This is a genomic window from Pseudomonas sp. IT-196MI5 (assembly GCF_949767415.1).
Classification (GTDB): domain Bacteria; phylum Pseudomonadota; class Gammaproteobacteria; order Pseudomonadales; family Pseudomonadaceae; genus Aquipseudomonas.
This window is the reverse complement of record NZ_CATKPZ010000055.1, coordinates 227,467-333,412: the sequence shown is the minus strand read 5'-3', so window position 1 is coordinate 333,412 and position 105,946 is coordinate 227,467. Positions and strand designations below refer to the sequence as shown.

Here is a 105,946-nt window from a genome sequence, read left to right as displayed (position 1 = left end):
GCATGCCGGACGAGCAGACCAAATCCGTGTCGGGCGATCAACTCTCCGGTCAATTCGACAATGCCTGGATCCAAGCCCTGAGCGGCAACATGACCTGGCGATTCTGATGTTTTGTAAACGAAAGAACGACGACTTCATCCAAGGAGTAAACACCATTATGAATCTGTCCCGAAACCTGCTTGTCGGCGCCGCGCTGGCCAGTCTGTTGTTAGGCGGTTGCACCTCGAAAGTGACGGAGAAGGCGCAATACTCTGGCTTCCTGTCCAACTACAACAATCTGCAGGAAGTCGAAACGCAGAGCGGCGGGACCGCGATGCGCTGGGTCAGCCCTTCGTGGAACCCGAATGCTTATGACACTGTGGTGTTCAACAAACTGGAGTTGTACCCGGCCCCCAAACCCGATGAGCGGGTCAACCAGCAGACGCTGACCGACATTCAGAACTACATGACCAGCAAGGCCAAGGCCTCGCTGGGTCAGAAGTACCGCGTAGTACCCACTTCCTCATCCGCCCCGGCGGGTTCCCGGACCCTGATCATGCGGGCGGCGATTACCGGGGTGAACGCCGAGAACGAAGGCATGAAGTGGTATGAAGTGGTACCGATCGCAGCCGTTGTCGGCGCGACTCAGGCCGCCACCGGTCACCGCGACCAGGACACCACCCTGTTCATCGAAGCCGAGTTCGTTGACGCCAAGAGCAACCAGACCGTGGCCAAAGTGGTGCGCAAGGTGTTTGGCACCGCCCTGGAAAACGAAAGCCAGAAGATTACCGCCAAGGACTTCAAGGCTGCGATCGACAAACTGGGCACTGACTTCCAGGCGTTCCTCAAGTAACACCCGCCCAGGTGGCGAGGGAGCTTGCTCCCTCGCCACCTGAGGTTCCCTCCCTGACCGTACCCTTCACTTTCTCTTCCCGACTCGCCGACGCCTTGCGACGGTGATTGCCGGTTGTTCGGCATTCTTCTGGAAAAACAGCTCTCCAGCGATACCATCCGGCGCGCGGACCAAGGCCACCGGACGACCCTGGAGGCTGCGCGGTGACGCCCGATTTCAGTGCTGATCAGACGCTGGTTCTCTTTTGCAGGGGGTTTATCCAGTCAGGCCACGATGGACCTCGCAGGTGAATGTGCCAGCACCGTTGGGCTGACGCGCCTTCGCGAGCGCGGATTTGTCCGGTCCGTTTAGATAAGATTCATGGGTGGTGAACCTTATTCCCGGATACCCGGTCGATAGCTGCAACCCCACCCGGTTTGCCACCGCCCCCGTACGCGGGGTGACAACTGGCTTGCTTCATTCACTGGAGAACGCCCCCGTGATTTCAACCCTGTACATCGCCAGGCTCAAAGCATGGGGCGCCCATGGTTTTACCGCCACTGGCGTGGTCACCGCTTTCCTCGCCACCCTGTCCCTGCTGGATAACCAGCCGACCCATTGCCTGCTGTGGCTGGGTGTCGCCCTGATCGTCGACGGGCTGGACGGTGCGCTGGCACGCAAGGTCAACGTGCAGTCGGTGTTGCCGAGCTTCGATGGCTCGATCCTCGACCTGGTGATCGATTACCTGACCTATGTGTTCATCCCGGCGCTGTTCATCTATCGCTACATTCCGTTGCCGGACTACACCTTGCTGCTGAGCGTGTCGCTGATTCTGGTGTCGTCGCTGTTCTGCTTCTGCAACGTCAACATGAAGAGCAAGGACAACTACTTCCAGGGCTTCCCCGCCGCCTGGAACGTGGTTGCCCTGTGCCTGTACATCATCGCCCCGTCACCGTGGATCACCTTCGTTACAGTCATTGGCCTGTCCCTGCTGACCGTGAGCCGGATGAAATTCCTGCACCCGTTTCGCGTGCGCCGCTTCATGCCGATCAACATTGCGGTGACGGCCATCTGGTTGCTGTGCAGTTTGTCGCTGGTGCTCAACCATCCGTTGATCAACCCGCTGGTGATGGGGCTGTGGCTGCTGATGTCGGCGTACTTCCTGGGTATCTGCCTGTGGCGCACGGCGCTGGAGTGGTTCGACGAATCGAGGCACAAGTAGCCATGGCGGTCCATATCGTTCAACTCGGATCACCGCGCCGCCCCGACGAAGGTTTGCGCCTGGGTACGGTACGCCGCCCTCCCCGCGGCGTACCGAAAGCCGAATTCGCCCGTCGGGATTTTTATGATGTCTGGCAGCCGTTGCTGTCACCCAGCGCGGAGCTGGTGGCCGAGGCCAAGGCTGCGCAAGACGCCAAGGCCTGGGAGGTGTTCAGACGCAAATTCAAGGCCGAGATGAACCAGCCCGCGGCCAGTCAAATGCTGGACCTGCTGGCCGCGTTGTCCCACCGGACGTCCCTGGCCGTGGGCTGTTATTGCGAGGATGAGGTGCATTGTCATCGCTCGGTGTTGCGCGAGTTGCTGGAGGCCCGTGGGGCGAAGGTCATTTAGCCGACATCACCATTCCCCCTGTGGGAGCGAGCTTGCTCGCGATGGCGGTCGTCCAGTCACAAGTGCTGTGGCTGAAACTCCGCTATCGCGAGCAAGCTCGCTCCCACAGGGTTTTGCATTGTTATCGCTCACTGCCGCGTGATCACCATTTCCAGGTATTCACTCCGCCGTTGTCGGGTCGATGATATTCATGACCTGGGAAATACGGTTGGCAGGAAAACCGCTCAGCCTTGCGTGCTCCTGAATCTGCTCCTCGCTCGGCGAGATGTACACGCAGTAGAGCTTGTCACCGGTGACATAGCTCTGCAGCCACTGTACCTCTGGCAACCCACGCAACGCCCGGCAGGACTTTTGCGAAGCGGCTTGCAAATCCCTTTCCGACAATGCTCCAGCGCCCTGGATCTCGCGCTCAATGACGAATTTTGGCATGGCAACCTCTCTTTTCTTGTTCTGGATGGCAGGGCGGCACTCACCCTGTGGGCCAACTATCGCCCTCACCGGCGTTGGCGTCCTGTCCGATCGTCGGTCAGCCCTGCCCGATCGTCCGGAGATACCACGTTGCGCGCAAGCCAAAGCCAGCGGCGAGAAGAGGATCTACCTGCCTACCCAGGACCAGAGCACTTATTACGCCAAGCGCGGCTGGGTGGTGCTGGGGCGTTTTGAGGCGTGGGAAAAAGATCAATGGCTCATGGCTCGGGACCTGTGAGCCATTGATCGAGTGGATTACGCCGCTGGCGCGCCGGCCTTGGCCTCCTCCAGCAACTGCTGAATCATTTGCTCCTGCGTGTCGTAGCTGCCTTCACCGAAGTGGGTGTAACGCACCTGCCCCTTGGCATCGATCAGGTAGTGCGCCGGCCAGTACTGGTTGTCGAAGTTGCGCCAGATCGCGTAGTTGTTGTCGATCGCCACCGGGTAGGTGATGCCGTACTCCTTCACCTTGGCCCTGACGTTGTCGATGATCCGTTCAAAGCCGTATTCGGGCGTGTGCACGCCGATCACCACCAGTCCGTCCTTTTCGTATTTCCTTGCCCAGTCCTTCACGTACGGCAGGGTGTGCTTGCAGTTGATGCAGTCGAAGGTCCAGAAGTCCACCAGCACCACTTTGCCTTTCAGCGCTTCGTTGCTCAGTGCGGACGAGTTGAGCCAGTCCACTGCGCCGGCCAGCGACGGCATGGCGCCCTGGGCGTTGCCCATGGTGCTGTCGGCCTTGACCTTGCTGACCAGGTAATCGACGACTTTCGGCACGGTCTCCAGCACACCCCTCTCGACACTGCTGACACCTTGCGAAGAAGTATTGGCCAGCAACAGGTCGTTGGCCCCTGTTGCAATCACCGCCGCCCCGGCCAGCACCGCAACCCCGGCGCCACGGCGCAACCAGCCCGTAACCGGAATCGACGGTTTCAAGCGATTGACCAGGCCGCGACCGGCAAAGATCAGGGTACCCAGGGACAGCGCACTGCCCGCGCCATAGGCCACCAACAACAGACTGGTGCCGGCGTTCGCGCCCTGCAGCATGGCGCTGGTCAGAATCACCCCGAGGATCGGCCCGGCGCACGGTGCCCAGAGCAGCCCGGTGGCGACACCGATCATGATCGAGGCCAGTGGCCCGGACACCTTGCGCGAGTTCGGGTCGATGCGATTGCCCAGCAACACGAAGGGCCGCGCCAGCCAGTCACCGACCCGGGCGGAGATCAGCGACAGGGCGAACAGCACCATCACGAACAGGGCGACGTGGCGGCCAGTGTTGCTGGCCTGAATCACCCACTCACTGCTGACCACGGCCAGGCTGGAGACCAGGGCGAAGGTCAGGACCATGCCGCCGAGGGTGAGCAGGATCGAGGAGCGTGTGCGGTCGGCCCCGGCAAACAGGAATGGTACGACCGGCAGGATGCACGGGCTGAGGACGGTCAATATGCCGCCCAGGAAAGCGATGAGTAACATGGGATCACCTGATGCAAATTAAAGGGCAACACATCACCACTGTAGGAGCGAGCCTGCTCGCGATAGCGATTGTTCGGTCAACGATGTATCGCCTGACCCGACGCCATCGCGAGCAGGCTCGCTCCTACAATGGATTGGGGGTGTTCTCAAACGGTCTGTTCATCCAGCAACTGCCCTTGCGGTGTACGGCTGGAACCGTCCTGCGCAAGGAAGCCATGGGCGCCCTTCTCCGCCACCGGTGTGAGCTGGAAGCAGGTGTTGCTGGTGCAGGCGCTTTGCTCGACAGCGGCGTTGGCATGGACCGCCGCACCGGCGACGGAAAAGGCGATGGCGGTCAAAATGCGGGAAACGTTGTTCATGATGTCCTTCCTGATTCAAATGGATTAAGCGGTCGTTGGGCGCGACACTCAGTTTTCCGAGTTGCAGTTGTCGGCGAATTTGCGGTAATCGAGCACCTGGGATTTCGACTGGGTGTCGAGGTAGGTCAACCGCGCATTCACCACGCCGCAGGAAGGCGAAGCGTCCTCGGTCAGCGACACCACTTTCCTGATGTCAAGGTGGGTGCCGTAGGTGTAGTTTTCGGGCGCGACATCGGCTTCGGCACGGGCCGACAAGGTGCAGATGTTCAGGGCGGCAAACAGGCACGCTGCGTAGATGGCTTTGGTGTTCATGGCGAGTCCCTCAAGGTTTCAACAGGTTGATCGTTGGTTGATCCGAGGCGGTCTGGTTTGCCTCGATGGAACCTATTAAAAGCTTGCGAGGTATCTCGGCTGTGTCGGAAATCGGCGTGAATCAATCGCTGCGTATCAGAACCGGGCGCAGATACAGAGCAATACAAAACCGCTGAAAATCGGCTTTTTTACCTTCGTGTGTATCCTCAGGCAAGCCAGATACACTGCAATACAAAGGACGGCAGGCGAGCCCGCCAAGGCTCGATAGACTGTGTGGCATTCCCCATTTACCAGAGGTTTGGCCCAATGGATCACGTTGATCACATCCTCATCGTTGACGATGACCGCGAAATCCGCGAACTGGTTGGCAACTACCTGAAGAAGAACGGCCTGCGCACCACGGTCGTAGCGGATGGACGGCAGATGCGCGCTTTTCTGGAAACCACGCCGGTGGACCTGATCGTGCTCGACATCATGATGCCGGGGGACGATGGCTTGCTGTTGTGCCGCGAATTGCGCGCCGGCAAACACAAGACCACGCCAGTGCTGATGCTCACCGCCCGCAACGATGAAACCGACCGTATCCTCGGTCTGGAAATGGGCGCCGACGACTATCTGGTCAAGCCATTCGCTGCCCGTGAACTGCTGGCGCGGATCAACGCGGTGCTGCGACGCACCCGCATGCTGCCGCCGAACCTGGTGGTGACCGAAGCCAGCCGCTTGTTGGCCTTCGGCCGCTGGCGCCTGGACACCTCGGCCCGGCACCTGCTCGATGGAGACGGCACCATGGTTGCCCTGAGCGGTGCCGAGTATCGATTGCTGCGGGTGTTTCTCGATCATCCGCAACGAGTGCTCAACCGTGATCAGCTGCTGAACCTGACCCAGGGTCGCGATGCCGACCTGTTCGACCGCTCCATCGACTTGCTGGTCAGTCGCCTGCGCCAGCGCCTGCTGGACGACGCCCGCGAGCCGGCCTACATCAAGACCGTGCGCAGCGAAGGCTATGTGTTCTCCCTGCCGGTGGAAATCCTGGGCGATCAATCATGACGCAGGCGCTGCATTGGCCGAGGACCCTGGCCTCGCGGCTGTCGCTGATTTTCCTGATCGGCCTGATCCTCGCCCAGGCGCTGTCCTTCGGCGCGCAGTATTACGAGCGCTACGAATCCTCGAAAAACACGATGCTCGGCAACCTGGAAACCGACGTTTCCACGTCCATAGCCATCCTCGACCGCTTGCCCGCGAACGAGCGGGCCGGCTGGCTGCAACAACTGGAGCGGCGCAATTACAGCTACCTGCTCAATGAGGGTTCGCCGGGCACGCCCATCCGCACCGACATGCCCGATACGCCCATTGCCATCGCCTCGATCAAAGACGCCATCGGCCACGATTACCCGATGACCTTTACCGACATCCCCGGGCCGAAAAAACATTTTCAGGTGCACCTGAACCTGGCGGATGGCAGCCCGTTGACCATCGACGTCCGCCCGGCGATGGTCCCGTTGTCGCCCTGGTTGCCCATCGTGCTGCTCGGGCAACTGGCGCTGATGCTTGCCTGTTCCTGGCTGGCGGTCAGAATCGCCATCCGCCCCCTCACCCGCCTCGCCGGGGCCGTTGAAACCCTGGACCCCAACGCACACCCGGTACTCCTGGACGAAAAAGGCCCGACCGAAGTCGCCCACGCTGCCAAGGCCTTCAACTCGATGCAGGCACGCATCGCGGCCTATCTGAAGGAACGCATGCAGTTGCTTGCGGCGATTTCCCACGACCTGCAAACCCCGATCACCCGCATGAAACTGCGCGCCGAGCTCATGGACGACTCCAGCGAAAAGGACAAACTGTGGAACGACCTGGGTGAGATGGAACACCTGGTCCGCGAAGGCGTCGCCTACGCCCGCAGCATCCACGGCGCCACTGAGGAAAGCCGCCGCACCGATCTCGACTCGTTCCTCGACAGCCTGGTGTTCGACTACCAGGACATGGGCAAGGACGTGCAGCTCGAAGGCAAAAGCGCCACCGTCATCGAAACCCGCCCCCACGCCTTGCGCCGGGTGCTGGTCAACCTCACGGACAACGCATTGAAATTTGCCGGTGCTGCCGAGTTGCATGTGGAAAAACAGGCCGATGGCAACCTGTCGATCAGGATCCTCGACCGCGGCCCGGGCATCGCCGAAGAAGAACTCAAGCAAGTGATGGAACCGTTCTACCGCGTTGAAAATTCCCGCAACCGCAGCACCGGCGGCACCGGGCTGGGACTGGCAATTGCCCAGCAATTGGCAATTGCCATTGGAGGGTCGTTGACCTTGAGCAATCGTGAAGGTGGCGGGTTGTGTGCGGAGCTGAAGTTGCCGGGGTAGAAGTTTTCGGGTCGGGGGCGAGGAATGCTGGACCTGCCGTAAAAAAATGGTCGGCTGGCCGGCCTGGTTCTTCATGCGTGCGCATTTCCCTGTAGGCGCTGTCGAGTGCAACGAGGCTGCGATCTTTTGGCTTTATTCATGACAAACAAGAGCAAAAGATCGCAGCCTTCGGCAGCTACAGTTGGGCTGGGTACATTCGAAAGAAATTGGTCGGCTGACAGGCCGCCTTCGCTGGCAAGTCGGATCGCCGCACCGCAGCTCCTACAGAAAAGCAAAGGCAGATCGGCGTACACCCGCCGCTTTTCACCACTCAACAGGCCGAGCATTAGCTCGCCTGCAGCTCTTGATCTTGATCCACCCGCCCCCTCGGCAGGCTGAGCGCAGGTGTTCATCCGGGGATTGGCGCGCAGCGCCGTTCGACGCAGTCGAACTCATTGCATGTAGGTCGAAGCGAAGCCGACCGGAGGGCAATGCCCCCGGATGAATGCCGGAGCGAAGGAACCCCGAGCCTCAGCGAGGGGCCGTACGTAAGGGGCGAGACCTTTTGGTTCCTTTTGGGGCGTTTGCCAAAAGGGACTCGCCGTAAGGGCGAAACCGCCAGCCGCCGTTACCGCAGAAACGGATATGTACTCAATCAACCAACAACCTGGTCGGCCCAGAGGCCGCCAAGTTCAAACAACCCCAACAACCCCATCCCCATGCATCTGCCGCAACAACCTCAGACCACCTTCGAAAAACGCCGATGAACCAACCTGCCCCGCCTCAACCGCCAATCCTTGCAACTGCTCACGCCCGGTCACTTCGGGAAACTCGTCAATTCTCTGCAACAACCGCCACGCCAACGGACTCAATTCAGAAAACCTCACACTCCAGTCCTCCGCCCGCCGCACCAACAGCAATGTCGGCTGATCAGGCAAAGCGTCCGGCTGATGATCCGGCCCCACCCGCTGCACCGGCCAGGCATACGCCAACGGCCAGGCCAGCGCCGACACCTGCAACGGCCGCTCCAGCAGCAACGCAGCATCACCGGCAACCAGAGGCTCGGCGTCGGACTGTTGCAAGGCCATTTCCACCCACTCGTAATGCGCCAGTTCCACCATGAACCGCGGCCACGGCCCATCGTTCAATGCATGAGGCCCGGCCGCGAGAAACTCGACAAACTCCTGGGCAATCTCACCGAATTTTGGCGTGCGGGCGCGGTAGTCCCGAAGAAAAATCCGTACCAGTGAACGCCAGTGCTCATCCCCCAAAATCTTCACCAACACCGGAAAGGTGCCACTGAGCAATGACGACAGATTGGCAAACACCAGGTCGCGATACACCTGCGCCCGGACAGGGTCCATTTCGGCCGGTGGCGCGAAATGCTCGGGATCACGCAGGTACCGGCCCATGGCGCTTTGCTGGTGATGCAACGATTGTTTATCCACGGTTCAAACCTCCTGTTGCAGGCAGCGAATGGTCTGCAGTTCCGCCACCAGTTCGACGAATGCCGGAAAATTGAAATCGCGCTCCAGCAAGGTCGGCTGAGCACCGAACCGGGCGTAGGCATGGGCCAGCAACGACCACACAGCCGGCTTCACCGAAGCGCCATGGGTGTCGATCTTCAAGGTCTCGGACTCGTCGAAATGCCCGGCGATATGCATCGCCACCACCCGGCCAGCATCGATGCCCGCGAGAAACGCCTGCGGATCGAAACCGTGGTTGATCGAGTTGACGTAGACATTGTTGACGTCCAGCAGCAGGTCGCAATCAGCCTCGCGCAACACCGCATTGGTGAACGTCACCTCGTCCATGTCCTGTTGGGGCGCGGCGTAGTAGGAGACGTTTTCCACCGCCAGGCGCCGGCCAAGGATGTCCTGGGCCTGACGGATACGCGCGGCGACGTGGTGCACCGCTTCTTCGGTAAACGGCAGCGGCAACAGGTCGTACAGGTGACCGTCATCGCTGCAATAGCTCAAATGCTCGCTGTACAGCGCTACGTTGTAGTGGTCGAGAAAAACCCGGACTTCCTGCAAGAACCCGACGTCCAGCGGCGATGCCCCGCCCAGGGACAGGGACAGGCCGTGACAGGACAACGGATAACGCTCGGCCAGCGCCCGTAGCGCCGCACCATGGGCACCGCCGATGCCGATCCAGTTCTCCGGCGCGACTTCCAGAAAGTCGAAATGTCCGGCCGGAGCCGCTTGCAGTTCTTTGAGTAAACCGCGACGCAGGCCAAGCCCTGCGCTGGCCCTGGCTACGGGGGCAATGGATGTCTGCATGGTGTCGATCTCGCATGTGTCCAGGATTGCGGGCAGGTGCCCGCCTTGAGACACAGTTAATCTAAAGGGTGTATCGGGACTGTGTTCGACAGGGGCCGACAATGGGTGTCTGTGTATCGAAACCGGGGTTGGACACAATGGAATACACAACACAAATCCCTTGCGGGCTTGCTCGCGAAGGTGCCGGCACACTCAACAGGGATGTCGCCTGCCAGGTCGCCATCGCGAGCAAGCTCGCTCTCACAGGGTCATGTGCCGGCAGGAAAATCGTCGCTTTCGTCGCGCCAGACTGCGCAGTGCAGGGCCCGAACTAAACTCAACGCACACAGGACCCGCTTGGTGCCCTGCACATTCCCACGACCACCGCCCAGCGGCGAACACCTCGCCAGACACCGCCCCTGGACCGTGATCCTGCTCAAGGAGCACACATGATGGACGAGGCCAGACTCAACGATTTCATGGGTAAACTGGTGAATGACATGGGCGGCGCGGCGATGCTCGCCAACGTCATCCTCGGCGAAGAGCTCGGCCTGTACCGGGCGATGGCCGACAGTCAGCCCATCACCCCCGAAACCCTTGCCGGGAAAACCGGCTGCAACACCCGCCTGCTGCGCGAATGGCTCAGCGCCCATGCCGCCTCCGGCTACATGGAACACCATGACGGCCAGTTCCGCCTGCCCGAAGAGCAAGCCATGGCTTTGGCAATCGAAGACTCACCGGTCTATGTGGCGGGCGGGATCAGCGTGGTCGCGTCGTTTTTCCACGACAAGGACAAGCTGGTCAACGCCATGCGCGGCAACGGCGCCCTGCCCTGGGGCGATCATCATCCGTGCATGTTCAGCGGCACCGAACGCTTCTTCCGCCCCGGTTACAAAGCCCACCTGGTCGCTGAATGGTTGCCGGCCCTCGACGGTGTGGTGGCCAAACTGGAAGCCGGGGCCAAAGTGGCGGACATCGGCTGCGGCCATGGCGCCTCCACGGTGATCATGGCCCAGGCCTTTGCGGATTCGCGCTTCGTCGGTTTCGACTACCACGCGCCGTCCGTTACCGTCGCCACCCAACGCGCCGAGGAAGGCGGTGTGTCCGGTCGGGCCCGGTTCTTCCAGGGCACGGCCAAAAGCTATCCTGGCAGCGACTACGACCTGATCTGCTACTTCGACTGCCTGCACGACATGGGCGACCCGGTGGGTGCGGCCAAACATGCTTATGAATCGCTGAAGGACGACGGCACGGTGCTGCTGGTCGAGCCCTACGCCAACGACTTGCTCGACGACAACATCAACCCGGTCGGACGCCTGTTCTACGCAGCCTCGACCTTCATCTGCACGCCCAACTCGCTGTCCCAGGAAGTCGGCCTCGGCCTCGGCGCCCAGGCCGGTGAAGCGCGGTTGCGCAAGGTGTTCAGCGAGGCCGGATTCACCCGTTTCCGCCGGGCCACGGAAACGCCGTTCAACCTGATACTGGAGGCGCGTAAGTAAACACCGCCGCCCTCTCTGTAGGAGCGAGCTGGCTCGCGATAAACACGATCACGCCGCGGGGGTGTCAGGCTTACAGTGTTATCGTTGACGACCATCGCGAGCAGGCTCGCTCCTACAGGTTTCCCGACATGCTTGACCGCCTGATCCATGAACAGCTCGATCGCCTCCATCAGCTCATGGCCGACGCGCCGTTCGCCGTGCTGACCGGGGCCGGTATCAGCACGCCATCGGGCATTCCGGATTATCGCGACAACCAGGGCGTGCGGCGTGGCCGACAGCCGATGATGTACCAGGAATTTCTCTCGGCCCCGGAGTCTCGGCGGCGCTATTGGGCGCGGGCGATGCTCGGTTGGCCACGGGTGCGTCTGGCGCAGCCGAACGTGGCCCACGACACCCTGGCCCGTTTGCAAGGCACGCGGCAGATCAGCGGGCTGATCACCCAGAACGTCGACACCCTGCACGACCAGGCGGGCAGCCATGACGTGATCGAGCTCCACGGCAGTCTGCACCGGGTTTTGTGCCTGGATTGCGGTCGGCGCAGCGAGCGCGATTCGATCCAGCGCCTGATGGAAACACAGAATCCGTACCTGGCCGGCGTCGACGCGGTACAGGCGCCGGACGGCGACACCTTGCTCGACCCGGCCTTCGAGGCACGCTTCCAGGTCCCGCACTGCCCGCATTGCGCCGGGGAACGGATGAAACCGGATGTGGTGTTCTTTGGCGAGAACGTTGCGCAGGCCACGGCGGCCAAGGCGATGGCGACCGTTGAACGGGCTGCCGGGTTGTTGGTACTCGGGTCTTCGTTGATGGCCTATTCGGCATTTCGCTTGTGCCGGGCGGTGGTGGATCAGGGCAAGCCGTTGATCGCGATCAACCTGGGCAAGACCCGGGCCGATGAGATGCTGGATTTGAAGATCGAAGGGGCATGCGAGCAGCTTCTTCCGTTACTGGCCAAACGCCTTGACCACTGACAAAACCCAATCCCTGTAGGAGTGAGCCGGCTCCGGGCGGCGTTCCGACGATGGGGCCGGCACATACAACATCTTTGTCAACTGACACACCGCCATCGCGAGCAGGCTCACTCCTACAGAGGATTGTGATCAGCTCATGGCAACTCGTTGCCCAAGGTTTTCCTCTTTGAGCACATCAAACAACGCCTGCGCCGCCGCCGACAGCTCTCCCCCAGGCAACGTCAATACCCCAAGCGCCCGCTCCACCACCGGATCGCGCAAGGTAATGCAACGCGCGCCCAGCTCACGCATCTGCCCGGCACACAGGGCTGGCACCGCGCTCACGCCCAGGCCACTGGCGACCATGCGCCCGACTGTCGCCAGTTGATGGCTTTCAAACTCCACCGGCAGTTTCATGCCGCGGGCCTGCAAATGCTCCTCAAGCATGACCCGCACGGTGGACGGACGCTGCAAGGTAATGAACGGTTCCTTGAGCAGGGTCTGCCAGTCGATGTCATCGAGTTCGGCCAGTGCACAATCCTGGGGCACCACTGCGACGAATCGGTCGATGTACAACGGCGTGAATTGCAGCGACGAACTCATGGTCGGCTCGAACGCCACCCCCAGCTCAACCTGGCGGTCACGGACCATTTCCAGCACTTGCTCGTTGATCACGTCATTGACCGTCACGTTGACGTTCGGATAACGGGCGCGAAAGGTCTTGAGGATCGGCGGCAGCAGGTTGCCGGCGAACGACGGCATCGCCGCCAGGGTCACGCGACCGCGCTGCAGGGTGAAGCGCTGGCGCAGTTCATCCTCGGCATTGTCCCAGTCGGCGATCAACCGGCGCGCCAGCGGCACCAGGGATTCGCCTTCGGCGGTGAGCGCCACGTTGCGCGTTGTGCGGGTGAACAAGCGCCCGCCCAGGCCTTCCTCCAACGCCTTGATGGTCAGGCTCAGGGCCGATTGCGACAGGTGCAGACGCTCGCAGGCCACGGCAAAGCTCAGGCTCTGGGCCACGGCCAGAAAGGCGCGGATCTGCTTGACGGTCATACTTGATTTCTCCCGGGCATGGATATTGTTGAGTTTTATCTATCAATTAACCTTAAAAATCAACTTAACAAATGAATACACGAGCGAGACACTCCATCCCATTCGGCTAGCCAGCCGCCCACAAAGAATAAAAGAGGTGCATATGGCAGGTTTCGACAAGCGCGTGAGTTCCTACGAGGAAGCGTTGGCAGGTCTTGAAGACGGCATGACCGTGATCGCCGGCGGCTTCGGCCTGTGCGGGATCCCGGAAAACCTGATCAACGAGATCAAGCGCAAAGGTACTCGCGACCTCACCGTGGTTTCCAACAACTGCGGCGTCGACGGTTTCGGCCTCGGCGTACTGCTGACCGACCGCCAGATCAGCAAAGTGGTGGCGTCCTACGTCGGCGAAAACAAGCTGTTCGAAGAGCAACTGCTCAATGGCGAAATCGAAGTCATCCTGACCCCGCAAGGCACCCTTGCTGAAAAAATGCGCGCAGGCGGTGCCGGCATCCCGGCCTTCTTCACCGCTACCGGCGTTGGCACGCCTGTCGCCGACGGCAAGGAAGTCCGCGAATTCCATGGCCGCAAGTACCTGATGGAAGAATCCATCACCGGCGACTTCGCCATCGTCAAAGGCTGGAAAGCCGACCATTTCGGTAACGTGATCTATCGCCACACCGCCCAGAACTTCAACCCGCTGGCGGCCACCGCCGGCAAGATCACCGTGGTCGAAGTCGAAGAAATCGTCGAACCCGGCGAGCTGGACCCGGCGCAGATCCACACCCCTGGCATCTACGTCGACCGGATCATCTGCGGCACGTTCGAGAAACGCATCGAACAGCGCACCGTACGCAAGTGATCCCCTGCCCCCGGACCGAATGAAGGAATAACGACAATGGCACTTTCCCGCGAACAAATGGCTCAGCGCGTCGCCCGCGAAATGCAGGACGGCTTCTACGTGAACCTGGGCATCGGCATTCCGACCCTGGTCGCCAACTACATCCCCGAAGGCATGGAAGTCATGCTGCAGTCGGAAAACGGCTTGCTGGGCATGGGTCCGTTTCCTACTGAAGAAACCATTGATGCCGACATGATCAACGCCGGCAAGCAAACCGTGACCGCACGTACCGGCGCGTCGATTTTCTCCTCCGCCGAGTCCTTCGCGATGATCCGTGGTGGTCATGTCGACCTGACCGTGCTGGGCGCCTTTGAAGTGGACGTGCAAGGCAACATCGCGTCGTGGATGATCCCCGGCAAACTGGTCAAGGGCATGGGCGGCGCGATGGACCTGGTAGCCGGTGCCGACAACATCATCGTCATCATGACCCACGCGTCCAAGGACGGTGAGTCCAAGTTGTTGTCCCAATGCAGCCTGCCGCTGACCGGCGCCGGGTGCATCAAGCGCGTGCTGACTGACCTGGCTTACCTGGAAATCGAAAACGGCGCGTTCATTTTGAAAGAGCGCGCACCGGGTGTCAGCGTCGAAGAGATCGTTGCCAAGACTGCCGGTAAACTGATCGTGCCGGACCACGTACCGGAAATGCAGTTCGCTGCCCAGTGAGGAATCATTCCATGCAAGAAGTCGTCATTGTTGCTGCCACGCGCACCGCGATCGGCAGCTTCCAGGGATCTCTGGCCAATGTGTCTGCGGTTGACCTGGGCGCTGCGGTGATCCGCCAGTTGCTGGCGCAAACCGGACTGGATCCTGCGCAAGTCGATGAAGTGATCATGGGCCAGGTGTTGACCGCCGGCGCCGGGCAAAACCCTGCGCGCCAGACTGCGATCAAGGCCGGCCTGCCCTTCGCCGTGCCGGCCATGACCCTGAACAAGGTCTGCGGTTCGGGCCTCAAGGCCCTGCACCTGGGTGCCCAGGCGATTCGCTGCGGCGATGCCGAGGTGATCATCGCCGGGGGCCAGGAAAACATGAGCCTGGCCAACTACGTCATGCCCGGCGCCCGCACCGGTCTGCGCATGGGCCACGCGCAAATCGTCGACACCATGATCAGCGATGGCCTGTGGGATGCGTTCAACGATTTCCACATGGGCATCACCGCCGAGAACCTGGCCGAGAAGTACAGCCTGACTCGCGAGCAGCAGGACGCGTTCGCCGCCGCCTCGCAACAGAAAGCCGTGGCCGCCATCGAAGCCGGGCGCTTCGTCGATGAAATTACCCCGATCCTGATCCCGCAGCGCAAGGGCGATCCGCTGTCCTTCGCCACCGACGAGCAACCCCGGGCCGGCACCACCGCCGAATCCCTGGGCAAGCTCAAGCCGGCCTTCAAGAAAGACGGTTCGGTGACCGCCGGTAACGCCTCGTCGCTGAACGACGGTGCCGCGGCCGTGATCCTGATGAGCGCTGAAAAGGCCAAGGCCCTCGGCCTGCCGGTACTGGCGAAAATTGCTGCCTACGCCAACGCAGGCGTCGATCCGGCGATCATGGGCATCGGCCCGGTGTCGGCCACGCGCCGCTGCCTGGACAAGGCCGGCTGGAACATCGACCAGCTTGAGCTGGTTGAAGCCAACGAAGCCTTCGCCGCGCAATCCCTGGCGGTGGCCAAGGACCTGGAATGGGACTTGAACAAGGTCAACGTCAACGGCGGCGCCATTGCCCTGGGTCACCCGATCGGGGCCTCGGGTTGCCGCGTGCTGGTGACCCTGCTGCATGAAATGCTCAAGCGCGACGCCAAAAAAGGCCTCGCCACCCTGTGTATCGGTGGTGGTCAGGGCGTGGCACTGGCGCTCGAGCGGGCGTAAGCCAACAGCGTTCAACAGATGGCGCGGGGACCCACGAAGATCCGTGACCGTCTGGAAAAACACCCGGTGCGATGCAAGTCGCACCGGGTTCTTTTTTGCCTGCGTTTTTTCAGGTAGACCGGTTTATCGTTCTTCGCGAGCAGGCTCGCTCCCACAGTTAACTATCTGTGACCACAAATCCCCTGTGGGAGCGAGCCTGCTCGCGATGAGGCCAGAACTGTCACTCAAGAAACTGCAGAATCAACCATGGTTGATTGGCCCCATCGCGGGTTGCGTAAAAGACCTTTCGCACACATCCCAAAGGACTTGATTCTGTATACAAAATCCGCATACACATAAAGCAATCCACCCGATGCAATGCTACCGTTGCCACCTCACACAGGTCGGAGACGTGCGCGTGTTGATCCTCAAATTGCTGGTGATCCCAGGCTTCCTGCTACTGATTTCCCTGGCTGGCAAACGCTGGGGGCCGAGCGTGGCCGGTTGGTTATCGGGGTTGCCGGTGGTGGTCGGGCCGATCCTGTTGTTCCTCGCCCTCGAACAGGGCCAGGCGTTCGCCGCGCAATCGGCCACCGCTGCGCTGTCGGCCATGTTCGCGATGATTGCGTTTTGCGTGACCTACGCCCAGGTCGCACAACGGGCCGGATGGCCGCTGGCGCTGGTGATCTCGCTGTCGGTCTGGGCGCTGGTGGCGGTTGTCCTGTCGCTGATCCCGACCTCCCTGGTGTTTTCGGTGTGCGCCGCCGCCACCGCACTGCTTGCCGCACCGTACCTGTTCCCCACCGTGCAACCGGTGCTCAATGGCCCGGCGCCGAAATCCGACAAGCTCTTGCTGCGCATGGTGGCCGGTGCATTGCTCACCTTGGTCGTGACCCTGCTGGCCAGCACCGTCGGCGACCGCTGGAGCGGCCTGCTGGCGGTGTTCCCGGTATTGGGCAGCGTGATGGCCGTGTTCTCCCAGCAAACCCGTGGCCCGGCCTTTACCGCCGCGTTGCTGCGCGCCACCGCCACCGGCATGTACTCGTTCGCCGCCTTCTGCCTGGTGTTGGCGCTGGCCCTGCCGACGATGGGAATGAACGCTTTTGTGCTGGGCATCGCGGTGTCGGTGGCCATGCTGGGCGTGACCAAGCGTTTGCTGGCGCGGCCGGCCGGCCCGACGACACACACTGAAGGAGCTGCCATCAAACGCTAGGCTGCATCGGGTCATCGGGATGTCCTCAGCATAGGTGAGGGCCCGGCCAAGGTGACCGCTCGGTAGAGCGCACTGGAACGCATCACAACCTCCATGGGATGATCGCGCCCCACCGCGCGCCCACCCCTGGAGATCCCGATGTCATTGTTGAGTAAAAAAGCCCTTGTCCTGCTGCTGGCAGCCGCTACCGGCCTGGGGGCTTTGAATGCGCAGGCCGCCAAGGCCACTTCCAGCGATGCGCCCGCCCGGAAAGTCTCGATGCTCGGCGGCAAGTTCACCTTCAACCTGCCCAAGGGTTTCATCGCCAACCCGCTGCCGGCCAGCCCGGAGGGTGCGAGCGGCACCCTGTACAGCAACGAAACCACCAAGACCGTGGTGATCGCCGCTGAAAACACCCTGCCCAACGGCATCAGCGTCAAGGACAACGACGGCGCGTTCCTCGACGGCACCGTGGCCGATTTCGATGCGGCGCAACACAAGTCCCTGCCCGACTACAACAAGCTCAGCGAGAAAGCCCTGACCCGGACAACCGGGCTGGGCCTGCGCCAGGTCGACGGCACTGCCACCCAGGGCGGTGGCCTGACCCTCTCCACCACGCTGATGGCCGCGTCCGGCACCCGCATGGCGGTGATCCAGGTGATTTCCCGTCCCGGTGACATGGCGGCCCACGAAACCCTGATCAAACAGATCGTCAGCGGAAAATAAGGCTCAGGGGTTGAGACGCTGCAACCAGGCGCTCAAATCCTGGATCTCGTCGGCGCTGATGTTATGACCGACACCGGGGTAGCCGTGGAACTCGGGCTCCAGTGACACGCTCTGCAACAGGCTGTTGGCTTCGGTACCGTCGTTGTAGGGAAGGCGTTTGTCCTGCTCGCCATGACCGATGAAAATAGCCAGCGACTGGCGTTTTTCATCCGGTACAAGCTCGGACTTGAGCACTGGCAGAATCCGCCCGCTCAACGCAGCGATGCCACCGAACGCCTCGGGATGCCGCAGACCCACTTCGTAGGACATGATCGCACCCTGGCTGAAGCCGACCAGGAACACCTTCTCGGGTTCGGTGTGATATTTCTTCGTGGCCTGTGTGACGAAGTCCAACAGCAACTGGCCGCTGGACTTCAGATCATCGGTCTCGCCGTTGTAGGCCCCTTCGCCCTTCTTGCGAAACCACTGATAGCTGCCCTCCTGCATCACCAAAGGCGCCCGTACCGACAGGTAGGTGTAGGACTCGGGCAAGTCATCCTTGATGCCGAACAGGTCCTGCTCGTTACTGCCGTAACCGTGGAGGAAAATCACCAGGGGTTGATCGTTCGAATCGGCGTTGGCCTGTTCCAGGTATTTGAGCGGCAAGTCGGTTTGCAGCGGGATTTGGGCGTGGACGACAGTGGATGCCAGGAGCGTAAGCAGCGCGAGAATCTTCAACATGGGTCTTCCTTCACGGAATGCAGGATTCGGGGAAGAGCCTAACACTGCTCAGTAGGCAGGAACATCTCGGGTGTGGCTGATGCCGTCATCGCGAGCAAGCTCGCTCCCACAGGGAACGCATTTCCAATGTGGGAGCGAGCCTGCTCGCGATGGGGCCAGTACAGACAAAGAAAATTTCCGGCTCAGTCGTTGATCAACTTCCCCACACGAATCAGTTCGCGCCCGGCAACCTTCGCCTGCCAGGTCCCCGGTTGGGTATAACGCCCACGGTCAATGGCGAACAGCACGCCGCTGGTGCCGGCCTGCACGGTGGTGACCTTGTCGTGCAACGGGTCGACCACCTCGAACAGCGCATCGCCCTTTTCCACCCACTCCCCGGCCTCACGCAGGAAGCTGACCACGCCGTGATGCGGTGCGAACAGGTATTGGGTGCCTTCCAATGGCATGCCTTCACAGCATTCGGCCGGTGCCGCCGGCCAGGTGCCGGAGATCAAACCCTGCTCGGCGAGGAACCCTAGAATGGCCTCGCAATTGGCCTGGGCCTGGTCGACACGGGTGTCGCCCAGGCTGCCCAGCTCCAGGGTGGTTGCCAGGTTGGCCGGTGGAATCGCCGCCGCCGGGAACGCCCTGGCCAGGCGCAACCATGGCGAGGAACAGGATTCATCGAACGAGCTGCCGCCGGAGTCTTCACACAACAGCGCCACGCCGGCCTTCAAACGCGCCGCCAGGGATTGCCATTGCGGCCAGTGCTGCGGCAACGCGTAGAGGTGGATCGCCGCATCGAAATCGCAATGCAGGTCAAGGGTGATGTCGGCATCGCAGGCATGGCGCAGCAACAGGCGGTGCATCGCTTCCAGCTGCGATGTCGCGGCCGGCAAGTCGTCGAGGACCTGGCCCATGGCCTGGCGAATCAGCGCGATGTTGGCCTGGGCATCGCTGCCGAGGCGATCACCGATCAACCCGGCCACCGGCGCACTGAGTTCGACGAACGAGCGGTTGAAGTTCTTGCCGCTGCCGAGCTCGAAACGCCCCATGTGGCTGCCTTGCAAGTGCTGATCGAGGCCGATGGGATTGGCCACCGGCACCAGTTCGATCACTGCGTTCAATTGTCCCTGTTGTTCAAGTTCGGTCAGGCGTTTCTTCAACTCCCAGGCCGTGCGCATGCCCGGCAATTCGTCGGCGTGCAGGCTGGCCTGGATGTACACCTTGCGCGTGCCCGCGCCATAACGAAACACGCTGAGGGTGCGCTCGGTGCCCAGGTGGCTCCAGGGCAGTTTGTGATCGATGCGTTGCATGGGAAACTCCTACAGTTGGGATATGTGTCAGGCAGGATAAATCAGGAACACAAAAAAAATGGCAACCGCGCCAACGGTTGCCACTTTTTCAACCCACTCGCTTACTCGCCATAAACGTCAAACTTGAAGTACTTGTCCTGCACTTGCTTGTACTTGCCGTTGGCGCGGATGTCGGTGATCGCTGTGCTGAATTTCTCGGCCAGGGCGGTATCACCCTTGCGCACGGCAATGCCGGCGCCGCCACCGAAGTATTTCGGATCGTTGTACTCAGGGCCGACGAAGGCAAAACCTTTACCGGCGTCGGTTTTCAGGAAACCGTCGTCCAGGTTGACCGAGTCGGCCAGCAACGCGTCGATGCGGCCGGAGACCATGTCCAGGTTGGCTTCCTGCTGGGAGCCGTAGCGCACCAGGACAATCCCCGCCGGTTGCAGCACTTCAGTGGCGAAGCGGTCGTGGGTACTGGCACGCAGCACACCGACTTTCTTGCCCTTGAGTTCGGTCAGCGGGTCCTTGACGTCGCTGCCTTCCTTCATCACGAAGCGTGCCGGGGTGTGGTAGTACTTGATGGTGAAATCGACGTTCTTCTTGCGATCATCCGTGATGGTCATGGACGACAGGATGGCGTCGATTTTCTTGACCTTCAGCGCAGGGATCAGGCCGTCGAACTCTTGCTCGACCCAGGTGCACTTGACCTTCATCTGCTCGCACAGGGCGTCGCCGATGTCCACGTCGAAACCGGTGAGTTTGCCGTCAGGGGTTTTCATCGAGAATGGCGGGTAGCCGGCTTCGATGCCGATGCGGATCGGCTTGGCGTCATCAGCCACGGCGGTCAGGGACAACATCGACAGTGCCAGGGCACCGAACATCACTAGCTTCTTCATTTATAACTCCTGTGCGCGGAGGCTTTTATTGGCAGCTTCGATTGGCAGCGTTCGGTTATCGCTTTGTGAGCGGGAACTGAAGTGGCCGGCAGCCTAGAGTGGCTACCGGAGGGCAAATTACGCCGAGGCGACAAATATTTATAGAAAAGTGGCGGCAGGATGGAGGTATTGAGGTGCACGCGCCATCACGGGGCAAAGTCTGTCAGACAAGCCGCTTTTTCAGCACAAACCTGCAGCGTTTGCGGCTGCGTCCGACGCAATGCGCCGACTGGCGATGCTGGATGTTTTACGGCACATTGAGTGCCCTTGCGTCCCATCGAGACTAGCGTAATGCCCACGTTGAACCTGATCCAGCACCACCCTGCCGAGGGCCCGGGTGCCATCGCCATCTGGGCCGAATCCCGAGGGTTGGCGCTGAAGGTGTTTCGCGCCGACCTGGGCCAATTGCCGCCCGTCAGCGCCGATCCCGCGATCCTGTTGGGCGGGCCTTATGAATCCAACGCCGGCCCGGCCTGGCTGGAAGCCGAACGGCAATGGCTCAGAAGCACGCTGGATCAGGACGCGGCCGTGTTCGCCATTTGCCTGGGGGCACAGTTGCTGGCGCTGAGTCTCGGAGGGAATGTACGGCGGATGGACCAGACCGAAACCGGATGGACCCGCGTGACCTTTATCGATGGGCAAACGCTGAAGGCGCTGGAGTGGCACGAAGACGCCATCGACCTGCCACCCAACGCGCAACTGCTGGCCAGCAGCGCGTTATGCGCACAGCAGATGTACCGCGCCGGGCCGACGCGGCTGGGGTTGCAGTTTCATCCGGAGTGGAATGCCGAATCGGTGGCCTTGCTCAATGCGCATTTTGGCGATGAGTCGCCGTTGCCCCGGGGGCCGCAGGACGATGCGCCCTACGCCGATGTGTTGGCATGGTTGCAGGCGACACTGGATGAGTGGTGGGCGGCCTCTGCCTGTCGCTGATCCAGATCAAAGCACATGACTGTGGCGAGGGGGCTTGCCCCCGTTGGGTTGCGCAGCAACCCCAGAATCTCGGTAATAGTCGAGAGTTTTAGGAGCGCTTCGCACTCCAACGGGGGCAAGCCCCCTCGCCACAATGATCAATGGTGTTCGGGGATCAGCATTCACAGCCAATCACGTCAGGGGCTTGCCGTTGCACCCCGACACTCAACTCAAACCCCTCATCCAGCCAGCCGGTCACGCCGCCGATCATTTCCTTGACCGGATAACCCAGGGCCGCCAGTTTCACCGCGGCCTTGTTGGCACCGTTGCAATGAGGCCCGGCGCAATAGACCACAAACAGGCTGTTTTTCGGATACCCGGCCAAACCTTCGGCGGTCAGCAAGCGACGGGGAATGTTGATCGCTCCCGGCACATGCCCGCGTTCGAACGCCAGCGGGCCACGAACATCCACCAGAACGAAATCGACTTCGCCAGCCAGCTGGCTGCCGTGGACGTCGGAACAATCGGTTTCGAACGTCAGACGGTTGCTGAAATGCATCAGGGCGATGGCCGATGGGGCGGCGGGAATTTCGCGTACCAGACTGGTCATGTTGTGTACTCCAAGATATCGGTGGGTGCAGGAAGACTTTATCCGCCAGCCACCTGAGGCTACAGTGGCGCACAAGACACTCACCGGGAACTTTCCGCCAAATGCACCCCAGCCCAGGAATGGTTGCGATTCTGGCCTACGACGGCCTCTGCACGTTCGAGTTCGGCATTGCCGTGGAGATCTTCGGCCTGCCACGCCCTGAATTCGAGTTCCCGTGGTACGAGCATCGTATCGTCGCCGTCGATCAAGGCCCGATGCGTGCCATGGGCGGCATTCAGGTCCTGGCCGATGGCGGCATGGAAATGCTCGCCGACGCGCGGACCATCGTCATCCCCGGCTGGCGCGACCGCAAAGCCGCAGTACCCGCGCAGTTGATCGCCGCCCTGCGCCAGGCCCATGCGCGGGGTGCGCGGTTGCTGTCGATCTGCTCCGGCGTTTTCGTCCTCGCCGCCACCGGCTTGCTCGACGGGCGCGGCGCGACCACGCACTGGCGCTATACCTCGGAACTGGCCGAGCGGTTTCCCGACATCCTGGTGGACCCGGGCGTGCTATATGTCGATTCCGGCCAATTGATCACTTCCGCCGGCAGCGCGGCAGGCATCGATGCCTGCCTGCATCTGGTGGCACGGGATTTCGGCACGCAGGTGGCCAACTCCGTGGCCCGACGCCTGGTCATGTCGCCGCAACGCAGTGGTGGCCAGGCGCAATTCATTCCGACGCCGGTCAGCCCGACACCGCGCAGCGATCTTTCCCGCGTCATGCAGTGGGCACGTGAGCGTTTGCACCAGCCGCTGGAGGTACGCGACCTGGCCAGCGAAGCTGCCATGAGCGAACGCACGTTCTTGCGTCGCTTCACTGAAGCCAGTGGCCAGTCACCCAAAACCTGGTTGCAGCACGAACGTCTGGGCCGCGCCCGCGAACTGCTGGAAAGCAGCGACCAGAACACCGAGCAGATCGCCGAACGTTGTGGTTATCGCTCGGTGGAAAGCTTCCGGGTGGCCTTTCGAACGGTGGTTGGCGTGCCGCCTTCGGTGTATCGGGAGCGGTTTGGGGGTGGGGGCAATGCTATTTCTTGAGGTGTTCTCAAGGGCCTTTTCGCGAGCAGGTCGGATCGCCGCACCGTCGCTCCCACAGGGAACTGCATTTCAAATGTGGGAGCGAGCCTGCTCGCGAAGGCGCCAGACCGGGCAATTCAGCGCTCAAGGCTTGCGCAATAAATAGGTATCCATGATCCAGCCATTGGCCAGCCTTGCAGCCTTGCGCACCCGTTCGATTTCATTCGCCACATCCTTGAGCTTGCCGCGGATCAGGATTTCATCCGGCGTCCCCAGATAGGCCCCCCAAAATATCTCGATGTCCTGATCCACCACCTGATGGTAAGCATCCTGGGCATCGAGCATCACCACCAGGCTGTCGGCATCGCTCACCTGCCCTGCCGCCAGACGCCGGCCCGTGGTGATTTCAACCGAGCGGCCAATCTGGTTGAGCGGCACCTTGTGCTGTGCCGCCAACGCCTGGACGCTGGTAATGCCGGGGATCACCTCGAACTCGAACGCACAGGCGCCTGAAGCCTGAATGGCCTGGAGGATGCGAATGGTGCTGTCGTACAGCGCCGGATCGCCCCACACCAGAAAACCACCACACTGGCCGTCGGACAATTCCTCGTTGATCAGCCGTTCGAAGGTCTGCTGCCTGGCCAGGTTCAGGTCGTCGACACTGGTCTTGTAGTCCACCTCACCGCGCTCGCGCTCCGGGCTGTGGGCTTCGACAAAACGGTAAGCGTGGTCGGTGATGTAGCGTACGCAGATTTCGCGCCGCAAATCGATGAGTGTGTTTTTGCTCTCGCCCTTGTCCATGAGAAAAAAAACGTCGACCTGATTCAGCGCCTTCACCGCTTGCATCGTGATGTAGTCGGGATTGCCAGCACCGATACCGATGACCAGGATTTTTTTCATCACAGCAAGTCCTCGGGGCCGGTGCCCGGCAAGCGCAGCCGCCAGCGGCCATGGAATCTCAACTCGACCGCCGACAGGGGTTCGACGTCGATCAGGCCGGACGATGCGCCTTGCAACACCTGCGTCAGTGCGGCGCGGATGACGAAGGGATGGGTAATGGCAACGATGTGCCCTGGCGTCGACTGCAATGTTGTCAACCACGCGCCCACGCGCTCGCCCAGTTGCACCAGCGACTCGCCACCGTGGGGTGCCGAAGCCGGGTCGCCCAGCCAATGCTGGAGCGCTTCGCAAGCGTTTTTTTGCAGATCGCCAATGCGCTCACCGCCCCAGCGCCCGACGTCGCAGTCCTTCAACGCGTCAACAATCTCCGATGCGCTGCCGAACAGTTCAGCGGTTTGCCGGGTGCGCAATTCCGGGCCGCAGACAAGGCGTGGAGTGCCCTTGAACTGATTGCCACGGGAAAGCCTGAGCGCTTGCCAATCCATCTCCAGAGGCTCGTCCAATGGAAAACGCGCCAATTTCTGTGCGACGGTTCGAGCGTGGCAAATCAGGGTTAAACGGGTCGCCTGCACCGGCAATCACTCTATGAATGGAAGGGAACGATAGCGTCAGATGAGCGCCATCGCGCAATTGTGCCGCAACAAAGCAGCCCCGGGTGGTGTTTAATTCTCCTGCCTGAAACGGTTCCTTCAGTCATTTCCTGCCAGGTTTTCTGTTATGTCTGACCGCAATCAAGGCAATCACCTACAAGACTTTACGACATCGGCGTAGTCCCTTGGTACAGGCGCTTCGCCCCTTTTTCGGGCACGGCCAGACCACGCGAAAATTCACTAGACAGGCAGGACGCGATAATTAAATACTCCTTTCAACGGACTGTTAAATCATCTTCCACACTCATCCAGCAGGAGCCCGGACACCCTTTCTCGAATACCCGATCAACGCACCTGGCCAGGCATCGCCTGCCGCCGAATCGCCCATTTCTTGTTTAATGCGGTCCATTCCAATAAACATCTGACAAGAAAAAGAGTGGCGCCTGACAACGTTCAGACGACCACCGGTTGAATGTGTGGAAAAACCGACAGTGATAGTCAGGTTCGGCCCAAACCGTCGAATCGTTTGATACAGGAGTGTCTCCATGCTGGTCTTGCGTCCAGTCGAGTCAGCCGACCTGCCCCAGTTACAAAGGCTGGCTCGTGAAAGCCTCGTGGGCGTTACATCCCTGCCCGACGATAGCGAACGGTTACACGGAAAAATCCTCGATTCCTGTGCGTCGTTCGAGAAGGACGTCGCGGGTCATGGCCCGGAAAACTATTTCTTTGTGCTCGAAGACCTGACGACGCAGCACCTGGTCGGCTGCTCGGAAATCCTCGCCACAGCGGGGTTCAACGAGCCGTTCTACAGCCTGCGCAACCGGCACTTCACCAGTGCCTCGAGGGAACTGAACATCGAGCACGGGGTACCGGCCTTGTCGTTGTGCCACGACCTCAGTGGCCACACCCTGTTGCGGGGCTTCCATATCGATGCCGCGCGTGTGCGCAGCGCGCATTCCGAACTGCTGTCGCGGGCGCGCCTGTTGTTCATCGCCGCCCACACCCGGCGTTTTTCCGATACGGTGATCACCGAAATCGTCGGCTACAGCAGTGATGAAGGCCACTCGCCATTTTGGGATGCCGTGGGCAAGCATTTCTTCGACTTGCCCTACGTCGAGGCCGAACGGCTTTGCGGCCTGCAGAGCCGCACCTTTCTCGCCGAACTGATGCCGCAGTATCCGATTTACGTGCCCATGCTGCCCCAGGCGGCACAGGACTGTATCGGCAGCATCCACCCCGACGGCCAGGAAGCCTTCGATATCCTCGAGCGTGAAGGCTTCGAAACCAACAGCTACATCGACTTGTTCGATGGAGGCCCGACCCTGTATGCGCGCACGTCGGGCATTCGTTCCATCGCCCACAGCCAGTGCGCTATCACGCGGCCGGGACCGGTGATCGATGCCCGCGGCAGCTTTCTGGTGAGCAACGAGTCCTTGAAGGATTACCGGGCCATCGTCGCCGATCTGGATTACATCGCCGGGCAACCCTTCACACTGGACACAGCCATGTGCAAGGCGCTGAAAGTGACCGAGGGCAGCCCGATCAGGCTGATCGCCCTGTGAATACCCGCCAGCGACGTCACCGCCCGAGCACACACGAACAAGGAACAGCCGCATGATTGTCCGTCCGGTCCAGATCACCGATCTGCCCGCCCTGTTCACGCTGGTGCGTCAGGCCGTTCCGGGACTTACCAGCCTGCCGGCCGACGAAGACCGCCTGGCCCACCGGATCCGCTGGGCCCGACGCACGTTCGCCGGGCAGGTCGATCGGGCCGATGCCGATTATCTGTTCGTGCTCGAGGACGACGAGCAGCAAGTGGTGGGCGTCAGCGCCCTGACGGGGGGCGTCGGCCTGCGCGAGCCCTGGTACAACTACCGGGTCGGGCTGACGGTCAGTGCGGCACCGGACCTGGGTATCGAGCGCCAGATCCCGACCCTGTTCCTGAGCAATGAATTGACCGGGCAATCGCAAGTCTGCTCGCTGTACCTGCGCGCCGATCAGCGCCAGGGCAGCAACGGCCGTTTGCTTTCGCTCGGGCGTTTGTTGTTTGTGGCCGAGTTTACGCAGCTGTTCGGCAACCGGCTCATCGCCGAGTTACGCGGCAGTGCCGACGAACGAGGTGGCTCGCCGTTCTGGGACAGCCTCGGCCGGCACTTTTTCAAAATGGATTTCAGCCACGCCGATCACTTGTCCGGGCTGGGCAACAAAGCGTTCATCGCCGAATTGATGCCGCGCCAGCCGCTGTACACCTGCCTGCTGACCGAGCAGGCCCAGGCGGTGATCGGCAAGGCCCACCCCAATACCGAGCCGGCCCTGAAAATCCTCAGCGCCGAAGGGTTTGCCCACAAGGGCCACATCGATATCTTCGACGGCGGACCGGTCCTTGAAGCCCCGGTTTGCGGGATCCGCACCGTGCGCGACAGCCAACCGCTGGCACTGGTCATCGGCTCGCCGGACGATAAAGCGCCCCTCTGGCTGATCCACAACCGCCGCCTGGAAAACTGCCGCATTACCTGCGCCCCGGCCCGACGGGTCGGCAACAGCCTGGTGGTTGACCGCCTGACCGCCAAGCGCTTGCAGCTGCAACCCGGCGACTCGGTGCGCGCCGTGCCGCTGCTTGACCAACGGCAACAGGCCGAGGCGGCGTGACTTATCCGCTCCATCGTTGCGACGTCAATCGGCCTGCCCCGGTAAATTCGTCATCATTCTCCCCCTGCGCGCGTGATAGCCTTTTATATCTTCGGCGTTGACATTTTTGCTCAAGCCCCTCCATTCCATTGGTGGAACTCATATGTCCAGGCTTTCCCATCAAGATTTGCGCCGCAATTTTCGCCAATTGTTCGCCTCCGACACCTGCTACCACACAGCCTCGGTTTTCGATCCGATGTCGGCCCGCATCGCCGCCGACCTGGGCTTCGAAGTCGGGATCCTTGGTGGTTCGGTCGCCTCGTTGCAAGTGCTGGGCGCCCCTGACTTTGCCCTGATCACCCTCAGCGAATTCGCTGAACAGGCCACCCGCATCGGCCGTGTCGCCCAGTTGCCGGTGATTGCCGACGCCGACCACGGCTACGGCAACGCGCTCAACGTCATGCGCACCATCGTCGAACTCGAACGGGCCGGCGTCGCCGCGCTGACCATCGAAGACACCCTGCTGCCTGCGCAGTTTGGCCGCAAATCCACCGACCTGATCACGGTCGCCGAAGGTGTCGGCAAGATCCGCGCGGCACTGGAAGCGCGCTGCGATAAGGAGATGGCGATCATCGCCCGCACCCATGCGGGGATTGCGCCGGTGCAGGAAATCATCAGCCGCACCCGGCAATACCAGCGCGCCGGGGCCGACGGTATCTGCATGGTGGGCGTAAAGGACTTCGACCATCTGGAGCAGATCGCCGAGCACCTGAGCGTGCCGCTGATGCTGGTGACCTACGGCAACCCGCTGCTACGCGATGACAAGCGCCTGGCCGAACTGGGTGTTCGTGTGACCATCGATGGCCATGGCGCTTACTTCGCCGCGATCAAGGCGACCTACGACAGCCTGCGCGAGCAACGCCAGATCCTCACCCAGACCTCGGACCTGAACGCGACCGAACTGACGCACACCTACACCCAACCCGAGGAGTACATCCGCTACGCGGAAGAGTTCATGAGCGTGAAGGAGTGACGGATCAATGCGGCTGACGGTGTGAACCGACACTCCGCCTTCGCGAGCAAGCTCGCTCCCACAATTAATCGCGGGTGTACGCAAATGACGGGCTCACCGCAAATCCACTGTGGGAGCGAGCTTGCTCGCGATGGGGCCATCACAGCCAACATCCATGTCGCCTGACACTCAGCCATCGTCGGATCGCCGCCCGGAGCAAGCTCGCTCCCACAATCAGGTCTTGCGCTGGACAATCACACCGAATCGAGCAGTTCGCGATGGGGTTTGCCATTACCGCAACAGATCACTCGATTGCGCCCGGTGGTCTTGGCTTCGTATAGCGCATGGTCGGCGTCGTTGAGCCAGAACGTCGCGTCGGCGTGGGCCGGGTTGAATGACGCCAGGCCAATGCTCAGGCTGACTTTCAGCGCCGGATTCTGCTCGTCCCCCAAGGTGGCGAAGCGATCGCGCAGAGCCTCCATGACGGCGGCGGCGCGGTTCAGGGGCAGGTCCGGAAGGATCACACAAAACTCGTCACCGCCGTAGCGCCCTGCCACATCGGTCGCTCGCAGGCTGTGCCTGAGTATTTTGCTCAACTGACGCAGGACGATGTCGCCAGCGACATGGCCGTAGGTATCGTTGATGGCTTTGAAATGGTCGATGTCGATCAGCGCAATCGCCCCGCCTTTTTGCTGACGTGTGCAACGCTGGAACTCGACCTCCAGCTGGTCCTTCCAGGATCCATGGTTGAGTAGGCCCGTCAGGCTGTCGGTGCGGCTCAGTGCCAGCAGTTCACGCTTCTGACGGCCGAGGGTATGGGCCTGGCGGAAGCAGGTCCAGCCCAGCGCCAACGGATACAGGCACAGCAATGGCAAACAGGCATAGAGCTGCACCGGGCTGGTAGCAGGAATGAACGCCGGGGCGAAAATCTGCAAGCCTACGCAGAGGCCCAGCACTTGCGCGGCCGTCCCGGCCAGCAGGAAGCGCAAGCCGCCGATGGCCACGTTATGCATGGCCATCATGGAGACGGTGGTCGCGCTGGGCAGTGGATTGAATTGCATGGCGGCAATCCAGAAGCCGCCGAGAAAGGCATCGATCAGCAGATTGCGGTGTTCGGCATGATAGGGCGTCCTGGCCCGGCGCGCCCATTGGTAGGCCAGGTGCGGCCAGACCAGGCCGTTGAACCACATGAACCCCCAGACCCAGGGCGCCGGATCGAGTGGATACATCGCCGCGCTCACACACACCAATCCCAGGGCCACCCCCAGGATTCGCGATGTGTAGAGCCTCCTGGCCAATGAAGATCCTTTTCCTCCCGTTTTTGCCATAGGGCCTCTGTGCCACTCGACGGAATGCGATAACAGCCTGTGCCTGTGTGCTGGAGTCTATCAGGGTGAAATCAAATAGCCATCACCGACTGACGAACTGAATATCGCGGCATCACGCTCGCATAAAAGCAAAAGCCTCGTCTCCAGAAACGGCTATACATGAAAGAAGGGTTGATCAATAACCATAAGAGGAGGCCCATGCAGACCTTTCAAGTATTGATCATCGGCAGCGGTTTTGGCGGCCAATGTGCTGCAATCAATTTGCTCAAGGCCGGCATCGACGATTTCCGCCTGCTGGAGCGACAGGATTTCTTCGGCGGCACCTGGTGCCAGAACACCTATCCCGGCGCGGCAGTCGATGTGCCCTCGCCGCTTTACTCATTGTCTTTCGCCCCTTATCGCTGGACGCAAATGTTCGCAGGACAAGCCGAACTGCACCGCTACACCCGCCATGTGGTGGAGCACTTCGGCCTGCGGGACAAGGTGGAACCGGACGCTGATGTCGAGCGCATCGAATGGGACGACGCCAACAGGCGCTGGACGGTTTACACCGCCGGCAAAGGCACGTTTTGCGCGCAGTTCCTGATCAACGCAACCGGGCCGAACACCGGCATCGGCCACACCTCGGCGCTGTTCATCATCGAATCCCAGATGAATTACATCCTCGATTGCATTCGCACCTTGAGGGATCAAGGTTTACGCAGCATCGAAGTTCGCCATGAGGCAGAACGTACCTACACTGAAATGATCCACCGGGAAATGGAACGCACCGTGTGGAAGTCCGGTGGCTGCCACAGTTGGTATCAAAGCAGGAGCGGTCATGTGATTGCCATGTTTCCGGGGTTCAGCTTCAGCTTTCATCGCTTGACCCGAGCGCTGAAACCCGCCGATCACATTTTGTCCTGAGCAGATACAAGGGAGACGCATGATGCTTTTGTTATTCGTCGTTCTCGCAGTGTTCGTCGCCTGGAGCTGGCTGACCTACCCGGCCATCGGCTACTGGCTCTATGACTTGAACATGGCGGCCGAGGCCAAGTTGTACCGGCTGCACAAAATCGTCGTGCCCATCCCCGAGATGACCGTCTCGACCTGGCAAGGCGGCCCGTACGAGGCCACCAGCAATGTGTTGATGCTCCATGGCTTCAGCGCTGACAAGAACCTCTGGCTGCGTTTCGCCCGGCACTTTGTCGGCAGCCACCGGGTGATCATCCCGGACATCGCCGGCCATGGCGAAACCGGCTTCAAGGCCGGCGGCGGCTATGACATCCCGCTACAGGCCAAGCGCATGATCCAGCTGCTGGACGTGTGCGGGGTGGAGAAAGTCCATGTCATCGGCAATTCCATGGGCGGCTACATGGCCGCATGGCTCGCGGCCACGTACCCCGAGCGCATTGTGTCCGTGGCGCTGATCGACCCGGCGGGTGTCACCGCGCCTGAGCCCAGTGACCTCGAGCGGCATTTGGCCAAGGGCCACAACCCGTTTCTGATTCACTCGCGCGAAGAGTTCCAGCGCTTCTACGCCATGACCATGGCGTCGCCACCCTGGGTACCGAAGCTGATTCTCGATGCCGTCGCCCAGCGCTATGAACAGTCCCGCGAGGAGCTGGAGGAAATCTTCCGCGAAATGCGCGCCAGTCCGCCGATGGAACCGCACCTGCCCGACATCACCGCCCCGGCCCTGTTGCTGTGGGGGCGCAAAGACCGGCTGATCGATGTCAGCAGCGTGGCGGTCTGGAGCAAGGGCATCGCCGACCTGCGCGTGCATATCTGGGACGCCGTCGGGCACATGCCCATGGTCGAAGCCCCCACCGGTACGGCGCGGCTGTATCGAGAGTTTTTGGCATCGCTGCGCTCGGAGAGCCCGCAGGATCAACGACTGCACTAGGAAACTAATTGAGAACGCCCCCTGGGCATGCAGTCCTTTGCAGAATGAAGTTCGTCAGAAACTTCGTTTGTCGGCGTCGCGTAAGGCTGCGATCTTTCGTCCATCCTTTACGTCACCGCGCCAGGAATCCTGTTCATGAACCACCCGAACTTCGTCAGCCCAGACCTGATCCGCCAACGCTTCTCCAAAGCGATGTCCGACATGTATCGCGAGGAAGTGCCGTTGTACGGCGCATTGATGGAGCTGGTGGAGCGGACCAACCGTCACGTACTGGACAGCGATCCACAGGTCGCACGACAGCTCACGAGCACCGGCGAAATCGAGCGCCTGGACCTGGAACGTCATGGGGCGATCCGCGTCGGTACGGCCGCTGAGCTGGCGACCCTCGCCCGCCTGTTCGCGGTCATGGGCATGCAACCGGTGGGTTACTACGACCTGACACCCGCCGGCGTGCCGGTGCACTCCACGGCTTTTCGCGCGGTGCATGAAGCATCGTTGCAGGTCAGCCCGTTCCGGGTATTCACCTCGCTGTTGCGCCTGGAATTGATCGAAGACCTGGAGCTGCGAGCGTTCGCCCAGTCGATGCTCGACCAGCGCGCGATCTTCACCCCCACGGCCCTCTCCCTCATCGAACGTGCCGAATCCCGGGGTGGCCTGACCGAGCAGGAAGCCCTGGAATTCGTCGAACAGGCCCTGGAAACGTTTCGCTGGCACCATAGCGCCACCGTCACTGCCGAGCAGTATCGACAACTCAGCGCCCAGCATCGTCTGATTGCAGACGTGGTGGCGTTCAAGGGCCCGCACATCAATCACCTGACACCACGGACCCTGGACATCGACATCGTCCAGGCGCAAATGCCGGCCCATGGCATCACCCCCAAGGCGGTGATCGAAGGCCCGCCTCGCCGCCAATGCCCGATCCTGTTGCGCCAGACCAGTTTCAAGGCCCTGGACGAGCCGATTGCCTTCACCGATCAAAGCGAGGCTCGCGGCAGTCACAGCGCCCGTTTCGGCGAAATCGAACAGCGCGGTGCCGCCCTAACGCCCAAAGGCCGGGCACTGTACGACCGCTTGCTCAATGCCGCGCGGGACGAACTCAAGGACTTCCCCAACGAAGCCAACGCCGCGCGTTACAACGCGCTCATGGCGCAGCACTTCAGCGAATTCCCTGACACCTGGGAAGGCATGCGCCAACAGGGCCTGGCTTACTTCCGCTACTTCGTGACGGAACAAGGCCTGGCGGCGGGTGACCTGACAAACGCCGCCCTGGAAGACCTGCTCGGCAGCGGTTACCTGCGGGTTGAACCGCTGGTGTACGAAGACTTCCTGCCGGTCAGCGCGGCGGGGATTTTCCAGTCGAACCTTGGGGATGCGGCGCAGACCCGTTACGGCGTGCACGCCAACCAGCAAGCCTTCGAACAGGCTCTGGGGCGGTCGACGATCGATGAACTGCAGCTGTATGCCGACAGCCAGCGGCGTTCGATCGAGCAGTGTTTCGCGGCGTTGGCCGATGTCGTTCAAGTCAATAAAAAACATGACTGAACGACCTCTTACCGCTCAATAAAAAAACGGGCGACCTGTTGGTCGCCCGTTTTTTTTTATATCCGAAACTTTCAAAACAGCAAAAAAAGTGTTCGCCCAGTGCACTGGCCTCGGCAATCCATGCACTGGTAAAGAGCCTTGCACTGGGCGAACGGAAAGTATTTTAGTAGAGGTGGCTAAATATGTCGGTGGGGTAAAGATGAAATTTATCGACATTATATGTAATAAAATGTCGACTTAAATCCTATCCCGCACCGAGCCACAAACTCACCAGTTCGGCCATACGAGTTGATTATTCCTGTACAAAACCCGCACAAAAACAATCAACCCGTTTAGAGCCAATATTAGCGCTGGCTGGTCACCGTCAATACATCGGTATAAACCACGTTCACGCTTTGCCCGACTTTCAAGTCCTTGAGTTTGGCCTGGACCTCAGGTCGTTTGACGTCGACGGTCTTGGACTGGCCTTCCGGGTTTTCGAAGGTCACCTGGTTTTTCTTCACGTCAATGTGGGTGATTTTCAGCTGCACTTTCACCTGGCGGTAAGCTTCGCCACCCGGGTTGGCGCTGCCTGGCGCTGCGCGAATTTCGCCAATGGCTTCGGCGGTGCCGGGCAGGCCTTTGTCGATATCGGTGTCGAGGTAGGCTGCAACGGCGCTGGTGACCGTGATGTCCACCGTATCGCCGACCTTGAGGTTATTGAGGTTTTTCGCCTTGTCGGTCAACTGCACCGGGAACTCGTTACCCTGCGGGCCTTTTAGAACCACGGAATGGTTCGCGGCATCAACCGAAACGACTTTGGTGGAGACTTGATCGGCCACTACGACTTCGGACAGCGGAATATCGGCGGCAACTGCGCCAAAACTGGCGGCAGACAGCAAGGTTGCGAGGGTGATGGCTTTGGTCAGTGCGTGGCGTTTCATAGGCAGAACATTCCCTGTGATTGATGGCAACAAACGGCGTTGAAACCGGGTTCAACGCCATGTGTGCGCAGAGCATAGACGCTGTTCGGCGAATGGTCGCGCCGGAACGGTGATTTTCCTTATGCAAACGCCCCCTAGTACCCGGTCATTTCCAGATATCCGCTTCCTGCATGGCTGCCACTGAGACGCACCGGGCCTTCCCAATACGGAATGCGCAAGTCCATCCAGGCCTGGGGGTTGAGCGCGGTGATGGCGATATCGAGATGCCTGGCGGGGATCTTGATCGACCAGCGCACAGGCATCTCGCGCCCTGCCACGCGGGCGGTGTCTTGTGGCGTGAGGCTGATGTCGCTGGCGTGCAGCAATTGTGCCTGGCCCCGGGCGTCGATCCAGGTGCCAATGAGGTAAGGCTCGCCGTCCTTTTGCCGCATGCGATACAGCATCACCTGCTCGCCGCTGTCCAGGTGCAGGGAGAACCAGTCCCAACCGGTCTGATTGCCTGTCAGGGGCTGGCTGCTCCATTCGCGGTCAAGCCAGGCCGGGCCACTGACCTGAAAGGTCTGGCCGTCGATGTCCAGCGTGCCGCTGGCCTGGAAAAACGGCTGGCTGTAGTAATACGAGGCCTGGCCCTGCTCGGATTTCTGGCTGAATCCCTTATCCCCCTGAAGCACCAGCGGACCTGTCGAGGTCAACCGCAGCCGGTAGCTGAAACGCCGGTCACGAGCACTGAGCTGCAGGTCGGCTAACGGATCGTCGGCAGTCGCCTGACTGCGCAACTGCCAGTCGTCGATCCACGCATTGAACGGCGTGAGGCTGACACCGGCCTGACCGACGCCGCCACGGGCATAGCGTTCAGCCGCGTGATGCACCGTCGCCGACGTCACCGCCGCATGACCGAGCCAGATCGTCTGATTCTGCCAACCCGCCACCTCGGGGGTGGCTTTCAAGGCACTGCGGAACAACGTCCATTGCGCGCCGAACTCATGCCCCTGATCGTCCTTCAGATTGGCTGTGACATACCACCATTCAATGCGAAAGCCGTCGTGCGGGCCGTGATCCGCCGGGAAACTGAACACCCGACCGGGCACTACCTTGGTGAACGCAGCCGCCTGGTTGCCCAGCCCGGCAAAACCCTTTTCTACCGGTGCCGGTTGATCGCAACCGCTGGCCAGCAGCGCCAGGAGCAACACGCAGGCTTTAATCTTCATGGGCAAACGTCCGCAGCAGGTCCGCCGGTTGCGTGCGGTACAAACGGTACAACGGCCAGGCCGAGGCCAGCAGCGTCGCCACCAGCGCCAGCCCCATCAATTGCAACAGTTGCCATGGAAACACCCGCAACGGCAGGCGCCAGCCAAAGGCCTGCACGTTGATCACCGTGTCCAGGCACCACGCCAGGGCGATGCCCAGCGGCAACGCCAGCACCAGGGTCAGCAGCGCCAGCAACCAGGTTTGCCCGAGGTTGAGCAACATCAAATGCCGACGTGTCACCCCCAGTGCCCACAGTGGCGCCAATTGCCCGAGACGGCTCTGGCTTTGGGTCAACAGACTGATGAACAACGCCACCCCGGCCACGCACAGCGTCAGGCTATTGAGCGCGGCGGTGGCGGCGAAAGTGCGTTCGAAAACTTGCGTGGACCAACCCTTGAGCCGCGCCTGATCGACGATGCGGCTGTCGTCGAGGGTAAAACGCGCCTGCAGCGCTGCGACGAACGCCGGGATCGACGCAGGCAAGATGCGCAGGTTGAAGCGGCTCGGTGCCAATTGCGGCCAGCCGTGCAGCAGGTGATTGATATTGACCAGAATGTGGCCCTTGGGATTGCCGTAGTCGGCGTAGATCCCGACGATCCGCGGCGACCACGGGCCGGTTGGCGCCGGCAGCGTCAGGTAATCGCCGAGCTGCACGTGCAGGCGCCGGGCCAGTTGTTCGCTGAGCATCACCGCATCGTCCTTGGCCAGTCGCTCCCAAGGGTTGTCGCCCAAGGCTTCGAGCAACGGCCAGTGCTGGCGATAGGTCGGATGGTCAATGATCCCGGACAGGTCCGTCGGCCAGCCCTGCAACTGGATCGACACCTGCCAGTTGGGCAGCACTGCCGCCAGTTGCGGCTGCTGGTTGAGCCAGCTGTGCAGCTCCCTGGCTTGGGCCGGGCTCTGTGGGTTGAGGTAAAGCTCGGCCGTCAGCCGTTGTTCGAGCCAGTCGCTGAAAGTCTGGCGAAAGCCTGCCGTCATGCTGCCGGCACCGATATTCGCCGCCATGGCCAGCAGCAGCGCCATCAACGCCAGGCTCAGGGCCGGCAGTTGCTGGCGACAATCGGCGACAAACCACTGGCCGAGCACCGAGCGACTGCGCTGCGAACCGAGACTGAGCAGCGAACTGAGCACCACCGGCAGTGCCAGTGCCGCACCGATCAACAGCGCCGCCATCAACACGAAGCCAATGACCAGGCTGTCACCGAAAATCAGCGCCAGCAACGCGATCGCCCCGGCCATTGCCGCCACCCCGCCCTGGCGTCGCAACCAGCGGGCATGGGCCTGATGCCAGGCTTGCGGGTCGGCCAGCGCCAGCAAGGGCAAGCGCGCCGCCCGCAACAGGCTGCTGGCACCGGCCAGCAACGCGCCGATCAGGCTCAAGCCGATACCGCTGAACCACCACGACAGGCTGAGGCTCAACTGCCCCGCCACTTCGGCGCCGTACAAGCCACGCAGGCTGGCAGCGACATCGGGCAACAGCACACCGGCCAGCAGGTAGCCGCTGAGCACCCCGGCTACACCGCCGATCAGGGCCAGCCCACCCAATTCGACGGCGAGACATGCGATCAGCATCCGCGCACTCACGCCGCAGGCACGCAGGGTCCGCAGCAAGCCTCGGCGTTGCTCCAGCGCCAGCCCGATGGCGGCGTGCACGATAAACAGGCCGACCACGAACGACAGCACCCCCAGGGCATCGAGGTTCAGGTGAAAGCTTTCGGTCAGGCGCGCCAGGTTGTTTTCTTCACCGGCGCTCTTGAGTTGCAGCTGCCCCTTGAGCGAGTCCGGCAGCGGCGCAGTGAAGTCCTTCGGCAACAGCAGACGCGACAACTGATCCGGCAACCCCAGAATCTGCTGGGCAAAACCGATGTCCACCAGCAGCACACCAGGTGCCATATCGGCCTGCACATGCAACGGCGGCAGTGCCGCGCCAGCCAGGGTCAAGGGCCGGTCACCCTCACGCAAACCCAGTTCCTGCAAGGTTTGCGACGATATCCAGGTAGTGCCCGGCGGGCTGAAAAAATCGACCACCTGCTCAATCGCCATGGCCTGCCCGGCCACCGCCGCGCCCGCCGGCAGCGACACCGGCTCGATGCCCATCAACTGCAAGCGCGGCTCTTCATGGCCTTTGAGCATGACTCGCCCTTGCAGTACCGGTGACACCGGCCACCCCGCTCGGCGCAGATCGATAAACCATTGCTGCGTGAACGTGCCGCCACCGGGTGCACCGAGACTGGCCTGAGGTTCGCCGCCGATCAACTGACTGGCGCGGGCATAGCTGTCGCGGGCCTGGCTGTTGAGTGCCTGGACGCCGGTCAGCAGGCTGGTGGCCAGCCACAACCCGGTCAGCACACTGAAAAACTGCACCGGGTGCTGCCGCCAGTGGCTGAGCAGAGCGCGCAGGGTTTCGCCAAAAATGCGCATGTCAGCGCGCCCCCACACCGGCAAGACGACCACCGCACAGCAGCGCTTTTTCCGCCAGCCGCGCCGCCACGCCGGGACTGTGAGTGACCATCAACAGGCTGGTGGGGCTGTCGTCGAGCAACTCCAGCAGCAACTGCAACACCTCGGCGGCGGTGGTTTCATCGAGGCTGCCGGTGGGCTCGTCGGCCAGCAGCAGTTGCGGGCGCGACGCCAACGCCCGCCCCAGCGCGACCCGTTGCTGCTGGCCGCCGGACAGTTGCTCCGGGTAGCGCCGCAACAGCTCGCCCAAGCCCAGGCGCTGCACCAGATGCGCCTGCCAGTGTGGGTCATGGCGCCCCGCCAGACGCGCCTGAATCGCCAGGTTGTCTTCGACCCGCAGGCTGCCGATCAGGTTGAACTGCTGGAACACCAGGCCGATTTCCGTGCGGCGCCAGTTCGCCAGTTGCCCTTCATTCATTTGCTCCAGACGATGCTCGCCACTGCGAATGCTGCCGCGATCGATCCTGTCCAGCCCGGCGATCAGGTGCAGCAAGGTGCTCTTGCCACTGCCCGACTCGCCCATCAGCGCCAGACTGCTGCCAGGCCTGAGCGTCAGGTCGACGCCTTGCAGCACCGGCAGCGGCCCCTGCGGGGTGGCGTAGCTTTTGAAAACGCCATGGACTTCAAGCATGGGTCAACCTGTTGGGTATGTGTGGCCCAAGGATAGCGGCCCTGAATGGTTTTTGTCCGCTGACGCTCATCGTCCTGGCCGACCCTCGCCCTACCCTCGAAGCTGGTCTGACCATAACGATAAAAAACGGAGACACCATGCCTCGTTTCATCTTGAGCCCTCGTGGGCTGCTCGCTTGTCTGATCACTGCCTGCCTTGCGCAATCGGTGGTCGCCGCGGACGCACCGGTCGCGGCCAGCCCGCAAACCTCGGCCAGTAACGCCGCCGTGCTGCAACAACTGCCCTTCACCGACCGCACCGACTACGAGTCGGTCACCAAGGGCCTGATCGCGCCGTTCAAGGGCCAGGTCAAGGACGCCTCGGGCAAGGTCATCTGGGATATCCAGGCCTATGACTTTCTCAGCAAGGATCAGGCCCCGGAGTCGGTCAACCCGAGCCTGTGGCGCCTGGCCCAGCTCAGCGCCCATGCCGGACTGTTCGAAGTCAGCCCACGGCTGTATCAGGTTCGCGGCCTCGATCTGGCCAACATGACCATCATCGAAGGTGATGACGGCCTGATCATCATCGACCCGCTGACCATGGCCGAAACCGCCAGGGCAGCACTGGACCTGTACTACCAGAACCGTCCGCACAAACCGGTGGTGGCGGTGATCTACAGCCACACCCACGTCGACCACTTCGGTGGCGTGCGCGGGGTCATTGACGAGGCCGACGTCAAGGCCGGCAAGGTCAAGGTGTTCGCCCCAGCCGGGTTCATGGAACACGTGATGAGCGAGAACGTCTACGCCGGCAACGCCATGAGTCGCCGCGCGCAGTTCCAGTTCGGCAGCCTGCTGCCCCGTGGCGAAAAAGGCCAGGTCGATGCCGGCCTGGGCAAGAGCACGCCGAGCGGCGGCACCGTCACCTTGATCCCGCCCACCGACCTGATCGACAAGGAACTGGAAACCCGCACCATCGCCGGCCTCGACGTGGAGTTCCAGTTGACCCCGGGCACCGAAGCGCCGGCGGAGATGAACCTGTACCTGCCGCAGTTGCGCGCCTTGTGCATGGCGGAAAACGCCACGCAAATGATGCACAACATCCTCACCCCCCGCGGCGCCCAGGTGCGTGACGCCAAGGCCTGGGCCGAGTACCTGGACGGCAGCCTGGCGCGTTACGGTGACAAGAGCGATGTGTTGTTCGCCCAGCACAACTGGCCGACCTGGGGCGGCGAGCGCATCCGCACCTTCCTCGCCGACCAGCGCGACATGTACGCCTTCCTCAACGACCGCACCCTGCACTTGCTGAATCAGGGCCTGACGTCGCTGGAAATCGCCGATTCGATCAAGAAACTGCCCGGCACCCTCGACCAGAAGTGGTACACCCGTGGCTACTACGGCTCTCTGAGTTTCAACACCCGGGCGGTGTATCAGCGCTACATGGGTTTCTATGACGGCAACCCGGCCAACCTCAATCCACTGCCACCGGTAGAAACGGCCAAGCGTTCGGTCGAAGCCATGGGCGGCGACGCGGCCGTGTTGGGGAAAATGCAGGCGGCAATGGCCAAGGGTGAATACCGCTGGGCCGCGCAACTGGGCAATCAGTTGCTGTTCGCCAACCCGGACAACGGCGATGCGCGCAAAGCCCAGGCCCAGGCGCTGGAGCAGATGGGCTATCAAAGTGAAAACGCCACCTGGCGCAACATGTACCTGACCGGCGCCATGGAACTGCGCAACGGCGTGCCACCCCAAGCGAGCAGTACGGTATCGGTGGACATGGTGCGGGCGATGAGCCCGCAGATGTTCTTCGACTTCCTGGCGGTTCGACTGGACAGTGAAAAGGCTGTAGGCCATGACCTGACCCTGAACTGGACCTTCGAAGATCAGAACAAGGACTTCAACCTGACCCTGCGCAATGGTGTGCTGACCCACCGTGCCGGGCTCAATCCTCAGGCGGACGCCAGTGTAAACATGACCAAGGCCACCCTGGAACAGATCAGCCTCAAGCAACTGGATATCCCGACGGCGATCCAGAAAGGCCTGATCAAGTTGCAAGGCAATGGCAAGAAGCTTGGGGAGTTGATGAGCAGCCTCGATACCTTCGCGCCGCAGTTCAATATCGTCACGCCTTGAACCGGTGACGCGGCAAACCGCGTCGCCTTCATCATGAGCAGCACCGTCGCTCCCACACTGGATCTGTGTCATTCACAAAGACTGTGAACAGCCTGGATCCCTTGTGGGAGCGACTGACTGGTCTTATTGGGCGGTAAATTTGGTGTAGCTGTTGATCAGGTTGCGATAGTTCGGCAGGCGCTCAGACAGCAGGTTGGCCAGGCCTTCCATGTCGTTGCGCCAGTCGCCTTGCAGCTCGCAGGCCACGGCGAACCAGTTCAGCAGGTGCGCACCGGCAGCCGACATGCGTGCCCAGGCCGCTTGTTGCACGGTGGTGTTGAAGGTGCCGGAAGCGTCGGTCACCACAAACACTTCAAAGCCTTCGGCAATGGCCGACAGGGTCGGGAACGCCACGCAGACGTCGGTCACCACACCGGCGATGATCAGTTGCTTGCGACCGGTGGCCTTGACCGCCTTGACGAAGTCTTCGTTATCCCAGGCGTTGATCTGGCCCGGGCGTGCAATGAACGGAGCGTCCGGGAACTGCGCCTTGAGCTCCGGCACGATCGGACCGTTCGGACCGCTGTCGAAACTGGTGGTGAGGATGGTCGGCAATTTGAAGAACTTGGCGATGTCACCCAGGGCCAGCACGTTGTTCTTGAACTCGTTGGGCGAGAAATCCTGTACCAGCGAGATCAGACCGGTCTGGTGGTCGACCAGCAATACCACGGCATCGTCTTTGTTCAGGCGTTTGTACGGAACGTTGCTCATTGGAAACTCCTTGGTGGATGGTTGTCGCAGTCAACGCCGACCTGTTGGGCCGGCGCTTTTTTAAATGGGTCAGAAGGCAAAACACGAGCAGCCAAAGGCGCCCCAGAAACCGGCGAAATCGCTGACCGGCGCGTTCGACAGGCGCGCCCGTTCATGGCTGTGGGAATGCACCGCGCACGGCCCGCTGCAATGGTGAACCTGGGCCTGCATCGGCGACGTCGGGCGCCAGTGGCCCGGCACCTTCACCACCGGCGACCAGTCCGGCAGTACCGGTACGCTGGCCGGTCCGAGCTTCTCGAAGTCACCGGCGCCGTACACCACCTTGCCGCCGACCACGGTCAGCACCGACTCGATCCACTTGATCGCCTCTTCATCGACGCTGAAGAAATCGGCGCTGAGGGCCGCGACGTCGGCCAATTGCCCGACCTTGATCTGGCCTTTTTTGCCTTGCTCCGACGAGAACCAGGCGCTGCCGTGGGTGAACAGTTCCAGCGCCGTCAGGCGTGAAAGGCCTTCGGCGTGCAGCTCCATGCCGCCGACGGTGCGGCCACTGACCATCCAGTACAGCGAAGTCCACGGGTTGTAGCTCGACACCCGCGTGGCGTCGGTACCGGCACCGACCGGTACGCCCTCGGCCAGCATGCGTTTGATCGGTGGCGTGGCTTCGGCTGCTTTCGCGCCGTAACGCTCGACGAAATACTCACCCTGGAACGCCATGCGATCCTGGATCGCAATGCCGCCACCCAGCGCCCTCACCCGCTCGATGTTCTGTGGGGTGATGGTTTCGGCGTGGTCGAAAAACCACGGCAAGCCGTTGAACGGAATGTCGCGGTTGACCTTCTCGAACACGTCGAGCATGCGGCTGATGGATTCGTTATAGGTGGCGTGCAAACGGAACGGCCAGCGTTGCTCGACGAGGTGGCGCACCACCGGCTCCAGTTCGGCTTCCATGGTTTGCGGCAGGTCCGGGCGCGGTTCGAGGAAGTCTTCGAAGTCCGCCGCCGAGAACACCAGCATTTCCCCGGCACCGTTGTGCCGCAGGAAATCGTCGCCCTGATGCAGCTTCACGCTGCCGGTCCAGTTCTTGAAGTCAGTCAACTCTTCCTTGGGCTTCTGGGTGAACAGGTTGTAGGCGATGCGCACGGTCAGTTGCTCATCCTTCGCCAACTGCTCGATCACCTGGTAATCGTCCGGGTAGTTCTGGAAACCGCCGCCGGCATCGATGGCACTGGTCAGGCCCAGGCGATTGAGTTCACGCATGAACTGGCGGGTCGAGTTGACCTGATACTCCAGCGGCAGCTTCGGCCCCTTGGCCAGCGTCGAGTACAGAATCATCGCGTTCGGCCGCGCCACCAGCATGCCGGTCGGCTCGCCATTGGCGTCTCGCACGATCTCGCCACCCGGCGGGTTCGGCGTGTCGCGGGTGTAACCGGCTACGCGCAACGCGGCGCGGTTGAGCAAGGCGCGGTCGTACAGGTGCAATACGAACACCGGCGTATCCGGTGCCGCCTGGTTGAGCTCGGCCAGGGTCGGCATGCGTTTTTCAGCGAACTGGAATTCGTTCCAGCCACCGACCACCCGCACCCACTGCGGCGTCGGCGTACGGTCAGCCTGATCCTTGAGCATGCGCAAGGCATCGGCCAGGGACGGCACACCTTCCCAGCGCAGTTCCAGGTTGTAGTTCAAGCCACCACGGATCAGGTGCAAGTGCGAGTCGTTGAGCCCGGGAATCACACAACGGCCCTTGAGGTCGATCACCTGGGTGTTCGAACCACGCAGGGCCATGGCCTGGGCATCGCTGCCGACCACGACAAAACGACCCTCGCTGATCGCCACGGCGCTGGCGAGCGGTTTTTCGCGGTCAACGGTGTGGAATTGACCATTGAACAGAATCAGATCGGCGTTCATCACGGTTCCTCGTGCAAAGTAGCGGGAGACAGCCAGGGCGCAAACAGACGCGTCGCCATGGGCATGAAGATGTAAACCACCGACAGTACGATGGTCAGGGTGATCAGGAACGTGGCCACCACGTAATTGGAGAGCAAGGCGTTGAGCTGCAACAGCGGCCCCCAGAGCAGCGGCACCAGCAAGGTGTGCGGCAGGATCACCAGCAGCGTCACCACGGCCTGCTTCCAGCGCGGCGGTGGCGTACCGGCTTCGGCCTGGGGCGAGAACCAGAACTCGTTGACCGGATTGACTTCGGTCTGGTCGCCATCGGCGAGCATCGGCGCGGCTTCGTCGACCAATTCCTGGCGTTGCGGTGAATCGAGCCAGTTCTGCATCGCTTCGGTCGAGCAAAAGCGCAACACGCAGGTGTAGGTGTCGAGACCGGCGTGCTTGCCGCGTACCACATCCACACCCAGGTGCCCGACGTTCTGTGCGGCCACCTTGACGATGTTGCGCAGCCAGGCTTCATACGGCACTTCGAAACCGGCCTTGACCCGGTGTTTGACGATCAGGGTCACCACCTCATCAGGCCCGGGACTTGCCGGCTCACGGCGATTGGATTCAGACATAACGCAAGGCTCCGGCGAAACGGACATTGAGCGCCAGCCGTCCCGGCCCGGCGATGAAAATGCTGGTGAAGACAATCAGCAACAGCCAGCCGAACTGGCCTTCGAAGAGGGTCCACTGCGGATGCACGATCAACATCGACACCCACAGCACAAACAGAATAGGCAAACACGCCAGACGCGCCAGCAACCCGCCGACGATCAGCAGCGGGCACACGACCTCGGCGAAAATCGCCAGCACCAGCGTCAGGTTCGCGCCCAGGTGGAAAGGGTCTTCGATGTTTTGCAACTCGGCACTGTAGTGCAGCAGCTTGGGCAAGCCGTGCACCCACAACAGGAACAACCCGCCACTGACCCGCAGGAACAGCAGCCCCCAGTCTTGCGCCCGATCATCGCGTCGCGAAGCGTCCATGGCCTACCCGCACTAATGAAAAACCACCGGCGTCGATGCGCCGGGACTGGATTCGATAGTGCCGGGGAAGGAGGAGGAAAAATTGAATGTACGTGCTCTGTTTCCTGTGTGGACCGAGAACGGCCCATCGACACAGATCCCTGTGGGAGCGAGCTTGCTCGCGATTGCGGTGGGTCAGTCGACATCCATGCTGAATGTGATGCTGCCATCGCGAGCAAGCTCGCTCCCACAGGTTTATTTGTTGTTGCCTCTACCGGGTTATTCCTGCGGATCGAGATTATCCAGCGCCCGATTCACCGCCAGCTCACCCAACATGATGATCTGCGCGATGCCCAGCAGTGAGTTGCGATGAGGGCTTTGCAGAAACCCAGCGAGGTCACTGGCCATGATGCTGGCCGAGGCCAGGGATTCGCAGGCGTGGGCCAATAGCGTTTCGGTGTTGATGTCGGGGGCGATCGCAAACATCGTGCTGGGTTTGTGTGGTGGAACCGGATCTTTTGGGGGATTGGGGGTGGGTTTGAACATGGCGGAACTCCTTTATACCTGGTGAAACCACCAGAACCCGTCGCTAAACAAGTAAGGGTGGCAGCTGTACGCAGGTTAGCGAACCGGGAGGTATAAGACCCGGCAGACCCGAAGGTCTCCCGCGCACAGCCACCATGTCGAAAATTGCAAACTCATGAATACATGCAATAGAGACTGGAGCTTTGTTGCGCTTATACCTGGTCGGATCGCTAAACCCGGCCGCTGAATTTGCAGCGACAGGGAAACGATAAAGACCGGGTACAAGACGCACAAGCCGGCGGATTCTGGCGTAGTTGTAGGCAACGACGCAAGGTGGTGTGGCTTTCAGGAATAGAGGCTGACGGCTTTTAAACAGGGCTGTCAGAACACTGCATATCCCCTGTGGGAGCGAGCTTGCTCGCGATGGCGGCATCACATTCAGCATGGAAGTTGACTGTCCCACCGCTATCGCGAGCAAGCTCGCTCCCACAGTGGATCAGCGTATGTCTGTGAGAGATTGGTTGGCTGGCAGGCCGCCTTCGCGGGCAAGCCCGCTCCCACAGTGGATCAGCGTATGTCTGTGAGAGATTGGTTGGCTGGCTGGCCGCCTTCGCGGGCAAGCCCGCTCCTACAGTGGATCAGCGTATGTCTGTGGGAGATTGGTTGGCTGGCAGGTCGCCTTCGCGGGCAGGCCCGCTCCCACAGTGGATCAGCGTTTGTCTGTGAGAGATTGGTTGGCTGGCAGGCCGCCTTCGCGGGCACGCTCGCTCCCACGGTTCAAGGCTGCAATGCCTGAGGCGTGGTGGACGGGTCTTTCGGCGGCCCGCCGGTATCTTCGAGGGAGACTTTCTCGGCCACGAACTGCCAGTCCTTGTAGCTGGCCATGCCGTTGAAGTCCGACCACTCGCTGGGAAAATTCACCTGCTTGAGCGGCTTCTCCGTGGACGGGCAGTACACACCGCTGATCCGTCCGTCGATACCGCGTATCAGCTCCCATTCGCCACCTGTCATCGGCTCCGGGTACAACCGCCGGATATGGTGCCTGGCCTCCGGAAAACGCTCGTCCTGCAACAGGTCCGCCAGTTCTTTCGGGTACTGGGCCACACCGGGCGAACTGCGGTAATAGCTGCGTAGCGCCTGGGCATATTGCGTACCGACCCAGAGCAACTGGTTTTCGCGGTCGCGGCGCGCAGCGGTAGCCCACAGCTCGCCGGCACTGGCCAGGCCCAGGCCCATCACGACGATCAGAAACAGCACACCCAGGTAGGTAAAACCATCCTGACCCGATGGCTTACCACTCGGAATAAAGGCTGCCATCTCGCGCCCTCCCGCTGGCCCCACTCTTGATATCGGCTACCCCGCCCGCCACGCCATCCGGTGGCGCGACGATGACCCAGGTGTCCTTGCGCTCGGAAATCGGGTCCAGCGGCTGGCTTCGCAGGTAGCGCAGTTCGACCAGCTGTTCGATGGAATCCGGATAACGCCCGGTGTCTCCATAGTAGTGATCCAGCGCCTCGCGCATGGACGACAGGCTCTGGTGCAAGGTGGTCTCTTTGGAGGCCTCCAGGCTGTTGAAGTAGCGTGGCAAGGCGATCGTCATCAGGGTCGCGATGATTGCCATGACCACCATCAGTTCAATGAGGGTAAAACCCTTTTGCCGACGCATAGGCTCACCACTCTCGGTAGGCGATACCGTTGAGCCCCTTTCCCCGGGCCTTGGAGTAAACGTCAAAGACGTCCTGGCCCTCCCGCGGGTTCTCAGCGGAACTGTCATAGGAACGCAGGCCCCAGCCGCCCTCGTCGTCACGCTTGACGGTTGCCAGCGGGTCACGGGGGATGCGCCGCAGGAAGTAGAACTTGGCACCCTTGGCGCTGCGCACGTCACGCACTCCATCGACCAGCACTTTCAGGTTCGGCGGGTAGCCGTTGCTGTCGAGCGACTTCTCGATGTAACCGGCGTCGAAGGCACGTTTGTAGGCATCGATGCCATCGCGGATCTGGTACAGCGCCGTCCGCAGTTCCTGCTCTTTGCCCCGGCGCACCACCGTCTCGGTCAGCGGTGCGGCCATGCCGGCCAGCAGGCTGACCAGGGCGAGTGTCACCACGACTTCGATCAGGCTGAAACCGCGATGTGAGGTGTTCATGATCAAGGCTTCCCAACAGTAACGGTGGTGGCGATCGGTGCGCTCATGGGGCCGGTCTGAACCGTCGCGCTCATCGAGCGGTCCGGTGCCTGGATGTGCATGCTGGTTTCGGTACCGGTCGGGAACTCCATGTCCGACGGGCTCTGGTACGGCAGGTTGCGCACGATCCGCGGGGTGATCGACAGCACCAGTTCGGACTTGCTGACGTCGTCCTTGTTGCTGCCGAACAGGCGACCCAGGCCGGGAATGTCGCCAAGGCCCGGGATCTTGTTGCCGGTGGCGCCGTGGTCGTTGCGCACCAGCCCGGCGAGGATCTGGGTTTCGCCGTCATGCAGACGCAAGGTGGTCTGGGCGTTGCGGGTATCGACCTGGACCGGAATGGTGCCCTGAGCGGTTGGCGTCAGCGGCGTGGCGTTACTGACCTCCAGCGCGATCTTGATCGCCACTTCGTTGTTCAGGTGCACGATGGGTTGCACTTCGAGCTTGAGACCGACGTCGAGGTAGGTCACGCTTTCAGTGATCACCGGACCCTGGGTCGAAGGCACCGAGGTGGCGCTGATGATTGGCACGCGCTGACCGATGTGGATACGCGCCTGTTCGCGGTTACTCACCCGGATCACCGGGCTGGCGAGGGTGTTGACGTCTTTGTCCTGGGCGTTGATCTGGGCCTGCGGTGATGGCGAGATGGTAATCCGGCCGGAGTTGATGCCTTTGAGTTGATCGAGAATGGTCACTGGCGAGCCGTCGGTGTTGACCACACCGAAGGTGTTGGGCCATTGCAGGCCAAGGTCGAGAATGCGTTGGCGGGCGACTTCCATCACTTCCACTTCCAGCACCACTTCCGGGTTGGACTGATCCTGCGATTGCAGGAGCTTTTCCGCCATGCGCACCGCGTCACCGGTATCGCGCATGGTCAGGGTATTGAGGCGCTCGTCAACGAACACGTCGCGGGTCTTGAGCATGGTCTTGATCATGTTCAGCGCCGTATTGGCATCGATGCTGGTCAGGTAGAAGGTGCGCATCACCAGCTCCTGATAATCCTTGATCTTCTGTGGCGAGTCCGGGTAGATCAGCAAGGTGTTTTCATTCACCACTTTCTGATGCAGCTGGTTCTGTTGCAGCAACAGCTCCACGGCGTCTTCGATACGAACCTCACGGACGAAGATGGTGGCTTTCATGTCCGGGCGCAGGTCCTTGTCGAAGATGAAGTTCAGGCCGGCGACCTGTGACAGCACTTCGAAAATGGTTTTGAGGTTGGCGTCGCGAAATTCCAGGGTCACCGGCCGGTCCAGGCGTGTACGCAGCTGCGGGTACTGCACCACGTTGCGGCTCTGCACCAGGCGGATGCTGTCTTGCAGTTCCAGGGCGCCGTCGTTCTTCGGGTCCAGTTCGAGAATCTGTTTGACCTGGCGGTCGGCACCGTAGATGTCACCGCGACGCAGGTCTCCACGGGCCAGTTCAAGTTTCTCGTCCATGCTGCGCAGGTAGTCCAGCTGGCGCAGTGCATCCTGGGCTCGGCGGTTGTTCGGTTCAATGTTCAAGACCCGGCTGTAAGTCATGCGGGCTCCGGCGAAATTACGCTGGGTGCGGTCCATGTCGGCCTGGGCCAGCAGCGCCTTCACGGCGAGAGCCCGTCCGCTGTTGAGAGCCATGTGCAGTTCGGTATCGCGAGGGTTCTCCCGCAATCCCTCTTCGATGCGCGCCAGACCGGCTTCGTACTGGCCCGATTCGATCAGGGCCGAAGCTTCATCCCTGGCGACCTGCGCGGTACTGCATGCGGCCAGCCCAGCGCAGAGACACAGGCTCATCAGCAAACGGGATTTGTTCATTCCGTACTCCCCACAGACAAGGTCTGCGATACATGCAGCGGCAGGTAAACCAGGCTCAGCTCCAAATCGGAAATTCGCTCGATCCGCCAGGTTTTGTCGATCACATCCCCTTTGCGCACGACGTATATCTTTTCGCCGCTCTGCAAAAACACCTGCAGATCGGAACGGTCATCCAGCCTGCCGACAAACTGGAAGGGCAACGGCGGTGCAGTGGGGACTTGCACTACCGGCGCCGCGACGACCGGTTGTTCAGTGACGGTGCCGGGGGCCGGCTCCGCTTTCCAGCTGCGGGCGGCGAACAAATCGCCTGCCGGGCTCAGGTCCTGGATCGGCACTTGCGGCGCGGCGCTCGATGCAGCCGCCGATGCGCCAGGGGCCTTGCCCTTGGCTGGCGTGGCCACGGTGGCCACCACAGGGTCACTGTCGTCAGCCTGTTTGAAGTACTCGGGGAACCAGGCCAGCGCTGCCGCTACAGCGAAGAACACCACCCAACCCGCCACTCGTTTGGTATTCATCATGACCTCGACAGGTAAAGGGTCATGCGGATCCGCCCGGTCAGTTCGGTATCGGCGATTTTCTTGCGCTGAAACTCCACATCCTCCAGTACCACCGCCGGCAACTGGCCGAGCAAGGCGTGCAGGAAGCGCCGCAGTTGCGGATAGCTGCCACGTACCGGCAGCAGAATCTGATAACGGGCCAGGTGTGTCTTGGGGTCCACGCCCAGGGAGTATTCACCCCGAGACAAGGTGATGCGTTCCTGGGCAGCCAGGGCATAGATTTTGTCGATGGCCACGGTGGCCTGAGGCTGGGACGGCAACTTGCTGCGGAAATCGTCGAGCTGACGCTGCGGCACCACTGGCGCAGCCACGGTGCCGTCTTCGACCTTGGCCAGATATTCGGTAGCCTCGCGAGTCTGCTGGCTGAGGCTTTGCAGCGACTCCCAGTCCGGCAGCAACCCGACCAGGCCATAGCTCAGCGCCAACGCCAGCATGGCCAACCCTGCCAGCCCCGGAACGCCCAGGCCTTGCAGGTATTCGTGGACGATCAGTTTATGGATTTGCATCGCCGATCTCCCAGGTAGCCGACAGGTTGAACTGCACCGGGTGCTCCGGCACGTTGGCGACAATTTCGTGGCTCAGCAGCGACACGTCGGACAACTCGTCGCTGGCTTCGAGTCGGCGGTGGAAATCGAGCATGGCGTCCAGGTCCAGTGCCTCGGCGCTGATCCGCAGCTGGCCTTTGCGGGCGTCCGGGGTCAGGGTCAGCAGGGCAATGTTGTCCCGCGGCATGGCTTCGAGGGTGGCGAACAAACGCTCCCAGGGACGGCGCAACTGCTGGGAGACCTTGCGCATTTCCGCCAGGTTCTGCGCCTGCTCGCGAATTTGCGCCGGAGTCAGGCTGAGCTTGCTGCCGGTATCGCCGGTGAGCACCCGCTGAGTGGTTTGCAGGTGGCCCTGCTGTTGTTCGGCCTCGTTGCTCAGATGCTGTTGCACCAGGGCGCAGGTCAGGGTCAGTACCACGCCACTGGCCAGCAGGCTCCAGCCCAAGGGGCCTGAACGGCGCCGCGGCTGAAAATCGAGCATCAGGGGGCGCATGTCAGGCCACCGCCCGAGACATGACGTACAGGCAATCGCGTACGGCTGTCCGGTCTTCTTCGAGGTTGCGCAGATGCACACCGGGCACGTCGGGAGGCGAATCGATACGCGCCGGTGCATGCAGGTAGACATTCAACGGTCGTTCGCTCGAGCAAGCCTGCAACTGGTTTTCACGGCCGATCAGCGCAGTCAGCGCGGCATCGCTGTCGCTGCTGCCCACCGAACGCACCGAGGTCCAGCGCCCTTCCCGGGCCAACAGCAGCACGCTGCGTACCGGTTCGGCGACCACGAACAGGAAGTCCCCGGCCTCAAAGCTTTTATCGAAATGGTTGAACGCCGCCATCAGGTACGGCTGCACCGAACGCAGGCGCAATCCGCGCGCGCTGACCAGGGTGCGCAGGCGTTCGAGCAAGTCCTGGGGCAGCGCGGTGGCGATGCGGTCGTAACCGGCGGGCTCAGGCGAGAACACCAGGCTCCAGGGTTGCGTCGGGACACCGTAGAGGTCTTCGAAACACAGTTGGGCGAAGCCGAGCAATTCGGCCGGGCTGCTGATCTGCTCACTCCAGGGCACCAGGCAATAGCGACTGAAGTGCCCGGAGATCACCACGGTCAGTTCCGCCCCGGCAACGGTGTGATCGGCCAGCAAATGGTCGAGGGTGTCGAGCGCCACCGTCCAGGCCTGGAAGCCTTCGTCGATGTAGCCGACGCTGCCCAGCCAACGGATTGCACTGCCTTGCCGTTGCCCCAGGCCAACACCGCTGGCGCCGAGCACGGCGACGAATCGCTCACGAGACAAAAGTGACACGATTGATCTCCTCGAGCGTGGTCCGGCCTTGTTCCACCATCTCCAGCGCCGACTCGCGCAACAGGCGCAAGCCTCGTTTGCAGGCATGGGCCTTGATTTTCGATATGGGTTGGCGCTCGACGATCATTTGCCGCAGTTCATCGTCCAGGTGCAGCAGTTCGGCAATCGCGCTACGCCCGCGATAACCGGTGCCCCGGCAATGCCCGCAGCCCTTGCCGTGGACGAACCGGTAATGAGCGACCTTTTGTCGATCAAGCCCCGAGACCTCCAGCTCTTCTTCTGTCGGGCTGTAAGGACTGCTGCAACTGGTGCAGACCAGGCGGATCAACCGCTGGGCCAGCACGGCATTGAGTGCCGAGACCAGGCTGTAGGGATCGATTTCCATCTGGGTGAAACGGCCGATCACGTCGAACACGTTGTTGGCGTGGATGGTGGTGAACACCAGGTGACCGGTGAGCGCCGATTGCACGGCGATCTGTGCGGTGTCCGGGTCGCGGATTTCACCGACCATGATCTTGTCCGGGTCATGGCGCAGGATCGAGCGCAGGCCCCGGGCGAACGTCAGGCCTTTCTTCTCGTTGACGGGGATTTGCAGCACGCCCGGCAGTTGATACTCCACCGGGTCTTCGATGGTGATGATCTTGTCCACACCGTGGTTGATCTCGGTGATCATCGCGTACAGGGTGGTGGTCTTGCCGCTACCGGTAGGCCCGGTCACCAGCACCATGCCATAGGGTTCGGCGGCCAGCCGGCGCAGCTGGCGCAGGGTTTCTTCTTCAAAGCCCAGGGCCTGCAATTGCACGCCGCAGACCTTGTCGGCGAGGTCCTGTTTGTCGAGCACCCGCAGCACTGCGTCTTCCCCGAAAATGCTCGGCATGATCGACACCCGGAAGTCGATCTGCCGGCCACTGATGCCGATCTTGAAGCGACCATCCTGGGGCACGCGTTTTTCGCCGATGTCCAGTTCGGCCATGACCTTGACCCGGGAAATCACCTGCTCGGAGAACTCGCTGCCCTGGATCTTGCTGATGTTGTTGAGCACGCCGTCGATCCGGTACTTGATGACCAGGCCGCTGCCGGTGGTGCCAAGGTGGATGTCGCTGGCGTGCATTTTCAGCGCGTCGTACAGGGTCGAGTTGACCAGTTTGACCACCACGCTGGAATCTTCGCTGATGCTGGTCAGGGACAGGCTTTGCAGGTTGTCGATCTCGGCACCGGCGTCGCTCTGGGCGTTGAGCGACTCCACCGCATGGAAGCTTTCTTCGTGACGCGCCAGATAGGCCTTCAGGTCATCGGCATGCACCAGGTACAGCGGCGCGCCTTGCAGACACTCATCGATCCAGGCCAGGCGCGCACTGTCGAAGGGGTCGGCGAACACACCGATGACCGCATCGTTATGACGCAGCAGGATGAATTCGCGCTTGAGGCATCGGGCCAGGGTCACCCGGTCGAACACCGGCGTGGATTTGAACAGGCTGTCGGTGTCGAGCACCGGGTAATGCAAGGTGACGCCCAGGCACTGGATGAAGGGCATGGGAGCCAGTTCACTCAACGTTGCGAGGGCATCGAGCATCCGCTCGCCGGAACTGGTCGCCAGGGCCCGGGCCTGGGCCAGTTGTTCACGGGTGAAGCGAGTCGGTACACATTCCGGTTGCGCCGGTTCTACTGCAAGGGATAGACGGTCCATGGCTTGCTCTCCAACGCCCGGGGCTTTGAGCCCTGTCGGCGCGGCGAGCCATTTCGGCGGGGGCCGGAACGTCCTGTCGCGCCACTACTCCCCGGTGAGCAATTGTTCGTCGTCTGGTGCCATGGAGGCCGATGCACTTTTTCGGCGATCTGCAAGCACCCAACTACCGTCGTACAACTGCAGCGGGAAACTTTCGGTCCTGCTCTGGCGTCGCTCGACGAATCCTTCGCAAGTGCTTACACCCGCTTTGGGGTCGCGTCGCCTGCCCAGAAGATCAAGCACCGCACGGGCCAATTCCGCCAATGGAAAGGGTTTGAACAGGATATGGCTGACTCCCATTAGCCTGGCCCGCTCGCAGACTTCTGCGGTGGGATGCCCTGTGATCAGCACAAAATGACAAACCCTGTTCTGGCGTATGGCATCGAGCACCTGAAAGCCTTCCATATCGGGTAAGCGGTAATCGAACACCATCACATCCGGTGCAAAATCGTCGGCTTCAGCGATTCCTTGCGCACCGTCGTGGGCAATCCGGACATCCAGCGCTTGCGCCTGCAGGTAACCCTGGAGGTTTTCCGCCAACAACTGTTCGTCATCAACAACCAGTACTTTATTTAACAAGGTGGACTCCTTGAAACTTCAGGTCCGGGTTTGAACCTGACTGAGTGCACGCCTTGACAGGGCTTATGCACACTTCACGCCAGGCTGGGCACCGGTATATTCAGGTCTTCATGTCCTTGAATTTAAAAACAATGCCCTCTTGTACAGCCATTTCATCCCCCAAAAATGGGGAAAGCGACCGGATTGGTATTGTCGTTTTTTCCCCAATATTGGGGAAACCCCCTATTCATCGTCCATTCGCTCGATTCGATTGCGCGAGCGCAATGGCGCCAGTGAATTTGTCCCGGTTAAGCGTAGTCGCGCGGCGTCGCCAGTGAAAGCGTCTGCACCGGGCACCCGCTGCGGCAGCGGGACCTGCAAAGTGTCGGGTTTCATGATCGGCCTCCGGTCAGGGCGTTGCAGCAATGGGTTTATAGGGGGCGACCAGATAGAAACGCTGCCCCGGCAGATCGACCGTGACGATATGGGCACCGCTCAAGCCCTGGCGCCGGCCGGGACCAAAGCTGATCAATGGCGTCAGCCCGGTATCGAAGTCACGCAGGCCTTCCAGGGCACTGACCAGTTTCTCGCGGCTGGCATCCCGCCCGGCCTGCTTCATGCCTTCGCTGAGCAGCATCATCGAGCTGAACGCGCCCACTTGCAGCACCGCGTGCTGGTCGCCCAGGCCCTGGTGTTCGCGTAACCGGGTCAGGGCCTGGCGCCCGGCCAGGGTCCAGTCGCTGGGCACGAACGGATAGGCCAGGAACACCCGCCGGGAAAATCCGTCAGGCACCTGCATCAGATTGCCCGCCACCTGGTTCGAGGCGGCGAACAGGTAAGGCACCTGCCCCGCCGTTTGCAAACGCTCGGCCAGACGACTGAAGTCGCTGCCACTGCCCAGATAAAATACCGAGCGCGACCCCAAGGGCAAATCAATTCTGGTCGGGTCGTAGGCTTGCAGACGCACCTTTTGCCAGGCGTGCCCCTGCAAGTACTGACTGAGTTCCTGCGCTGCCAGCCGTTGGCCGGAGTCGTCCGGATAGGCGATCAGCGTCGGTCCCTGCAGCACCCGCAGGCTGGCACCGGCGTACTCGGCCAGGGCGATCAATTGCTCACGAAGCCCCGGCAGCGGTTCGAATATCTGCCGGCTGGTGTGGGGCGTACCCTGCAAGGACAGCGGCCCGATCAGGGGGATGCCGGCCCGCTCCAGACGCACGGCGAGGTCCACGTCCAATGCCGGCGCCAGCGGTGCAATCAGGGCAAATACCCGTTCCTCATCGATCAACCGGTCCAGCGCCTTTTCGGCGCTGACGCGGTCGGCGCCGGGGTCGAGGATGGTCAGGCGCAACTGCCGGCCATGAATGCCGCCCGCCGCGTTGATACGCGCCACGCAGCCGTTGAGCACCGCCGCCACTGTGGCGCCCTCCTCGCTCAATGGCCCGGTGGTCGGCAACAACGTGCCCAGGTACAGACTGTCGGGGGTCAGGCCCGGATCGCGGTCTTCGGCCAGGCGCTTGGCCGGCAGCACCCTGTTCGATGCGCCGACCCGGGCCATGTTCGGCTCACCGCTGGCGGACACGCCTTCGCGGTACAACCGCTTGCCGGCACTTTCGCTGAGACTCAGCGGCAGCGCCTGGGCACTGAGCGCAATGCAGCCCAAAAGCAGAAGGCCAAGGACGAGGGCAGTATTCATGGCCGTGGCTCAGCGACCGGCCACAGGAATTGTCAGCCACTGCAAGCGCTGGGCAAAGGCGGCTGCCAGAACATCGGGATGGATTTTGCTCCAGCACTCGTTCGCCGCGTCACCGACGATCGACCGGGTGGAGTGTTGCTCGGGGGGCGGCACGATCTGGCCGATGCGAGCCAAGACAAGGTCCATTTGCGCCTTGTCGCCGGTAAGAAAAAACCAGTGGGGCTCATCGACGCCCTGTTTCAAGGTATAAGCCTTGAGTACCGCCGGGGTGTCCCGCAGCGGATCACTGGTAAGGGAGATACAGGTGCTGCCGTCGGCCACCGTGGGCGCGGCCTGCTCATGCCCTTCGCGGGCAAATGCCATTGAACTGAAAGTGTCGTAACAGACACCCGGAGCGAACCAGTCGATGACTCTCATGGTTGATGCTCCATGGCGATAGCGGTGTGCTTGGCGTGGATGTTGCGTTCACCACGGAGCTTCTCGACGGCCCGGGCCAGCTCCGTCGGGTCGGTGAAACCGTAGTAGCGGGTCCAGAAACGGTTGTTGCCGTCCCCCACCAGAATCAGCGGCGAGTGGTTCTCGACGTCACCGCTGTAGGCGCCCAGGCCCATGAGGGTGGCAGTGACCGACTGCGGCGGGCCGGTCAGCCAGCTCCAGCCCGGCCCCTGCTGGAAAGTGCGGGCGTAGTCGTTCAGGCGTTGGGGATCATCACGCTGCGGGTCGATGCTGATCGACACCAGTTGTACCTCGGTGCCGACCCGCGCGCCCAAGTGCTTCTGCACCTTGCCCATGATCGAGGACACCACCGGGCAGACCGTAGTGCAGCTGGTGTAGATGAAGCCCATGACCACGATCTTGTTGCTCACCAGGTCTTTTTCCAGGCTGACGACCTTGCCGTTCTGGTCCAGCAGGGTCACGTCGGCAAACTTGATCCGAGCGGTCTGCGGGCTGGCCTTTTGGTCCGCCATGTCGTGTCCGGTGTCCTCGTCCGCCGAGTGAGCCAGCGCCTGGCCGATACCGAAGACTAACAGGCCGAACGTCAGCAGGCCGCGATGCGCGAATCGGTTCATGTCAGCTTCCTCTCAGTGGGTATCGCCGGGAATGGCCCGAACACCCGGCGCGACGCCAGACAAGGGTTGACCGGAGGCTTTGTCCATCACTGGAAATTGCACGTCGGCAATGCCGGCCTCACGCAGTACGCCGTCCCTGGCCAGGGGCTTTACATCGAGGGCCACCGACATCCCGTCACGCTCCAGCGTCCGGTCGCTCCAGGTGTCGGGCAAGGTGATGTCGGTGAGCGCAGTCGGGGGCGCGGTCCGCCATACCCCGAACCCGATCAAGGCCATCCCGAGAATCACCGCGGCGCCAGCGATAGTGGTGGTCCTGTCCATAACAACAATCCTCTTTATCGATCTGTTCCTGCCTTGCCCAACCCTTGTGGGAGGTCTGCGGGTTCTGCAGATTGATGGTCAGGCAATCGCCGGCAGCCGCCCGCAGCAAATTGATCGAGGGCGAAGCGTGGGATATGCCGATCCCGGACTCGGGCCTCGCTGCGGGTTATCGGGGAACTCTTCTCGATAAATCGTCTGGAGCAATCCGCGTGCCACAAAAAATCACATTATTAATCAGTTGGTTATGATCACGATTTGATAAGCCGGGGGGATATTCCCCACCCAATCCCCCATTTTCTCGCCAGGGCCACCATTTCCCACTATCGGGGAAAACCATCCACGGGTTTCGATCACAGCGGCGCATCCGCGGACAACCCCTGTAAACGCCGATAGTGGTTCAGCACATTGGGCACATAACGCAGGGTTTCGGCGAACGGCGGGATCCTGTTGCCCCGGCTGAGCACCGCTTGCGGACCGGCGTTGTAGGCGGCCACGGCGAGGCGGATATCGTTGTCGAACATCGTCATCAGGCGCTTGAGATAGCGGGCGCCACCCTGAATGTTCGCCTTGGGGTCGTAGGCGTTGGTCACACCCATTTCGCGGGCGATTCTGGGCATCAACTGCATCAGTCCGCGAGCGCCCTTGGGTGAGGTCGCGCGGGCGTTGTAGCCGGATTCGGTCTTGATCACTGCGTGCAGCAGCGCCGCCGGTAGTTCGTTGGCCGTGGCCGCCGCCGACACCAGCTCAGCATAGGGTTGCGCGGCGATCATCTGCGGTTGCTGGTCGAGGCTGACGACCGCCGCTGCAGGCTCATGGATCACCCGTTCATAGTGGCGTCCGGGGCGGTGGACATTGGACAGGACATAGTTGCCCTTGGCATCCACGGAAACGAATACATCGGCCTGTGCGGCACCAGCGAGCGCGAGTAATCCGAGCAATCCTGCAATGATGGCTTTCATTGTCATGCCTCCCCTACCCGGCCCCGAAAAATGGGGGTATTGCCCCAATGGCCGGTAGTAAAATAGCTATACGCAAGCACTGTGCCGTAAGTGAAAAGGCCCGTAGCACAGGGAGTACAAAAGGATGTCCAATCGTGAGCATGGCAATTGCATGCGCTTGTATAGCGACTCTGCTGTCGACTGAGGGAGGTCATCATGTATCAGCATCTGGACTATGCCCGGCGCCCCCAAAGCGGGTTCACCCTGCTCGAACTGTTGGTGGTACTGGTGGTGCTGGGACTGTTGGCCGGCATCGTGGCACCGAAGTACTTCGCCCAACTGGGCCGTTCCGAAGTGAAAGTGGCCAAGGCGCAAATAGAAGGCTTGAGCAAAGCCCTGGACCTTTACCGCCTGGAGGTCGGCCACTACCCGTCGACCGAACAGGGCTTGCAGGCGCTGGTCACTGCCCCTGCCGACGAACCGCGCTGGACCGGCCCGTACCTGCAGAAAAAAATCCCGCAAGACCCCTGGGGCCACAACTACAGCTATCGCTATCCCGGTGAAAACAGCGAGTACGACCTGTTGTCCCTGGGTAAGGACGGACAGCCCGGCGGCGAAGGCGAGAACGCCGAAGTCACCAACTGGAACTGACGGGAAAAGCGACCATGCGCTTTCATCTCAAAGCCGTCGGCAAAGCCGGTGTCGTCTCGATGACCGTCGAGGCGCCGGGGCACAGCGAAGCCAGGCGCATCGCCGAAGACCAGGGCCTGCGAGTCGTCAGCCTGCACGCCGAGCGACATTGGCGGGCCTTGCGCCTGCACAAGCGCGAGACCTTCAACCTGGTATTGTTCAGCCAGGAACTGACCACATTGATCAACGCCGGCCTGCCGTTGATCGATGCGCTGGAAAGCCTGGCGGAAAAGGAAAACGCGCCACAAGCCCGCAAGACCCTGAGCGAGTTGGTGCGCTTGCTGTACGAGGGAAAATCGTTTTCCCAGGCCTTGGGGCAGCTTTCGGCGGTTTTCCCGCCTTTGTACGTGGCGCTGGTGCAGTCCAGTGAGAAGACCGGCGCCGTGGGCGATGCCCTGGGCCGGTATGTCAGCTATCGCCAGCGCATGGACGAGGTTCGCCAGAAGATCGTCAGCGCATCGATCTACCCCATGCTGTTGCTGGTGGTGGGAGGTGGCGTGGTGTTGTTTTTGATGGGCTACGTCGTACCGCGCTTCAGCCTGGTATTCGAAGGGCTGGGGTCGAACCTGCCATGGATGTCGCAGATCCTGATGAGCAGCGGCATGTTCCTGCACACCCACCAGGGCGAATTCTTCGGTGGCTTGCTGACCATCATCGTCGCCCTCGCCCTGCTCCAGCGCCAACCGGCCTTTCGCCGGGGGCTGGACCGTCTGATCGAAAAACTCCCCGCGGTGCACCAGCGCATCTTCATGTATGAGCTGGCGCGTTTCTACCGTTCGCTGGGCATACTGCTGCAAGGCGGCATTCCCCTGGTCACCGCCATGGGCATGGTCCGTGGCTTGCTCAGCGTCGCCTCCCGCGCGCGCCTGGACCAGGCCTGCGACCGGGTGCGCGAGGGGCACTCGCTTTCTACCGCGCTGGAACTCAATCACCTGGTGACTCCGGTATCCCTGCGCCTGCTGCGCGCCGGCGAACAGTCCGGCAACCTCGGGCAGATGATGGAGCGCAGCGCCGACTTCTACGACGAAGAAATCGGCCGCTGGATCGAATGGTTCGTGCGGCTGTTCGAACCCCTGCTCATGACCTTCATCGGCCTGTTGATCGGGGTGATCGTGATCCTGATGTACATCCCGATTTTCGAACTGGCCTCGAGCATTCACTGACCTGATGGAGCAGGGCTGCGCTACCCGTTGCATCTTTTCAATCTCCAACTGAATAAACCAGTCCGTCGAGGTGTTTAACAAGTTCCCATGGGGAAAAAAGCAGCACATTGCAATTGTTCATCCACGTTCCAATCTGAATAAGAAGACGGAGAACGACATGCTCATCAATAAGCTTTTACTGGCAGTAGCTATTGGCGCGGTTCTGTCGGCGTCTACCGTATTGATTCCGGACAGCCTGTCCGGGGTATCCAGTGCTCAGGCCAAGGACGGGAGTAGTGGCGGTGGCGGTGGCGGAAGTGGTGGCGGCGGTGGCGGCGGTGGTAGTGGTGGCGGTGGTAGTGGTGGCGGCGGCGGCGGTAGTGGCGGCGGTGGCGGTAGTGGTGGCGGCGGCGGTAGTGGCGGCGGTGGCGGCAGTCACGGTGGAAGCGACCATGGCGGCGACCATGGCGGCGACCATGGCAGCAACAGCGGCAGCGGCCATAGTGGCGACCATGGCAGCAACAGTGGTCATGGCAGTGCCAACAGCGGTTCGAGCCACTCCGGAACGGCCTCGTCCTCAGGACGCAGCGGCACCCATGATGAGCCTGGGGATGATCGTGGCGTCCATGCCAACGGCGAGCCCGGCGATGACCGTGGCGTCCATGCCAATGGCGAACCCGGAGATGATCGTGGCGTCCATGCCAATGGCGAGCCCGGCGATGACCGTGGCGTCCATGCCAATGGCGAGCCCGGCGATGATCGTGGCGTCCATGCCAATGGCGAACCCGGCGATGACCGTGGTGCCCATGCCGAGCCCGGCGACGACAAAAGGACCTGATCCCCGCTGAAATCCATACAACACAAATATCCTGTGGGAGCGAGCAAGCTCGCTCCCACAGGGAATGTGTGGACACAAAAAATGACGGTGTGTACCCGTTTTTGTGAGCTGGCTTGTCGGGTCGCCGCATCGCAGCGAAGGCGGCCTTGGGACGTGCAGCGCCATCAAAAACGCCTTCGCCGGCAAGCCGGCTCCTACAGTGGTCAATGTGAATCAGACAATCAGCCGCTCTACAGCCCGCCCTCAGACTGATCCAGCTCCCCACGCAAAAATTCAACCAGCGCCTGCACCGGCCGCGAACTCTGCCGGTGTTGCGGATAGACCGCAGACAATGTCAGCGGCTCCGGCCTGAAATCCTCCAGCACTTGCACCAGCCTTCCATCCTTCAGCGCCGTACCGACAATGAACGTCGGCAAATAGGTGATCCCCAGCCCGGCGATCGCTGCGTCCTTGAGCAGTTCACCGTTGTTGACCCGCATCCGTCCGCTGACATTGACGCTCAATGGCTTGCCCTGCCCCGCAAAACGCCATTGCACCTGACGACCATGGCCGTACGGCAGGCAGTCGTGCCCGTGCAAATCTTCAGGCTTGAGCGGCGTGCCGCGTTCGACCAGGTACGCGGGGCTTGCGCAGTACACCCGTTCAATGGAGGCAATGCGTCGAGCGATCAGTGTCGAGTCTTCCAGTATGCCAATGCGCAATGCCAGGTCGTAACCTTCACCGAGCAAATCCACAGGGCGATCACTCAAATCCATCTCCACGGTCACGTCGCGATAGCGCTGCAAAAACACCGGCAACAGACACCCCAGATGCGCCAGTGCGAACGACAGCGGCGCACTCACACGAATGGTCCCCCGTGGCTCGGTGGTCTGGCCGGCGATGCCCTGCTCCACTTGTTCGACTTCGCTGAGCAGGCGCAAGGCTGACTCGTAATAGCTTTGCCCCAGCGGCGTGACATCCAGTCGCCGGGTCGAGCGATTGAGCAAGCGCACGCCCAGGCGCTCTTCGAGTTGCATCAAGCGGCGGCTGACAAACTGCTTGGACAGGCCCAATTGATCGGCGGCAGCCGTAAAACTGCCGGAGTCCATCACCTGGCAAAAAATACGCATATCTTCGAAGGGGTTCATTGTCACTTTCCGGTTGACAGTCAAACACTTTATAGCCGCTTTTTCCCTTCCAGGCACCCTATTAATCTGTGTTCACGGTGTTGAATTCACCCTTGCAGGCAGCTCCCTAACCGCGTGCGATCCTGCCCTTCACCACACACAGGCGGTGTGGTGAGGGGCTTTTCTGTAGGAGCGAGCCTGGTCCGGGCGGCGTTCCGACGATGCGCAATATCAGTCGACATCTTCATTGAATGTTGAACCGCTATCGCGAGCAGGCTCGCTCCCACAACAGTACTCTTCATCTGCGCTACCTCATTTCCAGCGGAGCATCCCCATGTCCTTTGTCTACGCCCACCTGCTCTCCCTGAGCACCCTGCTGCTGGCCATCGACGCCCTGCTCTGGCACCTGGCGCCATTCAAGCATCGCGTCAGCCGGGTCGGTGTGCGTCTGGCGCTGTTTGTGCTGTTCAGCGCGGTGATCATCAACGCCGGCGTCAGCCCGTTGCAGGCGCCATTGTTTGCCGATGATCGCGTGGCGCAGCTCGGGGCTACGGCGCTGGGAATCCTGTGGTGGCTGTACGCCGCGCGGGTGCTGACCGAAGTGATCGGTCTGGTCCTGATGCGACGCATCGGCCACAGTGGTCGGCTGTTGCAGGATGTCATCGGCGCACTGGTGTTCCTGGTTGCCGTCGTCGCCGCCGCCGGCTACGTGCTGGAGCTGCCAGTGAAAGGTTTGCTGGCGACTTCTGGCGTCGTCGCCATCGTGGTGGGTCTGGCATTGCAGAGCACTTTGAGCGACGTGTTCTCCGGTATCGTGCTCAACACCACCAAGCCCTATCAGGTCGATGACTGGGTCTCCATCGACGGTGTCGAAGGCAAAGTGCTGGACATCGACTGGCGCGCCACCCACCTGCTGACCAGCGCCGGCAGCACGGCAGTAGTGCCAAACTCGGTGGCAGCCAAGGCGAAGATCGTCAACCTCAGCCGCCCGACCAATATGCACGGCGTGTCGATCAGCATTCAGGTGCCCAACCACATCCGTCCGCGTCGGGTACTCGATGCCCTGGACCGCACCCTTCAGGGCAGCAGCAGTCTGCTGCTCAACCCACCGCCCAAGGCCGTGCTCAAGGAGGCCGGCGAAACCATGTCCGAATACGTGGCCAGCGGCTTCATCGCCGAACTGGGAAAAAAGGGCGAAGTGCGCAATCAACTGTTCGACCTGGCCCATCGGCACCTCGAAGCAGCCGGCATTTCCCGGCAGCCCGATGGCGTGATCGAGCCGTCGACCCGCGCACGGGCCTTGCTCGATGAAGTGAAAATCTTCCGTTCCCTGAGCGCCGAGGAACGTGATCGTCTGGCCCGGAACATGGTGGCACAGCAATACGCGGCCGGTGAGGTGGTGCTGGATCTGGAGGAAGTGCCGGACAGTTTGTTCGTCATCGCCACCGGCGTGGTCAGCGCCACTGTCCCCGACGGCAGCACGCAGATCGAAGCCGGACGCATGGGACCGAGCGAAGTCATGGGTGAACAGAGCATTCTTGCCGACACACCGTCCCAGGCACGGTTCACCGCTCTGACCTCAAGCATCATTTACCGCCTCGACAAATCCCTGACCCGCAGTTGCATGGAGCAACGCCGCGAAGTCGACCGGGCGTTGAACAAGCTGCAAGCGGTGCGCCAGCAGAACAGCCGGATGGCCTTGATGGCCAAACCGGTGGCGGTCAAGAAAGGTGGCTTTTTGAGCTGGTTGCAAAATCGTTGATCAAGGCGCGAGCCTGGTCCGGGCGGTGTTCCGACGAAGGCGACCTGCCGGCCGACCAGATACATCACAGAGGCGAAACTGCTTGGGCGTAATCCCGAACTGCTTGCGAAACGCCCGAATGAAATTACTCGGTTGCCGATACCCCAACCGCTCGGCAATCCGCTCAATCGGCTGATCACCCGCCGTCAACCAGTGCCGCGCCAACTTCAGACTGTCACTGCGGGTATGTTGCGCAGCAGCAGTCTGCCAGTGCCGCAACATGCTCTGATGCAAAAACCCATTGGCCCCTGGCAACGGCTCATCGAGACTGGCCGCTGGCAGGCTCAAACACGGGTGCGCCCCCTCCAGCACCTCGATACCAACGCTACGCAACCACTGCCCGGCAGCCTGTTGCGGCGTCACGCGAACGGCCGCAAACACCTGCGCCGGCGCTCGTCCCAGGCGTCGAGCGATGTTGCGCACCAACGTCACGGTCGCCGTATCGAGGCCGAAAAAATGCGCCGGTTGACCGGCCCCGCGCAAGTGCAGGCGGGCCTGCCCATCACCCTCCTCCAGTTCCGCCACGATGTAGTTAGTCACCCGTGGCAGGAAATCGGTGAAGCACGCCAGGCTCGCACGCAGGGTCGCTGCAGAGTCCAGCAGAATGTTCAGACCTCGCAGCGTGGTGGTCGCCATGCCGTTGGCCAATTCGCAGCCAAACGATGCGCCCGCGCCCGCACGCTCGCATTCATTCCACAGGCGTTCGACCAGGTGCGCGGGCACCTGCAGGTCCTGACCTTCGAGCAACGACAGGCAGATGCCGGCCCGTTGCAGCAGTTGATCCTGGCACAGGCCGGACTGCCGGGCATGGCTGAGAAGGGTGCGGATGAAGGCGCTGGAAATGAACGGTTGGCTGGTCATGGCAGGTTACGGCGAGAGGACAGGCGTGTACTTATGCCAGCCTCTATGCTATCGATCCAATGCATTAAAAGTATCCGCCAAATGCAGGAGACGCATGATGGACCTACGACAGCTCCGCCACCTTGTCGCCCTGGCCGATTACCGCAACTTCGGGCGTGCCGCCGAGGCGATCAATCTCAGCCAACCGGCCTTCAGTCGCAGCATCCAGACCCTGGAGCGCGACCTCGACTGCGTGCTGGTGGAGCGCAGCAGCCGCGAGTTGCGCCTGACCGGTCAAGGCGAACTGGTGCTGCAACATGCCCGGCGCCTGCTCGCCGGCAGCCAGGCCCTGCACAACGAACTGACGCAATACAACGGCCTGACCGGTGGCGAGTTGCACTTCGGCTGCGGTCCGTATCCGGCCCAGGTGCTGGTGCCCGAGGCGCTGGCGGAGTTCATTCAGGCCCATCCGGCGATCCGCATCAGTCTTCACCAGGGCGACTGGGAACAACTGGCAGTTTGGCTTCGTGAACAGCAGATCGAATTCCTCGTGGCTGACGCGCGGTACTTCACCGGGGACCCGCAGTATCAGGTACAGCTGCTGCGCCCCCGACGCGGGTGGTTCTTTTGCCGTGTCGGTCATCCCCTGGCGCAGCAGCAGAATCTGTCCCTGCGCGCCCTGCTCGACTACGCGGTGGTCGGCACGCGAATACCGCCGATGATCCGCAAGATCCTCGCCGACGCGCAGGGCGAGGCGGACTTCAATCCCAGCGTGGAATGCGCGCAGTTCGACGCCATCCGCCGCGTGGTGATGCGCTCCGACGCGGTGGGCATCGCCACCGTGGAGGCCTTGACCGAGCTGGTCGACCAGGGCCTGGTCCGCCTGCTGGAATTTGCCGATGTACCCGAGGAGGATCCGGGTCTGCAATTGCACTACGGTATCGTCAGCCGCGCCGGCCACTCCCTGACACCGGCCGCGCTGGCCATGGTCGATGCGGTGTTGACGGTCGACCGGCGCTTGCTGGCGTCGAATTAAGGCCTGTCTGCAACGCCACAACCCTTGTGGGAGCGAGCTTGCTCGCGATAGGGCCGGGTCAGTCGACATCTTTATTGAATGACACACCGCTATCGCGAGCAAGCTCGCTCCCACAGGGTTTGGTGTCACCTATAAATAACGCACCTGCCAATCGGCGTGAGGCGATTCGAGCAAGGCATCGAGCGGGCGTAAATCAAGCATGGTCTTGCTCCGGCAAATCGCTTAACGTCGGCCAGCCTGACCCGTGTTCCGCAACAAGCTGTGAGTCCTGCATGACAAAAAGCGATCAGCCGTTGCACGACCAAACCATACCCAACGCGTTCTACGCGCCGACCCTGTTGCCGGCCATCGAAGAGTTGTTGGCCCGCGGTGTGGACCGGGAACGTATCGAAGGGATGTTGCGACGCAGCCTGTTCGAGTTGCGCACGCCATTCATGCGCATTCCGCTGTTCATGTCGCGGCGCTTCTGGGCATTTGCCATGGAACAGACCGGCGACCCGCTGATCGGCCTGGCGGCCGGTCGGCGATTCGCTTCCACCGCCACCAACGGCCTGACGTACCTGTTCGACGTGGCCGATTCACTGGACAGCGCCTGCCAGTATTTCGTGCGCTTCTTTCCGTTTTTCAACGGGCACTTCCAGGCCCGGATCGTGCGCGGCGACGACCGCGTCGAATTGCACCTGCTCGACCGCGGCAGCGTGAAAACCAGCGCGGCAACCGCCGATTACATCCTCATCAGCCTGTGCAGCATGTTGCGGCGCAAATTCCTCGCCAGCGGCATGGAACGTGACCCGGTTCTGGGCGTCGGGCTGGCCGGTTCCTGCACGGCCAATCCGCAGGTACATGAACAAGCCTTTGGCGCACCAGTGCAATGGGGGCAGGCGCAGCACTCGATCCGCCTCGATCCACAGCTGTTCGTGTTCCCGTTGACGCCGGGCAATCATGAACTGGAACTCATGCTGGTCGAACTGCTGGAGCAGACCCGACGCAACAGCGAGCCGACCTTGCTGGAGCAAGTCTGCGACTATTTGATCACCGACCTCGCCGAAGCCAACTGGCAGCGATTCTGTACCACCCGGCATTTGCTCGAGCGCACCGCCGCCCGACGCTTGAAGGCATTGGGCTGGAGTTTTTCCGAGTTGCTCGACGAATACCGCCGCTACCGGACCGAAGACTTTTTGCAGGGGACGGACCTGGAGCTGGTGGAGATTTCCGACCGCCTGGGCTACAGCGATGTGCAAAGCTTCAACCGTGCCTGCCTGCGGTGGCTGGGGTGCGCGCCGGGCGCCTGGCGAACCCGGCAAGGTCAATGAAAAAGCACGCTTGTGCGCCACCCTGCTGATCCAGGCCCAACAACATCATGCTCATGGACTCCTGTTCACCGATCCTCGGCTACACCGCCGAAATGCCTGCGGTGTATCAGGCACTTGAGCAGTAGGTTGTTGGACATTTTTTAACGCCAGATTGCGCCTCCAGAGCGTAAGAGCTGTCGAGCCATGTTAAAAATCGTCATCAATCCGGCGGCTCAAACCTGACACACTTAAGCAGCTACAACCCTTGTATTTCAAGGCTTTCGACCGCTTGTCGCTTTCTTGAGATTTTCTCCAGACAGCCAAAATCGGGGGGAAAGCCAACAGTGCTGCGACCTTGATGGCGGTCGCCCCCACATTTGGGGGTGTCTTGCCCCCTTTACAGGCCGGTTTGCTGACACGGTTTACCGAGGCTGGTCTATACCCCTTTTGACAGTCTTGTTTTGCAACTCTCCACGTCTTGCGAGGCACGCTAATATGGACGTAAGCGTATTTGGTACGGGCTATGTTGGCCTGATTCAAGCAGCGGCACTGGCCGATGTCGGACATCGCGTCCTGTGTGTCGACATCGATCCGAACAAGATCCGGCAACTGCAACAGGCCGTGCCACCGATCAGTGAGCCGGGGCTTTCCAGCACCCTTGAGGAAAACATCAAGGCCGGCCGCCTGCTCTTCACCACCCAGGCCAGCGATGCGGTGGAGCACGCCGAACTGATTTTCATCGCCGTCGGTACGCCCGCCGACGAAGACGGCTCGGCCGACCTCAGCCATGTGCTGAACGTGGCCCGGCAGATCGCCAGTTTCATGGAGGCCGACCGCACCCTGATCATCAAGTCCACGGTGCCGGTCGGCACGGCGGACCAGGTCAGCGCGACTGCCGTTGAAGAGTTGCAGCGCGGCGGCAAAGGTTCGCTGAAGGTACGGGTGGTGTCCAATCCGGAGTTTCTCAAGGAAGGCAGTGCCCTGGCCGATTGCATGCGCCCGGACCGGATCATCGTCGGCACCGCTGACGATCAAGCCCGTAGCCAGATGAGCGAGCTCTACGCGCCGTTCTGCCGCAACCACGACAAATTGATGTTCATGGACAACCGCAGCGCCGAGCTGACCAAGTACGCGGCGAACGCGATGCTGGCCACGCGCATCAGCTTCATGAACGAACTGGCCAACCTCACCGAGTTGCTGGGGGCTGATATCGAAGCCGTGCGCAAAGGCATCGGCTCAGACCCGCGCATCGGTTACCACTTCATCTACCCCGGTTGCGGCTTCGGCGGTTCGTGCTTCCCCAAGGACCTGCGCGCCCTGCTGCACACCGCCGAACAGGCCGGAATGCCCCTGAAATTGCTGCGTAGCGTGACCGACGTCAACGACCACCAGCGGCATATCCTGTTCAGCAAACTCAAGGCGCAATTTCCCGGCGGACTGGCCGGCAAGTCCATCGCCGTATGGGGCCTGGCGTTCAAGCCCAACACCGATGACATGCGCGAAGCACCCAGCCGCTACCTGATGGAGGCACTCTGGGCCGAAGGCGCGAGTGTGCAGGCCTACGACCCGGAAGCCATGTCCGAATGCCGGCGCCTTTACGGCTACCGCGACGACCTGCATCTGTGCGCCACCCGCGATGACACACTCGAAGACGCCGATGCCCTGGTGATCTGCACTGAGTGGAAGAACTTCCGCGTGGTCGACTTCGACAAGCTGGCGAGCAAACTGCGTAACCGGGTGATCGTGGACGGGCGCAACCTGTACAGCCCGGAACAGGTGGCGGCCGCCGGCCTGCACTACAGCGGCATTGGCTTGCGCCACATCGTGCCCGAGGCCGTCCATCCATGAAGACTCTCGTCACTGCCGCAGCCGGTTTTATGGGTGCCCGATGAGGGACCGGGGCGCTTCGTTGCCTGGTCCCGCACTTGCGACTGACTGCGTCGTCCATGCCGCACACGGCTTAACTCTGCGGAGAATCTATGTCTGAACACGAAAAAAGTATGCCCCTCAACAAAATGCATAGGGACAAGCGCCTGGACCCCGAGCAACGCAAGCGCATGGATGCCGCCATCCACATGCAGGGTTGTGGCTGGATAACCGGTCGCGAAGGTGGCCGGTCGTGGACCCTGTCGCGCACCAACCGCGTCCTGGCCGGTTTCGGCGCAGCACTGGTCCTGGTGCTGATTTCCCCGGTGCTGCTGGGGCTGGCGCTGGCCATCAAACTGACTAGCCCGGGGCCGGTGATGTTCGTGCAGAAACGCACCGGCTACCGCGGCCGCCTGTTCGGCATGTACAAATTCCGCACCATGGTCGTCAACGCCGAGGAGCTCAAGGAGTCCCTGCGGCACCTGAACAAGCATGGCGCCGACGCCATCGACTTCAAGATCGACAAAGACCCGCGCATCACCGGTATCGGCAGTTTCCTGCGACGCACCAGTCTCGACGAGCTGCCGAACCTGTTCAACGTGGTAACCGGCGACATGCGCCTGGTAGGCCCCAGGCCGACTTCGTTCAACGCCTACCGCTACGAGGACAGGCACCTCGCGCGCCTGAGCATCTACCCCGGCATGACCGGCCTGTGGCAAATCTCCGGGCGCAGCAATATCGACTTCGACCAACGCGTTGAGTTGGACCTCGCCTACATCGCCCAGCAGAGCCTGCTGCTTGATTTGAAGATTCTGCTGAAGACCCCTTTCAAAGTGTTCAGCGGTCACGGAGCGAGTTAAATGGACGGTTCATCGGCTAAAAGCCTCAGCATTGCCAGCCCGAGCGAGTCCAACCTGACATCGACCGTACTCGACCAGAATCTGCGGACCCTGTACCTGACCGCCGCCAACCCCGGCGCGGGCACCACCACCAGCGCCCTGGCGCTGGCCAGTCAACTGGCGAAGATGAGCAGCGGCCTGGTGCTGCTGGTGGATGCCAGCCAGTCGGCGACCAACCTCACGCAACAGTTGGGGCTGAGCAAGGAACGGGGGTTTCGCGACTTGATGTTCAACACCCAGAGCCCGCCCTTGTTGCAGGACTGCGTGGTGGACGTCTCCAGCCTGCCCTTTCACGTTCTGCCATATGGCCGCTACTTCCGTGGCAACGAGCACCTGACACCCGAGTGCCTGAGCCCGCTGCTCGATCAGCTCGGCATCCGCTACCGCTTTGTGGTGATCGACGGCGACGCGGTGTATTCGGCCTCTGACACCCTGGTCATCAGCACCCAGGTGGACGGTGTGGTCCTGGTCGTGCCCGCGGAAGACACCCGCTGGGAAGTGGCCCAGGCCGCGGCCAAGCGCTTGAGCCAGGCGGGAGCGAAGCTGGTCGGCAGCGTGTTCAACCGACGCAAGTACTACATGCCCGAATGGCTGTACAAAAACCTGTGAGCAATCAGCCAAGGATGACGCCATGAACGCCAAGATACTTGTCTTGCTGTTGCTGCCCCTTGCAGGTTGCTCCAGCACTTCCTCCGACGAATCGCAAAGCATGCCGGTGCAAATCCTCACGGCCCCACCGGCCAACGCCCAGGCCACTGACGTGCCCAAGGTCGAGCAGACCCTGCGCCCACAGGATGTGCTGGAGGTGATCTACCGCATCAGCATCAGTGGTTCGGCCGCCTATCGCGTGCAGTCCGGGGACACGATCGCGCTGAACTTCACCGCTGCCAGCCAGTTCAACGGCAACCAGTTGGTGCTGCCCGATGGCACCATCGAACTGCCGGGAGCCCACACCACGGTGAAAATCGAGGGCCTGACCCGCGATGAAGCACGGGACGCAATTCAGCGCGCCTACGATAGCAAACAGCTGTTCCAGCCCAACCGCAATCAGCTGTCAGTGATGGTGGTGAGCCCGCTGGCCAATGAATGGAACCTCAAGTCTGTGCTCAACCACCCCGCCACCGGCATGACCCGGGAAATCACCGTGGGCAGCGACGGCTACGCCAGCTTCCCGCAAATCGGTGCCGTGCCGCTGCAAGGCATGACCATCAACCAACTGCAGACCTACCTGAATAATCGCTATGCCACCCTGCCAGGGCGCATGACCGTGGACGTGCTGCTCAAGTCCACCGCCGGCAACGAAATCTATGTACTGGGTGAAGTCGGCCAGCCAGGCTCCTATCCGATCCGCCGCCCGGTGTCGGTGCTCGAAGCCCTGACCATGGCCCGCGGCTCCAACGCCAAGGCACGCCTGGATTCGGTGATGATCATGCGGCGCAACGGCAACCAGGTGGTCGCGCGTCGCTACGACGTGGAAAAAGCCTTGTCCGGCGACGCCACCCAGATCGCCTACCTGCAAGCGGACGACATGCTGTACGTGCCCAAGACCAAACTGGCCAGCGCCGGTGAGCTCGCGCGGCAACTGGCGGACGTCGTGTTGTTCCAGGGCATGGGCCTCAGCTTCAGCTACCGCGTCGACAACAAAGACGACGGCAGCAACTAACTCTCAGGTACCCACATGAATCCAAAGGAAAACTACCTGCATGAGTTCTTCAGGATCTTCTTCGCCAACAAGCAGTTGGTGAAGCGAGTCTTCCTGGTCTTTGCCGTGATCGCGGTGGTCTTGCCGCTGTTGCTCAAGCAGAGTTTCGATATCACCGCCCAGGTGATCGTGCAGTCCAAGAAAATCTCCCAGGGGGATGCCACCAGCACCCTCACTCAGGAGAACGCTTCCTTCATCCCACCGTCGCTGGCCGACATGGAGACCGAGAGCAATATCCTGCGTTCGCCGGCCCTGATCCGCCAGACCATCGGCCAGTTGCGCGAAAAGGGTGAGTACACGCTGCCCGTGAGCGCCTTCAACAAACTGCTGGTGCAGCCGCTCAAACGGTTTGTGATCAATCCCGTTCGCGAACACGTGATCAACCCGGTTCGCAGCCTGCTCGGGCTGCAGACCGATCCGGTACGCGACACACTGCTCGATGCCCTCACGCAGCAAGCGTCCAGTGCCCTCAAGGTTGAAACCTTGCCGGGCTCCAACGTGATCTCGATCGTCTACCACTTCCCTGACCCGGCCCAAGGCACCCGATTCGTCACTGCCCTGCTGCAAAACTACCTGGTCACCCGCCAGGAAATGCAATCGATCGACCTGCCGCAGAGCTTCTACGAAACCAAGAAATTGCAGTACCAGGTGCGTCTCGATGGCCTGGAAGCCAATCGCCTGGCCTTGCTCGAAAGCATCGGTTCGTCCGACCCCAAGGAAGAAATCACGTTCCGCCTCAACGCGATCAACACCGAAGAGCAGGCGCTCAACCTGTATCAGGACCGACTGCTGCAAAGCCAGCGCTGGCTCGATTACCTGAAAGCCAGCCTGGCGACCGCCAACAATGCCAGATTCAACGACTACACCTTCCCCTACACCTTCACCACCACGGTCGACAGCGTCGCGTTCGAAGACCGCGAGATCAAGCAACTGGGTGAGCGACTGACGACCCTGGTCAGCCGCTACATGGACGACCTGGCGGTCTTTCAGCCCGGCAGTGAGCCGATGCAAATGTCCCGCGAGCAAATCATCCGGGCCCGTGAGCAATTCCTGAAGATTGTCAGCAACCGGATTCAGGAGCGCACCAGCGACCTGGTGACGATCAGCTCGGTCATCGACCAGAAAACCGCGCGCATTGCCGAGTTCAAGAATCGCATCCATCAGTTGCAGGAAACCCGCAGCAAGCTGCGGCAGATGGACACCGAGATCAACGCGCTGCACAAGGCGTTCGGCACCTATGCCCAGCGCTTCGCCGAAAGCAGCACGGCACGCGCGCTGGACGACGACCTGTCCAACGCACGGGTACTCAGCCCACCGTTCGAACCGACCGAAGCGGCGTTCCCCAAGCCGATGTTGATCATTCCGTTCGGGCTGTTCACCGGTTTGCTGCTGGCGATTGCCCTGGTCTATGTGCGTGAGTTCTTCGACCACCGCTTCAAGCACCCTGCGCAAATCACCCATGAACTGGGCTTGCCGGTGCTGCTGGTGATCAATGATTACAGCACCCAGCCGAACAACCCGCACAAGAACTGGAGCGTACCGGCCCTCGTGCATTGGGTGCGCAATTGAACGCGCCGCTCGGTACCACCCACGACCTGCCGATCATTCATTTGCTCAGCAGCGGCGGCTTCTATGGCGCCGAGCGGATGCTGCTGGATCATTGCCTGGCGACGCCGGGGCAACACCAGGTGCTGTTTCTCGACGCGCCGCCAGAGCTGATCACGCGATTTCGCCAGGCCGGAGTCGATTGCCTCGGCTGTGCAGGCCTGGGCGCATTGCTGGGGCATTTGCGCCAGCGACGGGACCAGCGGCCACTGATCAATACGCACAACTTCAAGGGTCTGTTGTTCGGCTGGCTCGGCGCCACGCTGTTGCGCCTGCCACTGGTGATCACCCAGCACGGCTTCACCCCGCGCAGTCGCAAGCAGAAGTTCTACACCTGGCTGAGCCTGCAACTGTGCCGCACGGCCTCGGTGAACCGGGTGGTGTGTGTCGCCGAAAGCATTGCGGCGCTGCACCGTCAGGCCAATGTGCGCACCGACAAGTTGCAGGTGATCCCCAACGGCCTGCCGGCGGCGAACGACTTGCCGCCGCACAGTGGCGCACGTCAACGCTGGCTGGCCGGTTACGTCGGGCGCCTGAGTAGCGAAAAGGGCCCTGACCTGTTTCTCGATGCGCTGATCCCGTTGTGTCAGCAGTACCCGCAACTGGACGCGGTGATGCTCGGCGACGGGCCGGAGCGCGAAAGCCTGCAGGCACGGATCGACGAGGCAGGCTTGCAGGCGCGCATCACGCTGCCGGGCTACCAGACCGACATGCGCGCCTGGTGGCGGCAACTCGATGCGTTGGTGATCAGCTCGCGCACCGAAGGCACGCCGATGATTCTGCTCGAAGCGATGCAGGCCGGGGTGCCGGTGGTGGCCTTCGGCGTCGGCGGGATTCCCGATGTCTTGCAGGACCGCCACAACGGCCTGCTGGCCGCGCCCACCGACAGCACCGCCCTCGCCCGCCAGATCGGCGCGCTGCTGGATGACCCGGCCCTGGCCGGCGAGTTGATCGACAACGCAAAACGTACGCAACGGGATCACTACGACCTCAAGGTCCTGGCTGAACGCTGGTCGCAGCTTTACCTCCGGACTGCACGGGAGGCACGCGCGTGATTGTTCCGCTCTCGATCGTCAGCTTGCTCGGCCTGGTCTGCCTCGGATTGCTCGCCAGCCCTTATCCGTACCTGGCGCCGGGAGCGGTTCTGGGCCTGGTGGGTGTCGCGGTGCTGTACCGCAAGCCGACCTGGGGCCTGCTGGGCATTGTCGCCATCCTGCCTTTCGAGGGCCTGTTCAAGGACAGCGCGTTATCGGGCTCCAAGTTCCTCGGAGCTTCGCTGGCGCTGATCCTGATGCTGCAACTGGCGATTCACCAACGGTCGTCCGAGCGCTTGCGCAGCAATATCTGGCGTTTCCTGATCGGGTTCATGGTGCTGTACCTGCTCAGCCTGTTGAACACCGACAACATGGACATGTCCCTGGGCCACCTGCGCGAATTGAGCGTCGGCCTGATCCTGTTTGTCATCACCCTGCTGGTCGGGCGTGAGTTTAACCTCGACATGTTCGCCAAACTGGTTGCCATCAGTGTCACGGTGACCTGCGCCATGGCGATGTTCTCAGCCAAATACCAGGACGAAGGCCGTGCGTCCGGTATGCTCAATGACCCGAACGAATTTGCCCTGATGATCGCCTTCGCCGTGCCCATGGCGCTGTTGCTGGTGGTCCGCAGCCCGAACCGGTTGCACCGGCTGTTCTGGGGGGGCTGTGCCCTCGTGCTGCTGGCCGGCATGACCAAGACTGAATCCCGTTCGGGGCTGGTGGTGTTGCTCCTCAGCCTGTTGATCGGCACGTGGCACTACCGCGCGCAGTTGCCACATATTCGTCCACGCCACCTGGGCTTTGCCATGCTCGGCCTGACGATTGTGATTGCGCTGGGGCTGTATGCGATGCCGGCCAGTTACGTGGCGCGCATCCAGTCGCTGAGCATCCTCAGCTCCGGGGCCAAGAGTCAGGACGCGTCCCTGGGCCGTCGCGCCTCCTACATTGTGGTCGGCAGCGCCATGATCGCCGAGAATCCCTTGCTGGGTACCGGCCCCGGCACGTTCCCGCTGCACTACGCCACCACCGGTTATGCCAAGACCTTTTCCGTCAGCGGCAAGACCGACGACCTGTACCGCCGCGCCCACAACACCTACCTGGAAATCTTCAGTGAACTGGGGATTCCCGCCGGCCTGATGTTCGTCGGCATGCTGGCCCTGGGGTTGTACAACCTGATTCGCGCCCGACGGGCCTGGCTGATGCGAGGAGACGGGCATCAGGCCGATCTGATGACCCACCTGGGTATGAGTTTTCTGTCGTTGACGTTGTTCCTGATGTTCCTCAGCGCGCCGAACCACAAGTACCTGTGGATCATGCTCGCGTTGACCGGCGTGCTGCGCACGAAAGCCGAAGAAGCCCCGCTGAAAGAGGTCAAGGCATGAACCGCATCAGTATCATCATCCCGATGTACAACGAGGAGCAGCACATCGCCCGGACCCTGCTCGCGGCACGACACGCCGCCGAGGCGGCCAACGTCGAATGCGAGTTGATCGTGCTCGACAACGGCTCCGACGACCAGGGCCCGGACATTGCCCGGCAGCTCGGCGCCCAGGTTCTGGTCCTGCCCGGCCTGCTCATCGGCGCGTTGCGCAATCGCGGAGCGGCGATTGCCAGTGGTGAATGGCTGGCCTTTATCGATGCCGACGTCGAGATGCCCGAGAACTGGCTCAAGCTGTTGTTCGACCTCGAGTCCGGCGGCCAGGGCGATGTCATCGGCCTGGACCTGCACACCCCGGCCGAAGCGCCGTGGTACGCCGACGCCTGGCAGCGCCGCACCTTGCGCCCCGACACGCAGCCGCTGCATGTCGCGCAATGGCTGCCCACTTGCAACCTGCTGATGCGCCGTCGCTGGTTCGACAAGGTCGGTGGTTTCAATGAACAACTGCGCACCGGCGAGGACAAGGAACTGACCATGCGCCTGGTCGACGCCGGTGCCAAGCTGCGCTCGGTCAACCAAAGCGTGGCGCTGCATTGGGGTTACGAATGCAGTTGGCGGGAATGGATGGGCAAGGAATTGTGGCGCCAGGGCAGTCATCTGCAACTGCTGCGCACCCATGGCCCGAGCCTGCGCTTGCTGCGCTTTCCGCTGCTGTCGATTGCCGCCTGGGTCATCGATTTCATGGCCATTTCCGCCCTGCTCGACGGTTTCCCCCATCATTCGCTGCTGATGCTGCTGCTGACCGTCCTGCCCGCCCTGGCCCTGAGCCTGCGTCAGAGTGCCAGACACCGCGACCCGCTCCTGACCCTGCAACTCTGGGGCCTGCACTGGGTGCGCCTGCACCTGGCGGGCGCCGGGTTCATCCTCAGCCTTTGTCATTGGAATGCCAGGAGGCCCGCCCGTGGCTGAATTCATTTACTGGTTGTGCCTGTTGCTGCCGGTTTACGCCTACCTCGGCTACCCCTTGTTGCTGACCTTGCTGGCACCGTTTTACCCGGCAGCGCGCCATGGGCCGGCCCAACCGATGGACGTGAGCATCGTGATTGCCGCGCACAACGAAGCGCGGCATATCGAAGAAAAACTGCGCACCGTGCTGGCCCAGGATTATCAGGCCCGCTCGCTGCACATCATCCTGGCCAGTGACGGTTCGACCGACGACACCGTGGCCTGCGCGCGCCGGGTCGAGGACCCGCGCATCACCGTGCTCGACCTGCCCCGCCAGGGCAAGGCGGCGACGCTCAATGCCGGGGTCGCGATCAGCAGCGGTGCAATCCTGGTGTTCACCGACGCCGACAACCAATGGTCCACCGACACCCTCGGCCATTTGCTCGCACCGCTCAACGACCCGCAGGTCGGTGGCTGCGCCGGGCACATGATGATCCCGGTGACCGGCAAGGGCTTGAGCGTGGGCGACAGCCTGTATCGGCATTACGAAGGCTGGCTGCGCTATGTGGAAAATCGCACCGGCTGCATGGTCTCCGCCGACGGCGCATTGCTCGCCCTGCGCCGCGAGTTGTTCCAGAACGTGCCGGCGCAGGTCAACGACGATTTCTTTATCAGCACCTGCGCCCCCGTGGCGTTCAAGCGGATTGTCTACGTGCCCCAGGCTCGGGTGATCGACCAGGGCGTGGACGAAGCCGACAAGCAATTTCGCCGCCGTCAGCGCGTCACCGTGGGTGGCTTGCAAAGCCTGGCCGAGCGCCGGGAGCTGATGAATCCGCTGACCCACGGCCTGTATGCGATTGCCTTGATCAGCCACAAGCTGATCCGGCGGCTGGCGCCGATCCTGTTGCTGCCGTTGCTGCTGAGCAATTTCTGGCTGTGGGAAGACCACGGCTTTTATCGCCTGAGCCTGATCGCACAATTGCTCGGTTACACCATGGCCATTGCCGGCCTGCTGGATTCGCAACACCGCTTGCCCAAACCCTTTCGCCTGGCCGCGTTCCTCCTGGTGACCCTTGCCGGGATGAGCATCGGTCTGTGGCAGTTCCTGCGCGGGCAGCGTTACGCCCAATGGAACCCCGAGCAAAATCGATGAGAGGTGCGTGCCGTGGCAATCAAACAACTGTTAAAACGCACCAGTGGCTGGCTGTACCTGAACTCCCCGGTCGGGCGCAATCAACTGCACGGCGCCGGTGTGATCCTGATGCTGCACCGGGTGCTGGCCAGTGACCAGGCCGCCGAACTGCCCCATCGCAATGAGCTGTGCGTCGGGCCAAAGGCCTTCGAACACTTGCTGGTGTGGTTGAAAAAACACTTCGACTGCGTGCCGCTGATGGACATTCTGCAGCCCGGCACGCCGCGCTCGGAGCGGCCGAAAGTAGCGCTGACCTTCGACGACGGCTGGCGCGACAACGCGCTGAACGCCTTCCCGTTGCTGCACAAACACCAGGTGCCGGCGAGCATCTTTCTGTCCACCGATTTCATTGGCAGCCGCCAGCGGTTCTGGTGGGAAAGCATCGGCGAAACCCTGTGGAACAGCCATGGCGAACCGGCACGCCGGCACCTGATCGAATGCCTGCAGCAACTTGGGCGTCCGTTGCCGGTACTGTGCGAAAACCCGGATGAACAACGCCGCAGCCTCGCACTGCTGAATTTTTTGCAGAGTCTGAAAACCCTGTCGCCGCTAGACCTCAATTGCTTGACCGACGCCTGCCCGCAGGAGTCGCTGCCCCAGGCGCTGGACTGGCAGCAAGTGCGCTATCTGGAAGCGTCCGGCCTGGTGCGCTTCGGCCCCCATGGCGCCAGCCACGCCATCCTCACCGGCCTCGATGATCAACGCCTGGATGAAGAGCTGAGCCGCAGTCGCGACGCGCTGCTCCACGGTTGCAAACGACCGCTGCCGGTTTACTGCTACCCCAATGGCGACAACGATGCGCGGGTGCGCCAACAGGTGGCCAGGCATGACTTCCCGTTTGCCCTGGGCACCGGCACCGGCATTTATCGAGGGGCCGAAGATCCTCTGGCCCTGCCACGCTTCGGCGTGAGCCAGCGTACCGCGCGCGATCCAGGGTTGCTGTCCTGGCGCATCTACCGTGGGGCACGTCCATGAGCCGCAGCAACTACCTCAGGCACCTGGCCCTGAGCATGGGCACCAAGCTGGCGATGATCGCCCTGCGCTTGCTGCGTAACATATTGCTGGCGCGGATTCTCGGCCCCAGCGAACGGGGCTTGTTTGCCTTGCTCAACACCCTGCCCGACCTGATCAGCGCCGCCACCAGCGGCGGCTTGAATTCAGCCGTGGGCTATCAGGCGGCCAAGCAACGACCGATGGGCTTGCTGCTCAGCCAGGTGCTGCTGTTCGGTTGTCTGCTGGCGGCGTTGCTGACCTTGCTGGTGGTGGCGCTGACCCGCGAGTTCGGCAAAGAACTGGACATCACCCTGCAATTGGGCCTGCTCGCCTGGCTGTTGCTGCTGGCGGTGCCGCTGACCGTGCTCAAAAGCGGCTTGCTGACCCTGCACAATGCCTCGGGTGGGGTGGTCGCCTTCAATGCCTTGCGCCTGGTCGAGTCGCTGGCGCCGCTGCTGGTGTTCCTTGCCCTGTTCTGGATGTGGAAAAGCGCAGCCCTGGAAGCGGCGCTGATCAGTTGGCTGGCGGGGATCAGCCTGGTGGTGCTGGCCGGTTGGGTCTGGCTCAAGCGCGAGCACCCGCTGAGCCTGCAATGGGACCGCGCCAGTCAAAACGAACTGCTGCGCTACAGCGCCCGCAGCCATCCGGACCTGCTGTTCCAGCAAGTGATTCTGCGCTCCGACTACCTGTTCATCGGCGCCCTGCTCGGCACCACGGCACTGGGTCACTACGCCATGGCCAGCGCAGCCGCCGAGTTGCTGCTGATCGTTCCGGAAGCGGTGACCACGCCGCTGATGAAGCGCCTGCTGCAACAGGAAGAAGGCATCGAAAAAATCACGCCACTGGCCTTGCGCCTGACCGCTACGGTGATGCTCGGCGCTTGCCTGAGCATGGCAGTGGTCGGTGAATGGTTGATCGTGACGCTGTTTGGCGAGGCCTATCAGCCTGCCTACCCTGCGTTGCTGGCGCTGCTGCCAGGCCTGTTTGGTCTGTGCTACATGAGCATTCTGCGCCTGGACCTGCTGGGCAAAAACCGGCCCGGCACGATTTCATTGTTGATGGGCCTCAGCGCCCTGCTCAACCTGGCGCTCAATGTGCTGCTGATCCCGACCTACGGCATCGTCGGCGCAGCAGCCGCGTCTTCTATCGCGTACCTGGCCGTGACCCTGGCGCTGTTGGTGGTGTATTGCCGGTTAAGCCACGTGCCGGTCTGGCAAACGCTCATCGTCCTGCCCGGCGATATCGCGCCGATGCTGCTGATGTTGCAACGGAAGTCGGCATGAAACACCTGTTATTGCTGGTGAGTCTTGGCCTCGGGCTGAGCGCCGAAGCTGCGCCCATGCGTTGGGCCGATATCCGCGACGCCAGCCTGTACCTGCAAACGGACCGCCCCGACACCCTGACCGTGCACTGGGCCCCGGTGTGGCAGGCGCAAGCCAACGAAGAGCACCTCTACTTGCTCGACGGCCAGGGCAAACTCCAGAGCGAACGACTGATAGCCGCCGATGAGCCCAGCGGTAGTCAACACTGGGACCTGGCGCCGGGCGACGCCAGTTATCGACTGGAAATTCCTGGCTACAGCTTCCGCCGTTATACGGTTGAGCACGACGAACACACCGTCGCACTGTTCGCCCCGGCCAAGGTGCATTTGAGCGCCGAGCCCCGGGACGGTGACGAGTTGTATTTCAAGGTCGCGGCCGGTGAGCACGCGGTGCTCGCCGGTAAATTCCACGGTGGCGTCGGCGCGTTGCAAGCGCAGCGCATGAGTGACGGCCAACAGCTTTCACTGTCTCTCAAGCCTTACCCCGCCTATTGGCAGTTCGACAAAGTCGAGTTGCCCGTTGCAACCACCGATCAAGTCTGGCGCCTGCAATTGCGCGGTAGCGGCAAGGTCGCATTCTGGCTCGACGGCACGGCCAACCTGTTCGCCCAAAACCCGCAACAGCTCAAACCCTTGCGCGAAGACGAAGGCCAGACCCGGCTGACGCTGCACAACGACGTGCTCGGCAAGACCCCGAACCTGGGTATCGCCCTGCCCTATGCGCGACTGCCGGATTCCAGTTTCACCGTGCTCGATGCCCTGCAACCACAGGCCGGAACCTATTACAGCCTGGTCGACATCATGGCGACGCGGCCGCATTACGAAGACGTGTTCCGCCGGCTGTATCAGGATCGCTTGGGCATCACTCAGGACATCACCCTGCTGGCCGGCCGTCAGCGCAAGGCCGACCTGCGCGCCGACACCACCAGCAACGCCGGCCTCGACGCCTGGCTCGCCGCCACACGCGCACTTGGCGGCAAGGGCACGCACTACATCGGCTTTGCCGACGAACCGAACCTCAACTACCCGGATTACGCAACCTACAAGCGCCTTTTCAACAGCATGGCCTGGCAAGTGCGCAGCAACCCGGACAACGCCAAAGCCGGCGTGCGCATCGCCATGCCGGCCAGCTCCCGGTTCGTCAATGGCCCGCTCATCGACAATGCCGCCGACAAGCGCGGCATCGACTGGGCCCGGCGCTTGCTGGCCGAGTCCGGCGACAAGATCGATGCGCTGGCGTGGCACGAATGGATGGTCCGCGACCTGCTGGCGACCCGCGTCTACCGCGATAGCGTACGCAAAGCGGCAGAGCTGGTGGGGCTCGACGCCCAGGGACGACCGCGCAAAGCCTTGTTGCTGGACCAGACCAACATGTCCAGCGGGGCCAGCCTCAGCCCTTACGATCAGGAAACCCACTACGCCTCGTTATGGTGGGCCTCGGTCATCATCAATGCTTCCCAGGACGGCTTGCTCGACATGCTCGGCTGGTTCCAGGCCGCCGACGAACCTGAGTATCCCAAGGGCATGTTGCGCGTGCTCGGCAAGGATGAATACGAGCTCAAGCCCGTAGGCCTGGCGCAGCAATTCATCCGCCAGCATTGGCTACGCGATGTCATGCGCCTGGAGAACGACGCCTTCGAGGTTGACGTGCTGGCCATGTCTGCCGGGCACGAACGCAGCCTGCTGGGCGTCAACAAAGGCTCACGCCTGCAGCGTGTGAGCCTGGCCGGCGCGCAATGTCCATTGTCCCTGGGCTCATTGCGCTATTTCGGCGCCGACAACCGCAGTCGCGACGCATCTTTCAAATGCCTGGAGGGTCGCATCAGCTTCGATTTACCGGGAGAAACCCTGTTTGCCCTCAGCTGGAGCGCCTCATGAACGTCATTTTTTTTGCCCCGTGGACGATTCGCCGCGCATTGAGTCACTCCACTCACGGCCAACACCGTCAGGAGTCAAAAACATGAATGTTCTGAAAAAACTCAGCGATCACATCAAGCAAAAAGGCCTGCGCGCCACCGTCGGCAAGTTGTGGAAACACTACGTATTTTTCCACGAAGAACTGTTGTGGATGGAGCGTGATCTGGTGAGCCCGGTACCGCCACACAAGCTTCGGCCCTATACACCGCTGCGACTGGAAACCATCACCCCACAAAACGCCGTCGCGTTCGCCAGGCACTTCGGCGATCGCGTGGGCACCATGACCGAGTTGGCGTGCGAAGGGTACACCGGGCATATGTACCTGGATGAAAACGGCGATGCCGTGGCCTTTATCTGGGGCAGCACTCGCGATTATTTCGACCGTCATTACTACGGCTGCATGTTCCCGGTGAAGCCTGGTGAGTTCTTCGAGTTCGCTCTCGAGCAGATTCCTGCCTACCGGGGCACCACGCTGTCGGTCGATTTCCAGCTGAACCTGTGGAAAGCCATGGCTGATCAGGGCTGCAACAAAGTGGTAGATATCTGCGAGTCCCACAACATTCCCGCGCTCAAGCTGCACATCCGCATGGGGTATCGCGAGCAAGGACGGATCATGAACATCTACCACCTGTTCGGCTGGCGCTTCTTCCGCGAAACCCGCTACAGCGGATCACGCCTGGATGCCTTGCGCAAACCGGCACCCTCTCCTGTTCCCGCCGAGGCGAGCTGACCTTATGCCTGCACGATTCGAATGGCGCACTTCGCTGTGCACCGACGACTTTCCGATAGCGGCTTACGAAGCGTTGCGCCAGCGCGTAACGGATCACACGCCGTTCAACAAACTGGCCTGGCTATACGCGTCGGAACTGGCACTCAAACCCGGCGAGCAGTTGCATGTGCTGCTCGGCTGGCAGGGTGACGAACTGGCGCTGTGCCTGCCGCTGGTGGCGTCCGTGGAGCGTTTTGCGCGTTTGCCGTTTCGGGTCCTGCATCATTTGGGCTATCCCCTCGCCGACCGCCTCGCACTGCTGACGAGGCTGGACGACGACGCTATGCGCGATGCGTTGACGCAGATCCGTCAACACCTGCCCCATGCCGTGCTGCAACTCAACGAACTGGCCGGCCCCACGGCGCAGGCCCTGGCACCGTGGCAGGCACTGAGTTCGACCGCCGAACAACGCCTCAGTTGTCGGGTGCCGGTGCACCTGATCAGCGAGGCCGACCATCAGGAAGTCTCCGGCGACCCGCGCTACAAACTGCGCCGCGCGCGCAAACGCATCGCCGCGTGCGGGGCCCAGGTGCGGCGGATTACCCCCGACGCCCTGACCATGGGGCCGCTGTTGCAGGACATCAGTGAAGTCGAAGCGGTGAGCTGGAAAGGCGATGAAGGGGTCGGGATCTTTTCCGATGCGCGCCATCGCCAGTGGATGGACCGCGCCTTTACCGCCCTCGCGGCCCGGGGCCTGGTGCGCGTGGTGGTGCTGGAGCTGGAGGGGCGCTGCATCAGCTATCGCCTCGGCTTGCTGGAACAGGGCCGACTGTACGACTACAACCTGGCGTTCCTGCCGCAATATGCCGACCTGGGCAGCGGCCGGGTGCTGCTCGAAGAGTGGATTCGCTGGGGCCTGGAAGACCACTGGCAGTGGATCGATGCGTCACGGGTCAGCCTGGAAAACTCCAGCCATCAACTGCACGAACGCATGACCGGGCAACTGGAACACTGGCGCTGGAGTTTTTACTCCTGGCGTCCAGGCGGTCTGGTGCTGGGGCTGGCCTTGCGGGTCTGGCAACGCTTCAAACCCCGATTGCAGCAATGGCGCGCCCGGCGCGCGGCGGCCGCAGTCGCCACCCCTACCCCCGGCGCGACACCTGTCGTCAAGACGCCTGCGCCTACGGAAAACCTCAAGGAGGGTAAACATGCCTCGGCAAGTGATAGTCAACGCTGACGATTTCGGCCTCAGTGCCTGTGAAAACGCGGTGATCCTGGGCGCGTTCCAGGCCGGGCTCATCAGCTCCGCCACCGCCATGGCCAACATGCCGGCGTTCGAAGCAGCCTGTGCCATGGCCCGGCATCCCTTGCTCGAAGGCCGCATCGGCCTGCACTTCAACCTGACCTACGGCCGTCCATTGAGCCAGAGCATTGTGCAACGCCCGACGTTTTGCGACGGTGCCGGTGTGTTCGATCTCAACCTGTCCCGCACCCGCCTCTGGCTCGGGCGCCGGGATCGCCACGCCGTACTGGAAGAACTCGAAGCCCAGTGGCAGCGCTGCCTGGACAACGGCCTGCGCCCCAGCCACCTGGACTCCCATCAGCACGTGCACAACATCTGGCCGATCGGCGAGATCGTCGCGCGCTTCGCCGCCCGCCAGGGGGTGCCGGTGCGTCTGGCGCGCAACCTGGGACAAAACCTCAGCTTGCCCAAGCGCGTGTTCAAGGACCTGCTCAACCGTCGCCTGAGCAACCTGGCCGGCGCCACCGCCGACTACGTGTGCACCCCGGTGGATCTGCGCAACGCCGAGCCGCCAGCCGACGGACTGCTGGAAATCGTCGCCCACCCGAACCAGCTTGGCGCCGACTTCGGTGATGCCTACCTGGAGCCGGGAGAGTCCTTGAGTGCACTGCTGGAACAGCGCTTGCCGGGTGTGCCGAGGGTGGCGTATACCGCTGCGGGCGATGCTGCGCCTCACCGTGCGCGGGCCGTTATGGAGTAATTCGCAATACCTGTGGGAGTGTGGCTTGCCCGCGATGGCGGTGTGGCAGGCGGCGTGGATTTTTGCAGGTGTACATATCCATTGCTGCGGTAACGGCCTCTGGCGGTTCCGCTTTTACAGCGGGTCACTTGGAAAAGCCCCAAGTAACCAAGGGCTCTTGCCCCTGACATTCGGCCTCACGAGGGGGCGTACACCGCAACAGCGTCCGAGGCGGCCTACCGGCCGGCCTGGTGCTTCATGCGTGCGCATTTCCCCGTAGGAGCTGGTAGGAGCTGTCGAGTGCAACGAGGCTGCGATCTTTTGGCTTTATTACTGACAAACAAGATCAAAAGATCGCAGCCTTCGGCAGCTCCTACGCATTGATACATCCGCAAAATCAGGTCGGCTGGCCGGCCTGGTTCTTCATGCGTGCGCATTGCCCCGTAGGCGCTGGTAGGAGCTGTCGAGTGCAACGAGGCTGCGATCCTTTGGCGTTACTCCTGACAAACAAGAGCAAAAGATCGCAGCCTTCGGCAGCTCCTACAGTTGGGCTGGGTACATTCGAAAGAAATTGGTCGGCTGGCAGGCCGCCTTCGCTGGCAAGTCGGATCGCCGCACCGCAGCTCCTACAAAAGAGCAAAGGCAGATCGGCGTACACAGACGCTCTTCACCACTCATCAGGCCGAGCGTTAGCTCGCCTGCAGCTCTTGATCTTGATCCACCCGCCCCCTCGGCAGGCTGAGCGGAGGTGTTCATCCGGGGATGGGCGCGCAGCGCCGTTCGACGCAGTCGAACTCATTGCATGTAGGTCGAAGCGAAGCCGACCGGAGGGCAATGCCCCCGGATGAATACCGGAGCGAAGGAACCCCGAGCCTCAGCGAGGGGCCGTACGTAAGGGGCGAGACTTTTTGGTTCCTTTTGTGGCGTTTGACAAAAGGGACTCGCCGTAAGGGCGAAACCATAAGTCGCCGTTACCTAAATAACGGATATGTACTCAGTCAACGAAGCAAAGGCCGGCCATCAGGCCACCTTCGCGGACCTACTCGCGATGGCGTCAGCAGCCGCTACTCAGCCCTTCACCACCACCCACGTAAAACACAACGGCAACTGCGCCACCTGCTGCTGATAGCGGTCATAGAGTTCTTCGCGATTGGAGTGCGGGTACTCCTTGAAGTGACGGATCTGCAGCCCTGCCGCAATGGCGGCGCTGAAGAGGTCGCCCAGGGTATGGACGAACCAGTAGGACGCCGCCGACGGCTGTTCGACCTTGCCTTCGTAGACGATCGGTTCGTGCTGCACGAACGGTTCGCGACGGAAGTATGAGCTGGCCAGACGAAAAGGATCGGTTGCCTCGGGGTCGAACATTTCCAGGAACGGGTGGGTTTCGTACACCACCAGCGCCCCACCCGGCTTCAGCGTGCACGCCACATGGCGGAAAAATTCGCCGATGTCCGGCATCCAGTTCAGCACGCCGATGGTGATCAGCGCCAGGTCAAAGCGCTCCTGCAGTTGCGCAGGCAAGTGGTGAATGTCCGCTTCGATGAATTGCGGCGCATGGGGTGAGCGGGACGCCAGTTCCCGTGCCTGTTCGAGAAATGCTTCAGACTGGTCGACGCCCACCACGCTGCGCGCGCCCAGGGCAAACAGCGACAGACTTTCCCGGCCGTTGTTGCAGCCCAGTTGCACCACCTCCTTGCCGTCGACACCTGTCTGGGTCAGCAAGGCAGTCAAGGTGTCATCCAGGCAGGAGAAATCCGCGTGGGCCACGTCCTTCAACAAGGCTTGCCATTCGCTTGAGTCTTTGTGGTGACGGGCGGAGTCATTCCACGCCTCGCGGTTACTGGCGATGGCTTGTTCTTTTGTCGGCAGTTCCATTGCACGCTCCAGGGTTCGGGTCGTCGATTTGACCGGCCGGAGTCTAGATCAACCTCATCCTGGCAAGTGTTGCGAACTTGTAATCCGCACAGTGCCAACGGCTGCCCACGGCGGCAGCTATAGTTAATGACCTTGGGGACATGTGATTAAACCGATTGCGCAGGTGTTGCCATGAACAAAACCAATCTGACGCTGTTGCTCGCCGTCTGCCTGAGCGCGACCGCCGTCGCCAACGCCGACGACATGCCCACCACCAACTACAGCAGTGAATTCAACTACTACGGCGCCGACCAACCCTTCGCCCACCCCGTACCACCGTCCATGAGCACCGTGCCGCCGGGTTCGTACATCCCGAGTGCGCCCGGGGAATTCATTCCGGTTTCAAGCGAGCACGTGTTTTCCGACTCACGCCTGCCGACCGTGGCCGACGCCACGGTTCGCGTATTTGTCCGCACCTACGATCCGGAGCATGGCGTCTACGTGAACCAGGAAGTCCAGGACTCCGGTTGCGTGCTGTCCTGCATGAGGCAGGGTCCGGTGCTGCAGTGAGCACCAGGGGGTGTTCTCAATTAGTTTCCCCACCGGTAGGGAAACCCATTGAGAACGCCCCCTAGCACTGGCGTTTGTCCGGGCGGGCGAGGCCAAGCTTTTCGATCCGGTAGCGCAACATGTCCCGGCTAAGACCCAGCAGCCGTGCCGACTTGGTGACGTTCCAGTCGGTCTTGTCGAGCATCTTGCGCACCATGTCACGCTCCACTTCCGGCAGGTTCATGGATTCGCTACCGTGACCGTTACCGTTGGTCGGACGTGGTTCGCTGAAATGTTGCGGCTCGGCATGAAACATCGGTGGATCATCCACCAGGCTCAGGCAGACGTTCAACTGATGGGCGGCGATGGTGTCGCTTTGCGCCAGCAACACGGTTTGCTCCAGCATGTTGCGCAATTCCCGCACGTTGCCCGGCCAGCTGTAGTTGAGCAGCAATTCTTCAGCCTGATTACTGAAATGCAGGTTCGGCTTGCCGTAGCGTTTGCCATGCAGCCCCAGGAAGTGCCGGGCCAGCAGCAGGATATCGTTGCCACGGGCATACAGGCGCGGCACCTTGATCGAAATGATGCGCAGGCGGAAAAACAGGTCGCGGCGGAATTTGCCCTGCTGGACCATTTGCTCGAGATTGCAGTTGGTGGCACTGATCACCCGCAGATCGACCTTGCGCTCCTTCACCGAACCGACCCGGCGAATGGTCCGGTCTTCCAGCAGTTTCAGCAGTTTGGCTTGCAACAGCAGGTCCATTTCACCGATTTCATCGAGGAACAGCGTGCCGCCATCGGCCGCTTCCACCAGCCCCATGCGACGGTCCTTGGCGTCGGTGAAGGCGCCCTTCTCGTGGCCGAACAGCTCCGATTCCACCAGATTGGACGGGATCGAAGCGCAGTTGAATTCAATGAACGGGCCCTTGGCGCGCGGGCCGTCGAAATGCAAGGCCCGGGCCACCAGTTCCTTGCCGGTGCCGGTCTCGCCTTCCACCAGCACCGGCGGCAGATCGCTGTTGGCCATCCGCCGTTCGGCGTCGAGCAACTGGCTGATGGTGTCCTTGAGGTACGCCATCGGCGCCGATTCGCCAATCAGTGCCTGCACCCCCGACTTCTGGGCCTCGCGTTCCTGATAAAACGACAGCGTGCGCTCCATGCGGTCGGTGGCCAGGGCCTTGTCCAGCAGCTGCTTGAGCTCCGGCAGGGCCACCGGCTTGGTGACATAGTGAAAGGCGCCTTCTTTCATCGCCGCCACGGCGTCTTCGACGTTGCCGTAGCCGGTCATCATGATCACTTTCAGATCCGGCGCGATGACACGCAGCTTCTGGATCAGCTCGTGACCACTCATGCCGGGCAACGAGTTATCGGTCAGTGCCACGTCGGGCGCGCAAGAACCCAATTGCTCCAGTGCATCTTCGGCCGAGTGGCAAACGGTCACCTCGAAGCCCTTGCGCTCCAGGTAAGTCTGAATATTCTCGGCGAGAATTTCGTCATCCTCGACCAGCAGAATGCTGTGCTCCATATGCCCCTCCCGTTGCCACTTTGAAATTGAGACAAACACGGGTTCCTTCCTGCTCCCGGCTGGTCAGTTCGACCGAGCCGTCAAACCGCTCCATTATTCTTTTGACCAGGGCCAGGCCCACCCCCAAACCGCCTTGCTTGGTGGTGAAAAACGGCTTGAAGACCATTTGTTGCTGTTGTTTGGAGATGCCCTTGCCGGTGTCGGTCAGGGTCATGCTCAAGTCGCCGGGCGCAGAAGAATCGATTTCGATCGTCAACACGCCCCCCTTGGGCATGGCTTCCAGTGCGTTGGCAAACAGGCTATTGAGTATCTGCGTGAGCAACACCTGTTGGCTGACAACCTGTGGCACGCTGACAGGAGAGAAACGCACTTCGACGTTCGAGCGCCTGATCAGGGACTCGAAGGCACTCAAGGTGTCATCGAGGGCCAGCACCAGGTCAACCGTTTCACAGTCGTCATTCATTGGCCGCAACGACACCAGCAATTCACGGACCCAGCGCGACATGCGGTCGACCTGATTGATGATGTCGCCAATGTTTTTCTGTGCAGTCTGGCTGGCGATGTCCTGGGCCAGTTCGGCGCTGGAACGAATGTTCGCCAGTGGATTGCGCAGGCTGTGGGCAACCGCCGAGGACATTTCCCCCAAGGCAACAAAGGTTTCGTTGGCGATCAGCTGTTTCTGCTGGTTCTGCAGCTGTATCGCCGCACGCCGGACGATCCAGAACAGCCCCAGGTAAATGACCGCCCCGCCGATCAGGGTGGCCAGCCAGATCGCCTTGAAGCCACGCTGGATACGCGCCACCAGGTCCACCGGTTCCTTGTAGATCTCCACCATGGCAATCACTTTGCTTCTGTCGGCATTGAACATCGGAATGTAGTTCTCGACGAACAGGTATTGCGGTTCGCGCAGCAGACGCTGCTCGGGGCGCTCCTCATCGATCTCGTGGTAGCGGGTGAACACCGGCGATTTCATTTGGAAGGATTTATCCAGCTCCTCGTTGTCTTCGACGCGTACGCCAATCAACTCGGAGTTTGTCGACCAGACCACGGTGCGGTCCTGGGCGTACACCGTCGCCAGCAGGATGTCCGGCAAATGCACCACATGGTCGAGAAACTCAAAGCGCGCGGCGGCCCGGGCTTCGGGGTTGATGTCGGAATCGGCATGGTCCAGACGCGGGTCGAGCATTTCGCCTATGGTTCTGTCCGGCGAAATACTGACATGACGGATTTCGGCCTCGCCAATGGCTTGAATGAACTGCGCAGTCAGCATCGAATCGCGCTCGATGCTTTCATCGACCACAAAGCGCGTGGAGATGTAACCCAGCCCCAGCGCCACCACGGCGATGATGAAAAAGCTTGCCAGGGAGAACCAGCGCAGCAAGTTGAACTGCAGCCGCCAGCCCTTGCGCGGTACTGCCGGAGCCGGCGGCGCAGCTACTTTTTGTTGTTCCAGTATCTGCATGGCTGTGTCCTGAGTCTTTGAAATCGAGCCTTTCCAGCCGGGTATCAAGTCAGTGTAGGTAACATTGATAGCAATTGGCTGGCCCGCGTAACTATTTCAACGCTATTGCACCTGGGTCATGTCGGGTTGCGCCACCGAATGATGATGCTCAGGCTCCTCATTACCACTGACCTCTGGCGGATGCTGACGGTCAGTTTCTTCTTGCAGGAAATCGATGATGGAGCGGACGGAGCGCTCATCCAGCCGCAAGTTAGGCATCGGGATCTTGTTGTAGCGATCGAACAGTTCCATCGCAATCGGGTCCTTTTCCGCGAGCATGCGATCCGGTTCGCGGATCCAGCGATTGAGCCAGGCCGGATCGCGCTGACGGGTCACGCCGATCAGATCCGGGCCGATGCTGCGCATGCCGATGCCTTGCCCGTCCAGTGGACCGAGGCTGTGGCAAGACGCGCAACGGGTGCGGAACAGCTCTTCGCCATTGCTCGGCGGACGGATTTCCGGTGCGTTGACGTAGCTTTCTTCCACACTGGGCTGTTTCCAGTTATGCAGGGTATTGGCCAGTTGATCGGCCAGAATCCACGGATTTTCGAACGGCGAGGATTTCATCCAGCGGCCCGTTGCCTGGTTGCCGATGATCAGGCTCAGGTTGTGGTCCTTGTTGCGCCCGTTATCGACGCCTTCGATGAACAGCCCCAGTTTCTTGCGCAGGTCGGTGATGTCGGCGAATTCCCCGGTGAGGAATTTCCAGCCTGGCCCGACCTGGAAGCGTTGCGCATAGGCTTTGAGCACCTCGGGGGTATCACTCAAGGGGTCGATGCTGATGGAATAGAAGAAGATGTCCTTGCCGACCCGATCCCCCAGCAGTTTCTGCACCTGGCGCAGGCGCGCGGTTTCCAGGGGGCAGGAGTCGCTGCACGAGGTGAAGATGAAGTTGATCACCACCACCTTGCCTTTGATCATGTCATCGAAAAAACGCAGCTGTTGACCGTCCTGATCGGTCAGCAGGGTGTTGGGGAAATAGTCGCCACCCCAGGGGGTGTTGGCTTCAACGACAGCGGGTTCGGCAGTGGATGCAGGAGCAGGTGCGGGCGTCGACGTTGGCTGGCTGGCGACCAGCAGTTGGCTGACCAGCAAACCGGTCACCACCATCAGCACCAGGTGCATGCCCAAGGCTCGTGAGCGTGGTGCACGCATTTTCATGTTCATGTCGACACCCTCCCTGTTTCATTGCTTGACGGTTGCTTCAGGGCCGAAGCCGTCGCCAGTGAGGAAGGTTGGTGGGGGGATTGAAACCGGCCTGTACGGCAGACGGCAGGGTGTTTTCCATCCACGTGGTGTGGCGTGAGCCTTTGATCCCATCAGGCAAATCGAAAGCATCTTCGTTGCACTGCGCTTTTTTTCCATCACCAGCCGCCTCGATGGCGTGAAAGGGGGGTGATGGTGGTTCTGCAAGGACCTCGCCAATTAAGTAATTTCTTTACACCAAAGCATTAACACTCGACAAAACAATGAATTATCAACATCCATGTGCCACGACCATGGAAATGACCGGGGATTGAAACCCGCTAATGGGGATACTTAATCCCCATTTTTTCAGGGGGCCAGATTAAACAGCAGGCGGACAGTGGTGCCCTCGCCTTCACGGCTTTCCAGGGTCACCGCACCGCCAAAACGCTCCATGATCCGCTTGACCAGCACCAGCCCGACGCCCAGCCCGCCCTGCTTGGTGGTAAAGAATGGCCGGAAAGCCATGGCGCGCTGCTCTTTGCTCATGCCTTTGCCGGTATCGCTCACCCTCACGCTGACGCGCCGGGCATCGCGAGGTTCGATCCGGATGGTCAGGGTGCCGCCGTCGTCCATGGCTTCCAGCGCGTTGGACAGCAGGCTGTTGAGGATCTGGGTCAGTTGCACCTGCTGACTCAGGACCATGGGCGTCTGGTCCGGCTTGAACACCACGTTGATCCTGGCCTTGTTGATCTGCTGCTCGAAAGCCATCAGGCTGTCATGCAGGGCCGCCACCAGGTTCACCGGTTCAGCCTCGTCATTGAGCGGTCGCAGGGACTGGAGCAACTCCCGTACCCATTTCGACATGCGATCGACCTGACAAATGATGTCGTTGATGGTCCCGTGTGCCGGACCGCTGTCGAACTCTATCGCCAGCTCGGCGCTTGAGCGGATATTCGCCAACGGATTGCGCAGACTGTGGGCGACCGCCGAGGACACCTCCCCCAGCGCCACAAAGGTTTCGTTGGTGATCAATTGCTTCTGTTGCGTCGCCAGCAGGATCGCCGCCCGCCGCACAATCCAGTACAGGCCCAGGTAAATCAGACCGCCGCCCAGGGCGGTCGCCAGCCAGATCAGCACCAGGCCGCGCTCCATGCGGTTGATCAGGTCCTGCGGTTCCTTGTAAATCTCGACCATCGCCGTGACGGTGCTGCCATCGGCGTCGAACAGTGGAATGTAGTTTTCGATGAAGATGAATTTGGGTGGTTTCAGAAACTTCTGTTCCATGCGGGACTTGTCCACATCGTGGTAACTGCTCGACACGGGAAGCCTGGAGCTGAACGCCCGCTCGAGGTCTTCATCGTCATAAATCGCGGTGCCCGTCAAGGCCGGGTTGGTCGACCAGATCACCCTGCGGTCGGGGGCATAGATGTTGGCCAGGGTCACGTCCGGCAAATGTTTGATATGGTCGATGAAATCATCACGGAAATCGGCACGTGACAGCGGGTCGACGTCAGGAAAGTCCTGGTCATTTCGTGGGTCGAGCAACTCACCTATGCTCGGGGTGTCGGGAATCGACACATGGCGCAACTCGGTCAAGGCAATCGACTGAATGAATTGCGAGGTCAATAGCGCATCGCGCTGCACGCTTTCGGTAATCACGAACCGCGAGGTCACCGCCCCCAGCGCCACCGCCACCATGCCGATTACCACCATACTGACCAGCGAAAACCAGCGCAGCAGATCGAACGGCCGCTTGCGCGTGTTCAAGCGGGCTTCGCCTTCGGTCACAAGCACTTTGGTCATTGAGTTCATGGACACGGTTCCCGGAAACCCCCTATAGGTTTATAGCCCACTCATAGCCGTTTGCCCGAACCTGGGGACTGCGATCCCTCCCCCCTCGCGGCCCCATCACCCCAATGTTGGGGACAACTGCCCGCCCCCCCAATTTCCCGGTCTGTCGCCCGCGACTGCGCCAACACCTTGCTGCGGGCCTCTCACGGGCGTTTTCGCTGATTGGTATGGAAGTTGCCAAACACCTTGCCAACTGAGCCGGCCCCAAGGGGCAGGTACTTCGATAGAGGGAATACTCATGCACCCTTTACTGTGCAAGACCGCGACCGCCCTGGTCGTGACCGCTCTAACCCAAGGTATTGCCCAGGCAGCGCTGTTTGCCGTAGACCCCGGCCCCTATCTGCCAGCCAATGGCAATTTCGCCGCCTGGTATCAGGACACCCACGGCCGAACCCTTGACCTGTGTTTATCCAAGGCTGTCAGTTCCAGGGTTGCCAGCGCGCCGGGTGCCCCGACATACATGTGCTCGTTGATCCCTAATCCCGGCATTTTCGACGACACCCAACCGTTGGTCTTCCCGACCAATTTCCCCGACGAAGCGTTCTGGGCCACCGGCGAAACCACCATCGTCGATGCCGCCCGAGGCATTGACCTGACCTATGTCTCGGCGCTTGAAGCCGCCTTCAGTGGCGGTGATCCGCTGGACGGCGACCAGATCAGCTTCGCCCGTATCCGTATTCGCATCGACGTGCCCGTCGCCGGCACCTATGTCATCACCCACCCTTACGGCGTCGAAGTGTTCAACGTCGACACCCCAGGCAGACGGGCGATCAACATGACCCGGGACATCGGCATCGGTGCGCCGAAAACCTACGACGGTGCGCTCAAGGGCGACGTCGGGCCGTTCCTGCGCAGCGTCAACGGCCCCTACACCGAGACCAACCCGACCACTGGCCAGGCCGAACAATTCGTCGGCGATCCGAACCTGACAGAAGCCGTCACCGGCAGCCCCTTCAACACCAACTACGTGCGCATCGAAGGCCCCAATGGCCTGGACTTGCGCACCCCCCTCTTCGCCGTATCCGGCAAGTTGTCGACGGTGGTCCGGCCAACCCCGGTGATCGCCGAGCGCAGCACCTACTCGCGACAGGCCGGCGCCAGCGCCCCGGTGGCCCAGCAAGATGTGTTCGTGATGGCCCCGCCGCCACCGGCCACCGTGACCCTGGCCAGTAACAACCCGGCCCTGAACTTCACCGAAGCGAACACCACCGGCCACTGGTATGCGCAGTCGCCGAACAATCCGACACTGCCAGGCACCTTGCAGGTGACCGCCGACAACCACCTGGCCATCGCCAGCAGCACGCCGACCACCTTGCCCATGCCGCTGACCGACCTGGTGACGATCTCACGCGCCGAATACAGCCTGAGCACCGGGCAAATCACCATCGTGGCTTCGACCAGCGATGAAACGTCGCCACCGGTGCTCACCGCCACCTCCGGCACCGGTCTCGCCATCGGCGCCCTGAGTGGCGACGGAGCCGTCAAAAGCCTGGCCACCGGCATCTCGCCGATACCGCCAGCCCAGGTTCGCGTGACGTCATCCAATGGCGGCAGCGATACCGAAGAAGTGGTCATCGTGCAATGAGCGCCCACATGCCCGGATCCTCATCAGGAGGCATCATGAACAAATGGCCACGCCTGGCGCTCAACGCCCTGGGACTGACTCTATCGCTGAGCGGCAGTGTTTTCGCGCAACTTGCCGCCGTCGATCCCGGCCCTTACACCTTTGCCACCGGGAAATTCCCGATCTGGTATCAGGACAACAATCTGCTGTCGATGGAGCTGTGCCAGTCCCGCGCCGCCAGCTCGCGGGTGCCGGCCAGTGTGCCGCCGGCCTACCTGTGCACCCTGCTGCCGACTCCAGGCATTTTCGACGACAGCCTGCCGATGGTGTTCCCGGACAACTGGCCGGACGAAGCCTTCTGGTTCCTCGCCGAAACCAGCATCCCCGACAACGCCGCAGGCTTTGGCATGGACGCCTATGTCGCCGGGATCGAGGCTGCATTTGCCGGCGGCAACCCGGTCGACGGCGACCAGATCAGCTTCGCGCGGATCCGCATGCGGGTGAATATTCCCACTGCCGGGACCTACACCATTACCCATCCCTATGGCGTGGAAACGGTCAATGTCACCACCCCCGGCCGTCGTGCGATCAACATCACCCGGGACATCGGCATCGGCGCACCGGGGGTGTTCAGCGGTGCAGTCAACGGTGCGATCGGACCGTTCCTGCGTAGCGTCAACGGCCCCTACACCGAGGTGAACCCGGACAGCGGCGCCATCGAAACCTTCGTCGGCGACCCGAACCTCACCGAAGCCGTGACCGGCAGCCCCAACAACACCAACTTCGTGCGCATCCAGGGTCCGGCCGGGACCCTCCAGACCAACCTTTTCACCCTGTCCGGCAAGGTGCTCGACAACCGTGCGCAAACCGCAGTGGACATGACCCGTGCCACCTACCGCCGTACAGCCGGCACGGGCGGTAACAACACCCGGGTCGAAGTGTTTGCCCAAGCCGCCAATGGTTCGACCCTGTGCTTTCGCGAAAGCATCGCCCTGGTCCCCGGCCCGCCTGTGTCGCCTTGCCAGACCAACATGCCGGGCGATAACAACGGCGTGTTCTTTGGCCAGCATCTGCTGACTAATGGAACCGTGCCTGCGGTCGTGGTGGTCACCGCCACCGACCCCACCGGGACCACCCGCCCGACTGCGGTATCGGGCAAGCTCTCGGACGTGGTGAAAATCCAGACCGCTCGTTACGACTGGAGCAACCACAGCCTGCTGATCGAGGCCACCTCCACCGACGAAGTGGTGGTACCGGACATGGTCGCCCAGGGTTACGGACGGCTGTCGAAAACCGGCACCCTGCAACGCCTGACGGTGGCTGACCTGAGCCAACCCCCTGCAACCGTGACGGTCAAGTCCGCCGCCGGCGGCAATGACACCGAGCCGGTCGTAGTCGTCGGCACGGCACCGGACACCGGCGCGAACCAGGCTCCGATCTCTGTCGCCGATACTGCCAGCACCCGCTTCGGTGTGCCGATCACCCTCAATCTGCTGGTTAACGACAGGGACCCGGACGGCAATACGCCGCTGAGCATTACCGCGCTGACCCAACCGGCCGCCGGCCAGGGCACCGTGGCCTTGAGCGGCCCTACGGCGGCGGTCTACACCCCTCCCGCTGTCGTCAACGCGTCGCTGACCACGACCTTCACCTACAAGGCCCAGGACGCGAAAGGCCTGGCCTCGACGACAGCGGCAACCGTGACCATTACCGTGGCGCCTAACCAGCCTCCGGTGGCCGTCGCCGATGCCGTCACGACACTGGGTGTGGCGATTCCAATCAACGTGCTGGCCAACGACACCGATCCGGAAGGCAACGTGCCGCTAGCGGTCGACAGCTTCACTCAACCCGCGGCAGGTCGCGGTACCGTCAGCAGTAACGGCACAGTGCTCACCTACACCCCGCCGGCCACCGTGACCACGGCCTTCACCACGACCTTCACCTACATCGCCCGGGACAGCTTCGGCGCCCTGTCGACATCGCCAGCCACGGTCACGGTGCAGGTTTCGCCACGGCCTGTGGCGGAAACCTTCGCAGTGACCACCGCAACGGTGAGCGCCCGCACCAATAACCGCTTCACCTGGAACTTTGCCGGCACATCATCGGTGACCACCGGCAATACCATCACCATCAAGGTCACCACGCCGACCGGACTGGTCACCCTGGGCACCACCACCGTACCGGGGAACGGTCGCTGGCGGTTGACGGTGAACAACACCACCACGGTCGTTCCGTCGGCGAACCCGACCGCCACGATCACCTCGTCCCAAGGCTCCGTGCGTAACGTGGCCGTCACCGTGCGGTAAACGCTCGCCCCACCGGCCAGTACAGCCGGTGGGACTAGCGCACCAGCCGCTCGGCCAACGCCTTGGCCTGGCTCGCCACATCGGTGACGGCAGTACTTTCCCACCACATTCCGCGCAACGGCGGGCCCATGGCAAACAGGCGGCGGGCGGGCTGACCCGCGGCGTTCAGGACCGCGCCATCGACCTCTGCCGCGATGCCCAAGGCCAGCGGCCCCGGCCGTACCAGGCCGCGGGCGAGCAATTGCCGGGGCAACGGTCGCGCGACCCGCCGCCAGTCATATTCGATACCGCTGGAGTTGATCAGGGCGGCACCGCTGACCACACAGGCCTGCGCCTCGCCGCGCCGTCGAAGGCGAATACTCACCTCGCCATTCAGCGAGGGCTCAAGCCCCTGGAACGAGGCCGCGTGAATACGTAACCGCCCTTCTTTATATAAGCGCTCCACCCGTTCGGCGCTCAAGGGCGGCGAGCGGTGGTGATGGCTTTCCCACCACGGCCGCACATGCCGCACGAACTGCCGACGCTGCACGTCCGTCGCCTGATGCCACAAGCGGCCGATATGTGCCCGCACCGTGTCCAGCGGCGCCTGCCAGTCGATACCCTGGGCGATGGCGTCCCGGCAGTGCCGACGCAGTTCGCGCATCAGCTGGCGAGGTGTGCGGATGCTCAGGTCCTCAGCGAGAAAGTCCACCCAGGCCGGTGGCTGGCGACGCACATGGGGCAGCAGCCCGTGGCGGGAAAACACTTCGATCGGCCCGCGATGCCCGGCCTGTTCCAGGGACACCACGGCATCGACCATGGTCAGGCCCGAGCCGATGATCATGACCGTCGATTGCGGATCGAGCCGCTGCATGGCCGCCACGTCCCACGGATCAAGGGCGGCCGCATTCAAGCCGCTGGATTCGGTTTGTGGCGTGCGCGCGGCGGGAAACATCCCGGTGGCCAGCACCGCAAACGCGCCCTGCACGCATCGGCCATCGCTCAAGGTCAAGCGCACGGCGTCGGCATCGGTTTGCAAATCGACCGCCTCGGCCTGCACATGCTCGACCGTCGAACCGTTCAGTGCACCCACCGCCTGTGCTTGTGCCAGGCGCTGTCGGGCGTACAGGCCAAATACGCCCCGTGGTGGAAACAGTTCGCTGATCGGCACAGGCTGCTGATCCGATTCCGGCCAGCCGCCCGCCTCGATGTACCCGGTCAGCCATTGGGTCAGGTCGTCGGCGTTGTCCGGGTCGACACTCATCCGCGCCGCATTGCCGTTGAGCGTATGGCCCAACTCCACCGCGCTGTAGGCTTCACCCCGCCCCAACTCGGCCCGGGGCTCGATCACCAGCACCCGTCGCCGGCCCGGCAAACGCATCAATTGCGCCGCCAGCATCGCGCCACTGAGGCCGCCGCCGACAATCAGGATGTCGGCGTCATGGGTCAAGGTCTGCTCCATCGTGCTCTCCCTGTTCAGATCACCACATTACGCACAAACCGCGCCGCCACCGCCCCGTCGTTGCGATAACAGTGCGGCTGGTTGCTGGCGAACATGAAGAATTCACCCGCGGCGATAGGCTGTGGCTGGTCGCCGAGCATAACGGTCAGGCAACCTTCGAAGACATAAATCTGCTCGCTCCAGCCGTCGGCGTCCGGCTCCGACGGATACACCTCGCCCGGTTGCAGGCACCACTCCCACTGCTCGACTTCACGGCTGGCCTGGGCCTTGGAGAGCAACACCGCTTTGCTGCCGGGGATCGTGCCGGTCCAGGCCAGTTCATTGATACGGCTGGGATCCCGGGCGTCGGGGGCCTGGATCAAATCACTGAAGGCAACGTCGAGGGCTTCGGCCACCCGGTCGAGGGTGGTCAGGCTGACGTTCTTTTCCCCCGCCTCGATCGCCACCAGCATTCGACGGCTGACCCCGGACTTTTCCGCCAGCGCGCTCTGGCTCAGGCCGGCGGCATGCCGCAAACGACGGACGTTTTGACTGACGTGCTGGAGGACCGAAGCCCGTTGGGTAGAATCTTTGTGCACTATATTGCTCACTGGGTGGGGTTGGGCAGTATACTGCGCAACATTCGGCGCATTGTGCGTCCCCCTCCAGTAGCGTGCAAGGTCATGACGTCGGTGAACTCCCCAAAGGCTTCCTCCCGTTTCACAAGGTTCAGCAAGGCCGAATGCGTGCTGGTGCTGATCACGATGGTCTGGGGCGGTACCTTCCTGTTGGTACAGCACGCGATGACCGTCAGCGGCCCGATGTTTTTCGTCGGCCTGCGCTTTGCCGCCGCCGCGGGCATCGTCGCCCTGTTTTCCTGGCGTCACCTGCGCGACCTGACGTTGTTCGAACTCAAGGCCGGGTCGTTCATTGGCGTGGCGATCATGCTCGGCTACGGCTTGCAGACGGTCGGGCTGCAAAGCATTCCCAGCAGCCAGTCGGCATTCATTACCGCGCTGTACGTCCCTTTCGTGCCGTTGCTGCAATGGCTGGTAATGGGGCGGCGACCGGGATTGATGCCCAGCATCGGCATCATGTTGGCCTTTACCGGGTTGATGCTGTTGTCCGGACCGTCCGGTGCGGCGTTCAACTTCAGCCCCGGTGAAATCGCCACCTTGATCAGCGCCGTGGCCATTGCGGCCGAGATCATCCTGATCAGCACCTATGCCGGCCAGGTCGACGTGCGCCGGGTGACAGTGGTGCAACTGGCGGTCACTTCCGTGCTGTCGTTCCTGATGGTGGTGCCGACCAACGAGGCGATTCCGGATTTCTCATGGCTGTTGCTGTGCAGCGCGCTGGGCCTTGGGGCGGCGAGTGCGGCGATTCAGGTGGCGATGAACTGGGCGCAGAAAAGCGTGTCCCCGACCCGCGCCACGCTGATCTATGCCGGCGAGCCGGTATGGGCCGGGATTGTCGGGCGCATCGCCGGGGAACGCCTGCCGGCGATTGCCCTGCTCGGGGCCGGGTTGATTGTGGCGGCGGTGATCGTCAGTGAGTTGAAGACCAAGGGCAAGGCTGCGGCTGAGCAGGAGCTGGAGCAGGAAACACAGCGATAAACCGCAAACTCTGCATTGCCAGATAGGCCGCCATCGCGAGCAAGCTCGCTCCCACAGTGTTTTGGGTTGAACACAAGATTGTGTGTACACCTTCATACCCTGTGGGAGCGAGCTTGCTCGCGATGGCGGCCTATCTGGCTCCCCAACCTCTATCTGAAACAATGTGAATCAGGGCTTTTCCGTCTACCGTGTAGGATTCTGCGACAGCTTGGCGTTTGGTGATCGGGGAGCTGGCACGTATGATGCTTCACAAACTTCCGCAGATTAGAAGCCTATGTCCCTGATAGTTCTACTGCTTCTGCCTTTCATAGGCAGCTGTTTGGCGGCCGTGTTGCCGCACAATGCCCGTAACGCCGAATCCCTGCTGGCTGGCCTGATCGCCCTGATCGGCACCGTTCAGGTCGCCTTCCTGTACCCGCAGATCGCCCATGGCGGCGTCATTCGCGAAGAGTTTCTCTGGTTGCCCAGCCTGGGCCTGAACTTCGTCCTGCGCATGGACGGTTTCGCCTGGCTGTTCTCCATGCTGGTGCTGGGCATCGGCACCCTGGTTTCGCTGTACGCCCGCTACTACATGTCGCCGAACGATCCGGTGCCACGATTTTTCGCGTTTTTCCTGGCTTTCATGGGCGCCATGCTCGGTCTGGTGATCTCCGGCAACCTGATCCAGATCGTGTTTTTCTGGGAGCTGACCAGCCTCTTCTCGTTCCTGTTGATCGGCTACTGGCACCATCGCGCCGATGCCCGGCGCGGCGCCTACATGGCGCTGATGGTGACCGGCGCGGGCGGTCTGTGCCTGCTGGCGGGGGTCATGCTGCTCGGCCATGTGGTCGGCAGCTATGACCTGGACAAGGTCCTGGCCGCCGGCGACCTGATTCGCGCCCATGCCCTCTACCCGATCCTGTTGCCCCTGATCCTGATCGGCGCACTGAGCAAAAGTGCGCAATTTCCCTTCCATTTCTGGCTGCCCCACGCCATGGCCGCGCCGACTCCCGTGTCGGCGTACCTGCACTCGGCGACCATGGTCAAGGCCGGGGTCTTCCTGCTCGCGCGGCTATGGCCATCGCTCTCGGGCAGTGAACAATGGTTCTACATCGTCAGCGGCGCCGGCGCCTGCACCCTGTTGCTCGGGGCGTACTGCGCAATGTTCCAGAACGACCTCAAGGGCTTGCTGGCCTACTCGACCATCAGCCACCTCGGCCTGATCACCCTGCTGCTCGGCCTGAACAGTCCGCTGGCCGCCGTCGCCGCAGTGTTCCACATCCTCAACCACGCGACGTTCAAGGCCTCGTTGTTCATGGCCGCCGGCATCATCGACCACGAAAGCGGCACCCGCGACATCCGCAAACTCAGCGGCCTGTACAAGCTGATGCCGTTCACCGCCACCCTGGCCATGGTCGCCAGCGCCTCGATGGCCGGCGTACCGTTGCTCAACGGCTTCCTGTCCAAGGAAATGTTCTTCGCCGAAACCGTGTTCATCAATGCCACCCGCTGGGTCGAACTGAGCTTGCCGATCGTGGCAACCATTGCCGGTACCTTCAGCGTGGCTTACTCCCTGCGTTTCACCGTGGATGTGTTCTTCGGTCCGCCCGCGACCGACTTGCCCCACACGCCCCACGAGCCACCGCGCTGGATGCGCGCACCGGTCGAGTTGCTGGTGTTCACTTGTTTGCTGGTGGGGATCTTCCCGGCCCAGGTGGTCGGCCCGCTGCTCGCGGCGGCGGCGCAACCGGTGGTCGGCGGCACGCTGCCCGAGTACAGCCTGGCGATCTGGCATGGCCTGAACGCGCCAATGATCATGAGCCTGATCGCCTTGTCCTGCGGTACCGTGCTCTATCTGCTGCTGCGCAATCAATTCAAGCGCGGGCGCGTCGACCGTCCGCCGGTCATTGGTCGCCTGGACGGCAAGCATCTGTTCGAATACGCGCTGGTCGCGATCATGCGCCTGGCCCGGCGCCTGGAGCCGCGGATTGGCACCCGGCGCCTGCAAATGCAGTTGTTCCTGGTGGTGTTCGCCGCCGTGCTGGCCGGGTTGATCCCCATGCTGCACAGCAGCCTGCACTGGGGCGACCGGCCGAAAATCCCCGGGTCGATCGTGTTCGTCACCTTGTGGTTGCTGGCCATCGCCTGCGCCCTTGGCGCGGCCTACCAAGCCAAATATCACCGGCTCGCGGCCCTGACCATGGTCAGCGTCTGCGGCCTGATGACCTGCATCACCTTCGTCTGGTTTTCGGCGCCGGACCTGGCCCTGACCCAACTGGCGGTCGAAGTGGTGACCACGGTGCTGATCCTGCTGGGCCTGCGCTGGCTGCCACGACGGATCGAGGAGGTCTCGCCGTTGCCCGGCAGTCTGCGTCGGGCGCGAGTGCGGCGGATCCGCGACTTGCTGTTGTCGACCTCCGTAGGTATCGGCATGGCGTTGCTGGCCTACGCCATGCTGACGCGCCAGACGCCCAACGATATTTCCTCCTTCTACCTGAGTCGCGCCTTGCCCGAAGGCGGCGGCAGCAACGTGGTCAACGTGATGCTGGTGGACTTCCGTGGTTTCGACACCCTCGGTGAAATCACCGTGCTGGTGGCGGTGGCCCTGACTGTGTTCGCCCTGCTGCGTCGCTTTCGCCCACCCAAAGAAAGCCTGCAACTGCCGGCCCAGCAACGCTTGCTCGCACCGGACGTGGTCACCGATCTGGTCAACCCGCGTCACGCCAGCGACACCGCACTCGGCTTCATGATGGTGCCGGCGGTGCTGGTGCGCCTGCTGTTGCCGGTGGCGCTGGTGGTGTCGTTCTACCTGTTCATGCGTGGGCACAATCAACCGGGCGGCGGATTTGTTGCGGGGCTGGTGATGTCGGTGGCGTTCATCCTGCAATACATGGTCGCCGGCACGCAGTGGGTCGAGGCGCAAATGAGCCTGAGACCGCTGCGCTGGATGGGCACCGGACTGATGATTGCCACGGCAACCGGGCTGGGTGCGATGCTGGTCGGCTATCCGTTCCTGACCACCCACACCTGGCATTTCTCGTTGCCGCTGCTGGGCGACATTCACCTGGCCAGCGCGCTGTTCTTCGACATCGGCGTGTACGGCGTGGTGGTCGGCTCGACCTTGTTGATCCTCACCGCCCTCGCCCACCAATCGGTGCGGGGTCACAAAACCGCTGCCCAGCCTAAATCCGTTGCCATGAAGGAGGTCGTCTGATGGAAGAAGTCATCGCAATCGCCATCGGCGTACTGGCCGCGTCCGGCGTCTGGCTGATCCTGCGCCCACGGACGTTCCAGGTGGTCATGGGCCTGTGCCTGCTGTCCTACGGCGTCAATCTGTTCATTTTCAGCATGGGCAGCCTGTTCATCGGCAAGGAGCCGATCATCAAGGACGGCATCCCTCAGGACCTGTTGCATTACACCGACCCGTTGCCGCAGGCCCTGGTGCTGACGGCGATCGTCATCAGCTTCGCCATGACCGCGTTGTTCCTGGTGGTGCTGCTGGCCTCCCGGGGCCTGACCGGCACTGACCATGTGGATGGCCGGGAGCCCAGGGAATGATGGCGATGACTCACCTGATCGTCGCGCCCATTCTGCTGCCGCTGCTGACTGCGGCGATCATGCTGATGCTCGGCGAGAAACACCGGCCGCTGAAGGCGAAGATCAATCTGTTCTCCAGCCTGCTCGGGCTGGGCATTGCCGTGGCGTTGTGGCAATGGACACAGACCACCGGCGTACCCGGTTCCATCGGCGTGTACCTGCCGAGCAACTGGCAAGTACCGTTCGGCCTGGTGCTGGTGGTCGATCGCCTGTCGGCGCTGATGCTGGTGCTGACCGGCATCATCGGCGTCTGTGCGCTGCTGTTTGCCATGGCCCGCTGGGACGGCGCCGGTTCGAGTTTTCACGCGCTGTTCCAGATCCAGATGATGGGCCTGTACGGCGCGTTCCTCACCGCTGACCTGTTCAACCTGTTCGTGTTCTTCGAAGTGTTGTTGGCGGCGTCCTACGGGTTGATGCTCCACGGCTCGGGCCGGGCGCGGGTGTCGTCGGGGCTGCATTACATCTCGATCAACCTGCTGGCCTCGTCGCTGTTCCTGATTGGCGCGGCGCTGATCTATGGCGTCACCGGCACGTTGAACATGGCCGACCTGGCGGTAAAGATCCCGCTGGTGTCCGCAGCTGATCGCGGCTTGCTGCACGCCGGCGCGGGGATCCTGGCCGTCGCGTTTCTGGCCAAGGCCGGCATGTGGCCGCTGAACTTCTGGCTGGTGCCGGCCTATTCGTCGGCCAGCGCGCCGGTGGCGGCGATGTTCGCGATCATGACCAAGGTCGGCGTCTACACCTTGCTGCGCCTGTGGACGCTGCTGTTCTCCGCCCAGGCCGGGGCATCGGCGTTCTATGGTGGTGAGTGGCTGATTTACGGCGGCATGGCAACCATCGTCTGCGCCGCCATGGCGATCCTCGCCGCGCAACGCCTGGAGCGCATGGCCAGCCTGAGCATTCTGGTGTCGGCGGGCATTCTGTTGTCGACCATCGGTTTCGCCCAGCCGAACCTGGTCGGCGCGGCGCTGTTCTACCTGTTCAGCTCGACCCTGGCGTTGAGCGCGCTGTTCCTGCTGGCCGAACTGATCGAGCGCTCGCGCTCGGCCAATGAAATCCTGCTCGAAGATGAAACCGAACTGCTGCCCCGGCCACTGGAATCCCTGCATCCGCCCAAAGGCATCAACCTCGACGACGAACAAAAAGCCGTGGTCGGCCAGGTGATTCCCTGGACCATGGCGTTTCTTGGCCTGAGTTTCATCGCTTGCGCCTTGCTGATCATCGGCATGCCGCCGCTCTCCGGCTTTATCGGCAAACTCGGGTTGATCGGTGCCCTGCTCAATCCGCTGGGCCTGGGCAACAGCGGCGACACACCGGTTTCCAACGCCGCGTGGGGCCTGTTGGTGTTGTTGATTGTGTCCGGGCTGGCGTCGCTGATCGCGTTCTCGCGTTTGGGTATCCAGCGCTTCTGGACGCCTGCGGAACGACCATCACCCCTGCTGCGACGCCTGGAATGCGTGCCGATCTTCGCCCTGCTGGGCTTGAGCATTGCGCTGACCTTCAAGGCCGATCCGCTGCTGCGCTACACCCAGGCCGCCGCCGATGCCTTGTACAACCCGCAGCAGTACGTGATGGCGGTGCTCGGCACGCGCGTCGTACCGAACCCGTCGGCCCATGCGACCACGCTGGAGGTGCAGCCATGAAACGCCTGTTTCCGGCACCGCTGCTGTCGCTGGCCTTGTGGTTGCTGTGGTTGCTGCTGAACCTGTCGACCAGCCCCGGCAATCTACTGCTGGGTGCGGCGCTGGGGTTTTGTGCACCACTGATGATGCGCAGGCTGCGTCCGCTGCCGGTACGCATCCGTCGTCCCGGGGTGATCCTGCGCCTGGTCCTGCTGGTCGGGCGTGATGTGCTGGTGTCCAACCTCGCCGTGGCCTGGCGCGTACTCAATGCCGGTCGCCGCCCGCCGCGCTCGCGATTCATCAAAGTGCCGCTGGATTTGCGCGATGCCAATGGCCTGGCCGCGCTGTCGATGATCACCACGGTAGTGCCCGGTACGGTCTGGTCGGAGCTGGCGCTGGACCGCAGCATTCTGCTGCTGCACGTCTTCGACCTGGACGATGAGGCGCTGTTCATCCAGCACTTCAAGGCGACCTACGAACGTCCATTGATGGAGATCTTCGAATGAACCCGCTGCTGTCGAGCGCGATCCTGCTGAGCCTGTTCTTCTTTTCTCTGGCGATGATCCTGACCCTGGTCCGCCTGTTCAAGGGGCCGTCGGCCCAGGATCGGGTCCTGGCGCTGGACTATCTGTATATCGTCGCGATGCTGATGATGCTCGCGCTGGGTATTCGCTATGCCAGTGACACGTACTTCGAGGCGGCGCTGCTGATCGCCCTGTTCGGTTTCGTCGGCTCGTTCGCCCTGGCGAAATTCCTGCTGCGTGGTGAGGTGATCGAATGAATACACCATTGTCGTTGTGGGTGGAGATCCCGGTGGCGATCCTGCTGGTGCTCGGCAGTCTGTTTGCCTTGATCGGCGCCACAGGCCTTTTGCGCATGAAGGATTACTTCCAGCGCATGCACCCACCGGCCCTGGCCTCGACGCTCGGGGCCTGGTGCGTGGCGCTGGCTTCGATCATCTATTTTTCGGCGCTCAAGTCCGCGCCGGTATTGCACGCCTGGCTGATTCCGATCCTGCTGGCGATTACCGTGCCGGTGACCACCTTGCTGCTGGCCCGGGCAGCGCTGTTTCGCAAACGCATGGCCGGGGATGATGTGCCGGCTGAAGTGAGCAGCCGGCGTACGGAGAGTGGTAGTTAGACCAAGGATTTGTATTGACTGGACCGGCCTCTTCGCGGGTAAGCCCGCTCCTACAGGAGATTTGTGAGCGACACAGCCCCCCGTAGGAGCGGGCTTGGTCCGGGCGGCGATCCGACGAAGGCGATAGACCTGTCAATACATCAGGACCGGTCTGTCTCAAACCCAGGCCACCGCCAACAACCCCGCCCCCAGCACCACACACAACGGCGAGTAGACCCAGGTATCCAGCCGGGCAAATTTCGAGCCTTTGACCTCTTTGAAAAAACCTACCAGCTCCGAATCGCCAATCGCCCGGGCAAACAGCAAAATCGCAATCGCGCTGATCACCCACTGCAACGACCAGTGATGCAACGGTGGCAGCCACCAACCCACCCGCAAGCACACCAGCGCGGCAATCAACAGCAACAGCCCGGCCACCACCAGTGTGATCCAGCCTCGTGGCTTGAACGCCGGCCGCAGTTGCGCGCTGCCCACCTGCGGCACTTGCGGGACCACCGCCACCGCCGCCCACTCACCACCCAACGCCCAATACACATGCACCAGACTGATCGC

At 61.9% G+C, this 105,946-nt stretch carries 102 protein-coding genes and 1 pseudogene (1 of these 103 cut by a window edge); 53 read left to right on the top strand and 50 right to left on the bottom strand.

The features are described 5' to 3' along the window. The first annotated feature begins 157 nt into the window (after window positions 1–157). Window positions 158–832, top strand: coding sequence for a DUF3313 domain-containing protein (locus ACM6IK_RS24260; RefSeq protein WP_414876343.1), 675 nt, complete (start codon window positions 158–160; stop codon window positions 830–832). Between the two features lie 75 nt (window positions 833–907). Here ACM6IK_RS24260 and ACM6IK_RS24255 read toward each other — a convergent pair. Continuing rightward, a pseudogene (locus tag ACM6IK_RS24255) lies at window positions 908–1,027 on the bottom strand (hypothetical protein); the annotation flags it as partial. 283 nt (window positions 1,028–1,310) lie between these two features. Between ACM6IK_RS24255 and pcsA the strand changes: the two are divergent. Further along, window positions 1,311–2,033 (top strand): phosphatidylcholine synthase, encoded by a 723-nt coding sequence (pcsA, locus tag ACM6IK_RS24250; protein ID WP_108218059.1) that lies wholly within the window; start codon window positions 1,311–1,313, stop codon window positions 2,031–2,033. A gap of 2 nt (window positions 2,034–2,035) precedes the next feature. After that, window positions 2,036–2,422 carry a DUF488 domain-containing protein gene (locus tag ACM6IK_RS24245; RefSeq protein ID WP_414876342.1) on the top strand — a complete coding sequence of 129 codons (387 nt, stop codon included), beginning with the start codon at window positions 2,036–2,038 and terminating at the stop codon, window positions 2,420–2,422. 159 nt (window positions 2,423–2,581) lie between these two features. On the opposite strand, the gene ACM6IK_RS24240 is transcribed toward ACM6IK_RS24245, so the two are convergent. After that, on the bottom strand, window positions 2,582–2,851 hold the full coding sequence (locus ACM6IK_RS24240) for a DUF4242 domain-containing protein (protein ID WP_414876341.1): 270 nt from the start codon (window positions 2,849–2,851) through the stop codon (window positions 2,582–2,584). Here ACM6IK_RS24240 and ACM6IK_RS24235 point away from each other — a divergent pair. Next, entirely contained in the window at window positions 2,850–3,128 is a 279-nt protein-coding gene (locus tag ACM6IK_RS24235; RefSeq protein WP_414876340.1) for a hypothetical protein, read from the top strand. The two genes, ACM6IK_RS24240 and ACM6IK_RS24235, sit on opposite strands and share 2 nt — an antisense overlap. A gap of 17 nt (window positions 3,129–3,145) precedes the next feature. Here ACM6IK_RS24235 and ACM6IK_RS24230 read toward each other — a convergent pair whose 3' ends face one another. The 3 genes from ACM6IK_RS24230 to ACM6IK_RS24220 form a co-directional block, all read right to left on the bottom strand. Then, window positions 3,146–4,363, bottom strand: coding sequence for a cytochrome c biogenesis protein DipZ (locus ACM6IK_RS24230; RefSeq protein ID WP_414876339.1), 1,218 nt, complete (start codon window positions 4,361–4,363; stop codon window positions 3,146–3,148). A 146-nt stretch (window positions 4,364–4,509) separates the two neighbouring features. Next, complete coding sequence (locus ACM6IK_RS24225) at window positions 4,510–4,722, bottom strand: hypothetical protein (protein ID WP_414876338.1); 213 nt, start codon at window positions 4,720–4,722, stop codon at window positions 4,510–4,512. Window positions 4,723–4,770: 48 nt separating this feature from the next. Then, the gene (locus tag ACM6IK_RS24220) at window positions 4,771–5,034 is read right to left on the bottom strand and encodes a DUF2790 domain-containing protein (protein WP_414876337.1); all 264 of its coding nucleotides are present in this window, start codon (window positions 5,032–5,034) and stop codon (window positions 4,771–4,773) included. Between the two features lie 306 nt (window positions 5,035–5,340). Between ACM6IK_RS24220 and ACM6IK_RS24215 the strand changes: the two genes are divergently transcribed. After that, entirely contained in the window at window positions 5,341–6,081 is a 741-nt protein-coding gene (locus tag ACM6IK_RS24215) for a response regulator (RefSeq protein ID WP_414876336.1), read from the top strand. Next, entirely contained in the window at window positions 6,078–7,388 is a 1,311-nt protein-coding gene (locus tag ACM6IK_RS24210; protein ID WP_414876335.1) for an ATP-binding protein, read from the top strand. The genes ACM6IK_RS24215 and ACM6IK_RS24210 overlap by 4 nt, the downstream gene beginning before the upstream one ends. A 671-nt stretch (window positions 7,389–8,059) precedes the next feature. Here ACM6IK_RS24210 and ACM6IK_RS24205 read toward each other — a convergent pair. Continuing rightward, window positions 8,060–8,815 carry a DUF2063 domain-containing protein gene (locus ACM6IK_RS24205; protein ID WP_414876334.1) on the bottom strand — a complete coding sequence of 252 codons (756 nt, stop codon included), beginning with the start codon at window positions 8,813–8,815 and terminating at the stop codon, window positions 8,060–8,062. A gap of 3 nt (window positions 8,816–8,818) precedes the next feature. Next, entirely contained in the window at window positions 8,819–9,649 is an 831-nt protein-coding gene (locus ACM6IK_RS24200; protein WP_414876333.1) for a DUF692 domain-containing protein, read from the bottom strand. A 431-nt stretch (window positions 9,650–10,080) separates the two neighbouring features. Between ACM6IK_RS24200 and ACM6IK_RS24195 the strand changes: the two genes are divergently transcribed. Both ACM6IK_RS24195 and ACM6IK_RS24190 read left to right on the top strand, forming a co-directional pair. After that, window positions 10,081–11,127: a class I SAM-dependent methyltransferase gene (locus ACM6IK_RS24195; RefSeq protein ID WP_414876332.1), complete on the top strand. Its 1,047-nt coding sequence runs from the start codon at window positions 10,081–10,083 to the stop codon at window positions 11,125–11,127. Between the two features lie 128 nt (window positions 11,128–11,255). Further along, entirely contained in the window at window positions 11,256–12,098 is an 843-nt protein-coding gene (locus ACM6IK_RS24190; protein WP_414876331.1) for an NAD-dependent protein deacetylase, read from the top strand. A gap of 129 nt (window positions 12,099–12,227) precedes the next feature. Here the strand turns inward: ACM6IK_RS24190 and ACM6IK_RS24185 are convergent, their stop codons facing one another. Then, window positions 12,228–13,130 carry a LysR substrate-binding domain-containing protein gene (locus ACM6IK_RS24185; protein WP_414876330.1) on the bottom strand — a complete coding sequence of 301 codons (903 nt, stop codon included), beginning with the start codon at window positions 13,128–13,130 and terminating at the stop codon, window positions 12,228–12,230. 142 nt (window positions 13,131–13,272) lie between these two features. Between ACM6IK_RS24185 and ACM6IK_RS24180 the strand changes: the two genes are divergently transcribed. From ACM6IK_RS24180 to ACM6IK_RS24160, 5 genes are all read left to right on the top strand, one after another. Next, on the top strand, window positions 13,273–13,971 hold the full coding sequence (locus ACM6IK_RS24180; protein WP_223545995.1) for a CoA transferase subunit A: 699 nt from the start codon (window positions 13,273–13,275) through the stop codon (window positions 13,969–13,971). 36 nt (window positions 13,972–14,007) lie between these two features. Continuing rightward, the gene (locus tag ACM6IK_RS24175; RefSeq protein WP_008026717.1) at window positions 14,008–14,673 is read left to right on the top strand and encodes a CoA transferase subunit B; all 666 of its coding nucleotides are present in this window, start codon (window positions 14,008–14,010) and stop codon (window positions 14,671–14,673) included. 11 nt (window positions 14,674–14,684) lie between these two features. Then, window positions 14,685–15,866: an acetyl-CoA C-acetyltransferase gene (locus ACM6IK_RS24170; RefSeq protein WP_414876329.1), complete on the top strand. Its 1,182-nt coding sequence runs from the start codon at window positions 14,685–14,687 to the stop codon at window positions 15,864–15,866. Window positions 15,867–16,263: 397 nt separating this feature from the next. Then, window positions 16,264–17,058: a hypothetical protein gene (locus ACM6IK_RS24165; RefSeq protein ID WP_414876352.1), complete on the top strand. Its 795-nt coding sequence runs from the start codon at window positions 16,264–16,266 to the stop codon at window positions 17,056–17,058. 138 nt (window positions 17,059–17,196) lie between these two features. Beyond that, the gene (locus ACM6IK_RS24160) at window positions 17,197–17,763 is read left to right on the top strand and encodes a hypothetical protein (RefSeq protein ID WP_414876328.1); all 567 of its coding nucleotides are present in this window, start codon (window positions 17,197–17,199) and stop codon (window positions 17,761–17,763) included. Between the two features lie 3 nt (window positions 17,764–17,766). Here the strand turns inward: ACM6IK_RS24160 and ACM6IK_RS24155 are convergent, their stop codons facing one another. The 3 genes from ACM6IK_RS24155 to ACM6IK_RS24145 all read right to left on the bottom strand — a co-directional run bounded on the left by ACM6IK_RS24155 (window position 17,767) and on the right by ACM6IK_RS24145 (window position 20,659). Next, window positions 17,767–18,483 carry an alpha/beta hydrolase gene (locus ACM6IK_RS24155; RefSeq protein WP_414876327.1) on the bottom strand — a complete coding sequence of 239 codons (717 nt, stop codon included), beginning with the start codon at window positions 18,481–18,483 and terminating at the stop codon, window positions 17,767–17,769. Between the two features lie 182 nt (window positions 18,484–18,665). Beyond that, window positions 18,666–19,778: a succinylglutamate desuccinylase/aspartoacylase family protein gene (locus ACM6IK_RS24150; protein WP_414876326.1), complete on the bottom strand. Its 1,113-nt coding sequence runs from the start codon at window positions 19,776–19,778 to the stop codon at window positions 18,666–18,668. A gap of 101 nt (window positions 19,779–19,879) precedes the next feature. Continuing rightward, the gene (locus tag ACM6IK_RS24145) at window positions 19,880–20,659 is read right to left on the bottom strand and encodes an ABC transporter substrate-binding protein (protein WP_414876325.1); all 780 of its coding nucleotides are present in this window, start codon (window positions 20,657–20,659) and stop codon (window positions 19,880–19,882) included. 330 nt (window positions 20,660–20,989) lie between these two features. Here ACM6IK_RS24145 and ACM6IK_RS24140 point away from each other — a divergent pair, with 330 nt between their 5' ends. Then, a complete protein-coding gene (locus tag ACM6IK_RS24140; protein ID WP_414876324.1) occupies window positions 20,990–21,631 on the top strand; it encodes a type 1 glutamine amidotransferase in 642 nt (213 codons plus the stop codon). 154 nt (window positions 21,632–21,785) lie between these two features. Here the strand turns inward: ACM6IK_RS24140 and ACM6IK_RS24135 are convergent, their stop codons facing one another. Continuing rightward, on the bottom strand, window positions 21,786–22,220 hold the full coding sequence (locus tag ACM6IK_RS24135; protein ID WP_414876323.1) for a rhodanese-like domain-containing protein: 435 nt from the start codon (window positions 22,218–22,220) through the stop codon (window positions 21,786–21,788). 101 nt (window positions 22,221–22,321) lie between these two features. On the opposite strand from ACM6IK_RS24135, the gene ftrA reads away from it, so the two are divergent. Continuing rightward, window positions 22,322–23,296: a transcriptional regulator FtrA gene (gene ftrA / locus ACM6IK_RS24130; RefSeq protein ID WP_414876322.1), complete on the top strand. Its 975-nt coding sequence runs from the start codon at window positions 22,322–22,324 to the stop codon at window positions 23,294–23,296. A 123-nt stretch (window positions 23,297–23,419) separates the two neighbouring features. Here ftrA and cobF read toward each other — a convergent pair whose 3' ends face one another. Together cobF and ACM6IK_RS24120 are read right to left on the bottom strand one after the other, a co-directional pair. After that, window positions 23,420–24,175: a precorrin-6A synthase (deacetylating) gene (gene cobF, locus ACM6IK_RS24125; RefSeq protein WP_414876321.1), complete on the bottom strand. Its 756-nt coding sequence runs from the start codon at window positions 24,173–24,175 to the stop codon at window positions 23,420–23,422. Beyond that, a complete protein-coding gene (locus tag ACM6IK_RS24120) occupies window positions 24,175–24,747 on the bottom strand; it encodes a histidine phosphatase family protein (protein ID WP_414876320.1) in 573 nt (190 codons plus the stop codon). Before ACM6IK_RS24120 ends, cobF begins: the two co-directional genes overlap by 1 nt. Before the next feature lie 563 nt (window positions 24,748–25,310). On the opposite strand from ACM6IK_RS24120, the gene ACM6IK_RS24115 reads away from it, so the two are divergent. The 3 genes from ACM6IK_RS24115 to ACM6IK_RS24105 all read left to right on the top strand — a co-directional run bounded on the left by ACM6IK_RS24115 (window position 25,311) and on the right by ACM6IK_RS24105 (window position 28,426). Continuing rightward, window positions 25,311–26,327, top strand: a complete 1,017-nt coding sequence (locus ACM6IK_RS24115) for an arginine N-succinyltransferase (RefSeq protein ID WP_414876319.1) — start codon at window positions 25,311–25,313, stop codon at window positions 26,325–26,327. A gap of 52 nt (window positions 26,328–26,379) precedes the next feature. Beyond that, a complete protein-coding gene (astA, locus tag ACM6IK_RS24110) occupies window positions 26,380–27,414 on the top strand; it encodes an arginine N-succinyltransferase (protein WP_414876318.1) in 1,035 nt (344 codons plus the stop codon). A 142-nt stretch (window positions 27,415–27,556) separates the two neighbouring features. Continuing rightward, a complete protein-coding gene (locus ACM6IK_RS24105) occupies window positions 27,557–28,426 on the top strand; it encodes an isocitrate lyase/PEP mutase family protein (RefSeq protein ID WP_108219687.1) in 870 nt (289 codons plus the stop codon). Window positions 28,427–28,659: 233 nt separating this feature from the next. On the opposite strand, the gene ACM6IK_RS24100 is transcribed toward ACM6IK_RS24105, so the two are convergent. Beyond that, window positions 28,660–29,733 (bottom strand): diguanylate cyclase, encoded by a 1,074-nt coding sequence (locus tag ACM6IK_RS24100; RefSeq protein WP_414876317.1) that lies wholly within the window; start codon window positions 29,731–29,733, stop codon window positions 28,660–28,662. A gap of 198 nt (window positions 29,734–29,931) precedes the next feature. On the opposite strand from ACM6IK_RS24100, the gene ACM6IK_RS24095 reads away from it, so the two are divergent. The 3 genes from ACM6IK_RS24095 to ACM6IK_RS24085 all read left to right on the top strand — a co-directional run bounded on the left by ACM6IK_RS24095 (window position 29,932) and on the right by ACM6IK_RS24085 (window position 33,160). Then, entirely contained in the window at window positions 29,932–30,639 is a 708-nt protein-coding gene (locus ACM6IK_RS24095) for an NAD(P)-binding protein (protein WP_414876316.1), read from the top strand. A 22-nt stretch (window positions 30,640–30,661) separates the two neighbouring features. After that, complete coding sequence (locus tag ACM6IK_RS24090; protein WP_414876351.1) at window positions 30,662–31,618, top strand: alpha/beta fold hydrolase; 957 nt, start codon at window positions 30,662–30,664, stop codon at window positions 31,616–31,618. Window positions 31,619–31,753: 135 nt separating this feature from the next. Continuing rightward, complete coding sequence (locus ACM6IK_RS24085) at window positions 31,754–33,160, top strand: VOC family protein (RefSeq protein WP_414876315.1); 1,407 nt, start codon at window positions 31,754–31,756, stop codon at window positions 33,158–33,160. Window positions 33,161–33,504: 344 nt separating this feature from the next. Here ACM6IK_RS24085 and ACM6IK_RS24080 read toward each other — a convergent pair whose 3' ends face one another. From ACM6IK_RS24080 to ACM6IK_RS24065, 4 genes are all read right to left on the bottom strand, one after another. After that, window positions 33,505–34,083 (bottom strand): hypothetical protein, encoded by a 579-nt coding sequence (locus ACM6IK_RS24080; RefSeq protein WP_414876314.1) that lies wholly within the window; start codon window positions 34,081–34,083, stop codon window positions 33,505–33,507. A 134-nt stretch (window positions 34,084–34,217) separates the two neighbouring features. Then, window positions 34,218–35,291 (bottom strand): lipocalin-like domain-containing protein, encoded by a 1,074-nt coding sequence (locus ACM6IK_RS24075; RefSeq protein WP_414876313.1) that lies wholly within the window; start codon window positions 35,289–35,291, stop codon window positions 34,218–34,220. Then, window positions 35,281–37,752: an ABC transporter permease gene (locus ACM6IK_RS24070; RefSeq protein WP_414876312.1), complete on the bottom strand. Its 2,472-nt coding sequence runs from the start codon at window positions 37,750–37,752 to the stop codon at window positions 35,281–35,283. The genes ACM6IK_RS24075 and ACM6IK_RS24070 overlap by 11 nt, the downstream gene beginning before the upstream one ends. A gap of 1 nt (window position 37,753) precedes the next feature. Continuing rightward, entirely contained in the window at window positions 37,754–38,422 is a 669-nt protein-coding gene (locus tag ACM6IK_RS24065; protein WP_414876311.1) for an ABC transporter ATP-binding protein, read from the bottom strand. A 137-nt stretch (window positions 38,423–38,559) separates the two neighbouring features. Here ACM6IK_RS24065 and ACM6IK_RS24060 point away from each other — a divergent pair, with 137 nt between their 5' ends. Further along, complete coding sequence (locus ACM6IK_RS24060; protein WP_414876310.1) at window positions 38,560–40,533, top strand: alkyl/aryl-sulfatase; 1,974 nt, start codon at window positions 38,560–38,562, stop codon at window positions 40,531–40,533. A gap of 123 nt (window positions 40,534–40,656) precedes the next feature. Here the strand turns inward: ACM6IK_RS24060 and ycaC are convergent, their stop codons facing one another. The 21 genes from ycaC to ACM6IK_RS23955 all read right to left on the bottom strand — a co-directional run bounded on the left by ycaC (window position 40,657) and on the right by ACM6IK_RS23955 (window position 57,412). Beyond that, window positions 40,657–41,283, bottom strand: a complete 627-nt coding sequence (gene ycaC / locus ACM6IK_RS24055; RefSeq protein ID WP_414876309.1) for an isochorismate family cysteine hydrolase YcaC — start codon at window positions 41,281–41,283, stop codon at window positions 40,657–40,659. Window positions 41,284–41,352: 69 nt separating this feature from the next. Continuing rightward, on the bottom strand, window positions 41,353–43,191 hold the full coding sequence (locus tag ACM6IK_RS24050) for an amidohydrolase (RefSeq protein ID WP_414876308.1): 1,839 nt from the start codon (window positions 43,189–43,191) through the stop codon (window positions 41,353–41,355). Continuing rightward, window positions 43,191–43,799, bottom strand: a complete 609-nt coding sequence (locus ACM6IK_RS24045; RefSeq protein ID WP_414876307.1) for an antibiotic biosynthesis monooxygenase — start codon at window positions 43,797–43,799, stop codon at window positions 43,191–43,193. Before ACM6IK_RS24045 ends, ACM6IK_RS24050 begins: the two co-directional genes overlap by 1 nt. Further along, a complete protein-coding gene (locus ACM6IK_RS24040; RefSeq protein WP_218432098.1) occupies window positions 43,792–44,208 on the bottom strand; it encodes a DoxX family protein in 417 nt (138 codons plus the stop codon). Before ACM6IK_RS24040 ends, ACM6IK_RS24045 begins: the two co-directional genes overlap by 8 nt. Before the next feature lie 258 nt (window positions 44,209–44,466). After that, the gene (locus ACM6IK_RS24035; RefSeq protein WP_414876306.1) at window positions 44,467–44,733 is read right to left on the bottom strand and encodes a DUF6124 family protein; all 267 of its coding nucleotides are present in this window, start codon (window positions 44,731–44,733) and stop codon (window positions 44,467–44,469) included. 756 nt (window positions 44,734–45,489) lie between these two features. Next, entirely contained in the window at window positions 45,490–46,029 is a 540-nt protein-coding gene (locus ACM6IK_RS24030; RefSeq protein WP_414876305.1) for a type II secretion system protein, read from the bottom strand. Continuing rightward, window positions 46,004–46,378 (bottom strand): type II secretion system protein, encoded by a 375-nt coding sequence (locus tag ACM6IK_RS24025; protein WP_414876304.1) that lies wholly within the window; start codon window positions 46,376–46,378, stop codon window positions 46,004–46,006. Before ACM6IK_RS24025 ends, ACM6IK_RS24030 begins: the two co-directional genes overlap by 26 nt. A gap of 4 nt (window positions 46,379–46,382) precedes the next feature. After that, complete coding sequence (locus ACM6IK_RS24020) at window positions 46,383–46,856, bottom strand: type II secretion system protein (RefSeq protein WP_414876303.1); 474 nt, start codon at window positions 46,854–46,856, stop codon at window positions 46,383–46,385. A gap of 2 nt (window positions 46,857–46,858) precedes the next feature. Beyond that, entirely contained in the window at window positions 46,859–48,685 is a 1,827-nt protein-coding gene (locus ACM6IK_RS24015; RefSeq protein WP_414876302.1) for a secretin N-terminal domain-containing protein, read from the bottom strand. Further along, window positions 48,682–49,200, bottom strand: a complete 519-nt coding sequence (locus ACM6IK_RS24010; RefSeq protein WP_414876301.1) for a hypothetical protein — start codon at window positions 49,198–49,200, stop codon at window positions 48,682–48,684. Before ACM6IK_RS24010 ends, ACM6IK_RS24015 begins: the two co-directional genes overlap by 4 nt. Next, on the bottom strand, window positions 49,200–49,748 hold the full coding sequence (locus ACM6IK_RS24005; protein WP_414876300.1) for a pilus assembly protein PilO: 549 nt from the start codon (window positions 49,746–49,748) through the stop codon (window positions 49,200–49,202). Before ACM6IK_RS24005 ends, ACM6IK_RS24010 begins: the two co-directional genes overlap by 1 nt. Continuing rightward, window positions 49,735–50,280: a PilN domain-containing protein gene (locus tag ACM6IK_RS24000; protein ID WP_414876299.1), complete on the bottom strand. Its 546-nt coding sequence runs from the start codon at window positions 50,278–50,280 to the stop codon at window positions 49,735–49,737. Before ACM6IK_RS24000 ends, ACM6IK_RS24005 begins: the two co-directional genes overlap by 14 nt. Before the next feature lies 1 nt (window position 50,281). Further along, window positions 50,282–51,085 (bottom strand): hypothetical protein, encoded by an 804-nt coding sequence (locus tag ACM6IK_RS23995; RefSeq protein ID WP_414876298.1) that lies wholly within the window; start codon window positions 51,083–51,085, stop codon window positions 50,282–50,284. Continuing rightward, complete coding sequence (locus tag ACM6IK_RS23990; RefSeq protein WP_414876297.1) at window positions 51,066–52,772, bottom strand: GspE/PulE family protein; 1,707 nt, start codon at window positions 52,770–52,772, stop codon at window positions 51,066–51,068. The genes ACM6IK_RS23995 and ACM6IK_RS23990 overlap by 20 nt, the downstream gene beginning before the upstream one ends. An 84-nt stretch (window positions 52,773–52,856) precedes the next feature. Next, window positions 52,857–53,390 (bottom strand): response regulator, encoded by a 534-nt coding sequence (locus ACM6IK_RS23985; RefSeq protein ID WP_414876296.1) that lies wholly within the window; start codon window positions 53,388–53,390, stop codon window positions 52,857–52,859. A 222-nt stretch (window positions 53,391–53,612) separates the two neighbouring features. Further along, window positions 53,613–53,765: a hypothetical protein gene (locus tag ACM6IK_RS23980; RefSeq protein WP_414876295.1), complete on the bottom strand. Its 153-nt coding sequence runs from the start codon at window positions 53,763–53,765 to the stop codon at window positions 53,613–53,615. Between the two features lie 13 nt (window positions 53,766–53,778). After that, window positions 53,779–55,062, bottom strand: coding sequence for an ABC transporter substrate-binding protein (locus tag ACM6IK_RS23975; protein WP_414876294.1), 1,284 nt, complete (start codon window positions 55,060–55,062; stop codon window positions 53,779–53,781). Window positions 55,063–55,071: 9 nt separating this feature from the next. Then, window positions 55,072–55,479 (bottom strand): SCO family protein, encoded by a 408-nt coding sequence (locus ACM6IK_RS23970; protein ID WP_414876293.1) that lies wholly within the window; start codon window positions 55,477–55,479, stop codon window positions 55,072–55,074. Beyond that, window positions 55,476–56,132, bottom strand: a complete 657-nt coding sequence (locus ACM6IK_RS23965) for an SCO family protein (RefSeq protein WP_414876292.1) — start codon at window positions 56,130–56,132, stop codon at window positions 55,476–55,478. Before ACM6IK_RS23965 ends, ACM6IK_RS23970 begins: the two co-directional genes overlap by 4 nt. A gap of 12 nt (window positions 56,133–56,144) precedes the next feature. After that, the gene (locus ACM6IK_RS23960) at window positions 56,145–56,453 is read right to left on the bottom strand and encodes a hypothetical protein (protein ID WP_414876291.1); all 309 of its coding nucleotides are present in this window, start codon (window positions 56,451–56,453) and stop codon (window positions 56,145–56,147) included. Window positions 56,454–56,803: 350 nt separating this feature from the next. Beyond that, window positions 56,804–57,412, bottom strand: coding sequence for a lytic transglycosylase domain-containing protein (locus ACM6IK_RS23955; RefSeq protein WP_414876290.1), 609 nt, complete (start codon window positions 57,410–57,412; stop codon window positions 56,804–56,806). A gap of 195 nt (window positions 57,413–57,607) precedes the next feature. Here ACM6IK_RS23955 and gspG point away from each other — a divergent pair, with 195 nt between their 5' ends. The 3 genes from gspG to ACM6IK_RS23940 all read left to right on the top strand — a co-directional run bounded on the left by gspG (window position 57,608) and on the right by ACM6IK_RS23940 (window position 60,061). Then, window positions 57,608–58,042: a type II secretion system major pseudopilin GspG gene (gene gspG / locus ACM6IK_RS23950; protein WP_414876289.1), complete on the top strand. Its 435-nt coding sequence runs from the start codon at window positions 57,608–57,610 to the stop codon at window positions 58,040–58,042. Between the two features lie 14 nt (window positions 58,043–58,056). Next, a complete protein-coding gene (locus tag ACM6IK_RS23945; protein WP_414876288.1) occupies window positions 58,057–59,244 on the top strand; it encodes a type II secretion system F family protein in 1,188 nt (395 codons plus the stop codon). A gap of 157 nt (window positions 59,245–59,401) precedes the next feature. Continuing rightward, a complete protein-coding gene (locus ACM6IK_RS23940) occupies window positions 59,402–60,061 on the top strand; it encodes a hypothetical protein (protein WP_414876287.1) in 660 nt (219 codons plus the stop codon). Between the two features lie 230 nt (window positions 60,062–60,291). On the opposite strand, the gene ACM6IK_RS23935 is transcribed toward ACM6IK_RS23940, so the two are convergent. Further along, the gene (locus tag ACM6IK_RS23935) at window positions 60,292–61,188 is read right to left on the bottom strand and encodes a LysR family transcriptional regulator (protein WP_414876286.1); all 897 of its coding nucleotides are present in this window, start codon (window positions 61,186–61,188) and stop codon (window positions 60,292–60,294) included. A 313-nt stretch (window positions 61,189–61,501) separates the two neighbouring features. On the opposite strand from ACM6IK_RS23935, the gene ACM6IK_RS23930 reads away from it, so the two are divergent. Then, window positions 61,502–62,929: a mechanosensitive ion channel domain-containing protein gene (locus tag ACM6IK_RS23930; protein WP_414876285.1), complete on the top strand. Its 1,428-nt coding sequence runs from the start codon at window positions 61,502–61,504 to the stop codon at window positions 62,927–62,929. On the opposite strand, the gene ACM6IK_RS23925 is transcribed toward ACM6IK_RS23930, so the two are convergent. Continuing rightward, entirely contained in the window at window positions 62,930–63,829 is a 900-nt protein-coding gene (locus ACM6IK_RS23925) for a helix-turn-helix domain-containing protein (protein WP_414876284.1), read from the bottom strand. It abuts the gene before it with no gap. A gap of 97 nt (window positions 63,830–63,926) precedes the next feature. On the opposite strand from ACM6IK_RS23925, the gene ACM6IK_RS23920 reads away from it, so the two are divergent. From ACM6IK_RS23920 to ACM6IK_RS23840, 17 genes are all read left to right on the top strand, one after another. Continuing rightward, complete coding sequence (locus ACM6IK_RS23920; protein WP_414876283.1) at window positions 63,927–64,844, top strand: LysR family transcriptional regulator; 918 nt, start codon at window positions 63,927–63,929, stop codon at window positions 64,842–64,844. A gap of 272 nt (window positions 64,845–65,116) precedes the next feature. After that, on the top strand, window positions 65,117–66,157 hold the full coding sequence (locus ACM6IK_RS23915) for an AraC family transcriptional regulator ligand-binding domain-containing protein (protein WP_414876282.1): 1,041 nt from the start codon (window positions 65,117–65,119) through the stop codon (window positions 66,155–66,157). A gap of 474 nt (window positions 66,158–66,631) precedes the next feature. Beyond that, window positions 66,632–67,984: a UDP-glucose dehydrogenase family protein gene (locus tag ACM6IK_RS23910; protein ID WP_414876281.1), complete on the top strand. Its 1,353-nt coding sequence runs from the start codon at window positions 66,632–66,634 to the stop codon at window positions 67,982–67,984. Window positions 67,985–68,115: 131 nt separating this feature from the next. Next, window positions 68,116–68,862 (top strand): sugar transferase, encoded by a 747-nt coding sequence (locus ACM6IK_RS23905; protein ID WP_414876280.1) that lies wholly within the window; start codon window positions 68,116–68,118, stop codon window positions 68,860–68,862. Beyond that, window positions 68,863–69,510, top strand: a complete 648-nt coding sequence (locus tag ACM6IK_RS23900; protein WP_414876279.1) for a CpsD/CapB family tyrosine-protein kinase — start codon at window positions 68,863–68,865, stop codon at window positions 69,508–69,510. It abuts the gene before it with no gap. 22 nt (window positions 69,511–69,532) lie between these two features. Further along, window positions 69,533–70,564, top strand: coding sequence for a polysaccharide biosynthesis/export family protein (locus ACM6IK_RS23895; RefSeq protein WP_414876278.1), 1,032 nt, complete (start codon window positions 69,533–69,535; stop codon window positions 70,562–70,564). Window positions 70,565–70,579: 15 nt separating this feature from the next. Further along, complete coding sequence (locus ACM6IK_RS23890) at window positions 70,580–72,172, top strand: GumC family protein (RefSeq protein ID WP_414876277.1); 1,593 nt, start codon at window positions 70,580–70,582, stop codon at window positions 72,170–72,172. Continuing rightward, window positions 72,169–73,263: a glycosyltransferase family 4 protein gene (locus ACM6IK_RS23885; protein ID WP_414876276.1), complete on the top strand. Its 1,095-nt coding sequence runs from the start codon at window positions 72,169–72,171 to the stop codon at window positions 73,261–73,263. The genes ACM6IK_RS23890 and ACM6IK_RS23885 overlap by 4 nt, the downstream gene beginning before the upstream one ends. Beyond that, on the top strand, window positions 73,260–74,627 hold the full coding sequence (locus tag ACM6IK_RS23880; protein WP_414876275.1) for an O-antigen ligase family protein: 1,368 nt from the start codon (window positions 73,260–73,262) through the stop codon (window positions 74,625–74,627). Before ACM6IK_RS23885 ends, ACM6IK_RS23880 begins: the two co-directional genes overlap by 4 nt. Then, entirely contained in the window at window positions 74,624–75,592 is a 969-nt protein-coding gene (locus ACM6IK_RS23875; RefSeq protein ID WP_414876274.1) for a glycosyltransferase, read from the top strand. Before ACM6IK_RS23880 ends, ACM6IK_RS23875 begins: the two co-directional genes overlap by 4 nt. Next, a complete protein-coding gene (locus tag ACM6IK_RS23870; protein WP_414876273.1) occupies window positions 75,585–76,721 on the top strand; it encodes a glycosyltransferase in 1,137 nt (378 codons plus the stop codon). The genes ACM6IK_RS23875 and ACM6IK_RS23870 overlap by 8 nt, the downstream gene beginning before the upstream one ends. A 12-nt stretch (window positions 76,722–76,733) precedes the next feature. Further along, complete coding sequence (locus ACM6IK_RS23865) at window positions 76,734–77,735, top strand: polysaccharide deacetylase family protein (protein WP_414876272.1); 1,002 nt, start codon at window positions 76,734–76,736, stop codon at window positions 77,733–77,735. Then, window positions 77,732–79,036, top strand: a complete 1,305-nt coding sequence (locus tag ACM6IK_RS23860; RefSeq protein WP_414876271.1) for a lipopolysaccharide biosynthesis protein — start codon at window positions 77,732–77,734, stop codon at window positions 79,034–79,036. The genes ACM6IK_RS23865 and ACM6IK_RS23860 overlap by 4 nt, the downstream gene beginning before the upstream one ends. Beyond that, window positions 79,033–80,952, top strand: a complete 1,920-nt coding sequence (locus ACM6IK_RS23855; RefSeq protein WP_414876270.1) for a hypothetical protein — start codon at window positions 79,033–79,035, stop codon at window positions 80,950–80,952. Before ACM6IK_RS23860 ends, ACM6IK_RS23855 begins: the two co-directional genes overlap by 4 nt. Window positions 80,953–81,034: 82 nt before the next feature. Beyond that, complete coding sequence (locus ACM6IK_RS23850) at window positions 81,035–81,721, top strand: N-acetyltransferase (protein ID WP_414876269.1); 687 nt, start codon at window positions 81,035–81,037, stop codon at window positions 81,719–81,721. A gap of 4 nt (window positions 81,722–81,725) precedes the next feature. Next, entirely contained in the window at window positions 81,726–82,937 is a 1,212-nt protein-coding gene (locus ACM6IK_RS23845; RefSeq protein WP_414876268.1) for a GNAT family N-acetyltransferase, read from the top strand. Beyond that, the gene (locus ACM6IK_RS23840; protein WP_414876267.1) at window positions 82,909–83,703 is read left to right on the top strand and encodes a ChbG/HpnK family deacetylase; all 795 of its coding nucleotides are present in this window, start codon (window positions 82,909–82,911) and stop codon (window positions 83,701–83,703) included. The genes ACM6IK_RS23845 and ACM6IK_RS23840 overlap by 29 nt, the downstream gene beginning before the upstream one ends. A gap of 1,047 nt (window positions 83,704–84,750) precedes the next feature. On the opposite strand, the gene ACM6IK_RS23835 is transcribed toward ACM6IK_RS23840, so the two are convergent. Next, the gene (locus ACM6IK_RS23835; protein WP_414876266.1) at window positions 84,751–85,557 is read right to left on the bottom strand and encodes a class I SAM-dependent methyltransferase; all 807 of its coding nucleotides are present in this window, start codon (window positions 85,555–85,557) and stop codon (window positions 84,751–84,753) included. Window positions 85,558–85,728: 171 nt separating this feature from the next. Between ACM6IK_RS23835 and ACM6IK_RS23830 the strand changes: the two genes are divergently transcribed. Beyond that, window positions 85,729–86,106: a hypothetical protein gene (locus ACM6IK_RS23830; protein ID WP_414876265.1), complete on the top strand. Its 378-nt coding sequence runs from the start codon at window positions 85,729–85,731 to the stop codon at window positions 86,104–86,106. A gap of 61 nt (window positions 86,107–86,167) precedes the next feature. Here the strand turns inward: ACM6IK_RS23830 and ACM6IK_RS23825 are convergent, their stop codons facing one another. The 4 genes from ACM6IK_RS23825 to ACM6IK_RS23810 form a co-directional block, all read right to left on the bottom strand. After that, window positions 86,168–87,610: a sigma-54-dependent transcriptional regulator gene (locus ACM6IK_RS23825; protein WP_414876264.1), complete on the bottom strand. Its 1,443-nt coding sequence runs from the start codon at window positions 87,608–87,610 to the stop codon at window positions 86,168–86,170. Next, complete coding sequence (locus tag ACM6IK_RS23820) at window positions 87,579–89,072, bottom strand: sensor histidine kinase (RefSeq protein WP_414876263.1); 1,494 nt, start codon at window positions 89,070–89,072, stop codon at window positions 87,579–87,581. The genes ACM6IK_RS23825 and ACM6IK_RS23820 overlap by 32 nt, the downstream gene beginning before the upstream one ends. A gap of 102 nt (window positions 89,073–89,174) precedes the next feature. Then, the gene (locus ACM6IK_RS23815) at window positions 89,175–90,278 is read right to left on the bottom strand and encodes an SCO family protein (RefSeq protein WP_414876262.1); all 1,104 of its coding nucleotides are present in this window, start codon (window positions 90,276–90,278) and stop codon (window positions 89,175–89,177) included. A gap of 387 nt (window positions 90,279–90,665) precedes the next feature. Then, window positions 90,666–92,111, bottom strand: coding sequence for a sensor histidine kinase (locus tag ACM6IK_RS23810; RefSeq protein ID WP_414876261.1), 1,446 nt, complete (start codon window positions 92,109–92,111; stop codon window positions 90,666–90,668). Between the two features lie 277 nt (window positions 92,112–92,388). Here ACM6IK_RS23810 and ACM6IK_RS23805 point away from each other — a divergent pair, with 277 nt between their 5' ends. Next, on the top strand, window positions 92,389–93,735 hold the full coding sequence (locus ACM6IK_RS23805) for a hypothetical protein (protein ID WP_414876260.1): 1,347 nt from the start codon (window positions 92,389–92,391) through the stop codon (window positions 93,733–93,735). Between the two features lie 35 nt (window positions 93,736–93,770). Continuing rightward, window positions 93,771–96,020, top strand: a complete 2,250-nt coding sequence (locus ACM6IK_RS23800; protein WP_414876259.1) for an Ig-like domain-containing protein — start codon at window positions 93,771–93,773, stop codon at window positions 96,018–96,020. Between the two features lie 34 nt (window positions 96,021–96,054). On the opposite strand, the gene ACM6IK_RS23795 is transcribed toward ACM6IK_RS23800, so the two are convergent. After that, window positions 96,055–97,461 (bottom strand): FAD/NAD(P)-binding protein, encoded by a 1,407-nt coding sequence (locus ACM6IK_RS23795; protein ID WP_414876258.1) that lies wholly within the window; start codon window positions 97,459–97,461, stop codon window positions 96,055–96,057. A 14-nt stretch (window positions 97,462–97,475) separates the two neighbouring features. Next, a complete protein-coding gene (locus ACM6IK_RS23790) occupies window positions 97,476–98,039 on the bottom strand; it encodes a helix-turn-helix domain-containing protein (protein WP_218430579.1) in 564 nt (187 codons plus the stop codon). On the opposite strand from ACM6IK_RS23790, the gene ACM6IK_RS23785 reads away from it, so the two are divergent. The 7 genes from ACM6IK_RS23785 to ACM6IK_RS23755 all read left to right on the top strand — a co-directional run bounded on the left by ACM6IK_RS23785 (window position 98,034) and on the right by ACM6IK_RS23755 (window position 105,394). After that, entirely contained in the window at window positions 98,034–99,056 is a 1,023-nt protein-coding gene (locus tag ACM6IK_RS23785) for a DMT family transporter (protein WP_414876257.1), read from the top strand. The two genes, ACM6IK_RS23790 and ACM6IK_RS23785, sit on opposite strands and share 6 nt — an antisense overlap. 274 nt (window positions 99,057–99,330) lie before the next feature. Further along, window positions 99,331–102,249, top strand: a complete 2,919-nt coding sequence (locus tag ACM6IK_RS23780; protein ID WP_414876256.1) for a monovalent cation/H+ antiporter subunit A — start codon at window positions 99,331–99,333, stop codon at window positions 102,247–102,249. Continuing rightward, on the top strand, window positions 102,249–102,593 hold the full coding sequence (locus tag ACM6IK_RS23775) for a Na+/H+ antiporter subunit C (RefSeq protein WP_008020558.1): 345 nt from the start codon (window positions 102,249–102,251) through the stop codon (window positions 102,591–102,593). The genes ACM6IK_RS23780 and ACM6IK_RS23775 overlap by 1 nt, the downstream gene beginning before the upstream one ends. Then, window positions 102,590–104,275 carry a monovalent cation/H+ antiporter subunit D gene (locus ACM6IK_RS23770; protein ID WP_414876255.1) on the top strand — a complete coding sequence of 562 codons (1,686 nt, stop codon included), beginning with the start codon at window positions 102,590–102,592 and terminating at the stop codon, window positions 104,273–104,275. The genes ACM6IK_RS23775 and ACM6IK_RS23770 overlap by 4 nt, the downstream gene beginning before the upstream one ends. Next, window positions 104,272–104,760, top strand: a complete 489-nt coding sequence (locus tag ACM6IK_RS23765; protein WP_414876254.1) for a Na+/H+ antiporter subunit E — start codon at window positions 104,272–104,274, stop codon at window positions 104,758–104,760. Before ACM6IK_RS23770 ends, ACM6IK_RS23765 begins: the two co-directional genes overlap by 4 nt. Then, a complete protein-coding gene (locus tag ACM6IK_RS23760) occupies window positions 104,757–105,035 on the top strand; it encodes a K+/H+ antiporter subunit F (protein ID WP_414876253.1) in 279 nt (92 codons plus the stop codon). Before ACM6IK_RS23765 ends, ACM6IK_RS23760 begins: the two co-directional genes overlap by 4 nt. Beyond that, a complete protein-coding gene (locus ACM6IK_RS23755) occupies window positions 105,032–105,394 on the top strand; it encodes a Na+/H+ antiporter subunit G (protein ID WP_007973772.1) in 363 nt (120 codons plus the stop codon). Before ACM6IK_RS23760 ends, ACM6IK_RS23755 begins: the two co-directional genes overlap by 4 nt. 156 nt (window positions 105,395–105,550) lie before the next feature. On the opposite strand, the gene ACM6IK_RS23750 is transcribed toward ACM6IK_RS23755, so the two are convergent. Beyond that, a protein-coding gene (locus ACM6IK_RS23750; protein ID WP_414876252.1) for a DUF3995 domain-containing protein crosses the window boundary here: on the bottom strand, window positions 105,551–105,946 show its 3' portion. The gene runs 42 nt beyond the window's last position; 396 of the gene's 438 nt are visible here — the last part of the coding sequence; its start codon lies off the right edge, out of view; it ends in the stop codon at window positions 105,551–105,553.

Excerpts from the sequence above, each read along its gene's own strand:
- ACM6IK_RS24260 (WP_414876343.1), top strand. The coding sequence starts at position 158 with ATGAATCTGTCCCGAAACCTGCTTGTCGGCGCCGCGCTGGCCAGTCTG.
- ACM6IK_RS24245 (WP_414876342.1), top strand. The coding sequence starts at position 2,036 with ATGGCGGTCCATATCGTTCAACTCGGATCACCGCGCCGCCCCGACGAA.
- ACM6IK_RS24235 (WP_414876340.1), top strand. The coding sequence starts at position 2,850 with ATGGCAACCTCTCTTTTCTTGTTCTGGATGGCAGGGCGGCACTCACCC.
- ACM6IK_RS24240 (WP_414876341.1), bottom strand. The coding sequence starts at position 2,851 with ATGCCAAAATTCGTCATTGAGCGCGAGATCCAGGGCGCTGGAGCATTG.
- ACM6IK_RS24230 (WP_414876339.1), bottom strand. The coding sequence starts at position 4,363 with ATGTTACTCATCGCTTTCCTGGGCGGCATATTGACCGTCCTCAGCCCG.
- ACM6IK_RS24225 (WP_414876338.1), bottom strand. The coding sequence starts at position 4,722 with ATGAACAACGTTTCCCGCATTTTGACCGCCATCGCCTTTTCCGTCGCC.
- ACM6IK_RS24220 (WP_414876337.1), bottom strand. The coding sequence starts at position 5,034 with ATGAACACCAAAGCCATCTACGCAGCGTGCCTGTTTGCCGCCCTGAAC.
- ACM6IK_RS24215 (WP_414876336.1), top strand. The coding sequence starts at position 5,341 with ATGGATCACGTTGATCACATCCTCATCGTTGACGATGACCGCGAAATC.
- ACM6IK_RS24210 (WP_414876335.1), top strand. The coding sequence starts at position 6,078 with ATGACGCAGGCGCTGCATTGGCCGAGGACCCTGGCCTCGCGGCTGTCG.
- ACM6IK_RS24200 (WP_414876333.1), bottom strand. The coding sequence starts at position 9,649 with ATGCAGACATCCATTGCCCCCGTAGCCAGGGCCAGCGCAGGGCTTGGC.
- ACM6IK_RS24195 (WP_414876332.1), top strand. The coding sequence starts at position 10,081 with ATGGACGAGGCCAGACTCAACGATTTCATGGGTAAACTGGTGAATGAC.
- ACM6IK_RS24190 (WP_414876331.1), top strand. The coding sequence starts at position 11,256 with ATGCTTGACCGCCTGATCCATGAACAGCTCGATCGCCTCCATCAGCTC.
- ACM6IK_RS24185 (WP_414876330.1), bottom strand. The coding sequence starts at position 13,130 with ATGACCGTCAAGCAGATCCGCGCCTTTCTGGCCGTGGCCCAGAGCCTG.
- ACM6IK_RS24180 (WP_223545995.1), top strand. The coding sequence starts at position 13,273 with ATGGCAGGTTTCGACAAGCGCGTGAGTTCCTACGAGGAAGCGTTGGCA.
- ACM6IK_RS24175 (WP_008026717.1), top strand. The coding sequence starts at position 14,008 with ATGGCACTTTCCCGCGAACAAATGGCTCAGCGCGTCGCCCGCGAAATG.
- ACM6IK_RS24170 (WP_414876329.1), top strand. The coding sequence starts at position 14,685 with ATGCAAGAAGTCGTCATTGTTGCTGCCACGCGCACCGCGATCGGCAGC.
- ACM6IK_RS24160 (WP_414876328.1), top strand. The coding sequence starts at position 17,197 with ATGTCATTGTTGAGTAAAAAAGCCCTTGTCCTGCTGCTGGCAGCCGCT.
- ACM6IK_RS24155 (WP_414876327.1), bottom strand. The coding sequence starts at position 18,483 with ATGTTGAAGATTCTCGCGCTGCTTACGCTCCTGGCATCCACTGTCGTC.
- ACM6IK_RS24150 (WP_414876326.1), bottom strand. The coding sequence starts at position 19,778 with ATGCAACGCATCGATCACAAACTGCCCTGGAGCCACCTGGGCACCGAG.
- ACM6IK_RS24145 (WP_414876325.1), bottom strand. The coding sequence starts at position 20,659 with ATGAAGAAGCTAGTGATGTTCGGTGCCCTGGCACTGTCGATGTTGTCC.
- ACM6IK_RS24140 (WP_414876324.1), top strand. The coding sequence starts at position 20,990 with ATGCCCACGTTGAACCTGATCCAGCACCACCCTGCCGAGGGCCCGGGT.
- ACM6IK_RS24135 (WP_414876323.1), bottom strand. The coding sequence starts at position 22,220 with ATGACCAGTCTGGTACGCGAAATTCCCGCCGCCCCATCGGCCATCGCC.
- ftrA (WP_414876322.1), top strand. The coding sequence starts at position 22,322 with ATGCACCCCAGCCCAGGAATGGTTGCGATTCTGGCCTACGACGGCCTC.
- cobF (WP_414876321.1), bottom strand. The coding sequence starts at position 24,175 with ATGAAAAAAATCCTGGTCATCGGTATCGGTGCTGGCAATCCCGACTAC.
- ACM6IK_RS24115 (WP_414876319.1), top strand. The coding sequence starts at position 25,311 with ATGCTGGTCTTGCGTCCAGTCGAGTCAGCCGACCTGCCCCAGTTACAA.
- astA (WP_414876318.1), top strand. The coding sequence starts at position 26,380 with ATGATTGTCCGTCCGGTCCAGATCACCGATCTGCCCGCCCTGTTCACG.
- ACM6IK_RS24105 (WP_108219687.1), top strand. The coding sequence starts at position 27,557 with ATGTCCAGGCTTTCCCATCAAGATTTGCGCCGCAATTTTCGCCAATTG.
- ACM6IK_RS24100 (WP_414876317.1), bottom strand. The coding sequence starts at position 29,733 with ATGGCAAAAACGGGAGGAAAAGGATCTTCATTGGCCAGGAGGCTCTAC.
- ACM6IK_RS24095 (WP_414876316.1), top strand. The coding sequence starts at position 29,932 with ATGCAGACCTTTCAAGTATTGATCATCGGCAGCGGTTTTGGCGGCCAA.
- ACM6IK_RS24090 (WP_414876351.1), top strand. The coding sequence starts at position 30,662 with ATGCTTTTGTTATTCGTCGTTCTCGCAGTGTTCGTCGCCTGGAGCTGG.
- ACM6IK_RS24085 (WP_414876315.1), top strand. The coding sequence starts at position 31,754 with ATGAACCACCCGAACTTCGTCAGCCCAGACCTGATCCGCCAACGCTTC.
- ACM6IK_RS24080 (WP_414876314.1), bottom strand. The coding sequence starts at position 34,083 with ATGAAACGCCACGCACTGACCAAAGCCATCACCCTCGCAACCTTGCTG.
- ACM6IK_RS24075 (WP_414876313.1), bottom strand. The coding sequence starts at position 35,291 with ATGAAGATTAAAGCCTGCGTGTTGCTCCTGGCGCTGCTGGCCAGCGGT.
- ACM6IK_RS24070 (WP_414876312.1), bottom strand. The coding sequence starts at position 37,752 with ATGCGCATTTTTGGCGAAACCCTGCGCGCTCTGCTCAGCCACTGGCGG.
- ACM6IK_RS24065 (WP_414876311.1), bottom strand. The coding sequence starts at position 38,422 with ATGCTTGAAGTCCATGGCGTTTTCAAAAGCTACGCCACCCCGCAGGGG.
- ACM6IK_RS24060 (WP_414876310.1), top strand. The coding sequence starts at position 38,560 with ATGCCTCGTTTCATCTTGAGCCCTCGTGGGCTGCTCGCTTGTCTGATC.
- ycaC (WP_414876309.1), bottom strand. The coding sequence starts at position 41,283 with ATGAGCAACGTTCCGTACAAACGCCTGAACAAAGACGATGCCGTGGTA.
- ACM6IK_RS24050 (WP_414876308.1), bottom strand. The coding sequence starts at position 43,191 with ATGAACGCCGATCTGATTCTGTTCAATGGTCAATTCCACACCGTTGAC.
- ACM6IK_RS24045 (WP_414876307.1), bottom strand. The coding sequence starts at position 43,799 with ATGTCTGAATCCAATCGCCGTGAGCCGGCAAGTCCCGGGCCTGATGAG.
- ACM6IK_RS24040 (WP_218432098.1), bottom strand. The coding sequence starts at position 44,208 with ATGGACGCTTCGCGACGCGATGATCGGGCGCAAGACTGGGGGCTGCTG.
- ACM6IK_RS24035 (WP_414876306.1), bottom strand. The coding sequence starts at position 44,733 with ATGTTCAAACCCACCCCCAATCCCCCAAAAGATCCGGTTCCACCACAC.
- ACM6IK_RS24030 (WP_414876305.1), bottom strand. The coding sequence starts at position 46,029 with ATGGCAGCCTTTATTCCGAGTGGTAAGCCATCGGGTCAGGATGGTTTT.
- ACM6IK_RS24025 (WP_414876304.1), bottom strand. The coding sequence starts at position 46,378 with ATGCGTCGGCAAAAGGGTTTTACCCTCATTGAACTGATGGTGGTCATG.
- ACM6IK_RS24020 (WP_414876303.1), bottom strand. The coding sequence starts at position 46,856 with ATGAACACCTCACATCGCGGTTTCAGCCTGATCGAAGTCGTGGTGACA.
- ACM6IK_RS24015 (WP_414876302.1), bottom strand. The coding sequence starts at position 48,685 with ATGAACAAATCCCGTTTGCTGATGAGCCTGTGTCTCTGCGCTGGGCTG.
- ACM6IK_RS24010 (WP_414876301.1), bottom strand. The coding sequence starts at position 49,200 with ATGAATACCAAACGAGTGGCGGGTTGGGTGGTGTTCTTCGCTGTAGCG.
- ACM6IK_RS24005 (WP_414876300.1), bottom strand. The coding sequence starts at position 49,748 with ATGCAAATCCATAAACTGATCGTCCACGAATACCTGCAAGGCCTGGGC.
- ACM6IK_RS24000 (WP_414876299.1), bottom strand. The coding sequence starts at position 50,280 with ATGCGCCCCCTGATGCTCGATTTTCAGCCGCGGCGCCGTTCAGGCCCC.
- ACM6IK_RS23990 (WP_414876297.1), bottom strand. The coding sequence starts at position 52,772 with ATGGACCGTCTATCCCTTGCAGTAGAACCGGCGCAACCGGAATGTGTA.
- ACM6IK_RS23980 (WP_414876295.1), bottom strand. The coding sequence starts at position 53,765 with ATGAAACCCGACACTTTGCAGGTCCCGCTGCCGCAGCGGGTGCCCGGT.
- ACM6IK_RS23975 (WP_414876294.1), bottom strand. The coding sequence starts at position 55,062 with ATGAATACTGCCCTCGTCCTTGGCCTTCTGCTTTTGGGCTGCATTGCG.
- ACM6IK_RS23970 (WP_414876293.1), bottom strand. The coding sequence starts at position 55,479 with ATGAGAGTCATCGACTGGTTCGCTCCGGGTGTCTGTTACGACACTTTC.
- ACM6IK_RS23965 (WP_414876292.1), bottom strand. The coding sequence starts at position 56,132 with ATGAACCGATTCGCGCATCGCGGCCTGCTGACGTTCGGCCTGTTAGTC.
- ACM6IK_RS23960 (WP_414876291.1), bottom strand. The coding sequence starts at position 56,453 with ATGGACAGGACCACCACTATCGCTGGCGCCGCGGTGATTCTCGGGATG.
- ACM6IK_RS23955 (WP_414876290.1), bottom strand. The coding sequence starts at position 57,412 with ATGAAAGCCATCATTGCAGGATTGCTCGGATTACTCGCGCTCGCTGGT.
- gspG (WP_414876289.1), top strand. The coding sequence starts at position 57,608 with ATGTATCAGCATCTGGACTATGCCCGGCGCCCCCAAAGCGGGTTCACC.
- ACM6IK_RS23945 (WP_414876288.1), top strand. The coding sequence starts at position 58,057 with ATGCGCTTTCATCTCAAAGCCGTCGGCAAAGCCGGTGTCGTCTCGATG.
- ACM6IK_RS23940 (WP_414876287.1), top strand. The coding sequence starts at position 59,402 with ATGCTCATCAATAAGCTTTTACTGGCAGTAGCTATTGGCGCGGTTCTG.
- ACM6IK_RS23935 (WP_414876286.1), bottom strand. The coding sequence starts at position 61,188 with ATGAACCCCTTCGAAGATATGCGTATTTTTTGCCAGGTGATGGACTCC.
- ACM6IK_RS23930 (WP_414876285.1), top strand. The coding sequence starts at position 61,502 with ATGTCCTTTGTCTACGCCCACCTGCTCTCCCTGAGCACCCTGCTGCTG.
- ACM6IK_RS23925 (WP_414876284.1), bottom strand. The coding sequence starts at position 63,829 with ATGACCAGCCAACCGTTCATTTCCAGCGCCTTCATCCGCACCCTTCTC.
- ACM6IK_RS23920 (WP_414876283.1), top strand. The coding sequence starts at position 63,927 with ATGGACCTACGACAGCTCCGCCACCTTGTCGCCCTGGCCGATTACCGC.
- ACM6IK_RS23915 (WP_414876282.1), top strand. The coding sequence starts at position 65,117 with ATGACAAAAAGCGATCAGCCGTTGCACGACCAAACCATACCCAACGCG.
- ACM6IK_RS23910 (WP_414876281.1), top strand. The coding sequence starts at position 66,632 with ATGGACGTAAGCGTATTTGGTACGGGCTATGTTGGCCTGATTCAAGCA.
- ACM6IK_RS23905 (WP_414876280.1), top strand. The coding sequence starts at position 68,116 with ATGTCTGAACACGAAAAAAGTATGCCCCTCAACAAAATGCATAGGGAC.
- ACM6IK_RS23900 (WP_414876279.1), top strand. The coding sequence starts at position 68,863 with ATGGACGGTTCATCGGCTAAAAGCCTCAGCATTGCCAGCCCGAGCGAG.
- ACM6IK_RS23895 (WP_414876278.1), top strand. The coding sequence starts at position 69,533 with ATGAACGCCAAGATACTTGTCTTGCTGTTGCTGCCCCTTGCAGGTTGC.
- ACM6IK_RS23890 (WP_414876277.1), top strand. The coding sequence starts at position 70,580 with ATGAATCCAAAGGAAAACTACCTGCATGAGTTCTTCAGGATCTTCTTC.
- ACM6IK_RS23875 (WP_414876274.1), top strand. The coding sequence starts at position 74,624 with ATGAACCGCATCAGTATCATCATCCCGATGTACAACGAGGAGCAGCAC.
- ACM6IK_RS23860 (WP_414876271.1), top strand. The coding sequence starts at position 77,732 with ATGAGCCGCAGCAACTACCTCAGGCACCTGGCCCTGAGCATGGGCACC.
- ACM6IK_RS23855 (WP_414876270.1), top strand. The coding sequence starts at position 79,033 with ATGAAACACCTGTTATTGCTGGTGAGTCTTGGCCTCGGGCTGAGCGCC.
- ACM6IK_RS23850 (WP_414876269.1), top strand. The coding sequence starts at position 81,035 with ATGAATGTTCTGAAAAAACTCAGCGATCACATCAAGCAAAAAGGCCTG.
- ACM6IK_RS23845 (WP_414876268.1), top strand. The coding sequence starts at position 81,726 with ATGCCTGCACGATTCGAATGGCGCACTTCGCTGTGCACCGACGACTTT.
- ACM6IK_RS23840 (WP_414876267.1), top strand. The coding sequence starts at position 82,909 with ATGCCTCGGCAAGTGATAGTCAACGCTGACGATTTCGGCCTCAGTGCC.
- ACM6IK_RS23835 (WP_414876266.1), bottom strand. The coding sequence starts at position 85,557 with ATGGAACTGCCGACAAAAGAACAAGCCATCGCCAGTAACCGCGAGGCG.
- ACM6IK_RS23830 (WP_414876265.1), top strand. The coding sequence starts at position 85,729 with ATGAACAAAACCAATCTGACGCTGTTGCTCGCCGTCTGCCTGAGCGCG.
- ACM6IK_RS23825 (WP_414876264.1), bottom strand. The coding sequence starts at position 87,610 with ATGGAGCACAGCATTCTGCTGGTCGAGGATGACGAAATTCTCGCCGAG.
- ACM6IK_RS23820 (WP_414876263.1), bottom strand. The coding sequence starts at position 89,072 with ATGCAGATACTGGAACAACAAAAAGTAGCTGCGCCGCCGGCTCCGGCA.
- ACM6IK_RS23815 (WP_414876262.1), bottom strand. The coding sequence starts at position 90,278 with ATGAACATGAAAATGCGTGCACCACGCTCACGAGCCTTGGGCATGCAC.
- ACM6IK_RS23810 (WP_414876261.1), bottom strand. The coding sequence starts at position 92,111 with ATGAACTCAATGACCAAAGTGCTTGTGACCGAAGGCGAAGCCCGCTTG.
- ACM6IK_RS23805 (WP_414876260.1), top strand. The coding sequence starts at position 92,389 with ATGCACCCTTTACTGTGCAAGACCGCGACCGCCCTGGTCGTGACCGCT.
- ACM6IK_RS23800 (WP_414876259.1), top strand. The coding sequence starts at position 93,771 with ATGAACAAATGGCCACGCCTGGCGCTCAACGCCCTGGGACTGACTCTA.
- ACM6IK_RS23795 (WP_414876258.1), bottom strand. The coding sequence starts at position 97,461 with ATGGAGCAGACCTTGACCCATGACGCCGACATCCTGATTGTCGGCGGC.
- ACM6IK_RS23780 (WP_414876256.1), top strand. The coding sequence starts at position 99,331 with ATGTCCCTGATAGTTCTACTGCTTCTGCCTTTCATAGGCAGCTGTTTG.
- ACM6IK_RS23775 (WP_008020558.1), top strand. The coding sequence starts at position 102,249 with ATGGAAGAAGTCATCGCAATCGCCATCGGCGTACTGGCCGCGTCCGGC.
- ACM6IK_RS23770 (WP_414876255.1), top strand. The coding sequence starts at position 102,590 with ATGATGGCGATGACTCACCTGATCGTCGCGCCCATTCTGCTGCCGCTG.
- ACM6IK_RS23765 (WP_414876254.1), top strand. The coding sequence starts at position 104,272 with ATGAAACGCCTGTTTCCGGCACCGCTGCTGTCGCTGGCCTTGTGGTTG.
- ACM6IK_RS23760 (WP_414876253.1), top strand. The coding sequence starts at position 104,757 with ATGAACCCGCTGCTGTCGAGCGCGATCCTGCTGAGCCTGTTCTTCTTT.
- ACM6IK_RS23755 (WP_007973772.1), top strand. The coding sequence starts at position 105,032 with ATGAATACACCATTGTCGTTGTGGGTGGAGATCCCGGTGGCGATCCTG.